This window comes from Neorhizobium huautlense, assembly GCF_030811685.1.
Classification (GTDB): Bacteria; Pseudomonadota; Alphaproteobacteria; order Rhizobiales; family Rhizobiaceae; genus Neorhizobium; species Neorhizobium huautlense_A.
The window spans coordinates 1-101,064 of sequence record NZ_JAUSRF010000019.1 but is presented as its reverse complement, the minus strand read 5'-3'; the positions used below and the strand labels follow the sequence as shown (position 1 = coordinate 101,064).

At 59.1% G+C, this 101,064-nt stretch carries 88 protein-coding genes and 7 pseudogenes; 48 read left to right on the top strand and 47 right to left on the bottom strand.

From position 1 onward, the window contains the following. Positions 1 to 445: 445 nt before the first annotated feature. The 4 genes and pseudogenes from J2T09_RS22740 to J2T09_RS22725 all read left to right on the top strand — a co-directional run bounded on the left by J2T09_RS22740 (position 446) and on the right by J2T09_RS22725 (position 6,427). The gene (locus J2T09_RS22740) at positions 446 to 1,774 is read left to right on the top strand and encodes a glycosyltransferase family 4 protein (RefSeq protein WP_306838854.1); all 1,329 of its coding nucleotides are present in this window, start codon (positions 446 to 448) and stop codon (positions 1,772 to 1,774) included. Further along, positions 1,771 to 2,214 carry a hypothetical protein gene (locus J2T09_RS22735; RefSeq protein ID WP_306838853.1) on the top strand — a complete coding sequence of 148 codons (444 nt, stop codon included), beginning with the start codon at positions 1,771 to 1,773 and terminating at the stop codon, positions 2,212 to 2,214. Before J2T09_RS22740 ends, J2T09_RS22735 begins: the two co-directional genes overlap by 4 nt. Positions 2,215 to 2,244: 30 nt before the next feature. Further along, positions 2,245 to 4,923 (top strand): rhamnan synthesis F family protein, encoded by a 2,679-nt coding sequence (locus J2T09_RS22730; RefSeq protein ID WP_306838851.1) that lies wholly within the window; start codon positions 2,245 to 2,247, stop codon positions 4,921 to 4,923. Between the two features lie 446 nt (positions 4,924 to 5,369). Beyond that, positions 5,370 to 6,427: pseudogene (locus J2T09_RS22725) on the top strand (IS3 family transposase). Positions 6,428 to 6,644: 217 nt separating this feature from the next. Here the strand turns inward: J2T09_RS22725 and J2T09_RS22720 are convergent. After that, a pseudogene (locus tag J2T09_RS22720) lies at positions 6,645 to 6,773 on the bottom strand (integrase); the annotation flags it as partial. A gap of 97 nt (positions 6,774 to 6,870) precedes the next feature. Here J2T09_RS22720 and J2T09_RS22715 point away from each other — a divergent pair. The 6 genes from J2T09_RS22715 to J2T09_RS22690 are packed head-to-tail and all read left to right on the top strand — an operon-like array spanning position 6,871 to position 13,711. Further along, positions 6,871 to 7,917 (top strand): LacI family DNA-binding transcriptional regulator, encoded by a 1,047-nt coding sequence (locus J2T09_RS22715; protein WP_306838849.1) that lies wholly within the window; start codon positions 6,871 to 6,873, stop codon positions 7,915 to 7,917. A 26-nt stretch (positions 7,918 to 7,943) separates the two neighbouring features. Beyond that, a complete protein-coding gene (locus J2T09_RS22710; protein ID WP_306838862.1) occupies positions 7,944 to 9,545 on the top strand; it encodes an FAD-dependent oxidoreductase in 1,602 nt (533 codons plus the stop codon). A 27-nt stretch (positions 9,546 to 9,572) separates the two neighbouring features. Next, entirely contained in the window at positions 9,573 to 10,856 is a 1,284-nt protein-coding gene (locus J2T09_RS22705) for an ABC transporter substrate-binding protein (RefSeq protein WP_306838846.1), read from the top strand. 10 nt (positions 10,857 to 10,866) lie between these two features. Further along, positions 10,867 to 11,799 carry a carbohydrate ABC transporter permease gene (locus tag J2T09_RS22700; RefSeq protein WP_306838844.1) on the top strand — a complete coding sequence of 311 codons (933 nt, stop codon included), beginning with the start codon at positions 10,867 to 10,869 and terminating at the stop codon, positions 11,797 to 11,799. Further along, positions 11,789 to 12,631, top strand: a complete 843-nt coding sequence (locus J2T09_RS22695; RefSeq protein ID WP_306838842.1) for a carbohydrate ABC transporter permease — start codon at positions 11,789 to 11,791, stop codon at positions 12,629 to 12,631. Before J2T09_RS22700 ends, J2T09_RS22695 begins: the two co-directional genes overlap by 11 nt. 15 nt (positions 12,632 to 12,646) lie before the next feature. Further along, positions 12,647 to 13,711 (top strand): ABC transporter ATP-binding protein, encoded by a 1,065-nt coding sequence (locus J2T09_RS22690; RefSeq protein WP_306838840.1) that lies wholly within the window; start codon positions 12,647 to 12,649, stop codon positions 13,709 to 13,711. 169 nt (positions 13,712 to 13,880) lie between these two features. On the opposite strand, the gene J2T09_RS22685 is transcribed toward J2T09_RS22690, so the two are convergent. The 15 genes from J2T09_RS22685 to J2T09_RS22615 all read right to left on the bottom strand — a co-directional run bounded on the left by J2T09_RS22685 (position 13,881) and on the right by J2T09_RS22615 (position 30,331). Beyond that, positions 13,881 to 14,561 (bottom strand): GntR family transcriptional regulator, encoded by a 681-nt coding sequence (locus tag J2T09_RS22685; RefSeq protein ID WP_306838838.1) that lies wholly within the window; start codon positions 14,559 to 14,561, stop codon positions 13,881 to 13,883. 220 nt (positions 14,562 to 14,781) lie between these two features. Next, a complete protein-coding gene (locus tag J2T09_RS22680) occupies positions 14,782 to 16,128 on the bottom strand; it encodes an MFS transporter (RefSeq protein WP_306838836.1) in 1,347 nt (448 codons plus the stop codon). Positions 16,129 to 16,266: 138 nt separating this feature from the next. Next, positions 16,267 to 17,457 carry a mannonate dehydratase gene (gene uxuA, locus J2T09_RS22675; protein WP_306838833.1) on the bottom strand — a complete coding sequence of 397 codons (1,191 nt, stop codon included), beginning with the start codon at positions 17,455 to 17,457 and terminating at the stop codon, positions 16,267 to 16,269. A 44-nt stretch (positions 17,458 to 17,501) separates the two neighbouring features. Further along, positions 17,502 to 19,040 carry a mannitol dehydrogenase family protein gene (locus J2T09_RS22670; RefSeq protein ID WP_306838831.1) on the bottom strand — a complete coding sequence of 513 codons (1,539 nt, stop codon included), beginning with the start codon at positions 19,038 to 19,040 and terminating at the stop codon, positions 17,502 to 17,504. A gap of 344 nt (positions 19,041 to 19,384) precedes the next feature. Continuing rightward, positions 19,385 to 20,233 carry a sugar phosphate isomerase/epimerase family protein gene (locus tag J2T09_RS22665; protein ID WP_306838829.1) on the bottom strand — a complete coding sequence of 283 codons (849 nt, stop codon included), beginning with the start codon at positions 20,231 to 20,233 and terminating at the stop codon, positions 19,385 to 19,387. A 63-nt stretch (positions 20,234 to 20,296) separates the two neighbouring features. After that, a complete protein-coding gene (locus tag J2T09_RS22660) occupies positions 20,297 to 21,724 on the bottom strand; it encodes a mannitol dehydrogenase family protein (protein WP_306838826.1) in 1,428 nt (475 codons plus the stop codon). Continuing rightward, positions 21,724 to 22,920 (bottom strand): mannonate dehydratase, encoded by a 1,197-nt coding sequence (gene uxuA / locus J2T09_RS22655; RefSeq protein ID WP_306838824.1) that lies wholly within the window; start codon positions 22,918 to 22,920, stop codon positions 21,724 to 21,726. The genes J2T09_RS22660 and uxuA (J2T09_RS22655) overlap by 1 nt, the downstream gene beginning before the upstream one ends. Before the next feature lie 42 nt (positions 22,921 to 22,962). Next, the gene (locus tag J2T09_RS22650) at positions 22,963 to 23,739 is read right to left on the bottom strand and encodes an amino acid ABC transporter ATP-binding protein (protein WP_306838822.1); all 777 of its coding nucleotides are present in this window, start codon (positions 23,737 to 23,739) and stop codon (positions 22,963 to 22,965) included. A 5-nt stretch (positions 23,740 to 23,744) separates the two neighbouring features. Next, a complete protein-coding gene (locus J2T09_RS22645; RefSeq protein ID WP_306838820.1) occupies positions 23,745 to 24,404 on the bottom strand; it encodes an amino acid ABC transporter permease in 660 nt (219 codons plus the stop codon). Continuing rightward, on the bottom strand, positions 24,401 to 25,066 hold the full coding sequence (locus J2T09_RS22640; protein WP_306838817.1) for an amino acid ABC transporter permease: 666 nt from the start codon (positions 25,064 to 25,066) through the stop codon (positions 24,401 to 24,403). Before J2T09_RS22640 ends, J2T09_RS22645 begins: the two co-directional genes overlap by 4 nt. 92 nt (positions 25,067 to 25,158) lie before the next feature. Beyond that, the gene (locus tag J2T09_RS22635) at positions 25,159 to 25,995 is read right to left on the bottom strand and encodes a substrate-binding periplasmic protein (RefSeq protein ID WP_306838815.1); all 837 of its coding nucleotides are present in this window, start codon (positions 25,993 to 25,995) and stop codon (positions 25,159 to 25,161) included. Positions 25,996 to 26,048: 53 nt separating this feature from the next. Continuing rightward, positions 26,049 to 26,741 (bottom strand): GntR family transcriptional regulator, encoded by a 693-nt coding sequence (locus tag J2T09_RS22630; protein WP_306838813.1) that lies wholly within the window; start codon positions 26,739 to 26,741, stop codon positions 26,049 to 26,051. Positions 26,742 to 27,324: 583 nt separating this feature from the next. Further along, the gene (locus J2T09_RS22625; protein ID WP_306838812.1) at positions 27,325 to 27,966 is read right to left on the bottom strand and encodes a ThuA domain-containing protein; all 642 of its coding nucleotides are present in this window, start codon (positions 27,964 to 27,966) and stop codon (positions 27,325 to 27,327) included. Positions 27,967 to 27,990: 24 nt separating this feature from the next. Beyond that, on the bottom strand, positions 27,991 to 29,094 hold the full coding sequence (locus J2T09_RS22620; protein WP_306838810.1) for a Gfo/Idh/MocA family protein: 1,104 nt from the start codon (positions 29,092 to 29,094) through the stop codon (positions 27,991 to 27,993). A gap of 37 nt (positions 29,095 to 29,131) precedes the next feature. Then, complete coding sequence (locus tag J2T09_RS22615; RefSeq protein ID WP_306838808.1) at positions 29,132 to 30,331, bottom strand: ROK family transcriptional regulator; 1,200 nt, start codon at positions 30,329 to 30,331, stop codon at positions 29,132 to 29,134. Between the two features lie 228 nt (positions 30,332 to 30,559). On the opposite strand from J2T09_RS22615, the gene J2T09_RS22610 reads away from it, so the two are divergent. The 5 genes from J2T09_RS22610 (at position 30,560) to J2T09_RS22590 (ending at position 35,134) form a co-directional block, all read left to right on the top strand. Continuing rightward, a complete protein-coding gene (locus J2T09_RS22610; protein ID WP_306838807.1) occupies positions 30,560 to 31,855 on the top strand; it encodes an extracellular solute-binding protein in 1,296 nt (431 codons plus the stop codon). 110 nt (positions 31,856 to 31,965) lie between these two features. Then, positions 31,966 to 32,919 carry a carbohydrate ABC transporter permease gene (locus tag J2T09_RS22605; protein ID WP_306838860.1) on the top strand — a complete coding sequence of 318 codons (954 nt, stop codon included), beginning with the start codon at positions 31,966 to 31,968 and terminating at the stop codon, positions 32,917 to 32,919. A gap of 79 nt (positions 32,920 to 32,998) precedes the next feature. Continuing rightward, positions 32,999 to 33,796 (top strand): carbohydrate ABC transporter permease, encoded by a 798-nt coding sequence (locus tag J2T09_RS22600; RefSeq protein ID WP_235938030.1) that lies wholly within the window; start codon positions 32,999 to 33,001, stop codon positions 33,794 to 33,796. 22 nt (positions 33,797 to 33,818) lie between these two features. Then, on the top strand, positions 33,819 to 34,889 hold the full coding sequence (locus tag J2T09_RS22595; RefSeq protein ID WP_306838805.1) for an ABC transporter ATP-binding protein: 1,071 nt from the start codon (positions 33,819 to 33,821) through the stop codon (positions 34,887 to 34,889). A 74-nt stretch (positions 34,890 to 34,963) separates the two neighbouring features. Next, positions 34,964 to 35,134, top strand: coding sequence for a hypothetical protein (locus J2T09_RS22590; protein ID WP_306838803.1), 171 nt, complete (start codon positions 34,964 to 34,966; stop codon positions 35,132 to 35,134). 145 nt (positions 35,135 to 35,279) lie between these two features. On the opposite strand, the gene J2T09_RS22585 is transcribed toward J2T09_RS22590, so the two are convergent. The 17 genes and pseudogenes from J2T09_RS22585 to J2T09_RS22510 form a co-directional block, all read right to left on the bottom strand. Then, complete coding sequence (locus J2T09_RS22585; RefSeq protein WP_306838801.1) at positions 35,280 to 35,771, bottom strand: NUDIX hydrolase; 492 nt, start codon at positions 35,769 to 35,771, stop codon at positions 35,280 to 35,282. A 26-nt stretch (positions 35,772 to 35,797) separates the two neighbouring features. After that, the gene (locus tag J2T09_RS22580) at positions 35,798 to 36,574 is read right to left on the bottom strand and encodes an inositol monophosphatase family protein (protein ID WP_306838798.1); all 777 of its coding nucleotides are present in this window, start codon (positions 36,572 to 36,574) and stop codon (positions 35,798 to 35,800) included. A 12-nt stretch (positions 36,575 to 36,586) separates the two neighbouring features. After that, a complete protein-coding gene (locus tag J2T09_RS22575; RefSeq protein ID WP_306838796.1) occupies positions 36,587 to 37,372 on the bottom strand; it encodes a metallophosphoesterase in 786 nt (261 codons plus the stop codon). A gap of 12 nt (positions 37,373 to 37,384) precedes the next feature. Then, a complete protein-coding gene (locus tag J2T09_RS22570; RefSeq protein ID WP_306838794.1) occupies positions 37,385 to 38,206 on the bottom strand; it encodes a carbohydrate ABC transporter permease in 822 nt (273 codons plus the stop codon). Beyond that, positions 38,203 to 39,078 carry a carbohydrate ABC transporter permease gene (locus J2T09_RS22565; protein WP_306838792.1) on the bottom strand — a complete coding sequence of 292 codons (876 nt, stop codon included), beginning with the start codon at positions 39,076 to 39,078 and terminating at the stop codon, positions 38,203 to 38,205. The genes J2T09_RS22570 and J2T09_RS22565 overlap by 4 nt, the downstream gene beginning before the upstream one ends. Before the next feature lie 85 nt (positions 39,079 to 39,163). Then, positions 39,164 to 40,462 carry an ABC transporter substrate-binding protein gene (locus J2T09_RS22560; RefSeq protein ID WP_306838790.1) on the bottom strand — a complete coding sequence of 433 codons (1,299 nt, stop codon included), beginning with the start codon at positions 40,460 to 40,462 and terminating at the stop codon, positions 39,164 to 39,166. A 13-nt stretch (positions 40,463 to 40,475) separates the two neighbouring features. Further along, complete coding sequence (locus J2T09_RS22555; protein WP_306838788.1) at positions 40,476 to 41,537, bottom strand: ABC transporter ATP-binding protein; 1,062 nt, start codon at positions 41,535 to 41,537, stop codon at positions 40,476 to 40,478. Positions 41,538 to 41,561: 24 nt separating this feature from the next. Further along, positions 41,562 to 42,356, bottom strand: a complete 795-nt coding sequence (locus J2T09_RS22550; RefSeq protein ID WP_306838786.1) for a DeoR/GlpR family DNA-binding transcription regulator — start codon at positions 42,354 to 42,356, stop codon at positions 41,562 to 41,564. 337 nt (positions 42,357 to 42,693) lie between these two features. After that, positions 42,694 to 42,848, bottom strand: a pseudogene (locus tag J2T09_RS27640) (IS3 family transposase); the annotation flags it as partial. Continuing rightward, a pseudogene (locus J2T09_RS27635) lies at positions 42,843 to 43,208 on the bottom strand (transposase); the annotation flags it as partial. The pseudogenes J2T09_RS27640 and J2T09_RS27635, both read right to left, overlap by 6 nt. A gap of 146 nt (positions 43,209 to 43,354) precedes the next feature. Beyond that, positions 43,355 to 44,623 (bottom strand): glycerate kinase type-2 family protein, encoded by a 1,269-nt coding sequence (locus tag J2T09_RS22540; RefSeq protein WP_306838858.1) that lies wholly within the window; start codon positions 44,621 to 44,623, stop codon positions 43,355 to 43,357. Positions 44,624 to 44,753: 130 nt separating this feature from the next. Further along, complete coding sequence (locus J2T09_RS22535) at positions 44,754 to 46,019, bottom strand: MGH1-like glycoside hydrolase domain-containing protein (RefSeq protein WP_306838785.1); 1,266 nt, start codon at positions 46,017 to 46,019, stop codon at positions 44,754 to 44,756. Between the two features lie 18 nt (positions 46,020 to 46,037). After that, on the bottom strand, positions 46,038 to 47,090 hold the full coding sequence (locus J2T09_RS22530) for an ABC transporter ATP-binding protein (protein WP_306838783.1): 1,053 nt from the start codon (positions 47,088 to 47,090) through the stop codon (positions 46,038 to 46,040). 11 nt (positions 47,091 to 47,101) lie between these two features. Then, positions 47,102 to 47,932 carry a carbohydrate ABC transporter permease gene (locus J2T09_RS22525; protein WP_373458586.1) on the bottom strand — a complete coding sequence of 277 codons (831 nt, stop codon included), beginning with the start codon at positions 47,930 to 47,932 and terminating at the stop codon, positions 47,102 to 47,104. Positions 47,933 to 47,940: 8 nt separating this feature from the next. After that, positions 47,941 to 48,792, bottom strand: coding sequence for a carbohydrate ABC transporter permease (locus tag J2T09_RS22520; RefSeq protein ID WP_306838778.1), 852 nt, complete (start codon positions 48,790 to 48,792; stop codon positions 47,941 to 47,943). Positions 48,793 to 48,992: 200 nt separating this feature from the next. Beyond that, a complete protein-coding gene (locus tag J2T09_RS22515) occupies positions 48,993 to 50,270 on the bottom strand; it encodes an ABC transporter substrate-binding protein (protein WP_306838775.1) in 1,278 nt (425 codons plus the stop codon). 34 nt (positions 50,271 to 50,304) lie between these two features. Beyond that, the gene (locus J2T09_RS22510) at positions 50,305 to 51,315 is read right to left on the bottom strand and encodes a LacI family DNA-binding transcriptional regulator (protein WP_306838856.1); all 1,011 of its coding nucleotides are present in this window, start codon (positions 51,313 to 51,315) and stop codon (positions 50,305 to 50,307) included. Between the two features lie 564 nt (positions 51,316 to 51,879). Here J2T09_RS22510 and gloB point away from each other — a divergent pair. Together gloB and J2T09_RS22500 are read left to right on the top strand one after the other, a co-directional pair. Further along, entirely contained in the window at positions 51,880 to 52,689 is an 810-nt protein-coding gene (gloB, locus tag J2T09_RS22505; protein ID WP_306838774.1) for a hydroxyacylglutathione hydrolase, read from the top strand. Between the two features lie 156 nt (positions 52,690 to 52,845). Then, entirely contained in the window at positions 52,846 to 53,805 is a 960-nt protein-coding gene (locus J2T09_RS22500; protein WP_306838772.1) for a LysR family transcriptional regulator, read from the top strand. Here the strand turns inward: J2T09_RS22500 and J2T09_RS22495 are convergent. After that, positions 53,778 to 54,866, bottom strand: a complete 1,089-nt coding sequence (locus J2T09_RS22495) for an NADH:flavin oxidoreductase (protein ID WP_306838770.1) — start codon at positions 54,864 to 54,866, stop codon at positions 53,778 to 53,780. The genes J2T09_RS22500 and J2T09_RS22495 overlap by 28 nt on opposite strands. Positions 54,867 to 55,321: 455 nt before the next feature. Between J2T09_RS22495 and yghU the strand changes: the two genes are divergently transcribed. Both yghU and gstA read left to right on the top strand, forming a co-directional pair. Further along, the gene (gene yghU, locus J2T09_RS22490) at positions 55,322 to 56,206 is read left to right on the top strand and encodes a glutathione-dependent disulfide-bond oxidoreductase (RefSeq protein WP_306838769.1); all 885 of its coding nucleotides are present in this window, start codon (positions 55,322 to 55,324) and stop codon (positions 56,204 to 56,206) included. 84 nt (positions 56,207 to 56,290) lie between these two features. Continuing rightward, positions 56,291 to 56,902, top strand: coding sequence for a glutathione transferase GstA (gene gstA / locus J2T09_RS22485; RefSeq protein WP_306838767.1), 612 nt, complete (start codon positions 56,291 to 56,293; stop codon positions 56,900 to 56,902). A gap of 275 nt (positions 56,903 to 57,177) precedes the next feature. Here gstA and J2T09_RS22480 read toward each other — a convergent pair. From J2T09_RS22480 to J2T09_RS22465, 4 genes and pseudogenes are all read right to left on the bottom strand, one after another. Continuing rightward, a pseudogene (locus tag J2T09_RS22480) lies at positions 57,178 to 57,339 on the bottom strand (IS5/IS1182 family transposase); the annotation flags it as partial. Positions 57,340 to 57,585: 246 nt separating this feature from the next. Then, positions 57,586 to 60,723 (bottom strand): efflux RND transporter permease subunit, encoded by a 3,138-nt coding sequence (locus tag J2T09_RS22475; protein WP_306838765.1) that lies wholly within the window; start codon positions 60,721 to 60,723, stop codon positions 57,586 to 57,588. A 9-nt stretch (positions 60,724 to 60,732) separates the two neighbouring features. Continuing rightward, on the bottom strand, positions 60,733 to 61,929 hold the full coding sequence (locus tag J2T09_RS22470) for an efflux RND transporter periplasmic adaptor subunit (RefSeq protein WP_306838763.1): 1,197 nt from the start codon (positions 61,927 to 61,929) through the stop codon (positions 60,733 to 60,735). A 44-nt stretch (positions 61,930 to 61,973) separates the two neighbouring features. Further along, positions 61,974 to 62,528: a TetR/AcrR family transcriptional regulator gene (locus tag J2T09_RS22465; RefSeq protein WP_306838762.1), complete on the bottom strand. Its 555-nt coding sequence runs from the start codon at positions 62,526 to 62,528 to the stop codon at positions 61,974 to 61,976. Positions 62,529 to 62,629: 101 nt separating this feature from the next. Here J2T09_RS22465 and J2T09_RS22460 point away from each other — a divergent pair, with 101 nt between their 5' ends. From J2T09_RS22460 to J2T09_RS22440, 5 genes are all read left to right on the top strand, one after another. Continuing rightward, positions 62,630 to 64,123, top strand: a complete 1,494-nt coding sequence (locus J2T09_RS22460; protein ID WP_306838760.1) for an MFS transporter — start codon at positions 62,630 to 62,632, stop codon at positions 64,121 to 64,123. Positions 64,124 to 64,518: 395 nt separating this feature from the next. Continuing rightward, on the top strand, positions 64,519 to 65,526 hold the full coding sequence (locus tag J2T09_RS22455) for an ABC transporter substrate-binding protein (protein WP_306838758.1): 1,008 nt from the start codon (positions 64,519 to 64,521) through the stop codon (positions 65,524 to 65,526). Further along, complete coding sequence (locus J2T09_RS22450) at positions 65,523 to 66,962, top strand: MmgE/PrpD family protein (protein ID WP_306838756.1); 1,440 nt, start codon at positions 65,523 to 65,525, stop codon at positions 66,960 to 66,962. Before J2T09_RS22455 ends, J2T09_RS22450 begins: the two co-directional genes overlap by 4 nt. Then, a complete protein-coding gene (locus J2T09_RS22445) occupies positions 66,959 to 67,159 on the top strand; it encodes a hypothetical protein (RefSeq protein WP_306838754.1) in 201 nt (66 codons plus the stop codon). The genes J2T09_RS22450 and J2T09_RS22445 overlap by 4 nt, the downstream gene beginning before the upstream one ends. A 17-nt stretch (positions 67,160 to 67,176) precedes the next feature. Then, positions 67,177 to 68,574, top strand: coding sequence for an amidase (locus tag J2T09_RS22440; RefSeq protein WP_306838752.1), 1,398 nt, complete (start codon positions 67,177 to 67,179; stop codon positions 68,572 to 68,574). Here J2T09_RS22440 and J2T09_RS22435 read toward each other — a convergent pair whose 3' ends face one another. Next, positions 68,575 to 69,486: a LysR substrate-binding domain-containing protein gene (locus J2T09_RS22435; protein WP_306838750.1), complete on the bottom strand. Its 912-nt coding sequence runs from the start codon at positions 69,484 to 69,486 to the stop codon at positions 68,575 to 68,577. A 302-nt stretch (positions 69,487 to 69,788) separates the two neighbouring features. Here J2T09_RS22435 and J2T09_RS22430 point away from each other — a divergent pair, with 302 nt between their 5' ends. From J2T09_RS22430 to J2T09_RS22385, 10 genes are all read left to right on the top strand, one after another. Beyond that, positions 69,789 to 70,829 carry an ABC transporter ATP-binding protein gene (locus J2T09_RS22430; RefSeq protein ID WP_306838747.1) on the top strand — a complete coding sequence of 347 codons (1,041 nt, stop codon included), beginning with the start codon at positions 69,789 to 69,791 and terminating at the stop codon, positions 70,827 to 70,829. Continuing rightward, on the top strand, positions 70,826 to 71,683 hold the full coding sequence (locus J2T09_RS22425) for an ABC transporter permease (RefSeq protein WP_306838745.1): 858 nt from the start codon (positions 70,826 to 70,828) through the stop codon (positions 71,681 to 71,683). Before J2T09_RS22430 ends, J2T09_RS22425 begins: the two co-directional genes overlap by 4 nt. Further along, complete coding sequence (locus J2T09_RS22420) at positions 71,680 to 72,474, top strand: ABC transporter permease (protein WP_306838743.1); 795 nt, start codon at positions 71,680 to 71,682, stop codon at positions 72,472 to 72,474. Before J2T09_RS22425 ends, J2T09_RS22420 begins: the two co-directional genes overlap by 4 nt. Beyond that, entirely contained in the window at positions 72,471 to 73,583 is a 1,113-nt protein-coding gene (locus J2T09_RS22415) for an NAD(P)/FAD-dependent oxidoreductase (protein WP_306838741.1), read from the top strand. The genes J2T09_RS22420 and J2T09_RS22415 overlap by 4 nt, the downstream gene beginning before the upstream one ends. After that, positions 73,576 to 73,881 (top strand): (2Fe-2S)-binding protein, encoded by a 306-nt coding sequence (locus J2T09_RS22410; protein ID WP_306838739.1) that lies wholly within the window; start codon positions 73,576 to 73,578, stop codon positions 73,879 to 73,881. The genes J2T09_RS22415 and J2T09_RS22410 overlap by 8 nt, the downstream gene beginning before the upstream one ends. Then, on the top strand, positions 73,878 to 75,275 hold the full coding sequence (locus J2T09_RS22405; RefSeq protein ID WP_306838737.1) for an FAD/NAD(P)-dependent oxidoreductase: 1,398 nt from the start codon (positions 73,878 to 73,880) through the stop codon (positions 75,273 to 75,275). The genes J2T09_RS22410 and J2T09_RS22405 overlap by 4 nt, the downstream gene beginning before the upstream one ends. Next, the gene (locus J2T09_RS22400; protein ID WP_306838735.1) at positions 75,272 to 75,631 is read left to right on the top strand and encodes a RidA family protein; all 360 of its coding nucleotides are present in this window, start codon (positions 75,272 to 75,274) and stop codon (positions 75,629 to 75,631) included. The genes J2T09_RS22405 and J2T09_RS22400 overlap by 4 nt, the downstream gene beginning before the upstream one ends. 122 nt (positions 75,632 to 75,753) lie before the next feature. Beyond that, positions 75,754 to 76,008: a type II toxin-antitoxin system ParD family antitoxin gene (locus J2T09_RS22395; RefSeq protein WP_306838733.1), complete on the top strand. Its 255-nt coding sequence runs from the start codon at positions 75,754 to 75,756 to the stop codon at positions 76,006 to 76,008. Further along, positions 76,008 to 76,301 carry a type II toxin-antitoxin system RelE/ParE family toxin gene (locus J2T09_RS22390; RefSeq protein ID WP_306838731.1) on the top strand — a complete coding sequence of 98 codons (294 nt, stop codon included), beginning with the start codon at positions 76,008 to 76,010 and terminating at the stop codon, positions 76,299 to 76,301. Before J2T09_RS22395 ends, J2T09_RS22390 begins: the two co-directional genes overlap by 1 nt. A gap of 36 nt (positions 76,302 to 76,337) precedes the next feature. Next, on the top strand, positions 76,338 to 76,535 hold the full coding sequence (locus J2T09_RS22385; RefSeq protein ID WP_306838729.1) for a hypothetical protein: 198 nt from the start codon (positions 76,338 to 76,340) through the stop codon (positions 76,533 to 76,535). A 111-nt stretch (positions 76,536 to 76,646) separates the two neighbouring features. On the opposite strand, the pseudogene J2T09_RS22380 reads toward J2T09_RS22385, so the two are convergent. From J2T09_RS22380 to J2T09_RS22365, 4 genes and pseudogenes are all read right to left on the bottom strand, one after another. Next, a pseudogene (locus J2T09_RS22380) lies at positions 76,647 to 77,770 on the bottom strand (metallophosphoesterase). Positions 77,771 to 77,978: 208 nt separating this feature from the next. Further along, entirely contained in the window at positions 77,979 to 78,467 is a 489-nt protein-coding gene (locus J2T09_RS22375; RefSeq protein ID WP_306838726.1) for a GlcG/HbpS family heme-binding protein, read from the bottom strand. A 96-nt stretch (positions 78,468 to 78,563) separates the two neighbouring features. Next, positions 78,564 to 79,145 (bottom strand): response regulator transcription factor, encoded by a 582-nt coding sequence (locus J2T09_RS22370; protein WP_306838724.1) that lies wholly within the window; start codon positions 79,143 to 79,145, stop codon positions 78,564 to 78,566. Further along, positions 79,142 to 80,593 (bottom strand): sensor histidine kinase, encoded by a 1,452-nt coding sequence (locus J2T09_RS22365; protein WP_306838722.1) that lies wholly within the window; start codon positions 80,591 to 80,593, stop codon positions 79,142 to 79,144. The genes J2T09_RS22370 and J2T09_RS22365 overlap by 4 nt, the downstream gene beginning before the upstream one ends. Positions 80,594 to 81,154: 561 nt before the next feature. On the opposite strand from J2T09_RS22365, the gene J2T09_RS22360 reads away from it, so the two are divergent. From J2T09_RS22360 to iolB, 12 genes are all read left to right on the top strand, one after another. Continuing rightward, positions 81,155 to 82,183 (top strand): LacI family DNA-binding transcriptional regulator, encoded by a 1,029-nt coding sequence (locus J2T09_RS22360; RefSeq protein WP_306838720.1) that lies wholly within the window; start codon positions 81,155 to 81,157, stop codon positions 82,181 to 82,183. A 276-nt stretch (positions 82,184 to 82,459) separates the two neighbouring features. After that, positions 82,460 to 83,401 carry a sugar ABC transporter substrate-binding protein gene (locus J2T09_RS22355; protein ID WP_306838718.1) on the top strand — a complete coding sequence of 314 codons (942 nt, stop codon included), beginning with the start codon at positions 82,460 to 82,462 and terminating at the stop codon, positions 83,399 to 83,401. Between the two features lie 66 nt (positions 83,402 to 83,467). Next, entirely contained in the window at positions 83,468 to 85,006 is a 1,539-nt protein-coding gene (locus tag J2T09_RS22350; protein ID WP_306838716.1) for a sugar ABC transporter ATP-binding protein, read from the top strand. Between the two features lie 30 nt (positions 85,007 to 85,036). Further along, positions 85,037 to 86,056, top strand: a complete 1,020-nt coding sequence (locus tag J2T09_RS22345; protein WP_306838713.1) for an ABC transporter permease — start codon at positions 85,037 to 85,039, stop codon at positions 86,054 to 86,056. A gap of 74 nt (positions 86,057 to 86,130) precedes the next feature. Continuing rightward, positions 86,131 to 87,054, top strand: coding sequence for a sugar ABC transporter substrate-binding protein (locus J2T09_RS22340; RefSeq protein WP_306838711.1), 924 nt, complete (start codon positions 86,131 to 86,133; stop codon positions 87,052 to 87,054). A 74-nt stretch (positions 87,055 to 87,128) separates the two neighbouring features. Next, positions 87,129 to 88,025: a sugar phosphate isomerase/epimerase family protein gene (locus J2T09_RS22335; protein WP_306838709.1), complete on the top strand. Its 897-nt coding sequence runs from the start codon at positions 87,129 to 87,131 to the stop codon at positions 88,023 to 88,025. Between the two features lie 10 nt (positions 88,026 to 88,035). Next, the gene (locus J2T09_RS22330; protein WP_306838707.1) at positions 88,036 to 89,046 is read left to right on the top strand and encodes a Gfo/Idh/MocA family protein; all 1,011 of its coding nucleotides are present in this window, start codon (positions 88,036 to 88,038) and stop codon (positions 89,044 to 89,046) included. An 8-nt stretch (positions 89,047 to 89,054) separates the two neighbouring features. Next, positions 89,055 to 89,840 (top strand): TIM barrel protein, encoded by a 786-nt coding sequence (locus tag J2T09_RS22325; protein ID WP_306838705.1) that lies wholly within the window; start codon positions 89,055 to 89,057, stop codon positions 89,838 to 89,840. A gap of 68 nt (positions 89,841 to 89,908) precedes the next feature. Continuing rightward, positions 89,909 to 91,825 (top strand): bifunctional 5-dehydro-2-deoxygluconokinase/5-dehydro-2-deoxyphosphogluconate aldolase, encoded by a 1,917-nt coding sequence (locus tag J2T09_RS22320; protein ID WP_306838702.1) that lies wholly within the window; start codon positions 89,909 to 89,911, stop codon positions 91,823 to 91,825. A 25-nt stretch (positions 91,826 to 91,850) separates the two neighbouring features. Then, positions 91,851 to 93,686, top strand: coding sequence for a 3D-(3,5/4)-trihydroxycyclohexane-1,2-dione acylhydrolase (decyclizing) (iolD, locus tag J2T09_RS22315; RefSeq protein WP_306838698.1), 1,836 nt, complete (start codon positions 91,851 to 91,853; stop codon positions 93,684 to 93,686). 31 nt (positions 93,687 to 93,717) lie between these two features. Continuing rightward, positions 93,718 to 94,623 (top strand): myo-inosose-2 dehydratase, encoded by a 906-nt coding sequence (gene iolE, locus J2T09_RS22310; RefSeq protein ID WP_306838696.1) that lies wholly within the window; start codon positions 93,718 to 93,720, stop codon positions 94,621 to 94,623. 44 nt (positions 94,624 to 94,667) lie between these two features. Next, positions 94,668 to 95,480: a 5-deoxy-glucuronate isomerase gene (gene iolB, locus J2T09_RS22305; protein ID WP_306838695.1), complete on the top strand. Its 813-nt coding sequence runs from the start codon at positions 94,668 to 94,670 to the stop codon at positions 95,478 to 95,480. A gap of 63 nt (positions 95,481 to 95,543) precedes the next feature. Here the strand turns inward: iolB and J2T09_RS22300 are convergent, their stop codons facing one another. The 4 genes from J2T09_RS22300 to iolG are packed head-to-tail and all read right to left on the bottom strand — an operon-like array spanning position 95,544 to position 99,753. Beyond that, complete coding sequence (locus J2T09_RS22300; RefSeq protein ID WP_306838693.1) at positions 95,544 to 96,590, bottom strand: Gfo/Idh/MocA family protein; 1,047 nt, start codon at positions 96,588 to 96,590, stop codon at positions 95,544 to 95,546. Positions 96,591 to 96,618: 28 nt separating this feature from the next. Beyond that, positions 96,619 to 97,791 carry a Gfo/Idh/MocA family protein gene (locus J2T09_RS22295; protein WP_306838690.1) on the bottom strand — a complete coding sequence of 391 codons (1,173 nt, stop codon included), beginning with the start codon at positions 97,789 to 97,791 and terminating at the stop codon, positions 96,619 to 96,621. A 22-nt stretch (positions 97,792 to 97,813) separates the two neighbouring features. Next, positions 97,814 to 98,725, bottom strand: coding sequence for a myo-inosose-2 dehydratase (gene iolE / locus J2T09_RS22290; RefSeq protein WP_306838688.1), 912 nt, complete (start codon positions 98,723 to 98,725; stop codon positions 97,814 to 97,816). Positions 98,726 to 98,745: 20 nt separating this feature from the next. Next, positions 98,746 to 99,753 carry an inositol 2-dehydrogenase gene (iolG, locus tag J2T09_RS22285; protein WP_306838686.1) on the bottom strand — a complete coding sequence of 336 codons (1,008 nt, stop codon included), beginning with the start codon at positions 99,751 to 99,753 and terminating at the stop codon, positions 98,746 to 98,748. Between the two features lie 116 nt (positions 99,754 to 99,869). Here iolG and J2T09_RS22280 point away from each other — a divergent pair, with 116 nt between their 5' ends. Beyond that, positions 99,870 to 100,883: a LacI family DNA-binding transcriptional regulator gene (locus tag J2T09_RS22280; RefSeq protein ID WP_306838684.1), complete on the top strand. Its 1,014-nt coding sequence runs from the start codon at positions 99,870 to 99,872 to the stop codon at positions 100,881 to 100,883. Continuing rightward, a pseudogene (locus tag J2T09_RS22275) lies at positions 100,880 to 101,064 on the top strand (hypothetical protein); the annotation flags it as partial. The gene J2T09_RS22280 and the pseudogene J2T09_RS22275, both read left to right, overlap by 4 nt.

The window sequence follows — 101,064 nt, the reverse complement described above, 5'->3', positions numbered from 1 at the left end:
TGGTCTTGGCGCTGCCATGAAGAAATTGGCCCATAGAGTGTCCCTCTGTGATCGCGACAATAATACGCCATCACACTGTGGGACTAAACACCTAGCTCTCGCTGCTTCTTCACAAGTCCGTCCTCGATGGGCGGGACAGCGGGAGGGGGGAGAAGCTGGAGGAACTATCAGTGGCAGGTCAATTCAAAAAGACGCTGCATTCTTGAGCCATCTGAAACATACGGTCAATCGATGCCAAAGGACGATGTTTTGCCATGCTGGACGCACCAGTATTCGCCGCATACCTTGAGGGGACGTTCTGCGGCAAAATCCGGGCGCTTCATTTCGCCGGACTGTCTAACAGGCTCTTATAGTTGGAGTGCCACGCGGCGAGTATCTGGAAATAAGGCCCGGAGTCGGCGCTGCTTGGTCTTCTGCAACTCACAGAATTGGATCAAATTACGGTATGAGTTTCATATTTTCGCTTATCAACAAATCACCAATGCTGTCGGCCGTTGCACGCAAAATTGCGAGACGTTTCCCTCGCGTAAAAAGTGCGGTCCTGAAAATGTCTTATGCTGCCGCGCTCTGGCAAATCAACCCTTTGGCAAAAGGAGGCAAAACCTACGATAAGAGCCTGAAAACCGTCATTCTCTGTGTTCATGACGGAAGCTTCACCGGAGCGCCTGTGCTTGGTTGGAATCTGGCACAGGGCCTCAGCGAAACACATAATGTGATTTGCATTATGCTTCACGGTGGCAAGCTGGCTGCCGATTTCATGCCCTTTTGTGTCGGTTTTGTCGTGCCGATGGCCGGTTCGATCGCCGATGCAGACCCGCAGGCCTTTGCGAACCGCATTCTGCGACCCATTCGCAGCGCATTCGGTCTCGACTATGTCGTTGCAAACAGCGTGGAGTCGGAAATTGCGGTCAGCGCCGCTGCGATAATGGATATTCCCTCTCTCTCGCTCATTCATGAATTCGCGGAATACACCTATCCGCCACGCCTGATCAAAGTGCTCAATTCCGCAGACAGGGTGGTGTTTTCCTCGCAATTGCTTGCATCGTCGGCGCGCGGCGCCACCGGACTTGTCCTGCCGCACGCCTTGATTGCTCCGCAAGGCAAGTGCTTGTTGCCCGCACATGATAATCAGCAGCACTCGTCCCATCTGGCATCGCTGCTGGCGGATCACAAAGATGGGGAGACATTTTTATGCATAGGTTGCGGCCACGTACAGATACGCAAGGGCGTCGATCTGTTTATTGCCGCAGCGACACAGGTTTTGGCAAAGGGTGTGAAGGCCAAATTCGTATGGGTTGGCGATGGGTATGACCCTGAGCGAGATTATTTCCTGAGTGTATGGTTGAAGGACCAGATACAACGCGGCGGGCATGCCGAGGGGATCACCATTCTTCCGGCGCTGTCGGCGGCGGATCTGAACACGCTCTACGAGCGAGCCGATGCAATGTTCCTCAGCTCACGCCTCGATCCGCTGCCCAACGTCGCCATCGACGCCTTGAGTGCGGGCCTGCCGGTTGTTTGCTTCGACAATGCCAGCGGGTTTTCGGACTACTTTCAGGAGGATGCGATGCTGCAACAGCTGGTTGTCCCGTATTTTGATTTCATAGCCGCAGCTGAAAGGATCTATGAAGTTGCAATGAGCCGAGAACTACGTGATAACTTGTCGCAAAGCGCCAGGGCACTGGCAAAACGGCGCTTTGACATGGATGCATATGTGAAGCTGCTGCTGGATTGCCTCGAAGAGGTATCCACTACTCCAAAGAACCACCAATGACGCAATATCTGATGGCTGGCGGGACTGGATTTGTCGGAAGAAGTCTGGCGGGCTTACTGCAAACTGAAGGATACAACGTCATCATTGCGGCGCGTACCAGTTCCCTGGACGCCGGTCTGCGCAGCTGGGCCGCATATGAGCCGCACCACAGTTTAACGATCTCCGGCATCTTCAAAGCGCAGTCGTGCGATGTTTTTCACCCGGACTGGTCGGCAATGTCGGGCTCATCTGGCGCAGGTCCTGCCTCTGATGTTGCCGCAGCGGATCCAGTGCGCTCGCCTGTGGTGGCTCGCCTCTTCTTGTCTGTGATCAAAGCTGAACCTGCTTGCGACATCGGCTCGGACGAAGGGCTAGGCTTTCAAGCACTCATTGAAGAAACAAGCGCGTATTTTTCTGGAGCGCCAGACGCCGGGCACGCCGCTGAAGACCTCTCGACATGACTTACGCCACGTTGCGCTCGGGGATCCCCAATGAAACACTATGTTCTTAAAGTACTGCGAAATGAAAGAAACAAGCGTATTGCCAAAGACATCGTTTCTCGTTCCCGACTGCTTGAGACATTATCTCAACGATTTTTATCGAAGCATCCCAAAAACCATATACCTGCAGTACAGAATGAAGAATGGCTGAACGAGATCATCGTCAGCGGGCTTTTCGATATTAATTTTTATCAAAACGCAACCGGAAGGGTTTTTGCTTCAAGTCGCGATGCGATACTCGACTATATAACGGACGGTGAGAAGCGATATCTACGGCCCAGCGCGCAGTTTGATCCGCTGGTTTATCGTTTCGGACATCAAGATCTCAGGGATCTGCAGTCATCTCTGTTGATGCATTATGTTCGGCATGGAAGGTATGAGAAACGACTGGCGGTACTGGATTTCGACGCCATTTCGTCGGCTGGCCGCCGTCCGTTCGAACGCTACCGGCCCACAGTCTTGCTAGCCTCTCATGAAGCCTCGATGACCGGAGCACCTATTCTGGGATGCAACATCGCCGAGCAACTTGCAACGAAATTCAATGTTATCAGTCTGATCATGAAGGATGGCATTCTCGTGGATGAATTTCACGAGCATTCCAGTTTGGTATTGCTCGCACCAGAAGGCGCGGCCGGATTAGATAGCAGCATCCTGCGCAGGGTCTTCCTCTCGGAGGTCAAGCAGCGTTTCGGACTTGATTATGTCATCGCAAATAGCATTGAGACCGCCAATATCGCAGCGGCGGCTCAGGAATTGAATGTTCCCGTGGTTTCGCTGATGCACGAATTCGCGGAATATGTCATTCCGCAGAAGCGCGTCCTTGATATGGTCGTCGGCTCCCAAATGATCGTGTTTTCTTCGAGCGTGACCGCCGCATCTGCGCTGAATTGCAATCTGTTCAACGGGTTTAGAAACTATCTCGTGTTGCCGCAGGGCAAATCGAAGATACCTGTAACCAGCTCTATACCCACCTCCCGACAACTTGCCGATCTGTTGCGGTTGCAATCGATAGAGAGACGCTTTCTCGTGATAGGTTGCGGGTTTGTCCAGATCAGAAAGGGCGTGGATATTTTCATTTCCACGGCACAACGGTTGGTACAAAAACTCGGGCGAGACAAAGTACGGTTCGTTTGGGTGGGCGACGGCTATGATCCCGAGAAGGACCTTTCCTATTCCATCTGGTTGCGTGACCAGATTGTCCGTGGTGGCCTTCAAGACCTTGTTACGATCATGCCCGGTGTTTCCGCCGATGATCTGGAAAATCTCTACATCGCTGCTGACGCGATGTTGATGAGTTCCAGGCTGGACCCATTTCCCAATGTTACCATCGATGCGATGCAGGCCGGCTTGCCCGTCGTTTCTTTTGAGAAGGCGTCCGGAACAGCAGAGTTCCTCAGGAATATCGCTCAATTCAAGCCGCTTGTTGCGCCGTATCTCGATGTCGAAGCCGCGGCAGACATTCTGGAAAGATTGGCGATCGACACGCATTTCCGTCGCGAAATCGGGGTGGCGCTGAAGGCTATGGCACTAGAGGCATTCGATATGCGCAGATATGTCAATAAGTTGATCGCTATTTTGGAAGACGCCAAGTCGATGTCTGCCCAGGAGCGGCTGGATTTCGACACGCTTAGCCAGGCTGGTGCCTTGTCCGACGCAGCAATTGGCGATGCACTCGGTGCGGTGTCTTCGCCAGACGAGAAGATCAAGAAGTATCTGCGTTTCGCCGCCTCCGGCGTCGAAGGAGTGGATCGTATCTACCGGCGGCCAGTCATGGGCTTTTCGCCGCATATTTATCTTGAACATCACCCGGAGCTGAACAAGGCTCCCTTTGAAAATCATCTTGCACATTGGATCCGTAACGGGCGCCCGGAAGGGCGCTGGTTCAGACATATCATCCGCTTAGGCGCAGAACCCAAAGTTACAAAAACGCCCAGCAAGCTTAAAGTCGCCTTGCACATCCATCTGCACTATCCCGAAATCCTGGACGAGATACTGAAACGTATCCAGCACAACCTCGCCAAGCCGGATCTGCTCATCAGTGTCACGTCTGACAAAGGCTTGTCCTACGTTTCCCGGAGACTGGCGGGCTACAAGAAGGCAAGGACTGTCATTCGGCGCGTACCGAATCTAGGCCGAGATCTGGGGCCGATGATCACCGAATATGGCGCAATGCTTGATGACTATGATGTCGTCGGGCATATCCATGGAAAGAAAAGCGTTGATATTGGCGGGAGTGGAGCAACGGCACAGCCAGGCGATATCTGGCGCGAATTTCTTTTCGAAAATCTAATCGGCGGCAAGGCGGCTGCGATCGACGAGATACTGGCCGCATTCGAGCAACGCAGTGATCTCGGGCTCGTCTTTCCAGAAGACCCAAACGTGGTTGGCTGGACCGAAAACTACCTGCCGGCGACGGAACTCTGCGAGAGGCTCGGTGTGCATGCGGATCTGCCCCGCACCATTGAGTTCCCGGTTGGCAACATGTTTTACGCCCGTCCCCGTGCATTGGCGCCAATATTCAATTCCGGCTTGAGATGGGATGACTATCCCGAAGAGCCTCTGGGCTACGACGGGACCATGCTCCACGCCTTGGAGCGAATAACGCCGACTGTTTGCGAAGCACAGGGATATCGATGGGTCACCACAGAGGTGGAGGGCTTCAACCGATAGGGCGGAAGTCCACGTCGTGCGCGAGAAACAGCAAGGTGGCCTGCGTGTGGTGCTGGCTTCTTGCCGTTTCGTTCGCGTAACCTCAATCCGGTCAAAGAGCCGTTCTCGAACCCAAATATTGGATGTGAAGTTCACAAAAGCGCTGCATTGACGACACATGGCGGCATATCGCGAGAGCGCGTCGACACGATCGAGCACGCCGAAGGCACAAAATGTCGCATAAACGGTAACCGATTTTCCACTCCCGCGTTGTCCTCGCCGCCTTAACCTGTAATCGCCTATCCATGGACGAGCAACGGGAGTTTCTCCATGGAGAGTACATTGGAGGTCCTCACGACCAGAAAGTCTGGACGTTAGGCTCATCGGCATTGGCCGGGTCAATCTCGCGGCAAATAACGGGCTTCAAAAGTAGAATTTTCTCGGGCTTTATGAACGAGGAGATTTTGATGAAGATGAGCAGATTCGGTGAACCGCAAATCCTTGCCATCTTGCGTCAGGCGGAAGGCGGCGTCCCCGTGCCTGATTTGTGCCGGGAGCATGGAATGAGCACGACGTCGTTCTACAAATGGTGCGCCAAATATGGCGGTATGGACGCGTCCATGATCAGCCAGATGTAGTCACTGGAAGACGAAAGCCGACGGTTGAAGAAGATGTATGCCGAGATGAGCATGCAAGGTGAGCTGCTCAAAGAGGCTTTGGGAAAAAGTGACACGGCCATCTCAACGCCGGGAGATGGCCGGAAAAGCAGTGGCGTTGCGTGGGGTGAGCATCGCGCTCGCCTGCCGCACCTTTAGTGTCAGCGAGACCTGCTATGGTTTTAGCGCCAAGCTGACCGACGATAACGAGGAGATCGCCGATCTGCTCATCGGATTAACGCGGGTCAAGAAGAACTGGGGCTTCGGCCTGTGCTTTCTCTACCTGCGCAATGTCCGTGGGCATCGCCGGAACCACAAGCGGGTCTGTCGCAAGCTTGAGTTGAACCTGAGGGGCAAGCCACGCAGGCGCCTGAAGCGGGACAAACCCGATGCATTGCCCGTGGTCTGGTCCATAGATTTCATTGCGAATCGCCTCGAGGACGGCAGGTAGTTTCGGCTGCTGAATGTTCTGGACGACTTCAATCGCGAGGGATTGGGCATTGAGGTGGATTCTTCGTTGCCTGCCGAGCGCGTCATCCGCAGCCTGAACCAGATCATCGAATGGCGCGGCAAGCCTATGGCCATACAGGCGGACAACGGTCCGGAATATGTCAGCGGTAAGCTGATGGAATAGGCAGAGAAACGGGGAATAGCCTTGAGCCACATCCAGCCAGGCAAGCCCCAACAGAACGCCTACGTCGAACGTTACAACCGTACGGTTCGGCACGAGTGGCTAGACCAGTACATCATCGAAAGCATTGAGGAGGCGCAAGCCTTTGCCCGCAGTGGCCATGGTCCTACAACAATGAACGGCCCAACATGAGCATAGGCGGCATACCCCCGCACAGAAATTCAAAATGACCGCGTGATTTCTACGAACAAGCCCCGCTAAGAATGGGGGGGCAAAAAATGAAATGGACGCGACAGGAAAACAGCTAGCTCAGCGGCAATCGTCCGATTGACCTTGTTGAAACAGACGAGGGTGCGGCAGAAGTCTTCGCCTATATCGAGGGATACATTCGCGAAAGGCTGAACACCTATCCCGTACCGGAAACGCCACCATCGATTTGACTGTGACGTCTGCGATCAGTTCAGCAACCGCGCCGCCTTCCCACTGCGTCGTGTTGCGCTGTTGTCATAGCTCGAAGCCTGTTGCGCAGACCGATGCCTCGACTGCTCCATCGCTTCCGGTAGCGGTATGCCGCGATTGGAAGCCCCGATGGTCACTTGACAAAACCTGAGATCACTGTGCTAATGCGCATTAACAGCTAATACGTATTAGCAGTTTTCGGGATGCTTGGGAGGGCGTCGCGTGACAGGGCACAAGCGACTGACTCAAAACGACATTGCGAAACTTGCCGGCGTAAGTCAGGCTACGGTTTCCCTTGTTCTGAACGGTGCGCCGACAGCGCTGGCGCGCATTCCAGCCGAGACGCGCGAACGCGTTCAGGCGGTGATCCAGACGACCGGTTACGTCGCCGACCCGATCGCGAGGCGCATGGCCAAGGGGCTCAATCGCATTCTCGGCGTCTTTACTTACGAGCCGGCCTTCCCGAGCGCGCAGGCGGACTTTTTCACGCCCTTTCTGCTCGGGATCGAGGAAGAGGCGCAGCACCAGAACTACGATCTCCTGCTTCTGACCAGCGCCGGTGTCGGCAACAATCGCAAGATCTTTTCCGAAAACAACCGGCTCCGGATCGCTGATGGCTGCCTCGTGCTCGGCCGTGAATTCGACCGCAAGGAACTTGCCCGGCTGGTGACGGAAGACTACCCGTTCGTGGCGATCGGGCGCCGCGATGATGTAGGCGGGCCGGTTCCTTACGTCGGTGGCGATTATGAGGCCGCCACGCGCCACCTCGTCGAAATGGCCGTTTCGCTCGGCCATTCGCAGCTTGCTTATATCGGTCCGGAAGGTCCAGCTGAATCCATCGTAGATCGCTGGCGGGGCTTTGTCTCGACGCTGGGCGAGGGGGGCGAGCTTGCCCTGCATGTCGATGCCGTCAACCGGCCGGCCGGCGAGATCCTCGATGGGATCGTGTCGAGCGGTGCCACGGCCGCCTTCTTCATCGAACTGGCGGATGCCGTGCGCGTTGAGGCCGCAGCGCGCGAGCGCGGGCTGTCGGTGCCGCAGGATTTCTCGATGGTCGTGCTCGGCAGCCATATCCGCGCTGGCCGCAGCCCTGTGCGGTTCACTTCCTACGACATTCCGCGCGAGGAGATGGGACGGCAGGCGACGGCCATGCTGGTGAACCGCATCGAAACGGCAAGTGCCGGCAGCCAGATCCTTCTGACCTGCGAGCCCGTCGAGGGCGAGACATTGGGCCCCTGTCCTTCAAATCCGGCGAAACGCGCCCAGTAGAAAACGGATGGAATGACGTGAAAGAGATGCGAGCAGATATTCTTGTAGTAGGTGGCGGTCTCGGCGGTGTAGCGGCGGCCTTAGGGGCCGCGCGTGGAGGACGTCGCGTGATCATGACCGAGGAATACGACTGGATCGGCGGCCAGCTGACCAGCCAGGCCGTTCCTTCCGACGAGCACAGCTGGGTCGAACAGTTCGGCATCACCCGATCCTACCGGAAGCTGCGCAACGGCGTGCGGCAATATTACCGCGACCACTATCCGCTGACAGAGGGTGCCCGCGCCTGGGGCGATCTCAATCCCGGCGGCGGCTGGGTGAGCCGCATCTGCGCGGAACCGCGCGTGAGCCTGGCGGTCATGGAAAGCATGCTGATGCCGTATATCGGTGCCGACCGGCTGACCGTTCTCAAGCCCTACCGGCCGGTCGCAGCCGATGTCGAGGGCGATACGGTCCGATCCGTCACCGTTCGTCATCGCGATACGGGTGTCGAGATCGTCATTTCCGCCGATTACATTCTCGATGCCACCGAACTCGGCGATCTCCTGCCGATGACCGGTACCGAATATGCCAAGGGTTTCGAGGCGCAATCCGACACCGGCGAGCCGAGCGCACCGGGAGAAGCCCAGCCGGACAACGTTCAGGCCGTGTCGATCTGCTTTGCCATCGATCATGTCGATGGCGACCAGACGATCAACAAGCCGGACAATTACGATTACTGGCGCAAGTATCAGCCGCATTTCTGGGGCGGGCCGCTGCTCGGCTTCACCGCGCCGCATCCGCGCACGCTGGAGCACACCACCCGTTCCTTTACACCGAACCCCGACGACGATCCATTGGCTGTCGATGCCGACCAGCGCAAGGGCGGCGGCGACGAGAACCTCTGGATCTTCCGGCGCATCGCCGCCCGCAAGAATTTCGCGCCCGGATTTTACCAGTCGGACATCTGCCTCGTGAACTGGCCGATGATCGACTACATGGACGGCACGATCATCGACGTGTCGGAAGAGGAAAAGGCGCGCCATCTGAAGGCCGCAGCCGACCTTTCCTATTCGGTCTTCTACTGGCTGCAGACGGAGGCACCGCGCCTCGACGGTGGCCAGGGTTTCCGGGGCCTGCGCCTGCGCGGCGACATCACAGGTACCGATCACGGCCTCGCCATGGCGCCCTATGTGCGCGAAGGCCGCCGCATCAAGCCGATCACCCGCATCGTCGAGCAGGATCTGTCCTATACGGTCCGCGGGGACAAGGGCGCGGTTCGTTATCGCGACAGCGTCGGCATAGGCATGTATCGCATCGACCTGCACCCCTCGACCGGCGGCGACAATTACGTCGACGTTCCGTCCTGCCCGTTCGAGATCCCGCTCGGTTCTCTCTTGCCGCAGCGGGTGAAGAACCTCATCCCGGCCGGAAAAAACATCGGCACGACGCATATCACCAACGGCTGCTACCGGCTGCATCCGGTCGAGTGGAATATCGGCGAAGTCGCCGGAATGCTCGCATCATACTGCCTCGACCAAGGACTGACGCCGCATCAGGTGCAGGCGCAGGACGCGCATCTTCATGATTTCCAGGCGGCGCTGACCCGCGAGGGCATTGAAATACGGTGGCCGGATATCGCGGCCTACTGATCACCCATCTTTGGAGGAGGACTGGGAATGCTTCATTATCGGAATTTGAAATCGACGGCCTGCACACTGTTGAGCGTGGGGGCAGTCATCGGATCGTTCGCCTGGGGCGGTGCTGCCCATGCGCAGAGCGCGGTCAATCTGCGCATGACGATCTGGAGCGCCAACGAGGCGCATCTGAAACTGTTCAACGAGATCGCGGCTGGTTTCAAGCAGGAACACCCCAACGTCACGGTCACCTACGAGTCGCTGCCGTTCGAAACCTATACGACGGCGCTGACCACCCAGATTGCCGGCGGCAATGCACCCGACATGGCCTGGATTTTTGAGACCTCGGCATATGACTTCGTCAAGTCGGGCGCGCTTTATCCGCTGAGCGACACGCTGAAGGCAGCGGAAGGTTTCAATCTCGACGAGGTGAGCGCCGGCGCGACCGAGCGCTGGATGCAGGACGGCACGCTCTACGCCTATCCCTTCTCCACCTCGCCGTTTGCGATGTTTGTCAACAACGATCTCGTCAAGGCGGCAGGCGCCAAGACACCGGCCGAGATGGTCGCTGCCGGCGAATGGACCTGGGACAAGGCCATAGCCACGGCTTCGGCGGTCGCGGAGACGGGCAAGGGCGGGCTCGTCGTCCGCGATTTCAACTACCAGGCCTGGCAATACCTGACATCGGTGTGGAACGGCTGGGGCGCTTCGCCCTGGAGCGAAGACGGCAAGACCTGCACCATGGCGGAAAAGCCGATGGCGGATGCGCTCGCATTCATCCACGACGTGGTATTCACGAAAAAGGCGATGCCCGGACCCGGCGAGACGGTCGATTTCTTCGCCGGCAACGCGGCGATGACGATCACCCAGATCAGCCGCGCCTCGCTTCTGCCGAAGGACAAGCCGTTCGACTGGGATCTGGTGCCGCTGCCGAAAGGCCCAGCCGGTGAATACGCGTTGATCGGCCAGGCCGGTGTCGGTGTGATGCAGTCGGGCAAGAACGCAGAAACGGCGGCCGAATTCGTCGCCTACATGACCAACCCGGAAAACTCGGCCAAGCTTAGCCAGTTCTTCCCGTCGGCACGCAAATCCCTGCTCAATGCCGAGGTACTTAAGAAGACCAACCCGCTGCTCTCCGAAGAGCAGATCGACAAGGTCGTCATCGCCGGCATCGCCAACGGCAAGGTCATGCCCGGCCATACCGGCTTTGCGCAGATCCAGCAGATGGTGCGCTCCAATCTCGACGCCGTCTGGCGACCGGAAGCAGACGTGCCGGGCACGCTCCAGAAAATCTGCGGCCAGATCGGGCCGCTTCTGAAGCGCTGAGGAGGGCGCCATGGCTGTCGCGCAGGAAAACGCTCGTGCGGAAGGTCGCTCCTTCTCGCCGTTCTGGACCATCGCGCGGCGCGACAGCCTCGCCGGCTTCCTCTTCATCGCCCCGCAACTGGTCGGCATCATTGCCTTCGTGCTGATCCCGCTTGGGCTGGTCTTCTGGTATTCGCTGCACGAGTGGAACGTTCTGGCCAATACCTTCACCTATACCGGCGGGCAGAACTACCGGATGCTGATCGAGGACGAGAGCTTGCTCGAAGTCCTCGGTGCTACGGCGATCTTCTCGGCCGGGCTCGTTATTTTGAACATGTCGCTCGCCCTGCTGCTGGCGGTGTTGCTGAACCAGAAACTGGCCGGTATCGCGATCTTCCGCACGTTGTTCTTCTCGCCCGTCGTCGTCTCGCTGGTCGCGTGGACGATTGTCTGGGGTTTCCTCTTGCAGAAGAACGGCGGCATCAACGGCATGCTTCTGATGCTCGGCATCGAAGGGCCGAACTGGTTGCGCGAGGAAACCACCGCGATGATCTCGGTGATCGTTGTGCAGGTGTTCAAGAACGTGGGCTTGAACATGATCCTTTTTCTCGCCGCGTTGCAGGGCGTGCCGAAGGAGCTGTACGAAGCTGCCCGCATCGACGGCGCTCCGGCCTTCAAGCAGTTCCGCCGCATCACCCTGCCGCTGATCAGCCCGACCATTCTCTTGACCTCGATCATCACCATTGTAGGCTCGCTGCAGGTCTTCGCCCAGATCGCGGTGCTGACGCAGGGCGGACCGGGTCTGTCGACCACCGTGCTCGTCTATTACCTCTACCAGCAGGCCTTCCAGTTCCATTTCTTCGGTTACGGCTCGACGCTGTCGATCCTGCTTTTTGCGATCGTCGCTATCCTGACTTTCGCCCAGTGGCAGATGCGAAAGAGGATCGTGTTCTATGAAAGCTGAGCTTTCCCCCCGCACGAGAACCGCACTTTACGGACTGATGTGCGTGCTGCTGATCCCCTTCGTCTTTCCGACCTGGTGGATGGTGACCTCGTCCATCAAGCCGATCAGCGATATCTTCGCTTTTCCGCCGCAGCTCATCCCGCAGAGCTATGACTGGACGACCTATTCCAAGGTCTTCGAACTGCAGCCCTTCGTGCGGCAATACTGGAATTCTGCCTATATCGCCGCTCTCGTGACGGTCGGCACAATGGTCGTCTCTTCGATGGCTGGATATGCCTTTGCCAGGATCAGGTTCCCCTATGCCAACACGATCTTCATGATCGTGCTGCTCGGCTTGCTGATCCCGTCGGAAGTGACGATCGTGCCGCTGTTCCAGATGTTTCTGAAGGCAGGCATGGTCAACACCCACTGGCCGCTGATCCTTGTGCCGATCTTCGGCGCGCCGAGCGTATTCGCCACCTTCGTCATGCGGCAATTCTTCGTGACGCTGCCGGCAGAACTGGAGGAGGCGGCGCGTGTCGATGGTCTTGGTCGGTTCAAGATCTTCGCTAAGATCGCGTTGCCGCTGGCCAAGCCGGCACTGGCCTCGGTGGCTATCTTCACCTTCCTGCACTCCTGGAACCTGTTCCTCGAACCGATCGTGTTCCTGTCGAGCGCTGAGATGTTCACGCTGCCGCAGGCGCTCACCCAATATACCGACGCCTATGGCGGGCCGATGTGGAACATCCAGCTTGCCGCCGCGACACTGACGGCACTGCCCGTCCTCATCGTCTTCGTGATTGCCCAGAAGCAGTTCGTCGAAGGTCTCGCCCATACCGGCCTTAAAGGCTGAGAACCGGATCAGATCATGGCAGACGTTACCCTTTCCGACATCCGCAAGAGCTACGGTGCTCTGAAGACCATACATGGTGTCAACCTCGATATCCGCGACGGCGAGTTCGTCGTTCTCGTCGGGCCGTCCGGCTGCGGCAAGTCCACGCTTCTCAGAATGATCGCAGGTCTTGAGACCATCACCGATGGTACGCTGAAGATCGGCGACCGGAGGGTGAATGATCTCGATCCCAAGGATCGCGATATCGCCATGGTGTTCCAGTCCTACGCGCTTTATCCGCACATGACGGTGGCAACGAACATGGGCTTTTCGCTGGAACATCGCGGTGCCAACAAGGCGGAGATCAACGAGCGGGTGAACTGGGCGGCCGGCATATTGGGCCTCACCAACCTTCTCGATCGCTATCCGCGCCAGCTCTCCGGCGGCCAGCGACAGCGCGTTGCGATGGGCCGCGCGATCGTCCGCAATCCGCAGGTTTTCCTGTTCGACGAGCCGCTGTCGAACCTCGACGCGAAGCTGCGTGTGGTGATGCGCGGGGAGATCAAGGCGCTGCACCGGAGGCTGAAGACGACCACCATCTATGTTACCCACGACCAGGTGGAGGCGATGACCATGGCCGACAGGATCGTCGTGCTGAACGGCGGCAGGGTCGAGCAGATCGGTGCGCCGCTCGATCTCTACGATCGCCCGGCCAACCAGTTCGTGGCCGGCTTCATCGGTTCGCCATCGATGAATTTCCTCACCGGCACGATTACCGAGCAAGGCTTCCAAACATCAGACGTCGTTTTGCCGCTGCCTGCGTCGAAAGGCACCGTTATGGGGCAGGCAATTGTCTACGGCATTCGTCCAGAGCATTTTCGATTGAATGATCATCCCGGCCGCGCGAGTGTTTCTGCTGAAATCGTGCTCATCGAGCCGATGGGGTCTGAGACCCAGGTGACGATGAGGTTGGGAGACACCCAGGTAATCGGTGTCTTTCGTGAGCGGATCAGCGGTACGACTGGCGACATCATAAATATCTCGCTGGATATCGACGCCATTCACCTTTTTTCAGGAGATGGCGCCATTCGCCTGAACTGATGGCGCATCATCAAGCAGTCACGCGCTTGCGTGCGATTGCATGTTTGGGTGAATGGCTCGATTCCGGTCAAGGTGTAAATAGCGGCGATTGAACGCCGAAGTTCGACTGACATTAAGGTTGGTGAAACACGTATTTACAATGCCAGCATACCTGCAGGCGAATCCGTGATCATTTTTTCTTCCGTGAGGGAAGTTTTGGTTTCTCGTCCTGAAGGCCAAGTTTTTCTATATTGGCAAATACTGTTCTGAGATGGCCGCGGAGACTGACAGCTGCGCCTTCAGCATCACCGGCAATGATGGCTTCGGCAATGCGGGTATGTTCTTCGAGGATCGAATTAACCCGGCTTGCATCGTGGATGGTAAGATAGCGTACCCGGTCGAATTGGGTCTTTGCCCGCAGGATTGCGTTCCAGGCGGCCGTATACCCGGCGAGTTCGGCAATCAGTGCATGAAAAACATTGTCGAGCCGGTAGAACTCACCGGCGTCAGTGGCGGCGGCAGCCTGTTCGCGAATGTTCTTACGGATCCGCTCGCGACCTTCGTCATCGATGCGTTTGGCTGCATCCACAACCAGCGCACATTCAAGGTGCTCACGAACATACTGACCGACCCTGACGGCCTCTAGCGAAATTGGGGCCACGAACGTGCCAAAGTGGGGATAGATGATGACAAGCTCTTCCTCCGAGAGCTTGATCAGCGCTTCACGAACAGGGGTCCTGCTGACTTCGAGTTGTTCGCAAAGATCGGCTTCGGACAGCGGCGCGTCAGGCGGCAGTCGACCGCTGATAATATCCTCCCGGATTTTTTCGAACACCTGGTTCGTCAATCTGGAACGGCTGCGATCCAACATGACATATCTCTTCTGCTAAATTCCGGGGCAGCGCGTGATGCCGCCGAGAGATTGATATATCGATGGCATCCAGCGTAGTAAACCGTTGGCCGTGGCGTGCGAGCGCGCCGGAATGGCAAAGATCTGCTGGTTGCAAGAGAGCACCCCTGGTCTTAAGGTCAGGGGTGCCTGCAGTAACGATCAGTCAAGGCGATGTTGCTGGCCTTGTGCGCGTTGTTTTTCAATCGAGCTTTTCGGAGTGCCCCCAGGAGTGAAGCTCGCCCTTCAACCGGCGAGGTGCTGTTTCGGGCATCATCATCAGACCAATGATCGAAAGCACGCCCAGAACGATAACATAGATGGCAAGGCCGTAATAATGACCGCCGGTTACCTGCAGGATCTTGACTGCCACCAGGCCGAGGATACCGCTGCCGATCAGTGAACCAATCTGCCAGATCAAGGCAATGCCGCTGCACCGGATATGCGTCGGGAACAGTTCCGGGAAGAAGGACGCCTGCGGCGCATAGCACATGCTGTGACCGAGCGTCAGAACCAGAATCATGACGATCTGCGTCAGCAGGAAACTGTCCTGATTGACGGCCAGGAAGAACGGAATGATCATGACGACCTGCAGGACGGCGCCCATGATGTAGACCGGTCTCCGACCGATCTTGTCCGAGAGATGCCCCATGAGGGGAATGGCGAATATCTCGAGCGCGACGGCCACGATCATCGTGTTCATCAACACGTTCTCATTGAGGCCATTGGCCTTGCCGTAGGCCAGAATGATGACGGTGAACATGGCAAAGGTGCATGCTTCAACCAGTTTGGCGCCGACGCCCTTGACGACAATACCTGGAAAGTCGCGAATGACTTCGACAACGGGGCGTGACTCGGCAGCTTTGGTTTCGCGGATTTGCGCAAAAACCGGTGATTCATCGATTTTGAGGCGGATAAAAAGACCGACGATAACGAGGAGGAGACTCAGCAAGAACGGGATACGCCATCCCCATGCCATCATCTGCTCATGTGTGAGCAAGCCGTTCAAGAGCGCAAACAGCGCCAGAGGCATAAGGAAACCAAGGGGTGCGCCGATCTGCACCCAACTGGCGAAGAAACCTCTGCGTTTGGGCTCGGAGTATTCGGCCGTCATGAGGACGGCTCCTGCCTGCTCTCCGCCGACGCCAAACCCTTGCAGGACGCGAATAAAGATCAGCAAGGCGGGCGCCCAGATACCTATGCTTTCATAGGTGGGTAGAAGGCCGATACAAAACGTACCCAGGCCGACGATCAGAATAGTGATGACGAGTGCCTTCTTGCGGCCGACCTTGTCGCCAACGTGGCCGAATACGATGCCGCCGAGCGGGCGTGCAAGGAAACCGACGGCATAGGTGGCGAACGCAGCAAGCGTGCTGACCAATGGATCGGCGCTGGGGAAGAATAGTGGCCCGAAAAACAGCACTGCTGCCGTTCCGTAGGCAAAGAAATCGTAATATTCTGCAGCAGTGCCAATGGCTGATGCCGTGGCTACTCGCCTGGTAAGCTTTCTGCTGTCGTCAAGCGGTTCGCTGGCTGACATATAACTCATCATTTTCTCCCTATCGATCAAGCACCAAAAGCCTGAGCGGATTTCCTGGTCTTATGCGGCGTGGCATTGTGCTCACGCCGCACCTCCTGCCGCGGCACGGTCTACTTTGCGGATGGCCCTGCCGGAGCGTTATTCATGTCAGGCAATACGTTTGTCTCTGAATGCCTGGACGGTCTGCATGACACCTCTCAGTTCAGCCAACCCCTTGAGGCGGCCGACAAAGGAATAACCGGGGTTCATGGTCTGGCCGACTTCGTCACCGAGAAGGTGACCATGGTCTGGCCGCATCGGAATTTGCGGCACCGGATGGCCGATTGCTGCGCGCCGATCCTCTTCGGCCATCATCGCGGCGGTCACGGCGATCAGATCGGTATCGCCGCCGAGATGGTCTGCTTCGTAAAACGAGCCGTCCGGTTCATGCGTGGTATTGCGCAGATGGACAAAGTGGATGCGTGAGGCGAATTCCTTGGCCATTGCGGGAAGATCGTTCTGCCGGTTTGATCCGAAGGAACCAGTACACAATGTCAAGCCGCACGCCTCCTGCGGCACGCCCTTGAACAAGGCGCGCACATCGTCAGCATTTGACATCACCCGGGGCAGGCCGAATATCGGGAAGGAAGGATCATCCGGGTGAATGCACAAGCGCGCACCTTCTTCTTCCGCAACAGGCGTAATTTCGCGCAGAAACTCGATCAAATTGGCGCGAAGGTCTTCGGCCCCGATTGTCTGGTAGACTTCGAGCATGTCTTTGAAAGTCGTGCGCGTGTAGGCGAAATCGCGTGCCGGCAACCAGTCGATCAGCGTGCGTTCCAGCTCTGCGACGTACTCATCGCTCATTGCATTGAAACGCGTTTCGGCTGCCCGTGCATGCTCCGGCGAGTATGAGCTGTCTGCACCTTTGCGCTTGAGAACGAACAGATCGTAGGCCGCGAAATCAACGCTGTCGTAACGCAGTGCATACCCACCATTCGGCAGGGGGTACATAAGATTGGTGCGGCTCCAATCCGTGATAACCATGAAATTGTAGCAGATGACCTTGACGCCGGCGCGCGCAACGTTGCGGATAGATTGCTTGTAGTTGTCGATCTTTTCCCGGAAGTTTCCTGTGCGGGTCTTGATCTCTTCACCGACGCCAATGCTTTCGACGACTGACCAGTTCAGGTTCGCGGCCTCGATCATAGCCTTACGTTTTGCGATTTCGTCAGCAGGCCAGATGCCGCCCCGGTTCAGTTGGTGAAGAGCGGTGACGATGCCTGTGGCACCGGCCTGACGTGCCTTTTGAAGGCTGACGGGATCCTCGGGACCGAACCAACGCCATGTCTGTTCCATTGAATTTCTCCTTATCTTATCGTCGGACTATTTTTCGCAGCGCGTCAGCTATTGGCGAGAAAGTCCTTGAGGGTCTTTGCCGTGCCGTACGTTATGAGCGAGCGCAGATGGCCGATCACGGATGAGCGGAAATGCTGGTTTGTCGGGAGGTCATCTCCAAAAATGTCCCTGACCGTAAAAAGGGAATCCGCAAGTCGTTCCGGGTCGTTTTCGGCATTGGCGAAAATTGCTGTCAGTTTGTCGGCATGTGGATCGGATATGGTGTAGGCCATTCCGCTCTCGCTTTTGCCCGAGAGGAAACGCATCCAGGCGGCAACCGTCAGCGGAATGACTTTCGGTTCGGTACCGGCAGCGTAAAGTTCACGAGCGGCTTCAAGCAGCCGGGGCGGAAGCTTCTGCGATCCGTCGGACGAGATCTGAAGCGTCAAGTGCCGCACGCCTGTATTCTGGAAGCGAGCTTCGAGTTCGTGCGTGTAGGTTTTGACATCCGTTCCGGGTACGGCCGCCAGGCTGGGGATCAGATCATTATCCCACAATTGGCGGATGATCTTCGGTAGCGAGGCATCCGTCATGGCATCGGAAATCGTGTCGATGCCGGCGACAACCGCCAGATACGCAAGTGTCGAATGCGCACCGTTCAGGCAGCGCAATTTCATCATCTCAAACGGAAGGACGTCATCGACCATGATGGCGCCTGCTTTTTCCCAGTCCGGCCGTCCAAGTGGAAACTGGTCTTCGATGACCCACTGCCGGAATGGTTCGGTGACGACGGGCCAGGCATCTTGCACCCCAAGCCTGCCAGCCACTGTCTCACGGTCGGCGTCCTGTGTTGCCGGCGTAATCCTGTCGACCATCGTGCACGGAAAGGAGACATTGTCGCGAATGAACTGCCCCAAATCTGCATCACGCAGTTCTGCAAAGCGTGACACGAGGCGATGCACTTTGGTGCCATTCTGGGCGAGGTTGTCGCAGACGAGCACGGTAAAGGGTGGATGCCCCGCCTGCTTGCGCAGGCGGAGCGCCTCCGTCAGGAAGCCGGGAATGCTGTTCGGCTCCGTCGGATTGGCAAGATCTGCAATGACTGCAGGATGTTGTTCATCAAGAAGGCCGGTTGCGGCATCCTGGCAATAGCCTTTTTCCGTCACAGTCAGCGTGACGATGCGGATTTCCGGTGTGCACATGAGTTCGAAGATTTCGCGACGCTGATCGCTGGAGATCATCACATCAATAATCGAGCCGACGACGCGCAGGCTGTCATCGCCATTATCGCGTGAGAGAAGGGTGTAAAGGCAGTCCTGCGGCTTCAGGGCATCACGAACGGCCGTCGAGATCGTGTCTACGCCAACGATGCCCCAATCGCTCGCGCCTTTGGCGATGACATCTTCAGTGTAAACCGCCAGATGGGCCCGGCAAAATGCACCAAGTCCAATATGCACGATGCCAGGTGACACTTCTCTCCGGTCAAAGGCGGGCCGGTCAACAAATGCGCCGAGCCTAGCCGCGCTTGCGTTTGAAAGCCTCATCCGAGGGCTATTCTCCATAACATACTCCCAGGCACAGTGATTAATCACGATATGCCACAATGGTAGTATGCCACCATATGAGTGCGATATGCGCTATGACAAGTCGGTATTGCGACAAACTGTCCATTGCTTGGATGCTGCTGCATCGCTGAGTGGAATGACGACGAGCGGAAGTCATGGGAGAGTTATTTAAGTATCTGAATACGTTTTTATTTTCGCAATTTTCTTAAGAAGACTGGTGGTTCGATCTCAGCCGAAAAAAGGGTCAGAAGCAGTTCGTTTCCACATGATGGAGACGTGGCTCACAGAAAAAGAGGAGCAAGGAGCGGGCCGAAAGCCTGACCCATGAGCCTAGACGCGCAGCCCGATGATGTGGCCCCGACTTTCGGATGCTGAACAAACGATCAGTCGCCGAAGACCGGCCTCAGGACCATATTCGCGCTGTCGGCAACCTGATCGCCATCGGTGAACAATGGTCGCCACGAGGAAACGCCCCGTGCGACATCAGGGCCGCTGACGGCGCTCGAAAATGCCTCGGCACCGATGATGTCGCGGTAGCCGCTGTCTTTGAGGATTTGCAGCATCGGCGTGAAATCGATGGCGCCGCGATCGAGAAGGCCGCGATCGTTCTGGTCCATTTCGAAATAGACGAGATGGGGCAGGGCCCGCTTGAGTGCGGCCAGCATATCCGTTTCCTCGATATTCATGTGGAACGTGTCGAGGTGCAGAAACAGGTTGTCGGAACCGCTCAGCTTGACGAAGGCAATGGCATCGTCGACCGTATTGAACATGTTGGTTTCATAACGGTTGAGGATTTCCATCGCCAGACGGATGCCCATCGGCTTGGCCTCCTCGGCCAGAATGGCCAAGGCTTCGGCCGCGACCTTGCGGTGCTCGTCTGTTGCGGCGGCTTCCGCCTTGCCGAAAACACCGTAAATGATGCCGCCCATGTGATAGGCGCCCATGTCGCGGGCGAGTTTCAGCGATGCGCGATGCCGCTCAAGTCCGCGTTTGCGGATGTCGGCGTCGAGGCTGGAAATATCGGCATCCGGCAGCTGGGTGGCCGTCACGACAGGGGTGATGCAGTGGCTGCCAAAAACTCGGGCAATATCGGCTGGATGGATACTGGCATGATCACGCATCGGAATGACGACATGATCGAAGCCTTTTGCCTGTGCCTTCGGAGCAACGACTTCGGCGGCTTCCGGTGCCCAGACCTTCATCCAGGCATAGGAGTGAATGCTCTTTTTCATCGGTATTCCTTTCACATCGGCCAGTGCGCAATGCGTCCCGCCAATTCGGTGAACACGTCGGGGTTACAACGTCGCCTCGATGGTGGTCATCTGCCGGGCGAGCGCCTGTTGCCATCGCGGATCATCCGCAAGCGCCGCCGGAAACAGGCCGGGGATCTCAAGGAATGGCTGGAGGCGGGCGGCTGCATCGTTTTCTGATTGCGAGAGGCGGGCAGCCTGTAACAGTTCAGCTGCGCGGGGATCGTCGATACTGTCGCGGCGCAGCACGAAAGTCAGCCACAATGCGGTAACATAGGCAAATCCCTCGGCATCGTCGCCAGCTGCGAGCGCATCAATCGCCGGAGCGAAGATCCGCTGCGGCAGTTTCTGCGTGCCGTCCATGGCGATCTGCGCGGTGCGGTGTGCAATCGTCGGATTGGCGAAACGCGCCAGCAGATCGTCGATATAGGCGGCAATCTCCATGCCCGGGACCGGATCGAGAGTTTTTGCCGCCGTCTGCATGTGGCCACGGACACGGTCCCTGTATTCGGCCACGCCCATCACGTCGCGAACGTAATCAAGACCATGAAGCTGGCCGAGATAGGCGATCAGGGAATGTGCGCCGTTGAGCAGCCTGAGCTTCATCTTCTCGTAAGGCGCGACGTCCTCGACGAAAAGCGCACCGGCTTTTTCCCAGGCCGGGCGACCCGAGACAAAATGGTCCTCGATGACCCACTGGATGAAGCTTTCCGTCTCGAGCGCCAGCCTGTCGTCCACGCCGAGCAGCTTGGCCGCACGATCGCGCGTGTCCTGCGTGGCGGCCGGTACGATACGGTCCACCATCGTGTTGGGAAAGGTCGCCTGACTGTCGATCCAGTCGGCAAGGGCGGCATCCCGTTCGCGTGCCATCTCCAGAACCAGCCTTTTGACGACATCGCCATTCGACGGCAGGTTGTCGCAACACAGCACCGTATAGGCTTTTTCGCCGGCGGCGCGGCGCAGTGCCAGCCCCTCGACGAGATAACCGACCGCGCCGATCGGGTTCTGCGGATGTTCGAGGTCGTGCGCCACGGCCGGATGATTGCGATCCAGTCCGCCGGTGGTCGGGTCGAGACCATATGCCTTTTCTGTAACCGTCAGGCTGACGATGCGGATTGCCGGATCGGCGAGGTGGTGCATGACGACGCCTGGCTCGACCGATGCCGCGACGGCGTCTACGATGCTGCCGACAACGCGGATATCGTCGCCCTCAGCGCTGCGGGTGGTGACCGAATAAAGCATGTCCTGCGACTTGAGATCATCGACGATCTCGCGGGAGCGCAGGCTGACGCCGATTATGCCCCAGTCACCTCCGGCGCTTGCGATGGCCTCTTCGGTATAGACGGCCTGATGGGCCCGGTGAAATGCGCCGATGCCGATATGCAGAATACCGGCCTTGATATCCGCTTCTTGCAACAGAAGGGGCTGAACACCGGCCGTCAGGGCGCTCTCTTTTGACAATATCTGCATCATCACTTCATCCCGTGTGTGGCATGTGAAAGCGCGCGTTCGATACCGCGCAGTTCGGCCAGGCCTTTGAGGCGACCGATGGCCGGATATCCCGGCTGCGCGCCGCGTGTCAGGTCGTCGAGAATTTCCTGGCCATGATCGGGACGCATCGGAATCTGGTGGTCGGCGCGGCCTTCTGCTTTCCGGCGTTTTTCCTCCTCGAGCACGGCGGCCACCACGGCCACCATGTCGGTATCGCCTTCCAGATGTTCGTCCTCGTAAAACGAGCAGGGCGTGCCGGCGTCTTCGCGTCTGACATTGCGCAGATGCAGGAAATGGATGCGCGGCGCGAGCTTGCGGATCATCTCCGGCAGGTCGTTGGCGGCGCGGGCACCGAGCGAGCCCGTGCAGAAGGTGACACCATTGGCCATCACATCCACCGCAGCAAGGATCCTCTCGTAATCATCGAGCTTGGACAGGATGCGCGGCAGGCCGAGCAGCGGCCATGGCGGGTCGTCGCCATGCGCGCACAACCGCATGCCGAGATCTTCGGCAACGGGAGCGACTTCGGACAGGAAGTCGATCAGACGGCTTTGCAGCGCCGCCGCATCAATGCCTGCATACCGGCGCAGGTGGGTTCGCAGTTCCTCCAGCGAATAGACTTCCGTCGATCCGGGCAGGCCCGCGCCGACATTGTTGGAGATCGAGCGGATATCATCCTGTGACATCGCCTTGAAGCGTTCGGCTGCCTTTTCGATCTGCTCAGGCTGGTAATCGGCGGCAGCATCGTCGCGTTTCAGGATATGCATGTCGAAGGCGATGAAATCGATCAGATCAAAGCGCATGGTTTTTGCACCATGCCCCGTCGTCCAGCGCAGATCGGTGCGGGTCCAGTCGAGGACAGGCATGAAATTGTAGCAGATCGTCTCAATGCCCGCCTTTTTCAGGCGTCGCAGATTTTCCTGCCAGGCGGCGATATGGGCCTTGTATTCGCCCGTACCGGTCTTGATGTCTTCCGAGATCGGGATGCTCTCGACGATATCCCAGGAAAGACCGCCTGCGCGAATTTCGCGCTGGCGTTTTTCGATTTCCTCGACCGGCCAGACTGAACCCGTGGAAAGATGATGGAGAGAACTGACGATACCCTGAGCGCCGGCCTGTGCGGCGTCTTCCACGCTTACCTTGTCGACAGGGCCGAACCATCGCCACGTATGTTTCATCTGTAAGGTCTCCGGATTTAAAATGTCTGATGAAAAGGGCAGTCAACCGTCCCAGCCGAGATGGCTGAGAAAGTCGCGGGTGCGGTCGGCTTGCGGATTGTCGAAAATCTGCGCGGGCGGACCCTGCTCGACGATGCTGCCACGGTCGAAGACGATAACCCAGTCGGCGACGCGGCGGGCAAACGTCATCTCGTGGGTGACGACGATCATCGTCATGCCTTCCTCGGCCAGACGTTTCATCACGTTGAGCACTTCGCCGATGGTTTCCGGGTCAAGCGCCGACGTCGGTTCGTCGAAAAGCATGACGTCCGGCTGCATGGCCAGCGCGCGGGCGATGGCGACGCGCTGCTGTTGCCCGCCGGAAAGATTGGCGGGATATTTGTCGGCCTTGTCGGAGAGGCCGACTTTTTCCAGCAGAGCGACGGCGCGTTTGCGGGCTTCCTGCTCCGACACCTTCAAGACCGTGAGCGGCCCGACGGTAATGTTTTCCAGCACGGTCTTGTGCGGGAAAAGCTCGAAGTTCTGGAACACCATGCCCATCTGCTGGCGAACCTTGCGGATATCGGCCTTCTTCGGGGGAAGCGGCTTGCCGTCGATCAGGATGTCACCACCCTGAATTTCCTCAAGAGCATTGGTGGTGCGCAGAAGCGTTGACTTGCCGGAGCCTGACGGTCCGATCAGGCAGACGACCTCGCCCTTGTTGACGCGCGCCGATACCGATCCGATGGCGACGAACTCGCCGTAAAGCTTGCGGATGCTGCGGTATTCGACGACCGGTGTCTGGTCAGCATTCTTGCGGTTCTGGAGTTCTGCGGCCATGGCAGTCATTCCTTCACTCCCCATTTTTTGTAGATGCGGTCGACCAGCTTGGCCTGCGGATAACCCAGCAGCCAGTAGATCACCGCCATTGCGGTCAGCATTTCCAGTACGCGGAAGGTCTGTGCGCGGATTTCCAGCGCGGTATGGGCAAGATCGCCGACGGCGATGACCGACACCAGCGAGGTATCCTTGAACAGCGATACCCAGGTGCTGGCGAGAACCGGCAGCACGCGGCGGGCGGCCTGCGGCAGCACGATCTTCAGCATCGCTTCCGTCTGGCTCATACCCAATGCCAATGCAGCTTCCGTCTGCCCCTTGCGGATCGAATTGATGCCGGCGCGGAACGTTTCCGAATTATAGGCGGAGACATTGAGCGACAGCGCCAGCAGACCGGTGGCGAAAGGCGAGAGCGACAGGTCGGTAAAGACCGGCATTACGTAAAAGGTCCAGTACACCAAAAGGATCAGTGGAATGTTGCGAAAGAATTCCACGAAACAGGCGCTGGCGCCACTGACGAGACGGTTGCTCGAGAGGCGCATCAGCGCCAGCACGATCCCGCCGGGGATGGCAATCAGCATGGTGCAGAAGGTCAGGCCCAGCGTGATTGCCACACCTTGCCCGAGAGCACCCGAATATTGCCAGACGACACTCCAGTCGAGGTTCATGAACGCCCCCTGTAACCGATATTTTTATAAAGAAGGTCGATGAGGCGCGTGACCGGGAACAGGATAAGGAAATACACCACCATCGCGACGGTGAATGCCTCCATCGGTCGGAAACTCTGGCCGGAGACGGTTTCAGTGCGTTTCATCAGTTCCGGCACGGCGATAACAGCCGCGATCGCCGTATCCTTGATGGTGATCGAAATGATCGAGCCGATCGACGGCAGCATGCGGATCAGCGCCTGCGGCAGCACGATCTTGCGCATCACCTGCGCTTCCGACATGCCGAGCACCAGGCCGGCCTGTGTCTGGCCTGCGCGCACAGAACCGATGCCGGCGCGCACGATTTCGGCGACATAGGCCGAAATGTGGAAGGTCAGTGCAACCAGCGCGGCCCAGAAGGGCGGCAGGTTCAGCCCGGTCAAAAGCGGCAGCGCGAAATAGATCCACACCAGGACCACCAGAACCGGAATGGCCCGCATGGAATCGATGTAGAAGACCAGCGGAATGGATAGCCATTTTGGGCCGTACATCCGGCCGAGAGCGACGGCCACTCCGCATATCAGGCTCAATATGACGGTCAACGCGCTGAGAAGCAGCGTCAATCCCAGTCCGCCTGCAAGATATTGCCAGCTGTCGATGACAGCCGAAAAATCAAAATCCATGACGCAGTTCTCCTGTCCGCGCCCGGACGGGGCGCGGAAGATGAGATCGATGTGGGTGAGATGCCCGCGGGTGAACCGCGGGCTGTATCTTATTATTTCATCGTATCAACGATGCGGACTTCATCGGCCGTCAGTTTCGGCTGCATGTCTTTTTCGACGGCGCGCAGCCATTCGACGAAGACGTCCTGGCCCTTGTCGACGGCGAGGCCGACTGGTGCGGCCTTTTCGTTGGAATCCTGGCAGTTGTTTTCCTGCGGCAGTGCCGTCAGGCCGGGAACCTTCTTGTTCAGAAGCACCCACTGCACACGATTGATCGCAGCGACGTCGGCGCGCTTGGCCATGATCTCTTCGATCGGGGCGGGGGCGCTGGAGGAGGTGACACCGCGAAGCTTGGCGTTCGGGAAGCGTTCCTTGACCCAGTTTTCTTCGGCGCCGCCGATGAAGTAGGCGACGGTGAAATCGGCATTGTTGACGGCGTCGACCGAGGTCGCTTCCGCGAACTTCTTGTTGTCCTTGCGGCCGAAGACGCAAACGGCGGTCTTGGAATAGAGGACGAAGTCGACGACCTTCAGGCGTTCCGGTGTCTCTGCCAGCGGCGTGATGCTGAGATCGACCTGGTTGGATGCCAGAACCGGAACCTTGGTTTCATGGCTGACCGGAATGGGCTGCAACGTGACGCCGAGCTGGGTCGCATATTCCTGGGCGAGAAGCCATGCGGGACCCTGCCACGCATCGCCTGAACCGGTGGTGTTTTCGACCAGCCACGGCGTGTTGGCAAGAACACCGACGCGCAGGACGCCAGCCTTCTTGATGGCATCGACACGCGGGCTGACGCCCGGGGCCGGCACGTCGGCTGCGAAGGCGCTGACACTGAACGCAAAAACAGATGCGGCCAGCGTCAATCCTGAAATTACTTTAGACCCGATCATGGCGATATCCTCCCGATAGCCGTTGGAGATGAGGTATTTACGGAACTTGTATACTAGTTGCCCTCGAAGAGCTCAGGCCTGTTCTGGGCGAGACGTTCGACCGTCAGAAAAACGGCCTGCAGATGCTCACGCATGGCTGCCTCCGCCTTTTCGGCATCCGCCTCGATCACACGGGCAACAATCAGTTCATGCTGCTCGAAAATGCGGTGCAACCAATCGCCACTTTCAAGCGACAGGTAACGAACCCGATCGAGCTGTGCCTTGACGCCCTGGATCAGTTCCCAGATCGCCGGATAACCTGCGAGACCGATGAGATAGGTATGCATGCGATCGTCGGCATCGAAAAAACGGGCAAGGTCATTATCCCTGATGGCGCGTTTCTGCAGGGTCAAAAAGTCCTGCAATTCATCGGCTGCACGTACATCAATCTTGGAACAGGCAAGGGTTACTGTTCGGCATTCCATGGTCTCACGCACGAACTGGCTATCATAGACGGCGCGGAGTTCGATCGGTGCCACAAACGTTCCAACTTGCGGAACGATTCTGAGGAAGCCTTCGTCTGCCAATCGCCGAAAGACCTCGCGAACGGGCGTGCGGCTTACCCCCAGCTGTTCGGAGAATTGCACTTCCGAGATGCCGACCCCAGGCATCAGGCTGCCCGTGATGATCCGCTGTCGCAGGCCCGCATAGATTTCTCGCACTGCAGGTGCCGCACGCGGGATGCTCATGTCCTTGGCTGGGGTCATTTTGTTTCCTCTTGCATACTAGTAAACAAGTTTTCTGATGTTTGTCAATCCGGCGATGCCGAACGTCAAAGCGTTGACGGATCACGCTCGCCTTGTTGCCACCGACGATGCCTGTACGGCTCCACATCGCGCGTCACGAAAGCCCGCGCCTAATCACCGCCCCATCGCTGATAACTGTGTAGCAACAGGCCGATATCCATCCGCCGCCCGCCTAAGGCCGGCAAACTCAATACGGACTGGATCGACAGGGAAATGGCGCTCAGGGGCTGCGAACTCATCGACGGAGTCTGCCAGCAAGAACGGCCGAAACTGCTTTTTCTCATAGGCCGCTCAAAGTGCGGCCTATTGCGTTGCAGATTATTTGCTGCGGACGTCACCCGGTTGTCGGCGATGTCAGATCGACCTGTCGGCATCGCATGCGACAATTATCGGTTCGATTGATCGAAACCGGTGGCATCGGTTGGTCTGAGGTCTGCCTCCATCAAGACCAAGATGCATGAGCAGTGGAGCCGAAGTATATGGCGCTTTAATCGTCAGTATAGACGGCAGTCATGACCGCCGTCTTGAGCTTCGCAATTTTCGATCAACGCGCCGCCCAGTTGGCGCCACGACGAAAGATCGTTCGCATCTGCGGCACGTCGAATTCCTTGGCCACGTGGCCGAGTGCGGAATAGAAGACCCGCCCTTCGCCGTATTTCCGCTTCCATACGACCGGCATCACGACGCCATCGATCCAGTAAGCATGCTCGCCGGTAAAGGTCGTGGTTGCCAGCACCTCGTTGGAAGGGTCGACATGCATGTAATATTGCTCGGACGTGTATGGAAAATCCGTGATCCCCTCCATTAGCGGGTCGTCCGGCCGGGTGATGTTGACGGTGTAATCGATGATGTTACCGGGATGCGCCACCCACTGGCCGCCGATGATGAACTGGTAATCGACGGACTCGCGAAACGCGTCGCCCGCGCCGCCATGGTAACCGGCAATGCCGACACCGCCCTGAACGGCCGCGGCGAGGTTTTTCACCTCTTCTTTCTCGATCTTCGACATCGTCATGATCGGCACGATCAGACTGAGGTCGTGGATGGACGGGTCGGCGAATGCCTCGGTCGAGTGCTCGACATAGACCTTGAAACCGTCTTCTTCCAAAATGCCCTTGATGACTGCCGCGCATTCCTCCGGCTCATGACCGCTCCAGCCGCCCCAGACGATAAGTGCTTCCCGCATGATTTTATCTCCTCCAGATATTCTTCAGTTCGCAAGCGTTCCGTCGTTCAATGAAGCCGACAGCGGGGCAGGGCGCTCCGTCGCCGTAGTGATGTCGATCGTGCGGCCTTCGGTCGAAGCGGTATGGAAGGCTTCCATCACCTCGAGAACATGCAATGCCAGATCGCCATTGGCGCGGTGTGGCCGGTTGTTGCGGATGGCAAAGGCCATGTCGGCCACCCCGATCGAGCGATAATTGCCGTCGGCATAGGGCTGGGTCAGCGGCTGCACTTCGAACTGCCCACCCTTTTTCAGATAGGAAACCTCGCCGCCAAAATGGTTTGGGTCGGGCACGATCAAGGTGCCCTCGGTGCCATAGACCTCGAGCGGCACATGCTTGTGCCCGGCGACATCAAAGCTCATGCCGATCTGCACGACGGCGCCATTGGCAAAGGCCATGACGCCGGCGACGTGGGTCGGCACCTGCACGGGAACACGCTCGCCATTACGTGGTTCGCTGGTGATGATGCGCTCCGACCTCGGTGTCGTGGCAAAACCGGCAACCTTGGAGACCGGCCCGAGCAGGTTGACGAGATCGGTGATGTAATAGGGCCCCATGTCGAGCATCGGGCCGCCGCCGACCTCGTAATAGAAGCCGGGATTGGGATGCCAGCGCTCATGGCCGGGGCACATGAAGGTGGCCGTGCCGCCGACGGGGATGCCGATCACGCCCTGATCGATCAATGCGCGTGCCGTCTGGTGGCCGCCGCCGAGAAACGTATCTGGTGCCGCACCGATGCGCAGGCCCTTGGCCTTGGCGGCATCGGCGAGTTTTTTGCCCTCGGCGAAATTGATGCCGAGCGGTTTTTCCGAATAGGTGTGTTTGCCGGCGTCCAGCGCCTGCAGGGCAACGGTCACATGTGCCTTTGGCACCGTCAGGTTGACGATGATCTCCACCTTCGGATCGGCGAAAAGCTCGTCGATCGTCTTGACGGGCAGGTTGAATTCCGCCGCTTTCGCCTCGGCGATGTCGCGGTTGAGATCCGCCAGCCCTCTGATGTCGAGAATGCCAAAGGCGCTGGTCATGGCCTTCAGGTAGGCGCCCGAAATATTGCCGCATCCGATGATGCCGATACCGACTTTATCCATCTTGTCTCCTCCCGATGGCATTGTTTTCTGTGGCGTGTCAGCGCGCTGGTCCGGTCGTGCTCCAGGGCGATTCATAGAGCTCGTAAAGCGCCACGGCGGCCGCGCCGCGGGCCCAGAAATCGTCATTGGAATCGTCAAAAACGAGTTCGCTGACGCCCTGCAGGGATGGTGGAATGGCAAGCGCATAGGCATCGCCGAGGCTCTTTAGGAAGGGCGCGCCGAGCGCCAGCGATGTGCCGACCAGAATGACCCGCGGCGGCGCAAACAGCGTGACTATATTGGCGATGCTGAGGCCGATCGCTTCGCCGGCCCGGATCGCCGCCGTCACCAGCTGGCTGTCCTCCGCCTTGATCAGCGCCTGCGCATGCGCCATGCCGCGCCCGAGTTTGACTGCTTCGGCAAAGGCGCCGTCGCCGCGCTGGTCCGCCAGAATGGCATTTTCGCCCGCCTTGGCCGAAAGCCGCACGACGCCGTCCTCTCCCATGCCGAGGACCAGATCGCCGAGATTGTGGCTGAGGCCGCCGGCGCCACGAAACAGCCGGCCCTCGTGCAGTACGCCCAGCCCAAGTGTCTGTTCGAGCGAGATCAGCACCATGTCCTCGAGGTCGCGCGCCTTGCCGAACCAGTGATGGGCAAGCGTGATCGCGGTCGCATCGCTTTCGATGATTGTCGGCGTGTCGAGCCGCGCCGACATTTCGGTGGCGAAATCGACATTGGTATCCTTCAGGATCGGGCTGAAGCGGATGCGGCCGGTGCGGTGCTCGATCACGCCGGGCAGGCCCAGGCAGACGCTGTGCACATCCTTCAGCGACAGTTCGGCATCGACGACGCAGCGTCGCACGCCATCCTCGATCAGGTCGGCGATCACGCTGATCGGCTGGCGGTCGATGCGGATCGGCAGGGTCAGGGTGGACAGTACATCACCGCAAAAATCGGTGACCACGAACACCATGCGGCTGGCGGTGATCTTTGCGCCAACGACACGGGCTGCCGCCGGATTGAGCTCCAGCATCACGCGCGGGCGCCCACGCGCCGCTGTGTTGCGGATGTCGCCTTCATGCCGGGTCAGGATCAGGCCGTCATCCAGCAACGATCCGGTGATGGCGGAAACGGTGGTGGTCGAAAGCTCTGTGCGTTCGGAAATCTCGACGCGGGAAATCGGGCCGTGTCGCCGGATCGCATCCAGCACGCTCAACCGGTTCATCGCGCGCATCAGTTCGGGGTCGGCGGTTTTCATATCGTGTGCGCAAGCCTCTTGCGTCGAACGCGATTTAATACGCAATCCAAATTAATTTCGCTGTTTGTATGGCGAGTTTCGGCGGCTGCGCAAGAGCGTTTTTGCAAATTAAGCCGTAAGCCTGTCATTTATGCCGGATTTTCATTCTGGCTATTGACAGGCCGGATATGGTCCTCAATTATTTAATTCGGATACGGGATTAAAAGAGCTTTGGGAGGAGCGCCTTTTATGTCGAACACGATTTTCCATTTCCGCATGGTATCGACCGCAGCTGCTGTCGCCGCCTTCAGCCTTGTCGGAGCAGGTTCCGCGAGTGCCGAAAGCGTCATCCGTTGGATGCATGTCGAGCAGCTGCCCGCAGCTGTCAGCCTCTGGACAGAAGTTGCCAGAGAGTTTGAAGCAAAGAATCCTGGCGTCAAGATCGAGATGCAGTTCCTGGAAAACCAGGCTTTCAAGGCAAAGATGCCGACATTGCTGCAGTCCAAGGATGCTCCAAGCATGTTTTACACCTGGGGCGGCGGCGTTCTGAAAGCGCAGGCCGAAACCGGAGCCTTGCGCCCGATCGACGCAGCGCTCGATGCCGATGGCGGCGAATGGCGCAATACCATCAACCCCAAGGCCATCGAAGGATTGACCTTTGACGGAAAGGTCTGGGCGTCGCCTGCGAAAAGCGGGCTTGTCTCATTCTATTACAACAAGGAAATGTTCCAGAAGGCGGGCGTCGATGCCGCAAAGATCGTCACCTGGGATGATTTTCTCGGCGCGGTGAAAACTTTGAAAGGTGCCGGTATCACGCCGATTGCCGGCGGCGGTCTCGATAAATGGCCACTGCATTTCTACTGGAGTTATCTCGCCATGCGCGAGGCAGGCCAGAAGGGATTTGCCGATGCCAAGGCCGGCGAAAACGACGGCTTCACTGCCGAACCCTTTGTGAAAGCCGGCCAGCATCTGGCCGAACTCGGCAAGCTCGAACCCTTCCAGAACGGCTATCTCGGCGCCACCTGGAACGATGCACTAGCCACTTTCGGCGATGGCCGTGCAGCCATTCTCCTCGGCTTCGAAAGCACGCCGGGCACGCAGGCGTCCAACTCGACCAGCCGCAAGGGGCTGGCTGAGGACAATATCGGCCGCTTCCAGTTTCCGACCATCGAGGGCGCCCCCGGCCTGGTCACCGATAGTTTCGGTGGTCTCAACGGCTGGGCAGTGACCAAAAACGCACCGCCGGAAACCGAGGCGTTTCTGCGCTACATGGCAGACATCGATGTCCAGAAGCGTCTCGCCAAGGACACGCAGATCATGCCGGTTGCCAAGGGCGCCAGCGAAGCGATCGAAAAACCGCTCCTGAAGGATGTTGCCGAAACGCTGGCCAAGGAAACCTGGCACCAGAATTTTCTCGATCAGGATCTGGGTCCGAATGTCGGTGCCGTGGTCAACGATGTCAGCGTCGAGATCGTCTCCGGCGGCATGGAACCGGCCGATGCCGCCCAGCAGATCGAGGATGCCTTTTCCCTCGAGCGCCAATAGGGCGCTTTGCCTGCGCTCCCGCTCCATGGGGTTTTATGCCCCGGAGCGCAGGTAGTCATTTTCCAAGACCATACCGCCCCGTCCGTGCGAGATGAGGAATGCGAATGAGCATGAGCGAAACCACCATGCCCGGCAGAACCTATGCTGCGGCCGATGGCCAGATAAGGCCACGTGTGAAGCTGCAACGGCGAAAACGGTCGCTCAAGCACAGCAAGTGGCCGGTGCTGCTCCTGTTCCTGCCGCCGGCACTCATGCTGTTCACGGTGCTCGTCATCCTGCCCATGGGCGAGGCGGCCTGGTATTCCTTCTATAACTGGAACGGTTATGGCCTGCCTGAGCAATGGGTAGGCTGGCGCAATTACCAGCTGATCTTCCGCAACAGCGCCTTCAGCCAGGCACTGATCAACAACGGCATGATCGTGGTCGCTTCGATCCTCATTCAGATCCCGTTGGCGCTCTGGCTGGCGACGATGATTTCCAGCCGCATCCATGGCGCGCTGTTTTTCCGCCTGATCTTCTTCCTGCCTTACGTGCTGGCGGATGTCGCCGCCGGCATGATCTGGCGGTTCGTTTATGACGGGGATTTCGGTCTGGTCGGCGGCATCGCCCATCTGTTCGGGGCCGAGCCGCCCTATTGGCTGGCCGATCGCGATACCGCCATGTATGCCATCCTCGGCGTCGTCATCTGGAAATATTTTGGTTTTCACATGATGCTGTTCATCGCCGGCCTGCAGTCGATCGACAAAAGCGTGCTGGAAGCCGCCGATATCGACGGCGCCACCGGTTTCCAGAAATTTCGTCTGGTCACGCTGCCGCTGCTCGGCTCCACCGTGCGCCTGTCCGTCTTTTTCGCGGTCGTCGGTTCGCTGCAGCTGTTCGACATGATCATGCCGCTCACCGGCGGTGGTCCGTCCAACTCGACGCAGACCATGGTGACCTTCCTATACAATTTCGGGGTGACCCGCATGCAGGTCGGGTTCGGCAGCGCCGTCGGCGTCGTGCTGTTCGTCATCTGCGTCACGCTCGCCTTCAGCTACAAGCGGATTTTTATGCGCCATGACTGATATCGCCTCATCCCCACCCATCGATGCCGCAACGGCGCCCGGTTCCGGCCAGCGCCTGCGCGCCACCACGCAGATCTATATGTATGTGGCACTTATCCTCGTGGCCATCATCGTCGTGGTGCCGCTGATCAGCACCGCGCTCGGCGGCTTCAAGACGCTGAGCGACCTGCGCGGCAACCCGTTCGGCATGCCGACGGAATGGCAGTGGTCCAACTACGGCGACATCATTGTCAGCCAGCGCTACTGGTTGCAGATGGGCAATTCGCTGGTCATCGCGGTGCTGACCGTGTTCCTGACCCTGGCTTTTGGCGCCATGGCGGCCTTCTGCTTCGCCCATATCCGCTTTTTCGGCTCGGATTACCTGCTCAACTATTTTCTGATCGGGCTGATGTTTCCGGCCGCCACCGCCATCCTGCCGCTTTATATTCGCATCCGTGATCTCGGCCTCGTCGATACCTATTGGGGCGTGGTCCTGCCGCAGGTCGCTTTCGGCACCGGCATGAGCATCATGCTGTTCCGCAACTATTTTCGAAACCTGCCGTCGGAACTGTTCGATGCCGCCTTCGTCGATGGCTGCGGTTACATGCGCTTCTTCTGGCACATCACCCTGCCATTATCGCGGCCGATCATCGCCACCGTCGGCATCATCTCCTTCGTCGGCAGCTGGAACAGCTATATCCTGCCGCTGATCATGCTGAATTCAGAAAGCCGTTATCCCTGGCCGCTCGGCATCATGATCTATCGCGGTGAGTTCAACACCGAATGGCAGCTGGTTCTGGCCTTCATCACGCTCACCATCCTGCCCACCATCATCGTCTTTTTCCTCGCCCAGAAACACATCATCGCCGGCCTCACGGCCGGTGCGGTGAAATCCTGACAGCCCGGACCGGAGAAGAAACATGGCATCCGTAGAACTTCACGAAGTCCGCAAGGCTTTTGGCGCACTCGAAGTCATTCACGGCGTTTCGCTGCACATCGAGGATGGCGAGTTCGTGGCGCTGGTAGGCCCGTCCGGCTGCGGCAAATCCACCCTGTTGCGCATGATCGCTGGGCTAGAGGATATTTCCGGCGGTGAGATCATCATCGACGATGCCGTCGTCAACGACCTGACGCCGCGCGAGCGCAATATCGCGATGGTTTTCCAGTCTTATGCGCTCTACCCGCATATGACGGTCGCGGAAAACATGGGTTTTAACCTGCGGCTTTCCGGGGCAAGCAAGGCGGAAATCGCCGAGCGGGTCAATGAAGCCGCGCGCATGCTCGACCTTCTGCCGCTGATGGAGCGCAAACCGGCCCAGCTTTCCGGCGGCCAGCGCCAGCGCGTGGCAATGGGGCGTGCTATCGTTCGCAACCCGGCCGTTTTCCTGTTCGATGAGCCGCTTTCTAACCTCGATGCCAAGCTGCGCGTGCAGATGCGCTCCGAAATCAAGACGCTGCACCAGAAGGTCAAGACAACCTCCATCTACGTCACCCACGACCAGATCGAGGCGATGACGCTGGCCGACCGCATCGTCGTGCTCAATCAGGGCAGGGTGGAGCAGCAGGGCACGCCGATGGAGCTTTACAAAAATCCGGCCAATCTTTTCGTGGCGGCGTTTATCGGCTCGCCGGCCATGAACCTTCTCGACGGCACGATCGACGCCGAAGGCGGGGAGGCGGCCGTGCGCCTTTCTGATGGGACGGCGATCCGCATTGCGCAGGATCGCAAGGTCAGGCGTGGCCAGCCGATCAAGATCGGCCTGCGGCCCGAACACTTAAGCCCCGGCAAGGCGGGCACGGCATTGACAGGCCAGACGCTGCTTGTCGAACCGACCGGCGCCCAGACCCACGTCATTTTCGACCTTGCCGGTCAGCCGGTAACGGCAATAGTCGACGGCGAATATCCGCAGCGTCACGGCTCCTTGTTTCAAGCGAGCATCGCGGCGGAGCAGGTACATGTCTTCGATCGCGAAAGCGGTGTTGCATTGTAGGATTTCCCGGCGATCAAAGGTGAGTTAGCGTCTAACGACATCCCGCCGACTGTCCGTTCGTCGGATCTGGTTAATTGAAGGATCTACTGCATCCAAATACGGTGTGGCGTACTGTTGATGGCGCGGCGCTGGAAATTCAAACAGACCGAGCCGCCATCGCGGATCGCTTGCTGAAGAAATGGGTGGGCCCGATCTCCGCTCTCGGATTCATCCATCCTGCCGCCGAAGTCTATGCCGGTAGATAAGAACCTAAGCTGGAGATTTTCTAAGTGTGGGTTGCTGGTTTGGATGCCCCTACGTCACTCGAGCCGACCGAAAGTTCATCTCCCGATCAATGGCAGAGCAAATGGCTGCTTTCTGATACACGCACACGCATCCAGACGCGAATGGTTACGCGCCGTAGTTCATACATGGCCTACGATCAGCAAACGGACTTGGTGCCGTTGCCATGCAGGCGTGATCTTCGAGCGATCTGAACACGGCTCTCAGATCCGGTTCGTTCAGGCAGGCAGCCGCCTCTTCGATGGGTAGCCAGCATCGTTGACGCAAGCCCGTTTCGGGAAATTCATCTGCCTCCTGGTTGACGAGAAGCGGGAAGACCGAGACGGTCAGCCATTGCTGACGTTCCCGCTTGTAGTAGATGAAGTTGCCAAGCGGCCTCTTGCCGATCCGCCCCGTCACTCCCGCCTCCTCAAAGGCTTCCCGACGGGCGCATTCGTATTGGCTTTCTCTTTTTCTCAGATTGCCCTTGGGGATGATCCAGCGACCCGTGCCCCTGCTCGTGACAAGCAGAATGACGACCTTGCCCGATTGGTCCAGCCTCCAGCAGATCGCCCCGCATTGATGCGGCTTGCGGCTCTGGTTTGACGGGACTGATGCCACGTCGATGTCCAGGTTAGCGCGGCAACTCATCTCAACTGCGTCATCCGACCCAGAACGTCCAGCATCGCACCACTTCCGCAGGCAAAGGCAAGATCACTGTCGAGGCCGGACTTTTGCCAGTCGATCGTCGTTCTGACGCCGAGTTGTTCGAGGCATGGCAGCATGCCTAAAATGTCCCAGCTGGGAATGCCGAGCCCGACATAACCATCGACACTACCCTTGGCGATATCGATCAGCGACGTGACCGACGATCCAGTCACTCGATAGGCCAGTTTCAGGTCAGCGATGACCTCATTGAAAATCGCGATCCCGCGATCCGCCGGGATTTTCGGGTGGATACCGATGCCGATCGCCGCATGATCACGCCTGAAAGCCGGCAGGGGCTGCAAAGGTTTGCCGTTCAGTTCTGCCGGCAGATCGTTACCACCGGCAAAGATCTCGCCGCATGCCGGCGCATTAACGACACCGAAAACCGGACGGCCTTGCTCGAAAAGCCCAATCGAAACGCCCCAGTGCTGGCTGCCCCGCACGAAATTGAAAGTGCCGTCGATCGGATCGATCACCCAGGTCCGGCCGGACGTGCCTTTGATGGTGCTGCCCTCTTCACCAAAAATGCCATCCTGCGGGAACGCACGCGACAGTTCTGCGCAGATGAAACCTTCAACCTCGCGGTCGGCAGCGGTGACGAGATCAAGCGGACCTTTGCTATCGACTTCAAGAGCGGATGCATCGCGGAAATGACGCAAGGCGATTTGGCCTGCCTCGGCGGCAATGGCTTTTACGCGCAGATGTTGATTGTTCAAAACAAGGTACCTTCAGTTTTCAATCGGGATATGGCGCGTATGAACGGCCATCGTGCCATCCACCTCGATGCGGTAGACGAAATAGGAATAGGGTTCGGTGATGCAGCCGGGTTCGTGCACGGTTGCGGCAAGGTCGAGCGAGACTTGGAAGGCGGGACTGCCGCCGACGGCGCAATAGGCACCGTTCCAGATCGCCTGATAGGGCCGATGGATGTGACCGGCGAGGAGGATCAGCGATCCACCATAGTTACGGACCAGCGTGGCGATTTCCTCGCGCCCGGCGATCAGTGCGTTTCCGTCCAGCGGTTTGATGCCGGAAGGAAACGGCGGGTGATGCAGAAGGATCAGCGTGGGCTCCTTGGTCCTGCGATCGAGTTTGCCGGTCAGCCATTCGATGCTTTCGGGCGCGAGCGCTCCTGCTACCTCTCCCTCGACCAGAGTATCCAGCGCCAGCACCCGCAAACCGTCTATCTGCGTTTCATAGTTCAAAAAACTGCCGGTTTCGAAGGGCAGACGATCGGCAAAGGCGGCCCGCAGATTGGCGCGTCTGTCATGATTGCCCGGTACGATCAGCACCGGCACTTTCAACGGTGCGAGAACGTCCTTCAACATGTCGTAGTCGGCAGTCGATCCGCCATCGGCGACGTCGCCGGTAAACGCGACGGCATCGAGTGTAGGCGAGAAATTCGCCAGGTCGTCAACGATCCTGCGGGCGACGCGTTCGATGTCAAGCCGGACCGGAGGTGTCTCGGGTTCGTTCGCGAACAGATGAAAATCCGAAATATGGGCGATAAGCATGGTCGTTCCAACTTAACGAATGCCGGCGCGCATAAAACTCTGCACGAACTGGCGCTGGAAGAGGATGAATGCGACGAGCAGCGGGGCGACTGAAAGAAGTGTTGCGGCCGTCACCCGTGCCCAGTCGACACCCTGTTCGACGGTGGCAAAAACCTGCAGGCCGACGGTGGTCGGGCGCGTTTCCACGGAGTTGGTGACGACCAGCGGCCAAAGAAAATTGTTCCAGTGATAGCTGACGGTGACCAGACCGAAGGCGATATAGGTAGGTTTGGCGAGCGGCACGAAGACCCGCATCAGGATCTGAAACGCATTGGCGCCTTCCAGCCTTGCCGCTTCTTCCAGCTCCTTTGGAATGCTCTTGAACGTCTGCCGAAACAGGAAGATGCCGAAGGCGGAGGCGAGATAGGGCAAGCCCATACCAAGAATGGTGTCGCGCAGGCCAAGGTTTGCCAGTGTCCGGTAGTTCTCCACCAGCAGGATTTCCGGCATGATCATCAGCTGGATCAGTACCAGCATGAAAAGAATGCCGGAGCCGCGGAACGGAAAACAGACGAAGGCGTAGGCCGCAAGCGTGCAGACGACCAGCTGGCAGGCAAGGATCAGCGACACCAGCAGGAAGGTGTTGAGAAAATAGCGCGGGAAGGGGGCGGCCGCGAGCACCTGGGAAAAATTTTCCAGTGTCAGCGGCGCAAACAGATCGAAGGAACTCGCGCCCGTGGCTGGGTGAAAGGCGGCCCAGAATGCGAAAAGCAGGGGCGAGATCCAGATGAAGGCGAGCAGCCATGCACCAAGCGTCGTTATAATGCCGGCTTTCGGGGTGGAAACACTGGTCATCGGTAATGCACTTTTCTGTCGAGATAGCCGAATTGGAACAGCGCGATCAGCGCAAGGACGGCGAGCAGGAACACGGTGAGCGCTGCGGCGTAGCTGGTGTCCCAGTATTGGAAGCCGGTTTCATAGATGTAGAAGAGCAGGAGCGTCGTTGAATTGTCGGGCCCGCCCTTGGTCAGCGCAATGACATGGTCGACAAGGCGGAAGGCGCCGATCAGTGCGTTGACGAGCACGAACAGCGTGGTCGGCATGATCAGCGGCGCGGTGACGCGGCGAAAAATCTGCCAGGGGCTTGCGCCCTCAAGCCTTGCTGCTTCGATCAGCGTCGGTGAAATCTGCTGGAGTGCCGCCAGATAAAAGATCATGAAGAAGCCGGCTTCTTTCCAGATCGTAATGACGATCAACGACCAGAGCGCTGTCGACGGCGTGCCCAGAAGGTTATTGTGACCAAGCCCGATCAGGCCGAGCAGCTGGTCTACCGGCCCATAGCTCGGAGCATAGAAGAACAGCCAGATATTGGCGACGGCAACCATGGGCAGCACGGTCGGCGTGAAATAGGCCATGCGGACAAGGCCTTGTCCGGACATGCGGCTGTTGACGAACAGCGCCATGGCCAACGCCAGTCCCATCGAGGCCGGAATGGTCACGGCGGCATAAAGGATGTTGTTTGTCAGCGCCTGCCAGAAGACGGGGTCCTCGATCATGCGCGTGTAATGGTCTGCGCCGATGAAGACGGACGGACGCCTGCCTTTGGGCGTGGTGAAGAAGCTGTTGTAGATGGTCGCCAGAACCGGCTGGTATGTAAAGGTCCACAGAAGGACCGCGGCCGGCAGGAGCAGCAGGCTTCCATAGAGAAAATTGCGGGATTTGTTCATGGGCGATCAACAGCATCCGTTGCATGATGAAGAATGAGGCTACGCGGCGCATGTCGCCGCGTAGCCGCGTTTTCGAGACGAGAAATCAGCGATACTGCTTGAGGATCTTGTCGATCTCGGTCTGGGCGTCAGCCAGTGCCTTCTCCGGCGTCTTGTTGCCGGTCAGCGCCGCGGCCAGAGCGTCGTTGAGGATTTTTGTCGTGCGGGCATTCTCATGCGTGGAGAATTCCGGCACGGCGTTTGGGATCTGCTTCAGAGCCACCAGAGCGTTGGGCTCCTCTGCGGTATAGTCGGTCAGCGTCTGGGTCTTCCAGGCGCCGTCACGCGGAGCGACGTAACCGGTCTGGACCGCCCAGTCGGCAAGGATCTCGTCGGAGGTCAGGAATTTTGCCAGCTTGAACGCGGCCTGTTTCTGTTCGTCGGATGTATCCTTGAAGATGTAGAAATTGCCGCCGCCGAGAGTGGATGCCGGGTTCGGGTGGCCCGGGAAAGGTGCGACGCCGAAATCGAACGTCGCATTCTTGCGGATATTGGTCAGGTTGCCGGTGGTGTGCCAGATCATCGAAACGCGGCCGGCGAGGAAGTCGGCAGGTGCCGTGCCCCATTCAAAAATGCCCTGCGGATGTACGCCGTTCTTTTTCGACAGGTCCACCCAGTATTGCAGCGCTTCGACGACCTTCGGGTCGGTGAGATAGGTTTCCGTGCCTTCGTCGTTCATCAGACGGGCGCCGTTCTGGGCGGCCAGCGCGCCGAACATCCATTGCGAGGAGCCGACATTGCCGGCAATGCCGATACCCCAGCGTGTGGTGTTGCCGGATGCATCCTTCTGGGTGACGGCCTTGCCTGCGGCAACCATGTCATCCCAGGTTTTTGGATAGTTTTCCGGATCAAGACCGGCATCCTTGAAGGCCTGCTTGTTGTAGTACATCACGGCGGTAGAACGCTGGAACGGCACCGACCAGAGATGGCCTTCCGTCTGCGCGCTCTTCAGGTAGGCCGGCATGAAGCCGTCCAGCCAGGCCTTGTCCTCATCGGTCTTGACGAACTGGTCGATCGGCTCGACGACATCCTCGTCGATCAGCGTGAAGACGTCGGTGGCGAGCAACACGGCAATCGCGGGCGGCGTGCCGGCCTTGGCGGCTGTCAGGGCCTTGGTCGTCGTGTCGTTGTAATTGCCCGAATAGATCGGAGCGACCTGAATGCCCGGGTTTTCGGCCATGAATTTCGCGACATAGCCGTCGATGACCTTGGTAACGGGGCCACCGACCTGGACCGGATAATAGAAGTCGAGTTTCGTCTGGGCGAATGCCTGCGACGCACCGACGACGCCGAGCACAAGCCCGGTTGCTGCAAGTTTCAGCAGGTTCCGTTTGATAATATGCACTGGATCTCTCCGATTATGGGTTTTTGAAAACAGTCACGTCATCCCGACGAAGTCCCGTGGACCTGTCGAAGAATTGCAGGGCGGTCGGCGACCAGCCCAATCTGATTGCGGCGCCTTCGCTGACCCCGGCGCGACCGGGCAGGCGGACCTGCAGCGATTGCGGACCGATGCAACAGGTGAGGATCGTGTCGGCGCCAAAATATTCACTGGCCTGAACGACTGCAGGCTCTCCGTCGTCCGACAGATGAATGTGTTCCGGTCGAATGCCGAGCTGGAGTTCACCGCTCGTTTGTGCAGCCAGAAGGCGCATGCTGCCGGGCAGTCCCATGCCGCCTTCCACCTTCGCGAGATCGAGAACGTTCATCGGCGGTGTGCCGATGAAACGGGCCGCGAACACCGATGCGGGCTTTTCATAAAGATCGGTGGGCGACCCTGCCTGCTCGATGCGCCCGCCATTCATGAGGATGACCTGATCGGCCATGCTCATCGCCTCGGTCTGATCATGGGTGACATAAAGCATGGTGATCCCGAGCCGTTTTTGCAGCGAACGGATCTCGGTGCGCATGCCGGCACGCAGCTTGGCATCCAGGTTGGAAAGCGGTTCATCCAGCAGGCAAACGGAGGTTTCGGCGATCAGGGCGCGACCCAGCGCCACACGCTGCTGCTGGCCGCCGGACATTTGTGATGGGCGGCGATCAAGGAGATGTTCGAGCCCAAGCATGTCGGCCGTCAGTTTCAGTTTCGCCTGCTGTTCTCCTTTCGAGAACCCACGGACAGAAAGGCCGAACAGGATATTTTCCGCAGCCGTCAGGTGCGGAAACAGCGCATAGGACTGAAACACCATGGAGAGCCCGCGCTTGGCAGGCATCAATCTGGTGACATCGCGATCACCAATCGCGATGGTGCCGGACGTCGCGTCATCCAGTCCTGCGATCAGGCGCAGCGTTGTCGACTTGCCGCAGCCGGACGGTCCGAGAAGAGCAATGAATTGACCTTTTTCGGCCGCGAAGCTGATATCGTCGACAGCACGGGATGTGCCCCAATCTTTCACAAGATGGGATACGGAAATATCCATTGAGTATGTTCCTGAATTTTGGCGTCAGACGAAGATGAATTTCGCCTGCAGTTCGCTTGAAAGAGAAGCAGTAAGGGGACGTGTGTTTTCGTCGGTAACGATGTGATCGATTGCGCTCAGGGGGGCGATGACGGACAAGGCCGATCTATCGAACTTGGAGTTGTCCGCGACGACGATCACGGTTTGAGCGATTTCGATCATAGCCGCCTGAACAGCGCTGATATCGAGGCCTGTCGTGGCGATGACACCGCGTTTCAGATCGACTGCGGCGACGCTGAGGATCACTTTATCAACGCTGAAACGGCGTATTGCGTCGACGGCCATCGGGCCGCCGAGCGAGCGATTGATCTCGATGTATCTACCGCCAATCAGGTGTACATCTCGCTGACCGCCTGCGACCAGCTGTGCCAGAGTGTCTGTTCCGTTGGTGATGAAAGTCAGGGACGCTCGGCCGGCCAGATGTTTTGCCGCCTGCAGGGACGTGGTGCCGCTGTCGATGATGACAGCGTCGCCGTCGACGATCATCTCAGCAGCCGCGGCGCCGATACGAGCCTTCTCCGCCGCATTGATTTCTTCGCGAACAGAAACGACATGGTCACGCGTTGCCTGGTTGATGATGGCGGCGCCTCCATGCATCCGCTTGAGAAGGCCGCGGGCCTCCAGCTCTGTCAAATCCCGGCGTACGGTCGCGATGGAGACGCCGAGTGCGTCTTTGAGTGCCTGCGCGTCAGCAAACATTTCCGAGCGCAGATGGCCAAGAAGACGAGCTTGGCGCTGTGCAGCGGACGTGAAATGGTTTTCGTTAGCTTCGTTTTCCATGGACGAGGATGCTCAATCAATGATCGTATGCAATCATTGATAAGATCGAATGTGATCAAGTCAAATGAAGGTTTTATGACGATGCAGAAAGGCGTCCTCTGCAAATTCCGGAGAGCTTGTGACTTCCGCAACCAAGCTTGCGGGATGATTTGGGAGCGGGAGGCCGAAAACCGACATGTGCACAGCGAACTCGCGGCCGGCAGGCTTGTCCCGTTCAGGTGACTGACCGAAACTCTTGACTTGCCTCAATCAAGAGAGGTGGCTTGGTTTGTCTGAACAGCTTCGGGCGTTTCGTTAAGTGGATTTCTGCCTCGATTGTGCCACCACCATCATCGGTGCCAGCGCGTGCCTCGGACACGGTCTTGTAGGCGTGGAGATAGACCTCTTCGTATTTGATCGACCGCCAAAGCCGTTCGACGAACACGTTGTCCCGCCCGCGCTCTTGCCGTCCATCGAGATGGCAATCTCAGCTTTCTTGAGCACCGCCGTGAAGCCGATGATCCTGACCTGTCTCACGACCGACAGCTTGTGCTCTCGGTCGATCATTCCTTTCCGCCCAGCAATCCCGCCTTGCCGAGCGCACCGGACAAAAATCTTTCTCCAAGGTCAGTTCGCCGATCTTGGCGTGAAGCGTTTTCACATCGACGGTCGGACCCGTCGGTTCCGGTTTCGCTTCATCGCCGAAAACGCCGGTCGCACCCTCAAGGGCTGGTCTTTCCACTGCTTGATCTGATTGGCATGCACGTCGAATTGCTCGGATAATTCCACCAGTGTCTGCTCACCTCGGATTGCAGCAAGCGCAACTTTCGCCTTGAAAGCCGGGCTGTGGTTCCGGCACGGTCGTCTCGTCATGGCATCTCCTGTTCCCGGCATCTAAGCCGAACTCAAGCAGAATTTCCACTTATCCCCGCTGTGCAGAATCCCCGAGCCACCGCTCTGCAGACATGTTGCGGAATTGCTTGGGGCTCTCGGCTCACAGGATCAAGAGATCCCAAATATCATGAAACGAAAATCGCCCGAAAGTCATTGACGTTGGTCAGAGTGGGGCCGGTCTTTATCAGGTCGCCAATTCCTTCGAAGAACGAGTAGCTGTCGTGCGCTGCCAGATGCCGTTTTGCATCGAGATCTATTTTTTCTGATCTCGTCAACGTATCAGGAGACACGAAAGCACCGGCTGCATCCTCCGTGCCGTCAATGCCGTCCGTATCACCTGCTATTGCCCATATGCCGTCGGTGCTTGCCAACGCTACCGCGAGACCGAGCAGGAACTCGGTATTACGGCCGCCGCGCCCAGGCGTCGCGGCCCCGATGGATACGGTTGCCTCGCCTCCCGACAGGATAACTGCCGGTCCATCGACAGGTACTCGTCTGGTCCGGGCGGAGAGCGCAATACCAGCCATGACCGTCCCCATTTCACGGGCCTCACCTTCCAATGCATCGCCAAGGATCAGCGTTCTGACGCCGGCAGCCTCTGCCACGCGCGCTGCGGCAGAGAGTGCAAGGGACGGGGCTGCGATAATCCTGACATCGCTGGCCAGATCGACAGGTTTCGGTGTTTCAATAGCCATATCAAGCGCAGCCTGCGCGCGCGGCGGTAACGGGATGTGTCGACGCTGCAGAATATCTCGTACGGTCTCAAGCGTCGATGCATCCGCGACGGTGGGGCCGGATGCGATGTCGGACGGGTCATCGCCCGGCACGTCGGATATCACCATGGTGATGACCTTTGCCGGTCGTGCCGCTATTGCCAAGCGTCCGCCCTTTACCAGCGATAGATGCTTTCGTACGGCGTTCATCTCGCGGATGGTTGCTCCGCTCTTCAGCAGCGTTTGGTTTACCGCTTGCTTGTCAGCCAGCGTCATATCTGCCGAGGGAGCCACAAGCAGGGCCGAGCCGCCGCCCGAAATCATGGCAATCACCAGATCTTCCTCGGACAGCCCCTGGACGGTTTCTAATGTCAAGCGGCCGGCTTCCATGCTCATTTCGTCCGGTACCGGATGCGACGCTTCGATGATGCGAATACGACCCGTCGGCACCGCGTGCCCGTACCGTGTTACGACGACGCCGGACACATCGACGTCCGCCCAAGCGGCATCAAGTGCTGCTGCCATTGCAGCCGATGCTTTGCCGGCCCCAATGACAATGCATCTGCCTGACGGTTTTGGCGGCAAGTTACGCAATACCGCCGCAGACGGCGAGGCACTTTCGATTGCGGCGTCGAACATCCGGCGCAACAGGGTTCTAACCGCTTGATCATTCCACGACATGGTCGATTTTTGCCTCATAGCTCGCACATTGGTGGCGACATCGATTGAATGATGGGGCAGTGCTGCCCCACCGTTCATGATACGGACAGGATCGCCAACATTGCCTGATGCGACTGCAAGCGCGACGAAGTTATTCCGCCAGGCAAAGATAGGCCGCGCCGGTCCAGGAAAAGCCGAGGCCGCCACATCCTTCACCGGTGATCGGATCGAAATATTCTGCAAATCCCTCGGTCTCGATGGCACTGACGGTATTTGAACGCAGGCCCGCCGCCATGTCGGTCAAACCATTGCGCGCCAGTCCGTCGATCAGCAGCCAGTTGATGATCGCCCAGGATGGCCCGCGCCAGTAACGCTTCGCTTCGAAACTTCCGACGAAAGGCTTGGTGGTCGGAAACGCCACCTTCATGCCGTTCGACCAGAGGCGCATTTCGGCTGCTGCCGCATCGACAATGTCCTTGTCCAGATCGAGCGCAAGGAGCGGAATGAAACCGGCATGGGTTGGCGCGTCGATATCCTCGTTGGAGATCAGATCGCGCGATACGAAACGAGAAAGCTGCGGCCGCCACTGTGCCTGCAGGGCGTTACGGGTAAGGAGGTTATAGACGGCCAGTTCCTCGGCCGCCTCATCTAGCCCCAGGACGCCGGCCAAGTGTAACAGGTCCTCTCCAGCCTTGAGGAGGATTGCCGTGGTCTGCACTTCGGCAACCTTGAACGGGGCCTTTTCCCACTGCTGCACCGGATTCCAGCCGCAGGCTGCATAGGTATCGACCAAATGGATGAACCGGCGATAATCCTCGTCACGCGGTCGCATGGCGGCATCGACATGACCGGTATCCTTGCGGACGACTGCCGTCTCGGTTGAGGTTGGCACACGGGAAAGGGCGATATCCCAGGCCGGGGAATTGTCGCTGCCGCTTTCCCAGGGATGAAGAAGAGCGACAAGGCCTGTGCCTTCAGGATCACGTGCGGAGTACCACCAGCGATGCCATTTCAGCGCGGCATGGAAGAGGGTGAGTGTGCGGGCCTTCGCATCTTCGGATCCAGCCGTTTCGGCGGCTTCGTGGACGGCGCGCAATGCGATGCCGAAGACGGGCGGCTGGGTGATGCCGGAGGTCGGGATCGTATGGCTCGTACGCCAGACGTCAGGACCGGGAAAATAGGTATCGCTCGGCTGGTGGAAAACGATATGCGGGATCATGCCGTCTTCCCACTGGCCTTCGGTCAACCGCTCCAGTTCGCGATAGGCACGATCGATGTCGAAGGTCGCGAAACCCATGGCGACGAAGGCGGAATCCCAGTTCCACTGGAAAGGATAAAGACGATCGGTCGGTACGGTGTAGCCGCCACGATCATTGGCCGCGAGGATACGGTAAGCCTCATCAAAGTGCTTGTTCATTTTGGTACTCCAGAAATTTTAAGCTGCTGCCGGATAGGAGACGCCGCTTTCGGGCGACAGCCACGTCAGACGTTTGGGGTCGAGTGCGAGGCCGACGGTCTCGCCGTTCTTGACGGTTTCTGTCGCGGGGAGGATGACGCGGGCGGGCTGGCCGAGAATGCTGCCGGTCAAAAGCAGATGCGAGCCCATCGGTTCGGCAACGCGGACCTCCATGTCCAGCCCCTGTCCGGTGGGGGCACGCTCGACGGTTTCGCCGCGCAGGCCGAGCACGATTTCGCCACCCTGCGCCGGAACCGCAAACCGCTGCGAACCGGCAGCGACCTGCCCGTTTGTCACCGGCATGGTGATGAAGTTCATTGGCGGATTGCCGATAAAGCCGCCGACGAAACGGGTGGCGGGGTGGTTATAGACCTCGACCGGCGTTCCGACCTGTTCGATACGCCCGTCATGGACAACGGCAATACGGTCCGACAGGCCCATGGCCTCGGTCTGGTCGTGGGTGACGTAGATGGTCGTGGTACCGGCTTCCTGCAGCACGGTCTTCAGTTCGGTGCGCATTTCAAGACGCAGAAGCGCATCGAGATTGGAGAGCGGCTCGTCCATAAGAAGTACGCCTGGTTCGACCGCGAGTGCGCGCGCAACCGCGACACGCTGGCGCTGACCGCCGGAAAGCTTGTTCGGATAACGATCGAGATACGCTTCGATATGCAGCAGGCCTGCCGCCTTTTCGACCTGCTTTTTTACGCGCGCATCATCGGCCTTCTGCATGCGCAGCCCGAAGGCGACATTTTCATATACCGTCATATGCGGGAAGACGGCGTAGTTCTGAAAAACCATGGCAAGGCCGCGATCTTTCGGCGGTAGGCCGATGACGGATTTATCGCCGATGCGGATATCGCCCGAGGTGGATGTTTCCAGACCGGCGATAATGCGCAGAAGTGTGGTTTTGCCGCATCCTGACGGTCCGAGCAGCGAGACGAACTCGCCGTCCTTGATCGTCAGCGAGACGCCTTTGAGCGCCTGGAAGGCACCGAAGCTCTTCTTGATGTTGTCGATGACAATGTTGGCCATGAGTTTACCCGTTACTTTGAAGAGACGCCCCAGATCGCAAACAGGTAGCGCCTGACCGCGAAGATGAAGACAACCGAAGGGAGGATGAGCATGAGGCCGCCGGCAAAGCGGTAGTGCATCGGGCTTTCCGACAGCACGGTGAGCAGATAGGCCGTCAGTGTGCGATGCCGTACGGTGAGAACCGAGGCTGCAAAAACTTCATTCCAGGAAATGACGAAGGCGAAGACGGCAGTCGCGACAAGGCCCGGCAGGGCGAGGGGGGCGACGATCTTGAAGAAGGCCTGAATGCGGGTGCATCCGAACACCCAGGCGGCCTCTTCCAGCTCACGGGGGACGCCGAGAAAGATGCCTTGCGTGACCAGTGCTGCGAAGGGGAGGGCAAGGACCGTGTGGATGAGGCCGACGCCGAGAACCGTGTCGTAAAGGCCGAGACGGATATAGGAAACGGTCAGCGGCAGAGCGAGAATGGCGAGCGGGAAGGCGCGGGTCAGCAGGACCAGAAGCCGGTAGCTGTCCTTGCCGCGGAAATTATAGCGCGCCAGAGCATAACCCGCCGGTGCGCCGAGTGCGATCGAAAGCGCTACCGTGATGCCGGCGGCACCGAGCGAATTGAGGAAGGACTGAAACACGCCTTCCGTCTTGAGAAACAGGATGAAGGGTTGCAGCGAGATGTCGTTGGGCAGAAGGTTTTTCGGCCACTGATAGGCACCCGCACGCCCGCCCAAAGCGCCGAGCGCGACCAGATAGATCGGCACCAGAACCCAGGCGCAGAGGGCGATGATACCGCTCCAGAACAGGAGCATGCGGGCGGAAATGAAACCGGCATGGCCGGATGTGCTCATGGTGTTGCTCATGGCAGGCGCTCCGGATCGACCTTGACGACTTTCAGATAGACGAGGGTGGCAGCGAGCGAGATGACCATGATCAGCACCGCATAGGCGGCTGCGACGCCATAATTCTGGTTCTGGTTCTGCCAGTTATAGGCCTCGCCGACGAGGACCGGGAAGTTGCGCCCGCCGAGCGCATAAACGACCGCGAAGACTTCGAAGGCGAGCACGGTGCGCAGGATCAGCGCCGACTGAAGAGCAGGGCGAATAAGCGGCAGGGTGATACGGGTAAAACGCGTCCACGGGCTTGCGCCGAAGATTTCGGCGGCTTCCTTGAACTCCTTCGGCACCTGATTGAGGCCGGCGACGATGATGATCATCACAATGGCGGTGCCGCGCCAGATTTCAGCGATCGCGATGCCGATGAACAGGGCAACCGGTGTCTGGTAGGTAAGCCAGGCGGTCTGCCGCTCGATCAGGCCCATGCCGAACAGGATGGAGTTGAGGTAACCGGTATTCTGCAGGATCGACAGCCAGACCATGCCGGCGGCAAGATCCGAAATGCCGAGCGGGATGGTCCATATCCACAGGATCGTCTCGCGGCCACCGTTCATCTTGGCGACCATGGAGCCCATGGTCAGCGCCATGACGATCTGGATCGGCACGACGGCAAGCGTCAGCAGGAACGTGTTCAGCACCGAGCGGCCGAAATTCAGATCGCTCACCATTGTCGTCATGTTGGCGAGCGACGGGGTGCCGTTATCGGAGACGGCAAGCCAGATCGTCTGCACCAGCGGCACGATGAAAAGCAGGCCAAGGAAAACAACGGAAGGGAGTATCAGCGCGTAGGGGATCCAGGGTCTGGATTGGGTCATCATTTACCCTTTGATTTTTGCGATTAGGCGGCCCGTGAGGTTGGCGAGGCCCCCTCTGCTCTGCCGCCCATTTCCTCTGCAAGGTGAGAAAAACCGTCAGGCGATCGCCTACCTCAATTGAGGTTCGGCGGAGAGGCCGGGTTAAGCCCTCCCCTTGTGGGGAGGGTGAGAGGGGCCTTGTGCTCCGGGTGAGGCGAACCTCACTCGACCGGGCAGGCGCCGTCACTTTTGGCGTCAGGAGCCCAGCAGGGAGCCTTGGTGTCGGCCATCAGCCTGGTCATGGTTGCGCCCTGCGACTTGAGCACGTCGGCGACGGGCTCGTTTCGCAGGATGATCCGCTGGAAGGCGTCCATATAGACCTTGTTGAATTCACCGCCCTTGTCGCCCAGGCCGACCGGCAAAAGCGAGATGACCGCATCCGGTGCGCTCTGGGTGGCGGTGACGGCACCGGCGAGCAGCGCAACACCTGGATCAAGATCTTCCGGCAGCTGCACGTTGAGCGTCGGGAAAAAGCCGACAAGAGAGGCCGTCTGCAACTGCACATCCTGTGTGGCGAGGTGTTCGATGACGGCGGTGGCGTTCGCCGCGTCCGGTGCGCCCTTCGGAATGGCAAGGCCGGCGACGACCGGCATGTAACCGCGGCCCTTCGGGCCGGCAGGGGCGGGGAAAACGACGTAATTGTCGGGCGAACCGGATATGGCGTTTTTCAGGCGCGCGACGTGATCCCAGGCGACCATGACTTCACCGGACGCGAGCGGCTCCTGCATGAAATCGTAATTGGTCGAATTGGGGCTGACGACGGTCCAGAGTTCCTTCAGCTTTTCCCAGCCGGCAGCGGCATCGGCATTTTGAAAGGTGCGCACCACGCCGCCGGTGAAGGACGGGTAGAAATAGCCCTGGAAATAGCGCGGCATCAGGCCCTTTGGTCCGGCCGGGAAACCGATCTGCGGCGCACCGGTTTCGTCCTTCATTTTCTTGCCCCACTCGATCAATTGATCGTAGGTAAGCTTGTTGATATCTGCGCCTTCCGGCAGATATTGCAGCGCATCCTTGCTGGCGGCCATCACATAGGTCGCCTGCATCCACGGAATGTACTGCTGTTCGGTCTTGCCGAGCTTGCCGAGATCGATCAGCGACTGGGGCATCCCGGCGCTGGCCAGTTTCTTGGCCAGGTCATCAAGGGGTTCGAGCATCTGCCGGTCGGCGAGCGGCGACAGTTCGCCATGCAGCGCACCGACGAGGCTGATCGTGTGCTTGCCGGCCTGACGTTCGGCTTCCATGCGTACTGCAAACTGTGGCGGCTCCTCGACCACATAGTCGACCGGCTTCTCGATTCCGCTCAGCAGTTCTTCGCGCACGGCCGTCGCTTCCTCGATAGGACGCAGCTGTGTGGAAAGGAACACGGTCTGGGCCGCTGCCGGCGCGCCAAGACCGACGGCCGTCGTGGCCATAATGGCAAGTGACAACAGGTTCTTCATGTTTCTCCTCCTCGTTTTCAATGATAACTTTGGTTCACGTCGTCGGTGATGACCGGAGATGGCTGTCGCGATCGATGAATTCGATCGCATGCAATTCCTGCAAGCTTTCCGCGGGTTCGCCGGCGATAGTCCGAAGCAATAGCGATGCGAAGTTGCGTCCGAGGTTTTCGCCGGTCATGCGCATGGTGGACAGCGCCGGGCTGGTGAAGGCCCCGATAGGGAGGTCATCATGCCCCACAAGGCTGATCGTATCCCCGCCGTCGACCTCGCGTAGCGCTCGCAACGCTCCGATCGCCATTTCGTCGGTGGCACACACCAGCGCGGTGGGCGTGTCATTCTGGTTCAGCAGGGCAAGGGCTGCCATGTAGCCGCCGTGTTCGGTCGGAGCCTGTTCGACGCAGAGATCCACCGGCAGGCCGCACTCCCGCATCGCCGCTTCCCATCCCTTCTTGCGTTCATGCGCAAAAAAATAGTCTTGGGGCCCTGCAATATGGCCGATGCGACGATGGCCGGCTTCATGAAAACGCAAGGTTGCCTGTCGGAAGCCGGAAAAACCGTCGCCATCGATGAATGGATGCTGGGTGGCGGCCTCGGTACGGCCATTGGTGACAAAGGGTATGCCGCGCGACTGAAGGAATTCCACACGTTCGTCTCGCCGTTTGGTCCGCACCAGCAGCATGGCATCCACCCGCTGCCCGTCGACAAAGCGGCGGCACATATCGAGTTCGCTTTCTCCTCTTGGAACCGGAGCGATCACCAGGTTCAGGCCAGCCGTAGCCAGATGCTCCGCGCAACCAGACAGCATTTCTAGAAAATGGGCAGGGCCGATATGGCCGGGCTCGCTTGGCAACGTGACTGCTACCAGTTCGGCACGCTGTTTTCGCAGCCGTCGAGCCGATGCATTAGGACGATACCCTGCGCTCTCTGCCGCCTGCCGCACACGTTCGCGTGTAGCAGCAGACACATCAGCGTACCCATCGAGCGCGCGTGAGACCGTCGTAATTGACAGCCCCAGCGATTGGGCAAGTTGCTTCAAGTTGGTCATATCTCCTCCCGAGATGTCACAAAGATCACCCAAAACGTTTTGGGAGTCAATTCCAAAACGTTTTGGGTGCATCTCCTGGTGCTGAGCACAGCGTCGGACCGATGTTTGAGTGTGGATCACCTCAACACGGATGACGTACAGGCAGTGTTGAACCAATACACTCTGAGGGCCTTACTCGGAGAAGGCTCATGAAGTCCCGAAGTCCATGTCGACGACATTCGACGCCGTGCAGATTGCATCTTTGCCAAACGGTGGAGTGTGACGGCACTGCTCGTCGCCGTTATCTCCACATGCAAGCGTTTGCTTCCGCATTGATCGGACAGGTGGCCCGTTTATCGATCAGGTGACGAGCTCTAGTTATGGGGGGAGCCGGACCGTCGTAACGTTGCTTGCAGGGATTTCTCATGACGAGGCTGACCAGGCTTTGCTCGATTGCAAAGAGACAGCACCTGCAAGCGTCTGGCATCCATGCCACTGCGGGGCAAAGACCATCTGCTCGATACTCCACGGTTCACGCAAATCCTGGTCAACCAGCCCCGAGACTAACCGCTCAAGGAGCATAGGATGAGTTCTGAAAAACGCAGTGCCTTGTCAGTCAAGGTCCTCCCCATTCTCGAGGACAACTATGTCTTTATAGTAGAGGATGTGAAAACTGGCGCGTTGGCCGTGGTCGATCCGAGCGAAGCCGGGCCAGTATTGGATGCAATTGATGGCCGGCGTGTCGATCTGATCCTCAATACCCACCACCACTGGGATCACGTTTCGGGCAACACCGAGATCAAGCGAAAAACCGGGGCGCGTGTCATCGGCCCGGCCGCCGAGGCAGACGATATCCCCGGTATCGATCGAGGCGTTCTCGAAGGCGACACGATCGACTTTGCCGGGCATGTCATCCAGGTTATCGACGTTCCAAGCAACACGATCGGACATATCGCCTTCTGGTTCGAGGGCGCACGATTGCTCTTTTCCGGCGACCTGATCTTCCATCTTGGCGCCGGACGTGTCCAGGAAGCCATGCCGGCACAAATGTGGACGTCGCTCGACAAGATCAGGGCGTTGCCGCCGGAAACCCTGATCTATTCCTCGCACGAATACGCCGCTGACAATGCCCGATTTGCCGTTACGATCGAGCCTGACAATACAAGTCTTCGTCAGCAGATCGAGCTGATCGAGAAAAGGCAGAAAGCGGGAATTCCGAACGTTCCGTCGACACTGGCCACGGAGCTTGCCGCCAATCCGTTTCTACGCGTCGATCAGGTTTCCGTCAGATCACGATTGGATTGCAAGGAAAACGCCAACTGGGAAGTGTTCGCAAAACTGCGCCGCATGAAAGATGCGTTTCGCGAGCTGAACGACCACTGGCCTCCTGCGTAGGCTTTTTATCTGCTGTGTCCACCCGGATTGTGTGAGAATTAGGCTTCGACGCCGACTGAACATAGTGTTGCCGCAGCCGTCGAGCCATTGCGGCTGGTCTGGGTCTGATAGATAGTTGATGCCGCATTTCCGAACATTGCGGAGCATTTCGAAGTCATGGGTATTCGGATCGAGAGTGTGGGAGCCATGTCGGCGTTCGTGAGCGCGGCGGAACTGCGAAGCTTCAAGCTGGCCGGGCAGCATTTCGGACTGTCTTCCTCGGCGATAGGGAAGACCATCGCCAAACTTGAGGATCAGTTGGGAGTGCGCCTGTTCCACCGATCGACACGCGCCATTCGACTGACGCATGAGGGCGAGATTTTCCTCGATCGCTGCCGCCGTGTCCTGGCCGAACTCGAGGCTGCCGAAGCGGAGCTGGCCAAGTCTACCGCCAAGCCGAAAGGGCGCCTTAGGGTGGGCGCGCCGGCCGCGGGCGACCTCCTGACACCGTTGTTCGGCGAGTTTGCCAAGAAGTTTCCCGACATCCAGCTCGACATCGACTACAACGACCGTTTCGTCGATGTGATCGACGACGGCTTCGATGTCGTCATTCGGTCGGGCGAGGTGACCGATAGCCGCCTGATGCACGTGAAGCTGGGTGACTTCACGAACCGCCTGATCGCGTCGCCCGGCTACCTCAAGACTGCAGGAGTGCCGCAGACCGCATCGGACCTGGCGCAGCATCGCTTGCTGCACCATCGTTTTTACGACACCGGGAAACTCGGCAACTGGAGCCCGGCCGTCCCGGAGGATACCGAGTTGCCGGTGGCGCTGGCCGCGACATCCTTCGTCGCACTCATCGAACTGGCGGAGGCCGGATGCGGGATCGCGTCGGCGCCCTATTTTGCCATTGCGGCGAAGATTCGCGCCGGAAGCCTGCTGGAAGTGCTGCCGGACGCCGAGAAGAAGACGCGGGCGTTCCGCCTGCTTTGGCCGCGCAGCAAGTTCCCGCTGCCGAAGGTTTCGACATTTGTGAAGTTCATGACGGACTCGCTGCGCGAGACGCTCCGTGAGGGGACCAATGCTGATCCCCCGCCTGAAATCGAATGTCAGAGACTGTCGGGCTCGACGAAGTAGTCCCAGCCACGCAGGTGGCGGATGAAGCGTTCGCTCAGTCCCCCCTGGCGGAGAAACGCGGCGGTGACCGGCAGGGTGGGGCTGCGATGCTCTGGGTTGGCCTTCACGCGCAGCGGAAAATCCCGCTCAAGGATGCCGGGGCGCCCGACGAGCACGAAATCCGCGCCCTCATCGAGAATCTCGGCGGCGCGACGGGCGCTCCAGATCTTGCCTGCGACACCGAGGCGAACCCGTTTGCGGGGAATCTGCGTGAAGACGCTGAGCATGGTCTTCCCCTTGAACGTGCCTTCCTGCACGATCTGGGTCGTGTCCCAAAGCGCAAGATCGAGATAATCGACCAGCTCGCGATCGAAGATAGTCGCGGTGATAGTCTGCAGCTCCTCCAGGATCAGTCCGTAGCGCTCCACGGACAGGCGCCAGCCGATCTGGAAGTCGGTACCGGACGCACGACGAATGCCTTCCATCACCTCGATGGTGAGGCGCGCTCTGTTTTCAGGACTGCCGCCGTACCGGTCCGTACGGTCATTCAGAAGCGGCGACATGAATTCCGAAAGGATCCACCCGAAGGCTCCGTGGAGCGCGACACCGTCAAAGCCGGCGATTTCGGCGCGTCTTGCGGCCGCGATGAAGCTGTCGCGAATCCGCGCGACTTCCTCGGTGGTCAGTGCGTTTACACCCGCCAGCGTCCGGCTCGAAGCCGGAGAGGGGATGCCGCCAAGGAACGGATTGGCCCGATGCCCGGCGTGGTGCAACTGAACCGCCGAAAGACCACCACCCTCGCGGATGGCAGCGGCCATCCTGGCAAGACCGGGGAGATGGGCATCGTCGTTGATACCAAGCTGGCGGTCGTAGGCGATACCGCCAGCTTCGACGAATGTCGCGCCGGTGATGATCAGGCCATAGCCGCCCTGCGACAATTGACGGATCCATTCCTGGTCATATTCGGATGCCGCTCCGCCTATGTCGCTTTGCTGGTTAACCAGAGGCGCCAGCATGAAGCGGTTTCGCATGACGGGGCCATGCATGAAAGTGAGCGGTTTGAAGAGGTCTGATACGGACATGTGACAGCTTCCTGTTCAGCGTGTGCAGTGAGGGGCTTGACGTCGCGCCCGGACGTCGGGACGGTCGTCCGAGACCGAAACCTCTCGAACCTGCAGCATGTTGGTCGTTGCATCTGCTCTGTCTGAGCGACGCAACCAATTTAGCGATGGTTGTCAGTGGATAAACGGGCCGGTTTTCCGATCATTACGTCCTGCTTGTATCTAATGCGCAGCGCTCGGGTTCAGGTCTTCGCATCAGGGCCCTGCATAAGATCAGGGCCGGCGTGATCGACGTCGTCGTGCGACGTTAACTGCTGCAGCAAGGTGGGCCAGTCCATCGGCATTGCGGCCAATTAGGACGCAATCATCGGAAAAACGGCCCGTTTATCCGCACCGCCGCCGGCATTATCTCATAACCATAGCCCGACAGGGTGAGAGACAAGCGAGCGTCCATCAGTCCTTGCAGGAGATACGTCATGAGCGACCCGAAACATAACTTGCCCGCCGGCTACGAGCCCGCGAAGGTCTGGACCCAGAAAAATGCGTACGGCGGTGCCTTCGGGAGCAGCAATCGTCCCGTCTCGGGCGCCACGTTCGAAAAGGTGCTGCCTGTCGGCAAACAGCCGCTGCAGCTCTATTCCCAGGGCACGCCCAACGGGCAGAAGGTCACCATCCTGCTCGAGGAACTGCTCGCAGCCGGCCATGCGGGCGCCGAATATGACGCCTGGCTGATTGACATCTTCAAGGGCGACCAGTTCGGCAGCGGTTTCACCGAGATCAATCCGAACTCGAAGATCCCCGCGCTCGTCGACCATTCGGTCGATCCCACGATAGAGGTGTTCGAAACTGGCTCTATCCTGGTTTACCTCGCCGAGAAATTCGGAGCCTTCCTGCCGACCGAACAGCCCGCGAGGACCCGTACGCTCAACTGGCTGATGTGGCAAATGGGAACGGCGCCGTTCGTCGGCGGCGGCCTCGGGCACTTCTACGCCTACGCGCCGCTCAAGATCGAATATGCGATCGACCGCTATGCGATGGAAGTGAAGCGTCAGCTCGACGTTCTCGACAAGCATCTGGCCAAGAACCAGTACCTGGCCGGTGACCAATACACGATCGCCGACATGGCGGTATGGCCGTGGCAGCCCGGCAGCCTCTTCGGCGTCTACAACACTCACGAGTTCGTCGGCGTCCAGGAGTACACCCACCTGATGCGCTGGTATCGTGAGGTCGCCGAGCGTCCCGCCGTTGCCCGGGGACGCCTCGTCAACCGCATTTCGAACAAGCCGGGGGAGTTTCTGCTCGAGCGCCACGCGGCAAGTGACTTCGACGCGATCGTTCCGACGCCGATCCCGGGAACCTGAGCCGTCATTGAGCCGAATGACCAGCACCGGCCGCCGCATTGGCGAGCGGTCCCTCCCGCACCCCCCATAAGGACGGAAACTGAAATGAAACTCTATTATTCTCCCGGCTCTCTTGGCCTTGCGCCGCATATCGCCCTGCGTGAGGCGGGACTGGATTTCAACCTCGTCAGGGTCGATTTCAGAACCAAGACGACGGTGGAAGGTGATTATTTCAAGGTGACGCCGAAGGGATTCGTCCCGGCACTGAAGCTTGACGACGGTGAAGTCATCACGGAAGCGCCGGTCGTCCTGCAATGGATCGCCGACCACAGTCCGGAACGCAAGCTCATGCCTGCAAGCGACTCGCCAGAGCATTATCGTGCTCTGGAATGGCTGAACTACGTGGCGACCGACATATACAAGGGTTACCATACGTTGTTCTCGCCATTCCTCGATGTCGGCTCGAAGCTCCGGTACATAGAGGGTTACCTCGGTCCCCGGTTATCCTATCTGGACGAGCACCTCTCCAAGAACGAACATCTGCTGGAATCGGGCTTCTCGGTTGCCGACGCCTTCCTCTTCAACATCCTGAGCTGGTCTCCCCGCGTGAGGGTCGATCCGTCGGGATTTACTGCGCTCCAGCAATTTATCGCACGGATGTCGGAGCGACCAAGTGTTCAGGCGTCTTTGAAGGCCGAGGGAATTTCCCTCAAGTGAGGTCCGCGCGCCGGACCTGGCGTCTATAATCAACATGTCGAAGGTTCTATCCCTTCAAGGCCTGAACAAAATCGCAATCCCATCAATCTCCTGATGATTCAATTCCATCCAAAGCTTACGAACACGTCGTTCCCTGCATAACGGGGGTGAAGGCAGAACACTTTTATGTCTGGTAAACGGTCACTTTCTCAGAGTCCGTCCGAGAATTCATGAAAGTCTGGCGATCCGCCTGATGAGTGTTATCGCGGATGCAACGTAGAGGAATGTCTCAGGTCAACCAACGTCGCGCTTTGTGCCCGGTTTCCAGAATAGCCCATGTCTGCAAACGCCTTTTCCACAAAAGGGAAGGACTTTCGCGAGGGCTGCAAGACCGGGACCGCGCCGTCGCGGTCCCGAATATCGGCAGGCTGGGAATCGAGCACCAGTGCGCGACCATTCCCAGCCTGCGTCGAACCCGTTCCGGCATTGCGTGATCATGTTATCCGATCCGGCAGTTGTCGCGACTTCGATAGTTTTGGTGAGACTCACGCTGGAAGTGCCTCCGAGCGTCGGCGCAAGCTTTCCTGTCTACTCGCCGAACGTGGCGCTGTCTTGCCATCGGCGGTCAACCACGTCGTCGGGACTAACAGGTGCGGCGCTCGTAGTCCGGTCCGACCATGCAGCCGGAGAACAATGTCATGACCTTATGTCGTACTCGGCTGAGGAGGAGCGCTCTGGCTCTTCGTGACCGGCTGCTTCGTCCTGAACAGTTTCATGACGAAGACGAAGAATGCCGGGACGAAGAACACGGCAAGCACGGTCGCCGAGATCATGCCGCCTAGGACGGCGGTACCGATGGCGTTCTGGCTGGCGGCACTGGCACCCGAAGCGATGGCCAACGGCACCACGCCGAGCGTGAACGCCAGCGAGGTCATGATGATCGGGCGGAACCGCAGTTTCGCCGCCTCGATCGCCGATTCCAGCAGGGGTTTGCCCTCGGCATGGTTGTCCTTGGCGAACTCGATGATCAGGATCGCATTCTTCGCCGACAGACCGATGATCGCGATCAGGCCCACCTTGAAGTAGATGTCGTTGGGCATGCCCGCCGCCATGACGGCCAGTACGCAGCCGATGACACCGAGCGGTACCACGAGCATGACCGAGAACGGGATCGACCAGCTTTCGTAGAGGCCCGCGAGCAGCAGGAACACGAAGAGAAGGCTGATGCCGAACAGGAACGGTGCCTGCGAACCGGACTTGATCTCCTCAAGCGACTGCCCCGTCCATTCGAAGCCGATGCCTTCCGGCATTTCACCTACAAGACGCTCCATCTCGGCGATCGCAATACCGGATGAATTGCCCGGAGCAGGCTCGCCAGCAATGCGGACGGACGGATAGCCGTTATAGCCGACGATCTGGGGTGAACCTTTCTGCCACTGCGCGATCGCGAAGGAGGACAAGGGAACCATGCCGCCGCTCGCATTTCGCACGTTAAGCTTGAGCAGATCCTCCACCTGAAGACGGCTCTGGTCCTTGGCCTGCACGATCACGCGCTGCATGCGGCCCGCATTCGGGAAGTCGTTGATATAGGACGAGCCGAGATTGGCGGTGATCGTGTTGTTGATGTCGGAGAAGGTGACCCCGAACGTGTTCGCCTTCTCGCGGTCGATCACCAGCAGAACCTGCGCAGCATCCGGGAGACCCTCGACACGCATGCCGGTAAGAAGCGGGTTCTGGCTGGCCTTCGCCATCAGTTCTGCTCCGGCGGCCGACAGTGCCGCTTGGCCGACGCCGTTTCGATCCTGCAGACGGAATGCGAAGCCGCCTGTGGCACCAAAACCCTCGATCGCGGGCGGTGACAGCGCGAAGCTGGTCGCATCCTTGAGGCCGAACAGCGACATGTTCACGCGGTCGGCGATTTCCTGCGCGGAATTGCCTTCACCACGCTCGCTCCAATCCTTGAGGGTGACGAACATCAGGGCAGCGTTCGCACCGCTTCCGGAGAAGCTGAAACCCTGAATGGCGATGACATCTTTGACGGCGGGTTCGGCCCTGAAAATCTCCTCGATCTGACTGACCGATGCCGTGGTGCGGTTGGCACTGGCTTCCGGCGGCCCCTGGATATCGACGATAAGATTGCCCTGATCTTCAGCCGGCACGAATGCGGATGGCAGGTTGATGAACAGGTAACCGAGACCGACGACGAGCGCCAGATAGATGACCATCATCCGGCCAGCGCGGCGCGCCATGCCATTGGTCACCTTCGTATAGCTGTTGGTCAGGCCATCGAATTTACGATTGAACCAGCCCGCAAGTCCCTTCTTCTCATGATGCCCCTTCGGGATCGGCTTGAGGAAGGTCGCGCAGAGTGCTGGCGTGAGCGACAGTGCCAGGAAGGCGGAGAACAGGATCGAGACGACCATGGTTAGGGAAAACTGGCGGTAGATGATGCCAGTCGAACCGGGGAAAAAGGCCATCGGAATGAACACGCAGGCGAGAACGAGCGTGATGCCGAGGATGGCCCCGGTGATCTGGCCCATGGCCTTGCGCGTTGCGTCGACGGGAGAAAGACCTTCCTCCGCCATGATGCGTTCGACATTCTCGACCACGACGATCGCGTCATCGACAAGGATGCCGATGGCGAGAACCATGGCGAACATGGTCAGCACGTTGATGGAAAACCCGGTTGCATACATGATCGCGCAGGTGCCGAGCAGCGCGACCGGCACCACGAGGGTCGGAATGACGGTGTAACGAAAATTCTGCAGGAAAACGAACATCACGACGAAGACGAGCACGACGGCTTCCAGCAGCGTGTGCAGCACTTTTTCGATGGACGCTGAAACGAACGGGCTTGTGTCATAGGGCGTGGCGTATTCGACGCCCTTGGGGAAGAACTGCGCCAGTTCGTCGAGCTTGTCTTTGACGGCGGTCGATGTCGCGACCGCATTGCCTGTCGACGATAGCTGGATGCCGACGGCAGCGCTCGGCTGGCCGTTGAGCCGGCTGGAGAAATTGTAGTTCTCGGCACCAAGTTCGATGCGGGCGACATCCTTGAGAAGCACGGCGCTCCCGTCAGGATTGGCACGCAGGATGATGTCGCCAAACGCCTTGGGATCGGAAAGCTGCCCCTGTACGAGCACGGTCGCGGTCAGGTCCTGGCTGACAGGATTGGGTGCTGCACCGATCTGGCCGGCGGCCACCTGGGCATTCTGAGCGGTGATCGCAGCGTTTACGTCGGCTGCGGTCATGTTGAGGCCGACGAGCTTGTCCGGATCGATCCAGACGCGCATAGCGCGCTGGGCCGCGAAAAGCTGTGCACGCCCGACACCGTCGAGGCGGCGGATTTCGCCCAGCACGTTGCGGTTCAGATAGTCGCCAAGCGCGACTTCATCCATCTTGCCGTCGGTCGAGGTCAGCGTGACCATCATGAGGAAGCCGGAGGCAGCCTCTTCGACGGTGACACCCTGTGATGTGACGGCAGAAGGCAGGCGGGATTCGACGCGCCGGATGGCGTTCTGCACGTCAACCGATGCCTGGTCGATATTGGTTCCCGCTTCGAACGTAGCGTTGATGCTGACCGAACCCGAAGTATCGGAGGTGGATTCGAAATACATCATGCCGGACACGCCGTTGAGTTCCTCCTCGATCAGGCGCGTTACGCCCTGATAGATTTCCTGAGGGGAAGCGCCCGGGTACGCGGTCGAGATGGTAAGCTGCGGAGGCGCGACCTTGGGATATTGCGCGATCGGCAGAAAGGGTAGGGCGATGATGCCCGCAATCGAGATGAACAGCGCAAAGACCCAGGCGAGGATCGGCCTGCTGATGAAGAACTGAGCCATTTTACTACCTTACTGGCCTGTCGCGGATGGAGCGGTTTCGCCGCTCGACTGCTGTTTGGTTTCTGCGGTCCATGGTTCGGGCGCGACCTTGCTGTCCGGCTGCACCTTTTGCACGCCGTCGACCACGACCTTCTCGCCACTCTTCAGGCCGCTTTCGACGACCCATTCCTGATCGAGGGACTGGCCAAGTTCGACCTCTCTCAGCTCTGCGGTCTCCTCGGCTCCGACGACATAGACCTGGGCTTTTCCGTCCGGTGTGCGCAGGATTGCGCGCTGCGGGATGGTGATCGCGTCCTGCCTGACGGCCTGCTCGACCTTCACGCGGACATACATTCCCGGCAGCAGGTCGCCGCCGGCATTGGGGAACTCGGCGCGGAGTGTCACCTGGCCGGTGGTTGCGTCGACATTGGCGCTGGAAAAGAGCAGCTTGCCCTTTTCGGCATAGGTGTCGCCGCCGTCGAAGACGAGTTCGACGCTGGCCTGACCGGGAGCGGGGCTTGCGAGCTTGCCTTCGGTGACAGCACGCCGGAGGGCGAGGAGATCCTGGGCTGACTGGGTGAAATCGGCGTAGACCGGATCGATCTGCTGGATCAGCGCGAGGTTGGACGTGCCATCGGCCGTCACCAGAGCACCTTCAGTGACAAGTGCTCCACCGATCACGCCTGTGATGGGTGCGCGGACTTCCGTGTATTCGAGATTGATCCTGGCCTCTTCGAGTGCCGCCTGCTGAAGTGCGACATCGGCTTCCGCCTGGGCAAGATTGACGGCTGCGGTGTCGAATTCGATGCCGCTTGCGACATTGCGCTCTCGCAGCGTCTTCTGGCGCTCGAGTTGAACCTTGGCATTGTCGCGTGTCGCCTCCGCCCGGCGGAGCGTTGCCTCGGCACTGGCGACGCGGACTTTGAAGAGCCGTGGATCGATGCGGTAAAGCACGTCTCCCTGGCTGACCAGTGCACCCTGCTCGAACACACGTTCCTGCAGGATGCCGGAAACGCGTGCGCGGACCTCGGAGATCCGGGTGGCGGCGATGCGGCCCGGCAGTTCGCTGACAACCGGGATGGGATGGGCTTTCAGCTCGATGACGCCTACGGCAGCCGGTGGCATTTCGCCCATGTCCTGGGCGAGGGATGCAGTCGTGGTGAGAGCAAGAATGGAGGTGGCTATAAGGCACGCCTTTAGGCGCGGCAGGTGGCTGCAGCGGGACATGATGTTTCCTTGGATGTTCGGATCAGGCCGGCAGGGCCGGGTTTTTAGGGATCAGGGTAGGTCGCGTAGATCGTGCGCACACCTTGGAGGATTTTGGCGCGTTCTTCCTCGCTCCATTGGTGAAAGGCAAAGAGTTCAGTGACGTAAATCCCAGTCAGGGCCAGGTAAGCCATCAACGCGGCATCCGGTTTCGGTCCATCGGACATCGCCTTCAGGTCCATGAGTGTCCAGTCGCGCATCAGCTTCTGGACCTTTTCATCCTGCGAAACGGAAGCGCCAATCGCCATTGCGACCGCGCGGTCGAGGTCTGTCATGGTTTCCGCAGCGACCTTGATGCGGCCGAAAAGTTCAGGATGCGGCGTATCCGTAGCATTCGCTACTTCCTGCGCCTGCCGATCGATCTCGATTTTCATGCGACGATCGATCAGGGCTTCAAGGAGTGCACTCTTCGACTTGTGATCGTAAACCACGGTCGATTTGCTGACGCCTGCTTCCTGAGCAACCGCATCGATCGAAAGCCCGGCAGCACCAAGCTTCAAGACCACCCTCTCGGCGGCATCCAGGATGTCGTCCTTCATGATTTTGCGAATACGACCCACGTCATTCTCCAAATTGTCACTTGTACAATTTACGAACGATCGTATATGAAAACAAGTAGGAAAGCGATCGTTCGGATAAAATCCTGTTTGTAGGTGAAAGCATGCCCCCTGCCAATCGCTGGCTCGTCCTCGTCGCTGTCATGATGGCATTCCTGCCTGTGGTCGTGGACATGACCATTCTGCACATTGCCGTTCCGTCGCTCACCGTTGCGCTCGGCGCGACCGGAACGGAAGTGCTCTGGATCATCGACATCTATGCACTTGTAATGGCGGGACTGCTTGTGCCGATGGGAACGCTTGCGGACCGCATGGGTTACCGGCGTATCCTTCTGATAGGCCTTCTGATCTTCGGCATTGCATCCATTGCTGCCGCATTCTCCACATCGCCGACGATGCTGATTGCGTCCCGTGCGGTTCTCGGCATCGGTGCCTCGATGATCATGCCGAGCGTGCTCGCCGTCATCCGCACAACGTTCGAAGATGACGATGAGCGCGCCCGCGCCCTTGGCATGTGGAGCGTCGTCGGCATGGCCGGCGCTGCTATCGGCCCGCTCGCCGGGGGATTGCTCCTCGAGCACTTCTGGTGGGGATCGGTATTTCTGGTGAACATCCCCGTGCTTGCCGTCGTTATCCCTCTCGTCTGGATCCTGGTACCCGATACCGTCATCAGCGAAACCTCGGAATGGAAGATCGGTCAGGCTGTCCTGCTCGTCGCCGGACTTGTGCTTTCGGTATTCGCCGTCAAGGCGGTGATGAAGGAGGGCCTCACCATCGCCGCCATCGGATCCTTCGTGGCCGGGCCGGCGATCCTTGCTTTGTTCTCGCGCTTGCAGGTGACGTCCAACACGCCGATGCTCGATCTCGCACTGTTCGCGAAGCCCGCCATCACCGTCGGCATTCTCATGGCGTTCGTCGCGTCCGGGGCGCTTGCAGGGTTTGAGCTGGTGCTGGCGCAGGAGCTTCAGTACGTGCTTGGCATGTCACCACTGGAAGCTGGCTTGTTCATGCTGCCGCTCGTCATGGCGGCAGCCGTCGGCGGTCCGCTGGGCGGCTACTTGATGAAGGCGCTCGGGCTGAGGTTGGTCGCGTCGTTCTCAATGGGTGGCGCCGCCTGCGCGCTGTTCGCGCTCGCATCGATCAGCCTAATGGATTCGAATGTCCTGACGGCATCCCTGATGGCACTACTTGGTCTCTGCCTCGGCATGGGATTGCTGGCCTCCTCCATCGCCATCATGGGAAGCGCGCCTCCTGAAAAAGCAGGAGCTGCGGGCGCGCTGGAAAGCACTGGCTATGAGCTTGGTGGCGGGATCGGCATCACGATGTTCGGTGTTCTCGTGAACTCTCTCTACGTATCGTCGGTGTCGAAGGTCGCTGGCTCAGGAAGGGAAGGTGGCGGATCGATCGGAGAAGCGATGACGCTGGCTCAACAGATTGGTGGCGCGGAAGGCGAGGCATTGAGAGATGCTGCACGGATGGCGTTCAACCAAGCGCATGGATCGGTGCTGTTCATAACTGGGGGCATGATTGCGTTTCTAGCGGGGGCTGTGTTTGTTTCGCTGCGGAATACGTCGGCTGGCGACGTCGCTTCGCATTAAAACATCGTGGCAGCAGACGATCAGCGATTGACCGCCCGCTTTTCAGAAATTCCGTAGGTGCTGACTTTTTGCAGGTTTATCCAAAAGGCATGCGATAGGTGCTATCACCTTCAAAAGCTTAAAACACAGTTCAAGGTAACTGGCATCTTCCAGGGTGTGTCGTTAGCGGTAAATTGTGCAATCAGCATGGAGTTCCGATTCATCGACCCTTGAACGGTGCCGGTTCGCTCCAGTTCTGGAGCAATGCATAACGAAAAGGTATTTGCTGACTGATCATTTTGATTTTTCTCACATTGTTCGCGTTGTTATCGTGGTTTTGATCGAGCGTTGGGCGATCAAAATATAAGCAAAAGAGGGAACAAGAAATGAATTCGATGAGCAAATATCTTTTATTTATGAGTGCGACTGTTTTGACGTCGTTTGCGTCTGCGGCAGCCCAGGAAACCATGTATGTCGCCGGCTTTGGCGGCACCGTGGAAGCTACCTTCCGTGAAAAGATCATTCCGGCATTCGAAGCCAAGTCCGGTATGAAGATCGTCTATGTCGCCGGCGGTTCTACCGACACGCTTGCCAAGTTGCAGGCTCAGAAGGAAAAGCCGGAGATTTCGGTCGCGCTGATCGATGATGGCCCGATGAACACTGCCGTGCAGTTCGGTCTTTGCGCCAAGATCGAAGACGGCCCGAATTTGAAGGACGTCTACCCGAATGCCCGCAAGCCGGGCGACCTGTCCATCGGTCTTGGTTACGGCGCCACCGGCCTTGTCTACAATACCGAAGTCTTCAAGAAAAACGGCTGGGCTGAACCGACCTCCTGGAAGGATCTTGCCGATCCGAAATTCGAAGGCAAGATCATCATGCCTCCGATCAGCAACGGTTTTGGCCTTCTCGGCCTCGTTATGCAGGCCCGCCTGAATGGCGGCAGCGAGAATGATATCGATGCCGGCTTCAAGGCCATGAAGGATATCAGCCCGAGCGTTCTCGCGTTCGAACCCGCCCCGGGCCGTATGGCTGAATTGCTGCAGACCGGCGAGGCCTCTTTCGGCGTCTGGGGTAGCGGTCGCGTAAGAGCGCTTGTCGCACAAGGTGCGCCGGTGAAGTTCGTGTTCCCGAAGGAGGGTGCTGCCGTTATTCTCACCGAGATGTGCCCGGTTGCAGGTGCGCCACACGCCAAGCAGGCGCAGGAATTTGTCCAGCATCTGCTGAGCCCCGAAATCCAGGCAATCATCGGACAACGTGAGGGCTGGGGCCCTGTCAACAGCAAGGCCAAGCTTGCCCCGGAAGAGACGGTGGGGATTGTCTATGGCGAAGAGATGGTCGCTTCGATGGTGACCGTCGATTACGGTGTCATCAACCCGAAACGCCAGGAATGGACCAATCGCTGGAACCGTGAGGTCGAACGTTGAATTCTGCCGAGCAGACCTTGGAGCGTTCAAGCCCGCCTGATGCATTGCATCAGGCGGGTATAGCCAGGCAGATTGCAGCTTATGTCCACCGCGCCGGAGATCGTCCCGTGCCGGAGGCTGCGCGGCAGGCGGCTTTCAAATGCATCATGGATCTCCTGGGCGCCGCGTTGGCCGGCGTGAACGAAAAGGCGGTCGTCGCGACGCGACGCATGGCCGTTTCCATGATGGGGCAGGGTAGCGTTCCTGTCTGGTTCTCCGATGCCAAAACGACGCCCGCCGGCGCAGCCTGGGCCAATAGTGCCGCGGCCTCCATTCTCGATATAGACGACGGCAACAGATTGGCGCGGGGCCATCCAGGTGCGGCGATCATCCCGACGGCTTTTGCCATCGGGCAGGAGACGGGAGCATCGCTGGAGCGGATCATCGCCGCGATCGTGATCGGTTACGAGGTTGGCGTAACGATTGCAGCGGCACGTCTGGTCTATGGTAATACGGGTACGTGGTCTTCTTATGCCGTCGTGGCGACAGCGGCCGCCTTGCGGGGTACGGGCGCAGATGTGGTCGAGCATGCTTTGGCGATTGCCGGTGAAAGTGCTCCGAACCAGCTGTTTGCCAGCGCAGCCTCACAGGTTCCGCCGCCGGAAGGAAGTGATGTCAAGGAAGGCATTCCGTGGTCGGTTGTCACCGGACTGATGGCGCTCGGCCTTGCGGAAGGTGGCCATACCGGCCCGCGCAACATCCTTGACAGCGTCAACCACTATCGTTTCGCAGAGGATCTCAACTTCGGTGGCGAGCTTCATATCTGCAGGACCTATCTGAAGCTTTATGCCTGTTGCCGCCATGTCCATGCGCCTCTCGATGCCCTGCTTGCGACGATGGGGGCGCATGGGATCAAGGGTGCCGATATCGATGCGATCGAGGTGGACGCCTATGCGGGTGCCCTGCGCATTTCCAACAAGGTCGATCCGGAAAACCTGACGGATATCCAGTACAGCATCCCCTATTGTCTGGGGCTCGTTGCGCTTGCCGGTCGAGAGATGCTTCTGCCGCTCACCGTTGAGGCGCTGGGGCGTGACGATGTTCGAAAGCTGGCGGCAAAAGTCACCTTGCGGCAATGTGAAGAGTTTAATGCCAGCTTTCCGGCGCAGACATTGGCGAAAGTCGCCATCATTGCCAATGGACAGCGATTTGTTTCAGGTGTGACCGCGCCGAAGGGGGAGGCCAGCGATCCTCTCACATGGCAGGAAACTCGCGCAAAGTTCAAGGATGTGTCGCGATGGGTGGCAACCGAGGTGACTTCCGATGCCCTGTTGGATGCTATCGAGAAGATGCGTGACGGAAGTATGGACGAATTGACGAGCCAGCTATCTGGTCTCGATCTCACGTCCGTCAACGATGCCGGGCGGGCTGCTGGATCGAAAGGTGTATTGCGATGAAGGAGGCTGTGAAATCCGAGTTGGCGGTGCTGCTGTCGCGCGCCGGTGTGCCGCTGCGGTCGGAAGACATGGCCGATATTCAGCACGGCTGGGAACTGCTTCAGCCAGTGCTCACGCGTCTTCGGCAGGAAGACTGCGACTTTGAAAGCGAGCCGGCGCCTATTTTTCGGCCCGACGCGTTCGATCCCGAAATCTGAAGCCTATTCGGAATGCCATGATGGACTTTTTGACGATTGCCCAGGCCGCCGCGCTGATCGCAAAGCGCGCGCTTTCTCCTGTCGAATTGGCGCAACAGTGTCTGGGCCGGATCGAGACACTTGACGCACACATTCACAGCTTCATCACCGTCACGTCGGAACGTGCGCTGGACGATGCGCGGGCAGCAGAACATCGCATGATGACGAGCAGCCTCAAAGGTCGGCTGGACGGTGTTCCGATCGCGCACAAGGATATCTTTTCGACACGGGCGATCGCGACCACCGCGCATTCCAGGCTGCTGGAGCATCGGGTTCCCGACGAGGACGCGCACGTCGTTTCGAAACTTGCCGAAGCCGGCACGTCCATGCTCGGTAAACTGGCAACCCACGAATTTGCCCTGGGCGGCCCGTCCTTCGACCTTCCGTGGCCGCCAGCGCGCAATCCCTGGAACACCGAGCACTTCACTTCCGGCTCATCCAGCGGGGCGGCGGCCGCAGTCGCGGCAGGGCTCGTGTTGGGTGCAACGGCTTCCGACACCGGCGGCTCCATTCGTGAGCCGGCCTCGCTGTGCGGCGTGGTCGGCATCAAGCCGACTTATGGCCTGTGCAGCAGAACCGGCGCCGTACCGCTGGCTTTTTCGCTCGATCATGCCGGTGCCATCGCATGGACGGTCGAGGACTGCGCCCTGTTGCTGCAGGCGATGGCCGGATACGATGCCAGGGACCCAGCAAGCCGTGACAGGCCCGTGCCGGACTATACCGCAGCACTGGGCAGCAGCATCAGGGGCCTGCGTATCGGTGTCGTGCCTGCCTGGCACGAAACGGATTGCCCGGTCAGTCCAGCCGTCGAAAAGGGTTTTCTCCAGGCACTCGAAATCTGGCGCGCACAGGGGGCCGAGATTGTCGAAATCACCATGCCGTCTCTGTACGACTATATGGCCGCAACGCTGGTCATCATGCTGAGCGAGGCCTATGCGCTGCACGACCCCTGGATGCGCAGCCGGTTCTATGATTATGGCGCGCTGTTTCGTGACCGCATTCTGCTTGGCGGGCTAATGGGCAGTGGCGATTATGTGCAGGCGCAGCGTCTGCGCCAGCGCCTTTGCATCGCCATGGCCAAGAGCGTAAGCGATATCGATGTCATCGCCACGCCGGGCGCGCCGCGGGAAGCGGCGCGTATCGACGCCGTGACGAAATGGGGATTTTTATCCGTTCCAGGCTTTGCAAAGCCGTTCAACGTAACCGGTTGGCCAGCCTTGAGCTTGTGCTCGGGCTTTGGTGACGGTGGCCTGCCTGTCAGCGTGCAGATCGCGGCAAAGCCGTTTCAGGAGCAGTTGCTGTTCAAGGTCGCCGATGCATTCGAGCGCGCCACCGATTTCCGCGGGAGCCGGCCGACGATCTCGCATATCTCCTGATCACGGGGCAAGCGAGGCATACGGGCGCAAGCCGTCGCGAAACTCCTGTGCAAATGCTGTTGCAAGTGCCGGGCGGTCGCCAAGCTCCGGGAAGATGATCGCCATATTGGATCCGAAGGCCTCGCGTATAGGCAGGACAGCGACATGATCCCCCTGGAAAGGGGCCGCAGTCCATTTGCTGGCAAGAGCGATGCCGGCTCCTTCGGCTGCAAGCGAGCAGGCCAGCGAGGTGCTTGGGGTTTCTATCGCGACATCCGGTGCCACGCCCAAGCTGGAGAGCATGTTATCGATCTGGTGCCGTACGATGCTGTGCTGTGAAATCAGCACCATCCGTTCACCGTGCAGCTCCTTCAGCGAAATCGATGTCTGTCCTGCCAGCCGATGGGATGTCGGAATGACGGCGACATAGGGGATAGGCTCCAAGGGTTCGATTTCGATCGTCGAGCGAAACAGGGGCAGTTCGATAATGCCGAGATCGAACTGCTTGGTGGAAACCAGCTCGGCGATCTGCCTTGACGGCATGCTTTCAAAAAACACCTTCACCTTCGGGCGCGTCGACAAAAAACGGGCGATCGCTTTCGGGACCAGCCAGTGAGCGAGCGCCGGCAGGACGGCGATACGCAGCGCACCTGCCTTCTGCATGCCGATGTCGAGGGCCACCTGGCTGATCAATTCGATGCTTCGGTAGCTTTTCTCGACCTCACGATAAAGCGCCTCGGCTTCCGGCGTGGGAGCAATACGGCGTCCCTGCCGCTTGAACAGGGCATAACCAAGCTTGCTTTCCAGCATGGCGATCGTGCGGCTGACACCCGGTTGGGTAATGTTCATCAGATTGGCGGCACCGGTGATGCTGCCCGAAATCATCACCGCGCGAAAAATCTCGATCTGTCGCAAGTTAAGCGCGGATTTCATTCATAACACTCAGGCATATGCAGGCGATCCTTTTTTCATTTTCTTCGATGCAATTGCTGCATAATATCAAAAAACACAAGAAAACAAACGGGAACAGTGCTTGCATGAATTATAACCAAACTGCCTGTTGATCCGCCATATTGGCGAATGGTCCATTGAAGCCCGCCAGGCTGCGCATGTGATGCCAGTCGCGTACGGCAAACCAGGGGCAGGCAGTTGCGTGGTTATCAACTCGGCTGAGGCGCACCGTTTCAACACACAGACGTTTAGACCGCCGTGGCAAGCGCCCGGAAAGGACCGCAATGGCATTTCTCGAATTACACGATCTCGGCAAAACCTACGGTGACCATGTCGCCGTGGAGAATTTTACCCTCTCCATCGACAAGGGCGAGTTCGTCTGTCTGTTGGGGCCGTCCGGTTGCGGAAAATCGACAACGTTGCAAATGGTGGCCGGCTTCGTCTCGCCGACGGCGGGGCGTATCGTTCTCGATGGTCAGGACATCACCAATGTGCAGCCGAACCGTCGCGGACTTGGGGTCGTCTTTCAAAGTTATGCGCTTTTCCCGCACATGACCGTGGCCGACAATGTCGCCTTCGGATTGCAGATGCGCAAGGTGCCGAAAGCAGAATGTCAGGCGAAGGTTGAAGAAGCGCTTGCGCTTGTCCAGTTGAGCGCGCTTGCCAGGCGTTATCCGAAGGAACTGTCCGGCGGCCAGCGCCAGCGTGTGGCCTTGGCACGCGCCATCGTTGTCAAACCGCCGGTCCTGCTTCTCGATGAGCCGATGGGTGCGCTCGATGCGCTGTTGCGTGACGAGATGCAGATCGAACTGCGGGAATTGCAGAAGCGGATCGGCATTACCACGATCATGGTCACGCACGATCAGGCCGAAGCAATGACGCTTGCCAACCGCGTCGTCCTGATGAGCAACGGTCGCGTGCAGCAGATCGGTGCTCCCTTCGAAATGTACGAGCAGCCGCAGGGACGTTTCGTCTCGACATTCCTTGGCCGTGCCAATGTCTTTTCCGGTATCGGCACTTCCGATGGCGTGACTGTATCCGGCCGCAACCTGCCGTCCGTTGCGCCGGGTCTCGAAGGGGCCGTCGACTACATCGTCCGACCGGAAAAGCTGACCTTCACCAATCAGGATCCCCTTGTCGGCGGAACCGTGAAAGCCCGCGTCTTTCTCGGTCATCGCTGGCTCTATCAGGTCGACACCGCGATCGGCATGGTGGAGCTCACCGAAGCCAATCTGGATCTCCCATCCGCCTGCGAGGGTGATCATGTCGGCCTGACCTGGTCTGCGGATCATGTCCGCGTTACAGCTCAGGGGAAAGCGAAATGAAGGGACAGGCCGCATTGCCCTATTGGCTGGCGGGACCCGGTGTTCTGCTTGCGCTGGCTTTCGTCGCAATTCCGCTCGTCCTGACGTTCGGATTGAGCTTTTCACCATTTTCCGATCAGACAGGGATCGGCGAGGGCTTTACCCTTTCCAACTATGGGCAGATCGTTTCAGACGATTATTTCCATGAAATTTTCCTGCGCACGATAGGTTTGGCGGCGGCCGTCACGGTTGTGTCCCTCCTGATCGGTGTGCCTGAAGCCTACGTTCTGAGCAGGCTGAAGCCGACGATGCGTGCGATTTCGCTGGTCATTGTGCTCGGTCCTCTGCTGATTTCGGTCATCGTCAGAACACTTGGCTGGACCATTCTTCTCGGCAATGACGGGGTCATCAACAACGCCCTGATGGCAATCGGGATCATCTCGCAGCCGTTGAGGCTGATGTACAGCTTTACCGGCATGGTGATCGGGCTTGTGCATGTGCTGGTGCCGTTCATGGTGCTTTCGGTCTGGACTTCGCTGCAAAAACTCGATCCGGCCACGGAACAGGCCGCGGCATCTCTTGGAGCCGGTTCGTCGACGATCCTCTGGCGCATCGTTCTGCCTCAGGTTCTGCCAGGCATGCTCTCCGGCGGGCTTATCGTTTTCGCCATGTCGGCAAGCGCATTCGCCACGCCGGCGATTATCGGCGGACGCCGGCTCAAGATCGTGCCGACCGCCATCTACGATGAATTCCTGAGCTACCTGAACTGGCCGCTCGGCGCGGCCCTTGCCTTCATCCTTCTCGTCTTCGTGCTGGCGGTGTCGCTTGGCGCCAACAGATATATCGAACGTCGTTTCCGACAGGTGTTCCAATGAGCCATACGCCTCTCATCCTGCGCCTGTTCCACTGGCTGTTCATGGTTTTCATGCTGGCGCCTCTCGTCGTGGTCGTCCTCGTCTCCTTCACCGACAAGGGTTACATTGCCTTCCCATTCGATGGTGCGTCGTTGCGCTGGTACAGCGCGATCTGGAATGCCACCGGTTTTATCGATTCGTTCTGGCTAAGCCTCGGACTTGGCATTGTGTCTGCAACGGCGGCCGTGATGTTCGCCGTGCCGGCGGCAATGGCGATCGCCTGGCACCGTTTTGCCGGACGTGAGGCTGTTCTCGGTCTGCTGATGTCGCCGTTGATGATCCCGGCGATCGTCTTCGGTATCGCGCTTTTGCGGCTGTTTACCCATCTTGGGCTGTCGGGATCGCTGTGGGGGCTGGGTGCCGCGCATACGGTCATGGTTCTTCCCTTCGTCATGCGGCTCGTGATCGCCGCCGCTACGGGCTACGATCACACGCTCAGCCAGGCGGCAACCTCGCTTGGTGCGTCGGGATGGACGGTATTCCGCCGCATCGAGCTGCCGCATCTCGTTCCCGGTATTGCAGGTGGCTGGCTGATCGCCTTCATCACCAGTTTCGACGAGGTGACGATGTCGCTCTTCGTCTCCAGTCCCGGCACCACCACACTGCCGGTCCGCATGTATAACTACATCGCCAATACGATCGATCCGCTTCTGGCATCGATCTCCAGCCTGCTGATCCTCGTGACGCTTGTGCTGATGATCATCCTCGACCGCGCCTTCGGCCTCGACAGGATTTTGGGAGGCAAGGCGTGAGCACTATCGCGAAACCGGTCGATACGATCGTGATCGGCGGCGGTGTCGTTGGCCTGTCCATCGCGTACGGTCTGGCGCGGGAAGGGGAGCGCGTGCGTGTTCTCGATGAGGGCGATGACGCTTTTCGGGCTGCGCGTGGGAATTTCGGCCTTGTCTGGGTGCAGGGCAAGGGCGCCGGCATGCCGGCCTATGCCAAATGGTCCATGGCGGCTGCGCGGGCATGGCCAGCGATGGCACAGGAGCTGACCGGCCTGACCGGCATCGATCTCCAGCTCTCCCAGCCGGGTGGGCTGCACCTCTGCCTCAATGACAGCGAGGTCGATGCCCGTATCCGAACATTGGGACGACTCGCCGACAACATCGGCGAAGACTACCGGTTCGAGATACTCGATCATACTGCCACAAAGGCGATGTGCCCTTCGATTGGCAGGGAAGTGGTGGGGGCCTCCTATATGGCGACGGACGGCCATGTCAGTCCGCTGAGGCTGTTGCGCGCGCTTGCCGCTGCAAACATCGCTCTCGACACGGAAATCTGCCCCAACCAGTGCGTTGATGCGATTTCCTATCGACACGGAGCGTTTTACGTCAACGTCGGGGCGCGCGAGCATGTGGCGGCCAAGGTCGTTCTTGCGGCGGGACTCGGAAACAGGCGACTGGCACCGATGGTGCAGCTTGACGCTCCGGTCGAGCCGGTGCGGGGGCAGGTGCTGATCAGCGAACGGGTGGCTCCTTTCCTTTCCATGCCGACCGCCTCCGTCCGGCAGACCGGAGATGGTGGCGTGCAGATCGGCGATTCCAAGGAAGAGGTGGGTTTCGATAACGGCACGACGATCGAGCAGTTGTCGCGCATGGCAGATCGTGCGGTCCGCAGCTTTCCGGTGCTGGGCGGTGTCAATCTTGTCAGAACCTGGGGTGCCCTGCGTATCATGACCAGGGATGGATATCCGATATACGAACAATCGAGAGAGTGCCCCGGCGCGTTCGTGGTGACATGTCACTCCGGCATCACCCTCGCATCCCAGCATGCCGGGCCCATTGTACAATGGATCCGCGGCGGAGAGCCTCCCGAACATATCCAGAATTTCAAGGCAGGACGTTTCAATGTTTAGCCCGGCTTCGGCTGTCGATAGCCAAGAGCATGTTTCCATCACGATCAATGGAAAAGAGACGTCCGTCCGCGCGGGCCTGCCGCTGGCACTGGCGCTGATGGAGGCCGGGATCACACCACTGAGACATTCGGTTGTGTCCGGCGCTCCGCGTTCACCACTGTGCCTGATGGGTGTCTGTTTCGAGTGCCTCGTGCATGTCGATGACAGCCGCAATGTCGAATCCTGCATGATCGAGGTGCGGCAAGGCATGTCGGTCGAGCTTGCCAATGGCCCAAGGCCGATGGAGAGCGCTCCATGACACATGATCTCATCGTTATCGGCGCCGGTCCCGCCGGCATGTCGGCCGCCATCACGGCGGCTGGATTGGGGTTGAAGACTCTGGTTCTCGACGAACAGGCCCGGCCCGGCGGGCAAATCTATCGCAATGTCAGCCGTGCAACCGGCGGGATGGACAAGATTCTGGGGCCTGATTATGTTTACGGTCGCCAGATCGTTGCGGCATTGGAAGCTGCTTCCGTGGATATTCGTCTGTCGTCGACGGTCTGGGATATCACGCCGGATTTCTGCGTGCGTGCCTTGCAGGACGGCAAGGCACTGCAATTTCAAGCTCCGCAGCTGATCGTTGCAAGCGGCGCACTTGAGCGCCCCTCGCCAGTGCCTGGCTGGACGTTACCGGGCGTCTTGAACGCCGGCGCCGCCCAGATCGCGATGAAGTCCGGCGCGTCCATCCCGAGCGGGCGGATCGTGCTTGCCGGCGGCGGCCCCTTGTTGTTGCTGGTCGCATGCCAGTTGCTGGATGCGGGAGCGCAGCTTGCCGGCGTCGTCGAAACATCGCCGGCGGAAAATCTCGTGCACGCAGCGCCATCCCTGTTGGGAGCCCTCCGGTCGCCAAAACTTTTGGCCAAGGGGCTGGCCATGACGATGCGGCTCAGGAAAGCCGGTATTCCCTGGCACAAGCGCGCAGCAGGTCTCCGTATAGAGGGGCAGGACAAGGCAGAGGCTCTGTCATTCACGGCCGGCGGGCAAAGGCATCGGCTGGAAGCCGACACCGTGCTTCTGCATCACGGCGTCATTCCCAATACGCAGATTTCGCGGCTGCTGCGCACCGATCATGACTGGAACGAAGCGCAACTGGCCTGGCAGCCACGTCTCGACGCCTTTTACGAAACCTCCGTTACCGGTTTGCGGATCGCCGGGGATGGCGGCGGGATCGGTGGTGCGCGGGCCGCCGAGGCCAGCGGGCGGTTGGCGGCGATCGGTGCGGCCCATGCGCTTGGTCGCCTGGATGGCCATGAGCGAGACCGGCTTTGCGCACCGGAACGGAAAAATCTGGCCGCGCAGATGCGGATACGCCCATTCCTGGACGCACTTTATCGTCCACCTAAATGGGTAATCGTGCCCGAAGGTGAAACGATCGTGTGCCGCTGCGAGGAGGTGACAGCAACCGATATCCGCAACTCTGTCGCCTTGGGCAGCAGAGGGCCCAACCAGACGAAATTCTACAGCCGCTGCGGCATGGGGCCTTGCCAGGGACGTATATGCGGGCCGACCGTGACCCAGATCCTGGCGGACGAACTGTGCGTCAGTCCTTCCGAAATCGGCGCCTATCAGGTTCGATCGCCCCTCAAGCCGATAACGCTGCAACAGATGGCCTCGCTGCGCGAGGCGCCCAAGGAAAAGGAAACAGCATGACCTCGATCGAACGTATCCATACCGGCGCACGCATGAGCAAGATCATCAAATACGGCGGTCTGGTCTATCTGTGTGGACAGGTAGGCAGCGGCGACACCATCGCAGACCAGACGCGCGATTGCCTTGCTCGGATCGATGCGCTTCTGAAAGAGGCCGGTTCATCCCGGGAGCATATTCTGCAGGCAACTGTATGGTTATCCGATATGGCTGACTTCGCCGGAATGAATGCGATCTGGGATGCCTGGGTCCCTGAAGGTCATGCGCCGGCTCGCGCTTGTGGCGAGGTGAAATTGGCCAGACGGGAGCTCAAGGTGGAGATCATTGTTTGCGCGGCGGAAGTTAATTTTGTGAATTAGCTAATTCGTAGGCGTAACTGGAGGGCCGCGGGTTCGATCACGCTCAAGAGCTTACCATGCAACCTTTACCGTTTGACAAACTTTGCCATCGCTGGATATCTTGAAGCGTCAAGGAGACTCGAATGGCGACGATGAACGTATCTCTGCCGGACCCCATGAAAGACTGGGTTGAAGCACAGGCAAGGACGGGGCGATACGCGAACGTGAGCGATTACGTCAGAGACCTGATCCGCAGGGACCAGGCTCGTACGGACAAGATTGCCGAGATGCAGCGCTTTGTCGATGACGGGATCAGTAGCGGAGTTGGAAGCCGTTCAAGCGACGAGTTGTTCGCTGAGGCCGCTGCGAGAGTGGAGATCGGTCGCGGGCGTGCTTGATGCCATTTAGGCTTTCGGTCCAGGCGGAAGAGGATATTGTTTCCATTGCGCAAGACGGCATCCGCATGTTTGGCGCACTCGTCGCCAAACGATATCACGATGAACTCTTTGGCTTGCTTGAACTCATCGCTGCCAGCCCACGAATGACGCGCGAACGCCATGAGATCTCTCCGCCTGTAAGGATACATCCCTTCCAGGCTCACCTCGTCGTCTACCGCATTGACGAGGACGGAGGCGTATTTGTGATCCGCATTCGGCACGGCCATGAAGATTGGCCAGCAAATGGCTTCTAATCAATCTCTTAACGACTTTATGACGAGGACCGCTCCGTGGGCTGGAAGACACCAAAATTCGAATTCGTGAACGGCTACAAAATCGTGGAAGTCGATGGACCAACTTTCAAGGTCTATAGCGGAACTTTGCAAATCGGTGGCGATTTCCCTTATTCTGGAGAAGCTGACGCTTTTGCGCGGTCGCTTCCAAAAGGCGATGCAGCACAGCCGGTCAATCTCGGCCCTCGTTTCTGAAATCGAACCGGTTCTGGCAGCACATGGCGTCGGCCCAAAGTTTTGCCGATAGCTTCGGCGGTTGAGTATCTCTTGGCCGCCAGCGCGTCATCCGCCAGTGGAAGATCACGCCTAAACGTGCCCTTTAAGCCGCTTCAATGTAAACACTGTCAGTTCCGACGGTCGCCCGATGCGCAGTGCAAACCCGGGCCAAAGACCTGTGCCGTTGTTCACGTAGAGCTGCATGCCATCGATCTGGTATAACCCGGACACAAAGCCGTCATTGGCTCGAGCGACGATCCGGTCAAGACCCAACACCATGCCGCCATGCGTGTGTCCGGAGAGCTGCAGCGCTACACCTGCACTGGCAGAGCGCCGAGCCATGCCTGGCTGGTGCTCGAGCAAGATAATGGGCGCCTGCGGAGCGCCATGCAGAGCTGCATCGAGATCCGGCTGCAAAAATGCACTGCCTCTGGCGGCGAGATCGGTCAGGCCTGCAAGAACCAGCTTATCATTCCCGCGTTCGATGACGCTATGATTGTTCAGGAGCATCCGGATTCCCATGTTGGCGTCATGACGCATCCAGCTTTCGTATCCAAAATAGTATTCATGGTTGCCGGGGATGGCAAAGACGCCGTCCCGTGCGCGAAGAGATGCCAGCGGTGCGACGTCGTCGCGCCTGTCCTTCAGCCTGCCGTCAATGAAATCGCCAGTGATCACAGTCAAATCGACCCCAAGCGCGTTCGATCGTCTCACGACTTCCGCGGCCCAAGTCTTTGGAAACAGCCGGCTGAGATGAAGGTCTGTGAGTTGCAGGATCCGGTAGCCTTCGAAGCTCGCGGCAGATCTTTTATAGCGATCTCGACATTCTTTACGGGCGGCACGCGAACGGCTTGGTATACGCCGTAGATCGAAAGCCCAAATGCCAGCAGGCCCATGCCATATCGGACGGAAACCGGGATCTTGGGCATGCCTTGGTTGATCAGCCCGATCACAAGTGAGACGATGTCGAGAGCGAGCTGAAAGATCGCCAGCAGCACCACCGCGCCAAACAGCGCATTAAGCAGGACGATGAGTGGTCGCGGATACTCCGGGGCAAAGACCGAGCCCGAAGAGAGCCGGTTGATGAGGAGTTGCTGGGAGGCGATCAACAGGATGCCGGCTGCAACAACCTTGACTGGCAGGGTCCAGGGCAGAGGGAGCAAGAACCGGAGAACGACGATGAGCCACGGAACAATGGGAATGAGATGAAACATGGAATTCCTGGATTCAATCGATCGCTGGCAAGCATGAAATATCCTTATTAAATGGCCAGTCGATCGGCTTGCTGCAAGACGTGAATATTCCACGCCAACGATGCGAATCCCGTCAATCATCCCGGCTTGGCTTCCTCCGGCCGGCAGAAGCCACCGAAATAGCGACGCCCCGAGTGTTGGCCCGGGGCGTCAGAGCGCTTCTGCCGCGTTATTTCAAACGGGAAGAGAGTTTTTCGATCGCCTTGTTGGCACAGGCTTCGTCCAGATTGCCGCCGGGCGCGCCAGCGACGCCGATTGCACCGACTGTTGCGCTACCAGCCTTGACAGGCACGCCGCCTGCAAGAACCAGGAAACCGGGAATGTCGACAAGGCCGGCCGCACCGGCATTTTTGGCGACGTTTTCGGCCATCGCGCTTGTCGGTGTGCGTGACGACGCTGACGTGAAGGCTTTTGCGGTAGACGCATTTGCCGTATGCGCACCGGCATTCTCGGCGCGAACGAGCGCTAGCAGCACACCGGAGCGATCGGTGACGGCGGCGGCGACATTGTAGCCATCTGCGGAGCATGCAGCCACTGCAGCTTGGGCAAGTTCGACAGCCAGCGGCGTGCCGAGGCTGGTCTGCTGAACGAGATCCTGCGCGAGAGCCGAGGTGGTGAAAGATGTTGCAAGTGCAAGCGAAAGCAGGGCGGTTTTCATGGTGTCAGCCTTTCAGTTGGTGAGTGGACTGCAGCCAACCTAGGCGGACAAAGGACACCACGAAATTCGCATCGCCACCGAAGAGTATCGGTAAAACTACCGATGCGCGGAAAGCCAGATGCGTGTCTGTTCGGCGACAGCAGAGGTCCCGAATTTCGTGGCAATGTTGGCGCGGTGGCTGTCGACGGTGCGCACGGAAACTTCGAGCGCGGCTGCGATTTCCCTGCTTGCAAACCCTTTTGATACCAGCTCGATCACCTCCCGTTCGCGTGCCGTCAAAAGCTCGATCAAATGGCTGTTCTCTCGAAACGCCAGGAATTCGCCGAGCATTGCCTCGCAGACGGTGATCGCTTCCATCAGGACATGCTCGTCGACAGGTTTCGTCAGAAAATCCGAAACGCCTGCCTTGAATGCACGGCGGCAGGCTTCGATGTCGCCATGCCCCGTAATCATGATCTTGGGCCATCCGATGCGCAGATCCGTCAGCTTGTTCATGAGCTGAAGGCCGCTCGTCGTCGGCATCCTCAGATCCAGGATGAGAATGCCGGGTTGTGCCTTTTCGATATTCGCCAGGAGGTGGGCAGCATCCGGATATGACGTGACCTCCCTGCCATAGGTCGCAAGCAGAAGCGTCAGAGCCTCACGCACGGAGGGATCGTCGTCTACCAGATGGATCATCGTAACGCACCGGTTGGGAGATGGATGGTGAAGCGGGCGCCGCCATCATTACATACTTCGATCGAACCGTTCATCTTTTCGAGGAGACGGGCGCAAAGCGGCAGCCCGAGCCCCATGCCGTCCGTCTTGGTCGTGAAGAACGGATCGAATATGCGGCCGAGCGACGAGGGGTCGATGCCGGGGCCATTGTCTGCAACGATGACCAGCACCTCATCTCTCAGGCGCCGGACATCGACTGTTATCGTCGGGTCCTGTCGGCCTGCCATGGCATCCGCAGCGTTGCGAACCAGATTATGAAGCACCTGCTGAAAGGAGATCACATCGATGCAGCCGGTTCCGACTTCGTCGGACTGCGTCACCACGAGGGTGATGCCGCGTTGTGCGATATCGGCCTCGACGAGCCGCAGCGCGTCGGTGACGGCCTCGGCCAGGGGAACGTCCTCGATCCGCGCCGGCGCCCCGGAAACGTAGGCGCGCATGCGGGCAAGGATATCCCCGGCGCGCCTGGCGTCGCGAATGTTGGCATCGATCGCAGTTTCGAGGATGTCGGGGCGATCGATCGCCAATGCACGTTTTGCCGCCTGGCTCTGGCTGAGCATGGCGGCAATCGGCTGAGCCAGTTCATGGGCAATACCTGACGCCATTTCGCCCATTGCGTTCACGCGACCGGCCTGAGCAAGTTTTGCCTCCTGTTCAAACAACAGGGCGCGCCGTTCCTGAGACTGGCGTTCCCGGCTGGCATGGCGATACCGCATGATCAGCCATGTGATCGCTGCCAATGCTGCCAGCAGCAGCAAGGCCAGATGCGGGGGAGAGAGTTCATTCAGTCTGAAACCACGGCTCACCGTCAGATGCAGAGGCTGGCTGTAATTGCTGGTGTCCAGCGCATTGGACGCTGTCAGCAATGCGCCGGTGCCGCGGGATGTTTCAAACAGCACTGTGCCATTCAGCGAAAGCATGGACGAATATTCCACACCATCATCGCCCATATCCAGCAAGGCGTCCGTATCGATACGCAGGCGCAGCAGCCGCTTGGGGGCAACCAGTTTGAAGATCTCGTAAGAGTGCGGTGTGGCGGCAGGACGGGCTGAGGTATCGCCGATCTTTTCAAGGCCGGTCAGATCCAGCTTCGGTTGCAGGTCTGTTATTTCAGGGCCTTGAGGTCTTCCGTAAGATACCGCCCTTGTGATTTCATCGCCGATTGTGATGGTCGTTATGTCGGTTATGCGGGGATAGCGGGTGATGATGTTTTCGGCGAGGCCCTGGATACTGGTCGATGGCTCGTCAGGTGACATGCGAACAACGGCCCCGAGCCCGGACAGGTGGGCGTCATGCTGTGCCAGTCTTTCGGCAAGAAGCATTTCCATGCTCCTTGTCCGCTCCGACAGATCGGAAAGACCGGACGCATATTGATAGACGACCAGCAGGCCGATGGCCGCAAGGCTCATAAACAACCACACTGCCAAGGCACGAAGAGGAAATACGCCCGCCTGTTTCAGCCGTCTAAAGACCATGAATGTTATGGTTCGCTCTTTTGCCAATCACCGAGGGCAAAGCAATAGCCTTTTCGCGCGGAACGACAATCCGTAAACCTACCGTCTTCGACGTAATGATCGCCTTGCGCCGACCTTGTCGAAGTTCGGTATCCAACAACGGAGTTTCCAGGCATCCATCCGATCGTCATGAAGCATCTTGATCTGCAATATTCAGCTGCTGGAAGGGGGCTGCGCTGTGGTGAAAACGGTTGGCGCAGCCTGCACCTCCGTACGGCTGTCGCCCAATGGAGAAACCTGGGGTGTCGCTGGCAGCAACCGGCGTGGCCGCAAACTGGTTGTTTCGCCATGTCGCCGGCCTTGATGGCCCCTCTGTCTGAAGGCACGACATACGCCTACGGCTTCAAAACTCCGACTGTACGCAATCGCCCGTTGACACCATCCTGCATCAGACGCGATCCTGACAAGATTCTATCATGTCCTGATAGTTATCCTTCGCGTGGCTGAGGAGTGACGATGAAACGGCCGACAATTACCGATGTGGCGACGATGGCGGGCGTCAGCGTTGCGACTGTGGATCGGGTGCTGAACGGGCGCTTGCCTGTTCGCGAGGAGACATCGAAAAAGGTTTACGCGGCAGCCGAGAAAATCGGTTTCCACGGTACCAACATCATCCGTCAGCGCATGATGGCGGATATGCCCTCCTATAATTTTGGCATTATATTGCGGAAGGAGCGGCAGGCATTTTACCAGGATTTTCTCGCTGAAATCCAGTTGGCAGTGTCTGCTGTCAAGGACCGCCGCATACAGTTGAATGTTCAATACGCGCGCTCGGGAGAGCCCGGAGAACTGGCGGAGCTGCTCATGGGCATGTCCGGCAGAGTCCATGCCGTCGCTGCGACCGGGCCCGATCATCATGACGTAACAGCAGCGGTGACCAGTTTAAAGGCCAAGGGAATTCCGACATTTTCGCTGCTGACCGATCTCGCGCAGGGTGTTCGAGAGGCCTATCTGGGCACGAATAACATGAAAGTTGGCCGCAGCGCCGCCTGGATGGTCTCCAAAGTCTCGCGAGCGCCGGGAAAAGTCCTGCTTTTCCTGGGCGGACATCGTTTCCACGGACACTCGCTGCGTGAAATGGGTTTTCGTTCCTACATGCGTGAATATGCGCCGGACTTTCAAGTTCTCGATGCGCTGGTCAACCTCGAAACCCGCCGCCTCACTTACGAGATGCTGCTCGACACGCTGTCTAGGCATACCGACCTGGTCGGTGTCTATTGTATGGGAGGGGGCATGGAGGGCGTGATCGAGGCCTTGAAGGATAGTAACAAATCCGAGCAGATCACCTGTCTCGTCAACGAACTGACCCCGGAATCCCGACAGGCTCTGCTCGAGCGGCGGCTTGCCGGCGTATTCCAGACGCCTTTGCGGGAACTCTGCGTCGATCTGGTGGCGACGATGGTTCATACGATCGAGAACGGGATGGCGGAAAGTCCTGGCCAACGCTTCTGGCCAGCGCATCTCTGGGTCCCTGAAAGCATCTAACCCATCTGATAGATTCTATCATTGAATGGCATGTCTTTCTATCAACGATGATATGAAACGCTGCTGTCCGATGATTGACGTCTGCCGAGCCATGAGGAATTGTCTGCCTGCGGCGGTGAAAGTAGGAGGTCACCGCTCTCAACTGACAAAATGAAATGCAATATCGGCGGCACCCGCATGTTCGGTTGCTGCGGATGATTTTGTTTCTGCACGGTGCCGCTTGCCGACAATAAGGAACAAGCGTCATGCACCGCGCATTCCCTGGGAGGGTTTGGCATGAAAAAACATCTCATAGCAGCAGCGTTTGCAACCATGATGGCGACATCCGCGTCTGCGCAGACTGTCGGTGTGTCGATGGCGCTGTTCGACGACAATTTCCTGACGGTCCTGCGCAACGGCATGATCGATTATTCGAAAAGCATGGACGGCGTTACGCTGCAGATCGAGGACGCGCAGAACGACGTCAGCAAGCAGCTTAGCCAGGTCCAGAATTTCATCGCCGGTGGGGTCGATGCGATCATCGTCAATCCGGTTGATACGGATGCGACGGTCGCTCTTTCGCAGGCCGCCGCTGCCGCCGGAATTCCGCTCGTTTATGTCAACCGCCAGCCGGTGAATGTCGATACCTTGCCCGAAAAACAGGCCTTTGTCGCTTCGGACGAAAAGGAATCCGGCACGCTTCAGACCAAGGAAGTCTGCCGTCTTCTGAAGGCAGCCGGCAAGACGGAGGCAAGTGCGGTCGTGATGATGGGCGAGTTGTCCAACCAGGCGGCGCGCATGCGCACCCAGGATATCAAGGATGTCATTGCCACGCCGGAATGCAGCTTCATCAAGATCGTTGAGGAACAGACGGCAAACTGGTCGCGCACGCAGGGAGCCGACCTGATGACCAACTGGCTTTCGGCTGGTGTCAGGTTCGATGCCGTCATCTCCAACAATGACGAAATGGCGATCGGCGCCATTCAAGCCCTGAAAACCTCCGGGATGTCCATGAAGGACGTGATCGTTGCCGGCATCGACGCAACACAGGATGCATTGGCGGCCATGAGCGCCGGTGATCTCGATGTGTCGGTCTTCCAGAACGCTGCCGGTCAGGGCAAGGGCGCGGTCGATGCTGCCCTCAAGATCGCCAAGGGCGAGCAGATCGAAAAGAAGGTTTTCGTGCCTTTCGAGCTCGTCACGCCGGAAAACCTCAAGACCTATCAGGCCAAGAACTGACCTGTAGCATCATCGAAGGAGGCGGGTTTCGCCTGCCTCCTTTGCCTGTCTTGGAGGAATGTTTAGATGATTAGCCCTTCTACAGCTGCGGCGATCAGGCGCACACTCGATGCGACGGATGCCGACGGTATTTTGGCGATCGAGGGTATCCGCAAGGAATTTCCGGGCGTCGTTGCGCTCGACGATGTCAGGCTGCGGGTCCGTCCCGGAACTGTCCATGCCCTGATGGGTGAGAACGGTGCCGGCAAATCGACACTGATGAAGATCATCGCCGGTGTCTATCAGCCGGATGCCGGTGAAATCAGGCTGCGTGGCGAGCCGGTCACGCTCAAGTCGCCGCTCGATGCCCTCGAACAGGGCGTCGCCATGATCCATCAGGAATTGGCCCTGATGAACTGGATGACGGTTGCCGAAAACATCTGGATCCGTCGCGAGCCTCGTAATCGCTTTGGTCTCATCGACCACGCCAAGATGGCGCAGATGACGGATGATCTGTTCGCGCGCCTGAACATCAAGCTCGACCCCTGGTCGCAGGTCTCGGAACTGACCGTGGCGCAGAAACAGATGGTCGAGATCGCCAGGGCCGTCAGCTACGAATCTTCCATCCTGATCATGGACGAACCTACCTCGGCTCTGACCGACCGCGAAGTCGAGCACCTGTTCACGATCATCCGGGATCTGAAATCGCGGCGGATCGGCATCGTCTACATCACGCACAAGATGAACGAGCTTTTCGAGATCGCCGACGAGTTCACGGTGTTTCGTGACGGAAAGTATATCGGCACGCATGCCTCCAAGGACGTCACCCGGGACGACATCATCCGCATGATGGTCGGCCGGGAAATCAAGGACATGTTCCCCAAGGTCGAGTGCCCGATCGGCGATGTTATTCTGGAAGTCAAGAACCTCAACAAGACCGGCGTGTTTCACGACATTTCCTTCACGCTGCGGCGCGGGGAAATTCTCGGTGTCGCCGGGCTGGTGGGCTCGAAGCGATCGAACGTGGCGGAGGCGCTGTTCGGCGTGTCGCCTGCCAGCTCCGGCGAAATTCTCATCGACGGGCAGGCCGTCAACATGGACAGCCCGAATACGGCCATGGCCCATGGGCTTGCGTTCCTGACCGAGGACCGCAAGGAATCCGGTTGTTTCCTGTCGCTCGATTGCCTTGAAAACATTCAGTCGGCGCTGATCACGCGATCGCATGTGCGCGCCGGTTTCGTCGAGCAGAAGACGGTGACGCTGCTGGCCGAGGACATGGCGGCAAGGTTGCGGGTCAAGACCCCGAACCTTCACGAGACGGTCCAGAACCTGTCAGGCGGCAACCAGCAGAAGCTGCTGATTGCGCGCTGGCTGCTGACCAAGCCACGCATCCTGATCCTCGACGAGCCGACACGCGGCATCGATGTCGGCGCCAAGGCTGAAATTCACCGTTTGATCACCGGGCTCGCGGCCGAAGGCGTCGCCGTCCTGATGATCTCATCCGAAATGCCGGAGGTTCTCGGCATGAGCGATCGCATCATGGTCATGCATGAAGGGCACGTTTCCGGTTTCCTGGACCGGGCCGAGGCCGATCAGGTCAAGATCATGAACCTGGCCGCACGCTGACGTCGGGGCCCTGGGAGGAAAGACAAGACAATGAATACCGCCACACAGACCGCAGCCCCCGCCGCCCGATCGAGGCGCAAATTGCCTTCCGAGGTGAACATTCTTCTCGTGCTTGTCGGCATTTCGCTGACATTCGAAATCCTCGGCTGGATCCTGCAGGGACAGAGCTTTCTCGGCAATACGCAACGCCTGTCGATCATGATCCTGCAGGTGTCGGTCATCGGCATCATCGCCATCGGCGTGACGCAGGTGATCATATCCGGCGGTATCGACCTCAGTTCCGGCTCGATCGTCGGTGCGACCGCCATGATCGCCATGAGCCTTGCGCAGGTCGGTACCTTCCCTCGCGCGGTTTACCCCGGGCTGACTGACCTGCCGGTCATCGTGCCGATCATCGTCGGCCTGCTGATCGGGTTGGCCTGTGGCCTCATAAACGGGCTTTTGATCGCCTATACCAAAATCCCGCCATTCATCGCTACGCTTGGCATGATGGTCGCCGCCCGCGGTTTCGCCAAATGGTACACCAAGGGCCAGCCGATCAGCTTCCCCACCGATGGTTTTGCAGCACTCGGCCAGGGCCTCAATCCGGTCTTCATCTTTCTCGGTGTCGCGGCGCTGCTGCATGTCGTGCTGCGTTATACCCGCTATGGCAAGTTCACCTATGCGATCGGTGCCAACCCGCAGGCCGCCCGCGTGTCCGGCATCAATGTCGAGCGCCACACCGTCAAGATCTATGCCGTTGCCGGCATCCTTTCCGGTCTCGCCGGCATCGTCGTCGCCGCCCGCGGCCTGACGGCGCAGGCAGGCATGGGCACCATGTATGAACTGGATGCGATCGCCATGGCCGTCATCGGCGGCGTGTCGCTGGCCGGTGGTCGCGGATCGATCCTCGGAACGATGATCGGAATGATCATCTTCGGGGTCATCATCTCCGGCTTCACGTTCCTGCGCCTGGATGCCTATTACCAGGAAATGCTCAAGGGAGCGATCATCGTCGCGGCCGTCGTCGCCGACGTTTACAGGCAGCGCAAGCGGGTGAAGACGACCTGATCGTCAAACACGACCGATCACCGTCAATCGCCTGACAACTACAGATACAGACTATCAACTCCGTGAGGACTGTCATGAAACAGTTTCTGATGACGACCGCGCTTTGCCTTCTCGCAGTGCCCGCAATGGCCCAGACGCGTGTCGGCGTAAGCATGACCTCTTTCGACAATCCGTTCCTGACCATTCTCCTGAATGGGATGCGCGGCGAGGCGGCAAAGGCCGGAACGGTCGAGCTGCTGGCCGAGGATGCCCAGCTCGATCCGTCCAAGCAGCTCAACCAGGTGCAGAACTTCATCGCCAACGGTGTCAGCGCCATCATCGTCAACGCCGTCGACGGCGATGCGACGGCCGCCATTACCCGCGCTGCTTCCGATGCCGGCATTCCTCTGGTCTATGTCAATCATCCGCCTGCCGAGCTGGACAGCGGCATGACCAAGGGCACGGCCTTTGTCGGTTCCGACGAGCGTCAGTCCGGCACCATGGAAGCGCAGGCTGCCTGCAAGCTGATGGGCGGCAAGGGCAAGGCGGTCATCCTCATGGGACCGCTCGAAAACCATGCCGCGCTCGTTCGCACCAAGGATGTCGAGGATAATTTCGCCAAGCCCGATTGCAATATCGAGATCCTCGAAAAGCAGACAGCGAACTGGAACCGCACCCAGGCCCAGGATCTGGTGTCGTCCTGGATGACGGCCGGCCTGAAGTTCGATGCGGTGATCGCCAACAATGACGAAATGGCGATCGGCGCAGCGCAGGCTCTCAAGGCTGGAGGCATTTCGATGAAGGATGTCGTCATCGCCGGCATCGATGCCACGCCGGATGGCATTGCCGCCATGAAGGCCGGTGACCTCGATATTACTGTTTTCCAGAATGCCACGAAGCAGGGCGAGGTCGCCGTTCAGACCGCGGTGAAAATGGCCGCCGGCGAAGATACCGAGCAGACGCTCTGGGTGCCGTTCGAACTCGTCACCCCGGAAAACATGGCCAGTTACGACAAATAGGCAGCGGTACTACTGCGTCGGTTCCGTCCGGCTGATGCGCATACCACGCACGGAAAAATCTACTGGAGGTATTTATGAAACACGCTCTTGATCCCCACATGATCAGGCACCTGTCGCTTGAGGATACATGCAGGAAGACGGCAGAACTGGGTTATGATTTCGTGGAGCTGTCTCCCCGCCCCGATTTCCTGTCCTGGTGGACACGGCCCAAGGTTTACCCGGAGCGTGTAGCCAGCTTCAAAAAGGCCCTGAAAGATCACGGTCTGGGGCTGGCGACGTTACAGCCCATGTATCGCTGGTCCAGCCCATACGTGGACGAATGGGAGATGGCCATCGAAAATTGGAAGCGCGCCATCGAGATTGCCGTCGAAATGGAATGCCCGATGCTCGTTTCCGAATTTGGAAGAGGCGGGTCTCCTGACCGGAGCCTGAATGATCGGTCAGGTCTTCACCGGCCGGAAACATGCGAGGGACAGTTCTTCAAGGCGATGGACATATTGGTGCCGATTCTTGAACGGGAAGGCATCATCCTGTCTCTCGAAGCGCATCCGGAAGACTGGGTCGAGGAAATCGCTCCGGCCATCGACATTATCAAAACCATCAACTCGAAGGCTGTGAAGGCTTCCTTCATTGCCCCCCATACCTTCTTCTATGGCCCGGACATGGTCGCCAACCTGCGGGCAACAGAAGGCCATCTCGTTCATGTTCGTCTGGCCGATACCTACGATCACAACAAGTCCTCCCAGTTGCGATACATCGTCAATCCGCCAGGCTCAAAAGTACGGGTGCACCAGCATACGGACTTCGGTCAGGGAGAAATCGACTGGGAAACGTTCTTTTCCACGCTCGCCGAGATGAAATTCGACGGCGTTCTTTCGAACTGCGTGTTCGCCTGGGAAGACCGCGCCGAAGATAGCGCCCGCTTCATGCTCAGCGAAACAAAACGTTACATCAACAAATACTGGAATTGAGGAACTCTCCATGACTGTGAGAATTGGTGTCATCGGCACCGGCGCCATCGGCCGGGACCACGCACGCCGCATCAACCATGTTTTGGGCGGTGCGAAAATCGTCGCGCTCAGCGATGTCAACAAGGCTTCGGCCGAAGCCGTGAGGCAGGACATCGCACCGGATGCGAAGGTTTACGATACCGGTGAGGAGCTGATCGCATCGTCGGATGTCGACGCCGTGCTCGTCACGTCCTGGGGCGCCACGCACGAACAATACGTGCTCGCGGCCATCGCCGCCGGCAAGCCGTGCTTCTGCGAAAAGCCTCTGGCGACCACCGCCGATGGCGCAAAACGCATCGTCGATGCCGAAGTCAGCCACGGAAAGCGCCTCGTACAGGTCGGTTTCATGCGTCGTTACGATGCCGGCTATGTAGCCCTGAAGCAGGCCGTGGACAGCAAGATCGGCGCGCCTATCATGGTTCACGCCGCCCACCGCAACCCGACGGTGCCCGAACAGTACGTGACGCCGATGGCGATCCACGACACGCTGATCCACGAAATCGATGTGTTTCGCTGGCTTTTGAATGATGACTACGTCTCGGCCCGCGTGCTTTTCCCGCGCTCGTCGGCGCGCAGCCACGCAAAACTCAAGGATCCCCAGATCGTTATTCTTGAGACCGCCAAGGGCACGATCATCAATGTCGAGGTTTTTGTGAATTGCCACTACGGCTACGACATCCAGTGCGAAGTCGTCGGCGAGGACGGTATTGCCCGGCTGCCCGAGCCGATGGCCATCCAGATGCGTCTCGGTGCCAAACTGCAGAACGAGATCCTGACGGACTGGAAGGATCGTTTCATCGCGAGCTACGATGTCGAGCTGCAGGACTTCATCCACGCGGCTGCCAAGGGTACGGCTTCCGGCCCGACCTCCTGGGACGGTTATGTCGCGGCAATCACGTCCGATGCCTGCGTCACCGCTCAGGACAGCGAGGGCGATGCTGTCGCCATCAATCTTCCGACGCGTCCGTCGCTTTATAACTGAGGTCCGTCATGCGTTTTGCGATCAACCACATTACCGCGCCGAAACTGTCGCTCGAGGAATTTTTCGATGCCGCCAAGTCTCTCGGTCTGACGGAAGTCGAAATCCGCAACGATCTTCCCGACATCGTCGGTACCGTCTCGCCCGAGGCGGTGAAGCAGGCCGCAGCAAAGGCCGGCGTGAAGATCATTTCGATCAATGCGCTTTATCCGTTCAATGTCTGGTCCGGCGATCTGCCGGATCGGGCTGCGGCGCTTGCCGATTATGCGGCGGCGAGCGGTGCCGAGGCTCTGGTCATGTGCCCCCTTAACGACGGCAGAAAAATCTCTTTCGACGACCTCGTGACGGCGCTCAAGGCGATGAAGCCGATCCTCGACGAGCGCGGGCTGACCGGTCTGGTTGAGCCTCTCGGGTTTCCCATCTCGTCGCTGCGTACCAAGAAGGAGGCGCTGCGTGCTATCGAGGCTGCCGGAGGCGGCAGCACATACAAGCTGGTGCACGACACGTTCCATCATCATCTGGCAGGCGAAACCGAGTTCTTCCCGCAACAGACCGGCCTCGTTCACATTTCGGGCGTGGTCGATCCGGCCGTCGCCGTGGATGACATGCTCGATGCACATCGTGTTCTCGTCGATGACGCCGACCGCCTGGAAAATGCCGGGCAGATCAAGGCTCTGAACGACGCCGGTTATACCGGCCCCTACAGCTTCGAACCATTCGCCGCCGAAGTGCACGCGCTGGAGGACCCGGTCGCGGCTGTCAGGGACAGTATCGCGCATATCGGAAAGTCGATCTGAGTGAATGCGCCCGCAGCCCGCTGCGGGCGCCGATCAATGAATGTCTGCCGGCAAGCCGGAGGAGTGAAATGGCAAAAACACTGGATGTTATCACGATCGGTCGCTCGTCCGTGGATCTCTACGGCGGGCAGGTCGGTGGCCGGCTTGAAGATATGGGCTCGTTCCAGAAATATATCGGCGGCTCCCCGACCAACATGGCCGCCGGAACGGCGAGGCTTGGGTTGCGCTCGGCGCTGATCACGCGCGTCGGCGACGAACACATGGGCCGCTTCATCCGGGAGGAGTTGCAGAAAGAAGGTGTCGATGTCAGGGGGGTCCGCACCGACAGCGAGAGGCTTACGGCGCTGGTTCTGCTCGGTATCCGTGACGAAGAACGGTTTCCGTTGATCTTCTACCGTGAAAACTGCGCCGACATGGCGCTTTGTGACGACGATATCGATGAGGCCTTCGTGGCCGAAAGCCGATCTGTCGTCGTCACCGGAACACATCTGAGCCATCCCCGGACCGAAAGCGCCGTTGTGAAGGCAATCCGTCTGGGGCGCCGGCACGGCGCGCGCATCGGCCTCGATATCGATTACCGGCCCAATCTGTGGGGTCTTGCCGGCCATGGCGACGGCGAAAGCCGTTTCATCGAAAGCGGTCACGTCACCGCCAAGCTGCAGAGCCATCTTCATCTCTTCGATCTGATCGTCGGGACGGAAGAGGAATTTCACATCGCCGGCGGATCGACCGACACGATCGCCGCACTTCGGGCTGTCCGCGCCGTGTCTTCGGCCACGCTGGTATGCAAGCGTGGCGCGGCCGGTGCTGTGGCATTCACGGGCGCGATCCCGGACAGCCTCGATGACGGCGAAAGCGGCCCCGGATTTCCGATCGAGGTTTTTAACGTGCTTGGTGCCGGCGATGGTTTCATGTCCGGCCTGATCAAGGGCTGGCTCGAGGACGCGCCATGGCCGCGCGCGCTGGAATATGCCAATGCCTGCGGTGCCTTCGCCGTCAGCCGGCATGGATGCACACCCGCATACCCATCTCTTCAGGAACTGGAGTTTTTCCTGCAGCGCGGTGTGAAAGACAGGGCATTGCGCAAGGATGCGGAACTTGAGCAAATCCATTGGGCGACAAACCGCCATAATGACTGGTCGACGATGCGTGTTTTCGCCTTCGACCACCGTATGCAGCTGGAAGCCATGGAAGGTGCGACGGCCGAAAAAATCGGAGAGTTCAAGAAACTTTGCCTGCAGGCGGCGCTCAATGTTCAGGCCGGTGGGCCGGGTTATGGCATCCTGTGCGACAATCGCCTTGGCCGTCAGGCGCTGCACGCTGCATCCGGCACGGGCCTGTGGATCGGAAGGCCGGTCGAGTGGCCGGGATCGCGGCCGCTGACGCTCGAACCGGAACTGGGAGCCGATTATGGCGGGCTCGGCGAATGGGCGCTTGAAAACGTCGTCAAGGTCCTGTGCTTCTGCCATCCGGACGACAGCGCCGAGATGCGGGCAGAACAGGAAGCGACCATCAGCCGGCTGTTTGCATGCGCCCGCCGCAACCGGCTCGAATTTCTGCTCGAGGTCATCCCGTCGAAGGTCGGCCCCGTCGATGACGATACGACCGCGATGCTGATCCGGCGTTTTTACGAGATCGGCATCTACCCGGACTGGTGGAAGCTGGAGCCGATGGTCAGTGCCATGGCCTGGGAAAAAACCTGTGCCGCGATCAACGACAACGACCCGAACACCCGCGGTATCGTCGTGCTGGGACTGGATGCACCGGAAGCCGAACTGGCGGCAAGCTTCGCTGTTGCGGCGGCCTATCCGCTGGTCAAGGGGTTTGCCGTCGGCCGCACGATTTTCGGCTCCGCCGCCAGGAACTGGCTGGCCGGCTCGCTCAGCGACAGTGACGCCATCAAGGACATGGAGGATCGATACCGCCGCCTTTGCACCATCTGGGACGAGGCGCGCGCCGCAGGTAACAAGGCTGTCGCGGTTTGATCCGGCAGGGAGGAGAATACAGGAAATGACAGAGACAATTCGGCTCACCGCAGCGCAGGCCATGTTCCGCTGGCTGTCCGTTCAGATGAACGAGGATGGCGAGCGTTTCATCGAGGGTGTATGGGCGATCTTCGGCCATGGCAATGTTGCCGGTATCGGCGAAGCCCTGCATGGCATTCAGGACAGATTGCCCACCTGGCGCGGCCAGAACGAGCAGACAATGGCACACGCGGCGATCGCCTATGCCAAGACCCGCCGCCGGCGCAAGGCGATGGCGGTCACCTCGTCGATCGGGCCCGGTGCCACCAACATGGTCACGGCCGCAGCACTTGCCCATGTCAACCGCTTGCCTGTCCTGCTCATTCCCGGCGATGTTTTTGCCAATCGCCGCCCCGACCCGGTTTTGCAGCAGATCGAGGATTTCGATGACGGCACCATGACGGTGACGGATTGCTTCCGCCCGGTCAGCCGCTATTTCGACAGGATCACGCGCCCGGAACATCTTCTGACAGCCTTGCCTCGGGCCATGCAGGTCATGACCGATCCGGCCAATTGCGGTCCCGTCACGCTTGCCTTCTGCCAGGATGTCCAGGCGGAAGCCTATGACTGGCCGCAAAGCTTCTTTGAGGAAAAGACGTGGCGTATTCGCCGGCTGGAGCCGGATCCGCGCGAGATCGACGATGTCGTCGCGGCATTGAAGGCGGCGCGCAATCCGGTCATCGTCGCCGGTGGCGGCGTGCTTTATTCCGGCGCCGAGCGGGAACTGCTGAACTTTGCCAAGGCGCACAACATCGCGATTGTGGAAACCCAGGCCGGCAAGGGCGCCGTCGATTGGAAGGAAAAGCTGAATTTCGGATCTCCGGGCGTGACCGGCACCGATTGCGGCAATAGGATCGCCGCCAGCGCCGATCTCATCCTGGGCATCGGCACCCGTTTCCAGGATTTCACCACCGGCAGCTGGACCGCGTTTGCCAATCCGGCGCGCAAGCTGATTTCGATCAATCTGGCAGGGTATGACGCCGCAAAACATGGCGCCATTCCGCTTGTCTGCGATGCCCGTGTGGCGCTGACGCGGCTGTCGATCAGTCTCGGCAATCACCGCTATGCCGACCCGGATTTCGCCGCGCGCGATGCCTGGTTCAAACTTTCGGACGAGGCCCTTGCCGCGCCGGCACAGGAAGGCGCAAACTTCCTGCCGTCGGATGCCCATGTGATCGGCGCTGTCCTGCGTCAGGCAGGGGAAAACACCGTCGCCATGTGTGCGGCCGGCACCATGCCCGGTGCGTTGCAGGTTCTGTGGCGTGCGGCAGCGAGTGGCTACCACATGGAATATGGTTATTCCTGCATGGGCTACGAGGTTGCGGGTGCATTCGGCATCAAGCTCGCGGCTCCGGAAAAAGAGGTCATCTGCTTCGTTGGCGATGGCAGTTACATGATGGCCAATTCCGAACTTGCCACAGCGGTGATGATGCGCGTGCCGTTCACCATCGTTCTCACCGACAATCGCGGTTACGGCTGCATCAACCGCCTGCAGCAGGAATGCGGCGGCGCCGAGTTCAACAACATGTACAAGGACAGCAATATCGAGGTGCAGCCCGAAATCGATTTCGCGGCGCATGCGGCTTCGATGGGCGCTCATGCTCTCAAGGTTTCCGGTATCGCGGGGCTTGAGGCGGCGCTCGTGACCGCTCGCGATCGAGATATCCCGACGGTGATCGTCATCGACACGGAAGCTCTGACCGGTGCCGGCATCGGCGGTGGCTGGTGGGATGTTGCCGTGCCTGAAGTCGGCACAACCGAAAAACTGAAACAGGCCCGCGCGCATTACGAGGCGAATGTCGCCCGCCAGCGCATCAATTGAACCCTGTGGCAGAAGCCCGAAGGATAAGATCATGATACTTTATGGAACCAACCCCATCGCATGGTCCAATGACGACGATCACACGATCGGCGCGCATCTGACCCTTGAGGACTGCCTTTCGGATTGCCGGAAAATCGGCTTCGACGGCATCGAGAAGGGCCACAAGATGCCCGACGAAGGTGGTGCGCTGAAGGCGAAGCTGGGTGAATTCGGACTGCGCTTCGTCGGCGGCTGGCATTCGACCAATCTGCTCGTCAACGACGTCGCTTCCGAAAAGGTCGCCTTGCAAAAATTCATCGACATGACCCGCGCGGCAGATGGCGATCATATCAACGTGTGCGAATGCTCCAACACCGTGCATGGCAGCGACGGTACGCCCGTGAACAACCGACCGATCATGACGGATGCGCAGTGGACGCGTTTTTCCGAAGGCTACGAAGAGCTGTCGAAATACGCTGCCGATCAGGGCGTCAGGATGGGCTATCACCACCACATGGGCACGATCATCGAAAGTGCCGCCGATATCGACCGTTTCATGGATATGGCCGGCCCTCATACCCGACTTCTTCTCGATACCGGCCATTGCACGTTCGGCGGTGCGAACCCCCAGGAGGTAGCGGAAAAATACATGGACCGGGTGACCCATATCCATGCCAAGAACATCCGCCCCGAGATCATGAAACAGGTGCGGTCCGAAAACCTGTCCTTTATCGAGGGCGTGCGCCGCGGTGTCTTCACGGTACCGGGAGACCTCGAAGGTTGCGTTGATTTCGCATCCGTATTGAAGGTGGCGGCCGCGCATCGGTATTCGGGATGGCTAGTGATCGAGGCGGAGCAGGACAGCGCGGTGCGCGAGCCGTTCCATTACCAGAGCATGGGGTTGAAGGCCCTGAAAACGATCTCCCGAGAGGTGGGGCTGGACAGGGCTGCGGCCTGACACGAAAGGCCAACACATAAATTCAAACAGACGAGGAGCGGATCATGAGCCATCTTCTGCGCCGACCTTTTGGCAATCACGGCAAGGTCCACGAGATCACAGCGCAATCTGCCGGCTGGCGTTATGTCGGCTTCAATCTCTATCGGTTGCGTGAGGGGGAAACCGTCGGTGAGGCCACTGGCGGTACGGAAGCCATTCTGGTCATGGTGGAGGGCAAGGCCCGGTTCACCGCTGCCGGCAAGGACTGGGGTGAACTGGGTGATCGCATGGACGTCTTCGAAAAGACGCCGCCGCATTGCCTTTACGTGCCGAACGGCGAAAGCTGGGAAGCACGTGCCACGACCGATTGCACGATCGGCGTTTGCCTTGCACCCGGCAGAGGAGGGCATCCCGCCCGTAGGATCGGCCCCGACGGCATCACCCTGACGCCACGCGGCATCGGTTCGAACCAGCGCCATATCAACAATATCGCCATGGAAGCGGAGGATTATTGCGACAGTCTTCTGGTAACGGAGGTGTTCACGCCACCGGGCAACTGGTCGTCCTATCCGAGCCACCGTCATGACGAGGACGACTTTCCCCGTATCACCTATCTCGAGGAAACCTATTATCATCGCCTCAACCCGGCTCAGGGTTTTGGCGTCCAGCGCGTCTATACCGATGACGGCTCGCTGGACGAAACCATGGCCGTGAAGAACCATGATGTCGTGCTCGTTCCGCGCGGACATCATCCCTGTGGCGCACCGCATGGCTATGAGATGTATTACCTGAACGTGATGGCCGGCCCGCGTCGAGCTTGGCGGTTCGAGCCCGATCCGGCACATGCCTGGATTCTGGAGCGCGACAAGCCGAAGTGATGCGCAGGACTGAATATGGGATTTATCCAGGGGGCGGGTGGAAACATCCACCCCCTAGCTTCTCTATTCCCGAAGACCTGCCTCGGCGAAATCGATACGCAGCGCATGACGGATCGCATCGAGCGTCTTCATTGTTGCGAGTGACGCGTCGAGCGGCCGGCACGGGCTTTCCAGACCGCCCTGCGCGATGGTGCGGGCGATGCCCGCTGCTTGGTGGTAGAGGCCTTCGAAATGCGCGCCGCGTGCTTCCTCGTATGTCAGTCGCGTCGAACCATCCCGCGACCAGACCTCGAACGACCCCGGCAGGTGGAACTCGCTGATGAAGCGGATCGACCCTTTCGAGCCGACGATTGCCGCATTGGTCGGCGTGAAGCCGTAAAGCGTCGTCGCCATCGTGCCCTGCGCACCCCGGTCATTGATCATCGCGACAGCCAGTTGACCGTTCACGCCGGCCGGATCGGGCGTGGCGACGCCGACGACCCTGGACGGTACGCCGAGAAGTCTTGTCAGAAGCGAGACCGGATAGGTGCCGAGATCGAGCAGCGGGCCGCCGGCAAGACTGGCATCGAAGATGCGGTGATCGCGTGGCAGGTATTCGCCGTATTCCGTGTAGACCGATCTTATTTCGCCGATCGTGCCGGCATCCAATATCTGGCTGATGACGTCGAACTTCGGCAGGAAATAGGTCCATAGCGCCTCGGCGAAAAACACGCCCTTGCGGCGGGCGGCAGCCACCATTTCGGCGGCCTGCGCATGGTTCAGCGCCATCGGTTTTTCAACCAGTACATGTTTGCCCGCTTCGATGGCCAGAAGCACATGTCGGTGATGTTCGCCATGCGGCGTCGCAACGTAGATGATGTCTATATCCGGCGCCTGAACAAGGGCGTCATAGCTGCCATACGCTTTTTCGATCTTCCAATCGTTTGCAAAGCGGTCCGCCGAAGTCTGCGATCGGGAGCCGACAGCGGCAATCACCTGTCGCGTATGTGCCTTGACGGATTCGGTAAATTTGGCGGCGATCCAGCCGGAGCCGAGAATGCCCCACCGCAAGGGTGGAGCATCCTGCGCCGGTTCCAGCCGCGATGGCGGCAGGGATGTGGGAAAGGACATCGATAGTCTCCTTGTTCGAAGCTTGCGGTCAGCGCGCAGTCTGCTCCCAGTTTCCGGTTTCCAGCGAGCGTTCCATGGCGTCGATGATGCGCTCATTGGCAAGGCCGAATTCGAAATTCGGGTAGCAGTCCGCATCGCGCATGATGCCTTCGATCAGGTCACGCACCTCGATGACCTTCACATCGAAATACCCGAGCCCCCCGCCTGCAAAATCGAAGCCGAAAAAGGCAGAAAATTGCGGCACCTGGCTGCCGGCAAGGATCGTCTTGAAGCCGCGATCCGGTTTCGGATCATTGAAACGAGAAATCTTCAGTTCATTGAAGCGTTCGCCGTCCATGATCAGCGTACCCTCGGTGCCGGACACTTCCCAGTAAACACCAAAGACCTTGCCGGCCGCGACACGTGACGCCTCGATCGTGCCGCCGGCCCCGGACTCGAAACGGACGAGCGTCTGGATCTGGTCCTCGTTTTCCACCGTGGCGCGTGGCGCCTTCTCACTGGCCTTGGCGCCATAGCCGGAACCGCCCTGCGGCACGGGGCGGGTGGGGAAAAACGTCTGGCTTTGCGCGACCACGCTCTCTATATCGCCCATCAGATACTGGGCGACCGAAATGACATGGCTTCCAAGATCACCCAGAGCGCCGGACCCCGCTTCCCTTCGGGTGCAACGCCATGAGAACGGCAGTTCCGGATCGTTGAAGAAACCCTGATCGAACCAACCGCGAAAACGCATCGGCCGGCCGATCTCGCCGCGATCGATGATCTGCTTGGCAAGCATGGCGGCGGGCGTCTTGATGTTGTTGAAGGCGACCATCGTCTTCACACCCTTCCTTCGGGCGGCCTCGGCCATCTCTTCAGCTTCAGCCAGCGTCACCGAAAGCGGTTTTTCGCAATAGACGTGCTTGCCGGCGGCAATCGCCGCCAAGGCCATTTCATGGTGCATGGCATTGGGAGAGGTGATGTCGACGATGTCGACATTTGGGTCCTCGATCAGCTTGCGCCAGTCGCCGGTGCTTTTTTCGAACCCATAGCGGCTCGCCGCATCTGCAGCCAGGTCATCATTGGCGTCGGCCAGCATGTAAAGATGCGGCACGGCGGCGAGATCGCGATACAGCATGCCGGCGCGGCGATAGGCGTCGGCATGGGCCTGTCCCATGAAGCCGGAACCGATCAAGCCGATATTGAGCGTTTTTCTGACCATCTGTCTTTCCTTCGTGATCCGTTCAGGCTGTGAAAATATCGTGCAAGTGAAGGTAACCGCGCGTCACTGCCGGTTTTGGCGGCGCCTTGGCGGGGTCCTGTTCGGCTTCCACCACCAGCCAGCCGCGATAGCCGCCGGCTTTCACGAAACGGGCGATCGGTGCAAAATCGACAGTGCCGTCGCCGGGCACGGTGAACATGCCCTCGCGAACGCCGGCGTTGAAGCTCAGGTCCTTGGCGCGCACCGACGCCATCACCTGAGCACGCACATCCTTCAGGTGGATATGGACGATCCTGTCGCCGAAACGGTCGATGAGGCGGGTATAATCGAAGCCGCCGCCGACGGCATGACCGGTATCGAGCAAAAGTCCCGCCTGCGGTCCGGTTGCGTCAATGATTGCGGATATCTCGTCAAACGTTTCCGCCACCATCATCAGGTGGTGGTGATAGGCTAGTGTCAGCCCGAACTCGCCGTCGAGATATCTGGAAAACTCTGTCAGGCGTGCGGCATAGCCGCCGACATCGGATGAAGGCATCAGACGTCTGGCCGACATCTGCATGTCGAGCGGCGCGCCCGGCGCCATCATGGCAACCTCGCCATAGACCATCACCCGGCAGCCCATGTCGCGCAGCAAACCGGCATGGGCTTCAACCGCAGCCTTCTCGTCGGCAACAGCGGTTTCCGCGAGCTTGCCCGAATACCAGCCGGAGGCAAGAGCAAGGCCGCGCTGCTCCAGCATGGGCATGAGCATGGCCGGTTCGCGTGGGAACTTGCGGCCAAGTTCCATACCCTGATACCCGGCGTCGGCAGCCTCGTCGAGGCAGGTCTCGACGGATATGTCTGTGCCCAGATCCTCAAGCACGTCATTCGTCCAGGACAGCGGGCTGACGGCGACCCTGACGCCGGATGGAAGAAATGTGGTGTCTGTCGTCATGGTTTTCTCCTTGTCGGCGATCAGGGCTGCCAGTTCGCATCGACGTCGATCGGCATCCGTCGTGTCATCGAAGCAATTGCCGCTTCAGCAAGGCGTTGTGCCTCCAGCCCGTCGCGTATGCCTGCCAGCGGTGCGCGGGCGGTCTCGATGAGGTCCACGAATGCGAACATTTCGGCCCGATAGGCATCGGCGAAACGTTCGATGAAATAGTTCATCGGCGGAGAGGAGTGGAAACCGCCGGCATCGGCAATGGTGACGCCCCGTTGCGGACGATTTTCGACGTAAAGCACTTCACGCGAGCAAAGCGCTTCCAGTCGCTGGTCGTAACCGAAGGGCGCCCGCCGGCAATTGACCATCTGCACGAATTTGCCGGAACGGGAGGTGAGGGTGATCATCGCCGTATCGATATCGCCGGCTGCGGCGATGTCCGGGTCGATCAGCGAATTGCCGACGGCATAGACTGTGGCGATTTCCTCGCCCAGCAGATAACGCGCCATGTCGAAATCATGGATGGCCTGATCGCGAAACATGCCGCCGGATCGCTCGACGTAAGCGCGCGGTGGCGGCGACGGGTCGCGTGTATGCATCACGACATGTTCGAGCTTTCCGGCGTCGCCGCTGGCGATACGGTCGCGCACGAAACGAAAATTGGTGTCATAGCGCCGCTGGAAACCGAGAAGGCAGGGGATGCCGGATGTCTCGACCCGCTCGACGACATGCCGTACCGTCGCGAAATCCAGGCTGATCGGCTTTTCGCAGAACACTGCCTTACCCGTCTGCGCACAGCGCAGCAGGATATCCGAATGTGTATCCGTCGAGCTGGCAATGACCACGCCTGGCAGGGAGCTGTCGGAAAACACGGTTTCGGCATCGACGATGGCGGCGCCAGTTGCCGCTGCAAGGCGGTCGCGATCGGCGCTTTCAATCGGGTCCACGATATATTTGAGGCGAATGGACGGATGCGCTGCGGCATTGGCGGCATGCACCTGGCCAATCCGCCCCGCACCGAACAGAGCGAGTTCGATCATGATTTTCCTCCCGTGTCGAACGCCGTCTCCCAAGCGTCCGGTTGTCCGGAAGAATACTCATATGCTAATGATGTCGTACTTCATTTTTGAAGAGATCTCTTCAAGGTGTTTGTGAGATGAGCAAGGCGACAGCGAGGGATATTGCGGAAGCGGCGGGCCTTTCCCTGTCCACGGTCGACCGTGTTCTCAATAATCGCGGCGGTGTTTCGCAGGACAAGGAGCGGCGCGTCCTCGAATGGGCGCGACGCCTGAACATCGACCGCGCGCTCAATCAGCGCGTTGCAAGAACGCTGCGCATCGCCGTGCTGCTGCAGCCTCGCGAAAACCCGTTTCATGCCTCGGTTCAGCGCAGCTTCGAGGCGGCGACCCGGCAGTTTTCCCGGTTCAATCTGCAGTTCAACATCCACCATATCGATCCGGGCCGCTCCGAGACGACCGTGGCCCTGATCCGGCATTTGATGGAGTGTTGCGACGGCCTGGCTATCGTCAGTGCGCAGGACGAGGAGGTGGCCGCCGCACTGCGCACGTTCACGGCATCGGGAAAGCCTGTCGTGACGCTGGTCACCGACATGCGAGGCGCTGACCGTTTTGCTTATGTCGGGCCGGACAACAGGCGCGCCGGTCGCGTCGCGGGTGATCTGATGGGGCGTTTGCTGGGCAAGGGGGGAGGCGATGTCGTGATCATTTCCGGCATGCTCAGCATGATCGGCCATGAGGAGCGCGAAATGGGCTTTCGCGCGGTCTTGCGTGAGCGTTATCCGGCATGCCGGGTTGCCGAGGTTCTGGAAAGTCGCGAGCGGGCGGAACTGGCCGGCGATCTGGTGTTCAGTGCCCTGAAAAACAATGACGACATCCGGGGTATCTACAATGCATCGGCGGGGGCCTTGTCGGTGGTGAAAGCCATCAGGACGCTGGGAAGACGCGACGACATCACCTTCATCACCCACGAACTGACGGAGGATCGCAGGCAGCTTTTGCGCGAAGGGTTGATCGATGTCATTATCGATCAGGACCCGGCGTTCGAGGTAAAAACCGCGGTCGAAGTCTTCGCGCATCATTTCGGCCGCAGCGACGAAGCGCCCGCTTCCCTGATCACGCCCATCCATATCCACATGATCGAGAACGGTTGAGCCGAGGCCCGCCGCCGCGCCGTCATCACCATCGCGACCGCGACAACGGCCGCGTTATCGCCGGCGGTCTTGCTGCCGGTGTCATCGGCGGCCTGATCGGTGGCGCCATCGCCAACAGCAATAATGGCCCGCGTTATTACGTGGAAGAGCCGCCACCGCCGCGCTGCTGGTTCGAAGACCG

Bases quoted from the DNA above. Each gene is read 5' to 3' on its own strand.
- uxuA (WP_306838824.1), bottom strand. From the start codon at position 22,920: ATGAAACATACGTGGCGATGGTTCGGCCCTGTCGACAAGGTAAGCGTG.
- J2T09_RS22355 (WP_306838718.1), top strand. From the start codon at position 82,460: ATGAAAAAACATCTCATAGCAGCAGCGTTTGCAACCATGATGGCGACA.
- J2T09_RS22630 (WP_306838813.1), bottom strand. From the start codon at position 26,741: ATGACCCCAGCCAAGGACATGAGCATCCCGCGTGCGGCACCTGCAGTG.
- gstA (WP_306838767.1), top strand. From the start codon at position 56,291: ATGAAACTCTATTATTCTCCCGGCTCTCTTGGCCTTGCGCCGCATATC.
- J2T09_RS22445 (WP_306838754.1), top strand. From the start codon at position 66,959: ATGAAGGAGGCTGTGAAATCCGAGTTGGCGGTGCTGCTGTCGCGCGCC.
- J2T09_RS22475 (WP_306838765.1), bottom strand. From the start codon at position 60,723: ATGGCTCAGTTCTTCATCAGCAGGCCGATCCTCGCCTGGGTCTTTGCG.
- J2T09_RS22425 (WP_306838745.1), top strand. From the start codon at position 70,826: ATGAAGGGACAGGCCGCATTGCCCTATTGGCTGGCGGGACCCGGTGTT.
- J2T09_RS22680 (WP_306838836.1), bottom strand. From the start codon at position 16,128: ATGAGTTATATGTCAGCCAGCGAACCGCTTGACGACAGCAGAAAGCTT.
- J2T09_RS22685 (WP_306838838.1), bottom strand. From the start codon at position 14,561: ATGTTGGATCGCAGCCGTTCCAGATTGACGAACCAGGTGTTCGAAAAA.
- J2T09_RS22620 (WP_306838810.1), bottom strand. From the start codon at position 29,094: ATGGATAAAGTCGGTATCGGCATCATCGGATGCGGCAATATTTCGGGC.
- J2T09_RS22640 (WP_306838817.1), bottom strand. From the start codon at position 25,066: ATGGATTTTGATTTTTCGGCTGTCATCGACAGCTGGCAATATCTTGCA.
- J2T09_RS22605 (WP_306838860.1), top strand. From the start codon at position 31,966: ATGAGCGAAACCACCATGCCCGGCAGAACCTATGCTGCGGCCGATGGC.
- J2T09_RS22570 (WP_306838794.1), bottom strand. From the start codon at position 38,206: ATGACCAGTGTTTCCACCCCGAAAGCCGGCATTATAACGACGCTTGGT.
- J2T09_RS22420 (WP_306838743.1), top strand. From the start codon at position 71,680: ATGAGCCATACGCCTCTCATCCTGCGCCTGTTCCACTGGCTGTTCATG.
- gloB (WP_306838774.1), top strand. From the start codon at position 51,880: ATGAGTTCTGAAAAACGCAGTGCCTTGTCAGTCAAGGTCCTCCCCATT.
- J2T09_RS22690 (WP_306838840.1), top strand. From the start codon at position 12,647: ATGGCAGACGTTACCCTTTCCGACATCCGCAAGAGCTACGGTGCTCTG.
- J2T09_RS22700 (WP_306838844.1), top strand. From the start codon at position 10,867: ATGGCTGTCGCGCAGGAAAACGCTCGTGCGGAAGGTCGCTCCTTCTCG.
- J2T09_RS22430 (WP_306838747.1), top strand. From the start codon at position 69,789: ATGGCATTTCTCGAATTACACGATCTCGGCAAAACCTACGGTGACCAT.
- J2T09_RS22405 (WP_306838737.1), top strand. From the start codon at position 73,878: ATGACACATGATCTCATCGTTATCGGCGCCGGTCCCGCCGGCATGTCG.
- J2T09_RS22740 (WP_306838854.1), top strand. From the start codon at position 446: ATGAGTTTCATATTTTCGCTTATCAACAAATCACCAATGCTGTCGGCC.
- uxuA (WP_306838833.1), bottom strand. From the start codon at position 17,457: ATGGAACAGACATGGCGTTGGTTCGGTCCCGAGGATCCCGTCAGCCTT.
- J2T09_RS22650 (WP_306838822.1), bottom strand. From the start codon at position 23,739: ATGGCCGCAGAACTCCAGAACCGCAAGAATGCTGACCAGACACCGGTC.
- J2T09_RS22575 (WP_306838796.1), bottom strand. From the start codon at position 37,372: ATGCTTATCGCCCATATTTCGGATTTTCATCTGTTCGCGAACGAACCC.
- J2T09_RS22645 (WP_306838820.1), bottom strand. From the start codon at position 24,404: ATGAACCTCGACTGGAGTGTCGTCTGGCAATATTCGGGTGCTCTCGGG.
- J2T09_RS22435 (WP_306838750.1), bottom strand. From the start codon at position 69,486: ATGAAATCCGCGCTTAACTTGCGACAGATCGAGATTTTTCGCGCGGTG.
- J2T09_RS22515 (WP_306838775.1), bottom strand. From the start codon at position 50,270: ATGAAGAACCTGTTGTCACTTGCCATTATGGCCACGACGGCCGTCGGT.
- J2T09_RS22550 (WP_306838786.1), bottom strand. From the start codon at position 42,356: ATGGAAAACGAAGCTAACGAAAACCATTTCACGTCCGCTGCACAGCGC.
- iolE (WP_306838688.1), bottom strand. From the start codon at position 98,725: ATGACGACAGACACCACATTTCTTCCATCCGGCGTCAGGGTCGCCGTC.
- J2T09_RS22555 (WP_306838788.1), bottom strand. From the start codon at position 41,537: ATGGATATTTCCGTATCCCATCTTGTGAAAGATTGGGGCACATCCCGT.
- J2T09_RS22695 (WP_306838842.1), top strand. From the start codon at position 11,789: ATGAAAGCTGAGCTTTCCCCCCGCACGAGAACCGCACTTTACGGACTG.
- J2T09_RS22410 (WP_306838739.1), top strand. From the start codon at position 73,576: ATGTTTAGCCCGGCTTCGGCTGTCGATAGCCAAGAGCATGTTTCCATC.
- J2T09_RS22280 (WP_306838684.1), top strand. From the start codon at position 99,870: ATGAGCAAGGCGACAGCGAGGGATATTGCGGAAGCGGCGGGCCTTTCC.
- J2T09_RS22365 (WP_306838722.1), bottom strand. From the start codon at position 80,593: ATGAGCCTTGCGGCCATCGGCCTGCTGGTCGTCTATCAATATGCGTCC.
- iolG (WP_306838686.1), bottom strand. From the start codon at position 99,753: ATGATCGAACTCGCTCTGTTCGGTGCGGGGCGGATTGGCCAGGTGCAT.
- J2T09_RS22330 (WP_306838707.1), top strand. From the start codon at position 88,036: ATGACTGTGAGAATTGGTGTCATCGGCACCGGCGCCATCGGCCGGGAC.
- J2T09_RS22395 (WP_306838733.1), top strand. From the start codon at position 75,754: ATGGCGACGATGAACGTATCTCTGCCGGACCCCATGAAAGACTGGGTT.
- J2T09_RS22340 (WP_306838711.1), top strand. From the start codon at position 86,131: ATGAAACAGTTTCTGATGACGACCGCGCTTTGCCTTCTCGCAGTGCCC.
- iolE (WP_306838696.1), top strand. From the start codon at position 93,718: ATGATACTTTATGGAACCAACCCCATCGCATGGTCCAATGACGACGAT.
- J2T09_RS22600 (WP_235938030.1), top strand. From the start codon at position 32,999: ATGTATGTGGCACTTATCCTCGTGGCCATCATCGTCGTGGTGCCGCTG.
- J2T09_RS22350 (WP_306838716.1), top strand. From the start codon at position 83,468: ATGATTAGCCCTTCTACAGCTGCGGCGATCAGGCGCACACTCGATGCG.
- J2T09_RS22660 (WP_306838826.1), bottom strand. From the start codon at position 21,724: ATGATGCAGATATTGTCAAAAGAGAGCGCCCTGACGGCCGGTGTTCAG.
- J2T09_RS22565 (WP_306838792.1), bottom strand. From the start codon at position 39,078: ATGAACAAATCCCGCAATTTTCTCTATGGAAGCCTGCTGCTCCTGCCG.
- J2T09_RS22370 (WP_306838724.1), bottom strand. From the start codon at position 79,145: ATGATCCATCTGGTAGACGACGATCCCTCCGTGCGTGAGGCTCTGACG.
- J2T09_RS22535 (WP_306838785.1), bottom strand. From the start codon at position 46,019: ATGAACAAGCACTTTGATGAGGCTTACCGTATCCTCGCGGCCAATGAT.
- J2T09_RS22510 (WP_306838856.1), bottom strand. From the start codon at position 51,315: ATGACCAACTTGAAGCAACTTGCCCAATCGCTGGGGCTGTCAATTACG.
- J2T09_RS22345 (WP_306838713.1), top strand. From the start codon at position 85,037: ATGAATACCGCCACACAGACCGCAGCCCCCGCCGCCCGATCGAGGCGC.
- iolD (WP_306838698.1), top strand. From the start codon at position 91,851: ATGACAGAGACAATTCGGCTCACCGCAGCGCAGGCCATGTTCCGCTGG.
- J2T09_RS22360 (WP_306838720.1), top strand. From the start codon at position 81,155: ATGAAACGGCCGACAATTACCGATGTGGCGACGATGGCGGGCGTCAGC.
- J2T09_RS22300 (WP_306838693.1), bottom strand. From the start codon at position 96,590: ATGTCCTTTCCCACATCCCTGCCGCCATCGCGGCTGGAACCGGCGCAG.
- J2T09_RS22500 (WP_306838772.1), top strand. From the start codon at position 52,846: ATGGGTATTCGGATCGAGAGTGTGGGAGCCATGTCGGCGTTCGTGAGC.
- J2T09_RS22325 (WP_306838705.1), top strand. From the start codon at position 89,055: ATGCGTTTTGCGATCAACCACATTACCGCGCCGAAACTGTCGCTCGAG.
- J2T09_RS22295 (WP_306838690.1), bottom strand. From the start codon at position 97,791: ATGGTCAGAAAAACGCTCAATATCGGCTTGATCGGTTCCGGCTTCATG.
- J2T09_RS22705 (WP_306838846.1), top strand. From the start codon at position 9,573: ATGCTTCATTATCGGAATTTGAAATCGACGGCCTGCACACTGTTGAGC.
- J2T09_RS22440 (WP_306838752.1), top strand. From the start codon at position 67,177: ATGATGGACTTTTTGACGATTGCCCAGGCCGCCGCGCTGATCGCAAAG.
- J2T09_RS22525 (WP_373458586.1), bottom strand. From the start codon at position 47,932: ATGAGCACATCCGGCCATGCCGGTTTCATTTCCGCCCGCATGCTCCTG.
- J2T09_RS22400 (WP_306838735.1), top strand. From the start codon at position 75,272: ATGACCTCGATCGAACGTATCCATACCGGCGCACGCATGAGCAAGATC.
- J2T09_RS22455 (WP_306838758.1), top strand. From the start codon at position 64,519: ATGAGTGCGACTGTTTTGACGTCGTTTGCGTCTGCGGCAGCCCAGGAA.
- J2T09_RS22595 (WP_306838805.1), top strand. From the start codon at position 33,819: ATGGCATCCGTAGAACTTCACGAAGTCCGCAAGGCTTTTGGCGCACTC.
- J2T09_RS22530 (WP_306838783.1), bottom strand. From the start codon at position 47,090: ATGGCCAACATTGTCATCGACAACATCAAGAAGAGCTTCGGTGCCTTC.
- J2T09_RS22390 (WP_306838731.1), top strand. From the start codon at position 76,008: ATGCCATTTAGGCTTTCGGTCCAGGCGGAAGAGGATATTGTTTCCATT.
- J2T09_RS22460 (WP_306838760.1), top strand. From the start codon at position 62,630: ATGCCCCCTGCCAATCGCTGGCTCGTCCTCGTCGCTGTCATGATGGCA.
- J2T09_RS22730 (WP_306838851.1), top strand. From the start codon at position 2,245: ATGAAACACTATGTTCTTAAAGTACTGCGAAATGAAAGAAACAAGCGT.
- J2T09_RS22635 (WP_306838815.1), bottom strand. From the start codon at position 25,995: ATGATCGGGTCTAAAGTAATTTCAGGATTGACGCTGGCCGCATCTGTT.
- J2T09_RS22735 (WP_306838853.1), top strand. From the start codon at position 1,771: ATGACGCAATATCTGATGGCTGGCGGGACTGGATTTGTCGGAAGAAGT.
- iolB (WP_306838695.1), top strand. From the start codon at position 94,668: ATGAGCCATCTTCTGCGCCGACCTTTTGGCAATCACGGCAAGGTCCAC.
- J2T09_RS22610 (WP_306838807.1), top strand. From the start codon at position 30,560: ATGTCGAACACGATTTTCCATTTCCGCATGGTATCGACCGCAGCTGCT.
- J2T09_RS22665 (WP_306838829.1), bottom strand. From the start codon at position 20,233: ATGAAAAAGAGCATTCACTCCTATGCCTGGATGAAGGTCTGGGCACCG.
- J2T09_RS22335 (WP_306838709.1), top strand. From the start codon at position 87,129: ATGAAACACGCTCTTGATCCCCACATGATCAGGCACCTGTCGCTTGAG.
- J2T09_RS22520 (WP_306838778.1), bottom strand. From the start codon at position 48,792: ATGACCCAATCCAGACCCTGGATCCCCTACGCGCTGATACTCCCTTCC.
- J2T09_RS22470 (WP_306838763.1), bottom strand. From the start codon at position 61,929: ATGTCCCGCTGCAGCCACCTGCCGCGCCTAAAGGCGTGCCTTATAGCC.
- yghU (WP_306838769.1), top strand. From the start codon at position 55,322: ATGAGCGACCCGAAACATAACTTGCCCGCCGGCTACGAGCCCGCGAAG.
- J2T09_RS22710 (WP_306838862.1), top strand. From the start codon at position 7,944: ATGCGAGCAGATATTCTTGTAGTAGGTGGCGGTCTCGGCGGTGTAGCG.
- J2T09_RS22615 (WP_306838808.1), bottom strand. From the start codon at position 30,331: ATGAAAACCGCCGACCCCGAACTGATGCGCGCGATGAACCGGTTGAGC.
- J2T09_RS22495 (WP_306838770.1), bottom strand. From the start codon at position 54,866: ATGTCCGTATCAGACCTCTTCAAACCGCTCACTTTCATGCATGGCCCC.
- J2T09_RS22625 (WP_306838812.1), bottom strand. From the start codon at position 27,966: ATGCGGGAAGCACTTATCGTCTGGGGCGGCTGGAGCGGTCATGAGCCG.
- J2T09_RS22320 (WP_306838702.1), top strand. From the start codon at position 89,909: ATGGCAAAAACACTGGATGTTATCACGATCGGTCGCTCGTCCGTGGAT.
- J2T09_RS22375 (WP_306838726.1), bottom strand. From the start codon at position 78,467: ATGAAAACCGCCCTGCTTTCGCTTGCACTTGCAACATCTTTCACCACC.
- J2T09_RS22540 (WP_306838858.1), bottom strand. From the start codon at position 44,623: ATGTCGTGGAATGATCAAGCGGTTAGAACCCTGTTGCGCCGGATGTTC.